Annotated in this window: 95 protein-coding genes and 3 pseudogenes (2 of these 98 running past the window's edge); 35 read left to right on the forward strand and 63 right to left on the reverse strand. The window is 63.2% G+C overall.

Translation table 11 applies throughout. The annotated features are described in order from the left end of the window. The 16 genes from ABIA65_RS00280 to ABIA65_RS00355 all read right to left on the reverse strand — a co-directional run. Positions 1-574 carry the 5' portion of a CocE/NonD family hydrolase gene (locus tag ABIA65_RS00280; protein WP_354522234.1) on the reverse strand. 1,367 nt of this gene lie to the left of the window's left edge, so only the first 574 of its 1,941 coding nucleotides appear in the window; the start codon lies at positions 572-574; its stop codon lies off the left edge, out of view. Next, on the reverse strand, positions 571-1,389 hold the full coding sequence (locus ABIA65_RS00285) for an ABC transporter ATP-binding protein (RefSeq protein ID WP_354522235.1): 819 nt from the start codon (positions 1,387-1,389) through the stop codon (positions 571-573). The genes ABIA65_RS00280 and ABIA65_RS00285 overlap by 4 nt, the downstream gene beginning before the upstream one ends. Continuing rightward, positions 1,386-2,405 (reverse strand): ABC transporter ATP-binding protein, encoded by a 1,020-nt coding sequence (locus ABIA65_RS00290; RefSeq protein ID WP_354522236.1) that lies wholly within the window; start codon positions 2,403-2,405, stop codon positions 1,386-1,388. Before ABIA65_RS00290 ends, ABIA65_RS00285 begins: the two co-directional genes overlap by 4 nt. A 17-nt stretch (positions 2,406-2,422) precedes the next feature. Then, a complete protein-coding gene (locus ABIA65_RS00295; RefSeq protein WP_354522237.1) occupies positions 2,423-3,343 on the reverse strand; it encodes an ABC transporter permease in 921 nt (306 codons plus the stop codon). Then, a complete protein-coding gene (locus ABIA65_RS00300; RefSeq protein ID WP_354522238.1) occupies positions 3,328-4,230 on the reverse strand; it encodes an ABC transporter permease in 903 nt (300 codons plus the stop codon). Before ABIA65_RS00300 ends, ABIA65_RS00295 begins: the two co-directional genes overlap by 16 nt. A 1-nt stretch (position 4,231) precedes the next feature. Further along, a complete protein-coding gene (locus ABIA65_RS00305; RefSeq protein ID WP_354522239.1) occupies positions 4,232-5,905 on the reverse strand; it encodes an ABC transporter substrate-binding protein in 1,674 nt (557 codons plus the stop codon). Next, on the reverse strand, positions 5,902-7,347 hold the full coding sequence (locus ABIA65_RS00310; protein WP_354522240.1) for an aldehyde dehydrogenase family protein: 1,446 nt from the start codon (positions 7,345-7,347) through the stop codon (positions 5,902-5,904). The genes ABIA65_RS00305 and ABIA65_RS00310 overlap by 4 nt, the downstream gene beginning before the upstream one ends. A gap of 5 nt (positions 7,348-7,352) precedes the next feature. After that, the gene (locus ABIA65_RS00315; RefSeq protein ID WP_354522241.1) at positions 7,353-8,495 is read right to left on the reverse strand and encodes an aromatic ring-hydroxylating oxygenase subunit alpha; all 1,143 of its coding nucleotides are present in this window, start codon (positions 8,493-8,495) and stop codon (positions 7,353-7,355) included. Continuing rightward, positions 8,492-9,325: an SDR family oxidoreductase gene (locus ABIA65_RS00320; protein ID WP_354522242.1), complete on the reverse strand. Its 834-nt coding sequence runs from the start codon at positions 9,323-9,325 to the stop codon at positions 8,492-8,494. Before ABIA65_RS00320 ends, ABIA65_RS00315 begins: the two co-directional genes overlap by 4 nt. After that, complete coding sequence (locus ABIA65_RS00325) at positions 9,322-10,182, reverse strand: acyl-CoA dehydrogenase family protein (protein WP_354522244.1); 861 nt, start codon at positions 10,180-10,182, stop codon at positions 9,322-9,324. Before ABIA65_RS00325 ends, ABIA65_RS00320 begins: the two co-directional genes overlap by 4 nt. Continuing rightward, positions 10,179-11,429, reverse strand: coding sequence for a CaiB/BaiF CoA transferase family protein (locus ABIA65_RS00330; protein ID WP_354522246.1), 1,251 nt, complete (start codon positions 11,427-11,429; stop codon positions 10,179-10,181). Before ABIA65_RS00330 ends, ABIA65_RS00325 begins: the two co-directional genes overlap by 4 nt. Beyond that, positions 11,426-12,565: an acyl-CoA dehydrogenase family protein gene (locus ABIA65_RS00335; protein ID WP_354522247.1), complete on the reverse strand. Its 1,140-nt coding sequence runs from the start codon at positions 12,563-12,565 to the stop codon at positions 11,426-11,428. Before ABIA65_RS00335 ends, ABIA65_RS00330 begins: the two co-directional genes overlap by 4 nt. A 129-nt stretch (positions 12,566-12,694) precedes the next feature. After that, entirely contained in the window at positions 12,695-13,657 is a 963-nt protein-coding gene (locus tag ABIA65_RS00340) for a PDR/VanB family oxidoreductase (RefSeq protein WP_354522248.1), read from the reverse strand. A gap of 74 nt (positions 13,658-13,731) precedes the next feature. Then, positions 13,732-14,523 carry an IclR family transcriptional regulator gene (locus ABIA65_RS00345; protein WP_354522249.1) on the reverse strand — a complete coding sequence of 264 codons (792 nt, stop codon included), beginning with the start codon at positions 14,521-14,523 and terminating at the stop codon, positions 13,732-13,734. Positions 14,524-14,532: 9 nt separating this feature from the next. Further along, a complete protein-coding gene (locus ABIA65_RS00350) occupies positions 14,533-15,120 on the reverse strand; it encodes a TetR/AcrR family transcriptional regulator (protein ID WP_354522250.1) in 588 nt (195 codons plus the stop codon). 43 nt (positions 15,121-15,163) lie between these two features. Beyond that, positions 15,164-18,004, reverse strand: a complete 2,841-nt coding sequence (locus ABIA65_RS00355) for an FAD-binding and (Fe-S)-binding domain-containing protein (RefSeq protein WP_354522251.1) — start codon at positions 18,002-18,004, stop codon at positions 15,164-15,166. Between the two features lie 53 nt (positions 18,005-18,057). Between ABIA65_RS00355 and ABIA65_RS00360 the strand changes: the two genes are divergently transcribed. Beyond that, positions 18,058-18,801 carry a GntR family transcriptional regulator gene (locus ABIA65_RS00360; protein WP_354522252.1) on the forward strand — a complete coding sequence of 248 codons (744 nt, stop codon included), beginning with the start codon at positions 18,058-18,060 and terminating at the stop codon, positions 18,799-18,801. Between the two features lie 15 nt (positions 18,802-18,816). Here ABIA65_RS00360 and ABIA65_RS00365 read toward each other — a convergent pair whose 3' ends face one another. Further along, positions 18,817-19,788 carry a LysR family transcriptional regulator gene (locus tag ABIA65_RS00365; RefSeq protein ID WP_354522253.1) on the reverse strand — a complete coding sequence of 324 codons (972 nt, stop codon included), beginning with the start codon at positions 19,786-19,788 and terminating at the stop codon, positions 18,817-18,819. A 68-nt stretch (positions 19,789-19,856) separates the two neighbouring features. Here ABIA65_RS00365 and ABIA65_RS00370 point away from each other — a divergent pair, with 68 nt between their 5' ends. The 5 genes from ABIA65_RS00370 (at position 19,857) to ABIA65_RS00390 (ending at position 27,033) form a co-directional block, all read left to right on the forward strand. Beyond that, positions 19,857-21,014, forward strand: a complete 1,158-nt coding sequence (locus ABIA65_RS00370; protein ID WP_354522254.1) for a Glu/Leu/Phe/Val family dehydrogenase — start codon at positions 19,857-19,859, stop codon at positions 21,012-21,014. Continuing rightward, positions 21,011-22,372: a 2-oxoadipate dioxygenase/decarboxylase gene (gene hglS, locus ABIA65_RS00375; RefSeq protein WP_354522255.1), complete on the forward strand. Its 1,362-nt coding sequence runs from the start codon at positions 21,011-21,013 to the stop codon at positions 22,370-22,372. Before ABIA65_RS00370 ends, hglS begins: the two co-directional genes overlap by 4 nt. Further along, positions 22,362-23,897: an L-piperidine-6-carboxylate dehydrogenase gene (amaB, locus tag ABIA65_RS00380; RefSeq protein ID WP_354522256.1), complete on the forward strand. Its 1,536-nt coding sequence runs from the start codon at positions 22,362-22,364 to the stop codon at positions 23,895-23,897. The genes hglS and amaB overlap by 11 nt, the downstream gene beginning before the upstream one ends. 26 nt (positions 23,898-23,923) lie before the next feature. Then, positions 23,924-25,078 carry an NAD(P)/FAD-dependent oxidoreductase gene (locus ABIA65_RS00385; protein WP_354522257.1) on the forward strand — a complete coding sequence of 385 codons (1,155 nt, stop codon included), beginning with the start codon at positions 23,924-23,926 and terminating at the stop codon, positions 25,076-25,078. Positions 25,079-25,893: 815 nt separating this feature from the next. Continuing rightward, positions 25,894-27,033: a saccharopine dehydrogenase family protein gene (locus ABIA65_RS00390; protein ID WP_354522258.1), complete on the forward strand. Its 1,140-nt coding sequence runs from the start codon at positions 25,894-25,896 to the stop codon at positions 27,031-27,033. A 167-nt stretch (positions 27,034-27,200) separates the two neighbouring features. On the opposite strand, the gene ABIA65_RS00395 is transcribed toward ABIA65_RS00390, so the two are convergent. The 5 genes from ABIA65_RS00395 to ABIA65_RS00415 are packed head-to-tail and all read right to left on the reverse strand — an operon-like array spanning position 27,201 to position 34,347. Continuing rightward, positions 27,201-28,280 (reverse strand): peptidase C39 family protein, encoded by a 1,080-nt coding sequence (locus ABIA65_RS00395; RefSeq protein ID WP_354522259.1) that lies wholly within the window; start codon positions 28,278-28,280, stop codon positions 27,201-27,203. Position 28,281: 1 nt separating this feature from the next. Beyond that, positions 28,282-29,847: an ATP-binding cassette domain-containing protein gene (locus ABIA65_RS00400; RefSeq protein WP_354522260.1), complete on the reverse strand. Its 1,566-nt coding sequence runs from the start codon at positions 29,845-29,847 to the stop codon at positions 28,282-28,284. After that, positions 29,844-30,698, reverse strand: a complete 855-nt coding sequence (locus ABIA65_RS00405) for an ABC transporter permease (protein WP_354522261.1) — start codon at positions 30,696-30,698, stop codon at positions 29,844-29,846. Before ABIA65_RS00405 ends, ABIA65_RS00400 begins: the two co-directional genes overlap by 4 nt. Further along, positions 30,695-31,693, reverse strand: coding sequence for an ABC transporter permease (locus tag ABIA65_RS00410; RefSeq protein ID WP_354522262.1), 999 nt, complete (start codon positions 31,691-31,693; stop codon positions 30,695-30,697). Before ABIA65_RS00410 ends, ABIA65_RS00405 begins: the two co-directional genes overlap by 4 nt. Continuing rightward, positions 31,690-34,347 (reverse strand): ABC transporter substrate-binding protein, encoded by a 2,658-nt coding sequence (locus tag ABIA65_RS00415; protein ID WP_354522263.1) that lies wholly within the window; start codon positions 34,345-34,347, stop codon positions 31,690-31,692. Before ABIA65_RS00415 ends, ABIA65_RS00410 begins: the two co-directional genes overlap by 4 nt. A gap of 98 nt (positions 34,348-34,445) precedes the next feature. On the opposite strand from ABIA65_RS00415, the gene ABIA65_RS00420 reads away from it, so the two are divergent. The 3 genes from ABIA65_RS00420 (at position 34,446) to ABIA65_RS00430 (ending at position 38,431) form a co-directional block, all read left to right on the forward strand. Then, on the forward strand, positions 34,446-35,639 hold the full coding sequence (locus ABIA65_RS00420) for a M20 family metallopeptidase (protein WP_354522264.1): 1,194 nt from the start codon (positions 34,446-34,448) through the stop codon (positions 35,637-35,639). Positions 35,640-35,770: 131 nt separating this feature from the next. Then, positions 35,771-36,391 (forward strand): TetR/AcrR family transcriptional regulator, encoded by a 621-nt coding sequence (locus ABIA65_RS00425; protein ID WP_354522265.1) that lies wholly within the window; start codon positions 35,771-35,773, stop codon positions 36,389-36,391. A 75-nt stretch (positions 36,392-36,466) separates the two neighbouring features. Further along, positions 36,467-38,431, forward strand: coding sequence for a prolyl oligopeptidase family serine peptidase (locus ABIA65_RS00430; protein ID WP_354522266.1), 1,965 nt, complete (start codon positions 36,467-36,469; stop codon positions 38,429-38,431). Between the two features lie 11 nt (positions 38,432-38,442). Here the strand turns inward: ABIA65_RS00430 and ABIA65_RS00435 are convergent. Beyond that, positions 38,443-38,610: pseudogene (locus ABIA65_RS00435) on the reverse strand (acyl-CoA dehydrogenase family protein); the annotation flags it as partial. Positions 38,611-39,038: 428 nt separating this feature from the next. Here ABIA65_RS00435 and ABIA65_RS00440 point away from each other — a divergent pair. Next, positions 39,039-39,245: pseudogene (locus tag ABIA65_RS00440) on the forward strand (hypothetical protein); the annotation flags it as partial. 74 nt (positions 39,246-39,319) lie between these two features. Here the strand turns inward: ABIA65_RS00440 and ABIA65_RS00445 are convergent. The 3 genes and pseudogenes from ABIA65_RS00445 to ABIA65_RS00455 all read right to left on the reverse strand — a co-directional run bounded on the left by ABIA65_RS00445 (position 39,320) and on the right by ABIA65_RS00455 (position 41,340). Beyond that, positions 39,320-40,040: pseudogene (locus ABIA65_RS00445) on the reverse strand (SDR family NAD(P)-dependent oxidoreductase). 284 nt (positions 40,041-40,324) lie between these two features. Continuing rightward, positions 40,325-40,573 carry a hypothetical protein gene (locus tag ABIA65_RS00450; RefSeq protein WP_354522267.1) on the reverse strand — a complete coding sequence of 83 codons (249 nt, stop codon included), beginning with the start codon at positions 40,571-40,573 and terminating at the stop codon, positions 40,325-40,327. 476 nt (positions 40,574-41,049) lie between these two features. Continuing rightward, the gene (locus ABIA65_RS00455; RefSeq protein WP_354522268.1) at positions 41,050-41,340 is read right to left on the reverse strand and encodes a putative quinol monooxygenase; all 291 of its coding nucleotides are present in this window, start codon (positions 41,338-41,340) and stop codon (positions 41,050-41,052) included. A gap of 192 nt (positions 41,341-41,532) precedes the next feature. Between ABIA65_RS00455 and ABIA65_RS00460 the strand changes: the two genes are divergently transcribed. The 4 genes from ABIA65_RS00460 (at position 41,533) to ABIA65_RS00475 (ending at position 46,375) form a co-directional block, all read left to right on the forward strand. Further along, positions 41,533-42,435, forward strand: a complete 903-nt coding sequence (locus ABIA65_RS00460; protein WP_354522269.1) for an alpha/beta fold hydrolase — start codon at positions 41,533-41,535, stop codon at positions 42,433-42,435. Positions 42,436-42,550: 115 nt separating this feature from the next. Beyond that, entirely contained in the window at positions 42,551-44,758 is a 2,208-nt protein-coding gene (locus ABIA65_RS00465; RefSeq protein WP_241401545.1) for a molybdopterin-containing oxidoreductase family protein, read from the forward strand. Beyond that, positions 44,755-45,018, forward strand: a complete 264-nt coding sequence (locus ABIA65_RS00470) for a 4Fe-4S dicluster domain-containing protein (RefSeq protein WP_241401546.1) — start codon at positions 44,755-44,757, stop codon at positions 45,016-45,018. Before ABIA65_RS00465 ends, ABIA65_RS00470 begins: the two co-directional genes overlap by 4 nt. Further along, a complete protein-coding gene (locus ABIA65_RS00475) occupies positions 45,011-46,375 on the forward strand; it encodes a ferredoxin--NADP reductase domain-containing protein (protein ID WP_354522270.1) in 1,365 nt (454 codons plus the stop codon). The genes ABIA65_RS00470 and ABIA65_RS00475 overlap by 8 nt, the downstream gene beginning before the upstream one ends. An 8-nt stretch (positions 46,376-46,383) precedes the next feature. On the opposite strand, the gene ABIA65_RS00480 is transcribed toward ABIA65_RS00475, so the two are convergent. Next, a complete protein-coding gene (locus ABIA65_RS00480) occupies positions 46,384-47,607 on the reverse strand; it encodes an NAD(P)/FAD-dependent oxidoreductase (RefSeq protein ID WP_371746882.1) in 1,224 nt (407 codons plus the stop codon). A gap of 30 nt (positions 47,608-47,637) precedes the next feature. Next, positions 47,638-47,946: a non-heme iron oxygenase ferredoxin subunit gene (locus tag ABIA65_RS00485; protein ID WP_241401549.1), complete on the reverse strand. Its 309-nt coding sequence runs from the start codon at positions 47,944-47,946 to the stop codon at positions 47,638-47,640. A 253-nt stretch (positions 47,947-48,199) separates the two neighbouring features. Between ABIA65_RS00485 and ABIA65_RS00490 the strand changes: the two genes are divergently transcribed. Beyond that, positions 48,200-48,994, forward strand: coding sequence for a CbbQ/NirQ/NorQ/GpvN family protein (locus ABIA65_RS00490; protein WP_241401550.1), 795 nt, complete (start codon positions 48,200-48,202; stop codon positions 48,992-48,994). Positions 48,995-49,053: 59 nt separating this feature from the next. Further along, on the forward strand, positions 49,054-50,682 hold the full coding sequence (locus ABIA65_RS00495) for a nitric oxide reductase activation protein NorD (RefSeq protein WP_354523061.1): 1,629 nt from the start codon (positions 49,054-49,056) through the stop codon (positions 50,680-50,682). Positions 50,683-50,753: 71 nt separating this feature from the next. Here the strand turns inward: ABIA65_RS00495 and ABIA65_RS00500 are convergent, their stop codons facing one another. Then, positions 50,754-51,593: an IclR family transcriptional regulator gene (locus tag ABIA65_RS00500; RefSeq protein WP_354522271.1), complete on the reverse strand. Its 840-nt coding sequence runs from the start codon at positions 51,591-51,593 to the stop codon at positions 50,754-50,756. Positions 51,594-52,422: 829 nt separating this feature from the next. On the opposite strand from ABIA65_RS00500, the gene ABIA65_RS33460 reads away from it, so the two are divergent. Both ABIA65_RS33460 and ABIA65_RS00505 read left to right on the forward strand, forming a co-directional pair. Further along, complete coding sequence (locus ABIA65_RS33460; RefSeq protein ID WP_502919529.1) at positions 52,423-52,560, forward strand: DUF7427 family protein; 138 nt, start codon at positions 52,423-52,425, stop codon at positions 52,558-52,560. Between the two features lie 232 nt (positions 52,561-52,792). After that, positions 52,793-53,923, forward strand: a complete 1,131-nt coding sequence (locus tag ABIA65_RS00505; RefSeq protein ID WP_354522272.1) for a transglycosylase family protein — start codon at positions 52,793-52,795, stop codon at positions 53,921-53,923. On the opposite strand, the gene ABIA65_RS00510 is transcribed toward ABIA65_RS00505, so the two are convergent. Then, complete coding sequence (locus ABIA65_RS00510) at positions 53,895-55,013, reverse strand: spirocyclase AveC family protein (RefSeq protein ID WP_354522273.1); 1,119 nt, start codon at positions 55,011-55,013, stop codon at positions 53,895-53,897. The two genes, ABIA65_RS00505 and ABIA65_RS00510, sit on opposite strands and share 29 nt — an antisense overlap. A gap of 277 nt (positions 55,014-55,290) precedes the next feature. Between ABIA65_RS00510 and ABIA65_RS00515 the strand changes: the two genes are divergently transcribed. Both ABIA65_RS00515 and ABIA65_RS00520 read left to right on the forward strand, forming a co-directional pair. Further along, positions 55,291-56,583, forward strand: a complete 1,293-nt coding sequence (locus ABIA65_RS00515; protein WP_354522274.1) for a cytochrome P450 — start codon at positions 55,291-55,293, stop codon at positions 56,581-56,583. Next, positions 56,584-57,912: a phytoene desaturase family protein gene (locus ABIA65_RS00520; RefSeq protein WP_354522275.1), complete on the forward strand. Its 1,329-nt coding sequence runs from the start codon at positions 56,584-56,586 to the stop codon at positions 57,910-57,912. 32 nt (positions 57,913-57,944) lie between these two features. On the opposite strand, the gene ABIA65_RS00525 is transcribed toward ABIA65_RS00520, so the two are convergent. Together ABIA65_RS00525 and ABIA65_RS00530 are read right to left on the reverse strand one after the other, a co-directional pair. Beyond that, on the reverse strand, positions 57,945-59,120 hold the full coding sequence (locus tag ABIA65_RS00525) for an LLM class flavin-dependent oxidoreductase (RefSeq protein WP_354522276.1): 1,176 nt from the start codon (positions 59,118-59,120) through the stop codon (positions 57,945-57,947). A 64-nt stretch (positions 59,121-59,184) separates the two neighbouring features. Further along, the gene (locus ABIA65_RS00530) at positions 59,185-60,237 is read right to left on the reverse strand and encodes a spirocyclase AveC family protein (protein ID WP_354522277.1); all 1,053 of its coding nucleotides are present in this window, start codon (positions 60,235-60,237) and stop codon (positions 59,185-59,187) included. A gap of 347 nt (positions 60,238-60,584) precedes the next feature. Between ABIA65_RS00530 and ABIA65_RS00535 the strand changes: the two genes are divergently transcribed. From ABIA65_RS00535 to ABIA65_RS00545, 3 genes are all read left to right on the forward strand, one after another. After that, the gene (locus tag ABIA65_RS00535) at positions 60,585-61,724 is read left to right on the forward strand and encodes an acyl-CoA dehydrogenase family protein (RefSeq protein WP_354522278.1); all 1,140 of its coding nucleotides are present in this window, start codon (positions 60,585-60,587) and stop codon (positions 61,722-61,724) included. A gap of 104 nt (positions 61,725-61,828) precedes the next feature. Beyond that, complete coding sequence (locus tag ABIA65_RS00540) at positions 61,829-64,237, forward strand: CaiB/BaiF CoA transferase family protein (RefSeq protein WP_354522280.1); 2,409 nt, start codon at positions 61,829-61,831, stop codon at positions 64,235-64,237. Between the two features lie 29 nt (positions 64,238-64,266). Beyond that, positions 64,267-64,764 carry a flavin reductase family protein gene (locus ABIA65_RS00545; RefSeq protein WP_354522281.1) on the forward strand — a complete coding sequence of 166 codons (498 nt, stop codon included), beginning with the start codon at positions 64,267-64,269 and terminating at the stop codon, positions 64,762-64,764. A gap of 56 nt (positions 64,765-64,820) precedes the next feature. Here ABIA65_RS00545 and ABIA65_RS00550 read toward each other — a convergent pair whose 3' ends face one another. Together ABIA65_RS00550 and ABIA65_RS00555 are read right to left on the reverse strand one after the other, a co-directional pair. Next, a complete protein-coding gene (locus ABIA65_RS00550) occupies positions 64,821-65,810 on the reverse strand; it encodes a thiolase family protein (protein WP_354522282.1) in 990 nt (329 codons plus the stop codon). A 174-nt stretch (positions 65,811-65,984) separates the two neighbouring features. After that, positions 65,985-66,437, reverse strand: a complete 453-nt coding sequence (locus ABIA65_RS00555) for a Zn-ribbon domain-containing OB-fold protein (RefSeq protein ID WP_354522283.1) — start codon at positions 66,435-66,437, stop codon at positions 65,985-65,987. A gap of 171 nt (positions 66,438-66,608) precedes the next feature. Here ABIA65_RS00555 and ABIA65_RS00560 point away from each other — a divergent pair, with 171 nt between their 5' ends. From ABIA65_RS00560 to ABIA65_RS00570, 3 genes are all read left to right on the forward strand, one after another. Then, positions 66,609-68,846 carry a molybdopterin-containing oxidoreductase family protein gene (locus ABIA65_RS00560; RefSeq protein WP_354522284.1) on the forward strand — a complete coding sequence of 746 codons (2,238 nt, stop codon included), beginning with the start codon at positions 66,609-66,611 and terminating at the stop codon, positions 68,844-68,846. Positions 68,847-68,962: 116 nt separating this feature from the next. After that, positions 68,963-69,817: an SDR family NAD(P)-dependent oxidoreductase gene (locus ABIA65_RS00565; RefSeq protein ID WP_354522285.1), complete on the forward strand. Its 855-nt coding sequence runs from the start codon at positions 68,963-68,965 to the stop codon at positions 69,815-69,817. A 6-nt stretch (positions 69,818-69,823) separates the two neighbouring features. Next, positions 69,824-71,260 carry an aldehyde dehydrogenase family protein gene (locus ABIA65_RS00570; RefSeq protein WP_354522286.1) on the forward strand — a complete coding sequence of 479 codons (1,437 nt, stop codon included), beginning with the start codon at positions 69,824-69,826 and terminating at the stop codon, positions 71,258-71,260. A 375-nt stretch (positions 71,261-71,635) separates the two neighbouring features. Here ABIA65_RS00570 and ABIA65_RS00575 read toward each other — a convergent pair whose 3' ends face one another. From ABIA65_RS00575 to ABIA65_RS00605, 7 genes are all read right to left on the reverse strand, one after another. Beyond that, positions 71,636-72,754: an acyl-CoA dehydrogenase family protein gene (locus ABIA65_RS00575; protein WP_354522287.1), complete on the reverse strand. Its 1,119-nt coding sequence runs from the start codon at positions 72,752-72,754 to the stop codon at positions 71,636-71,638. A gap of 10 nt (positions 72,755-72,764) precedes the next feature. Continuing rightward, the gene (locus ABIA65_RS00580) at positions 72,765-73,970 is read right to left on the reverse strand and encodes an acyl-CoA dehydrogenase family protein (protein ID WP_241401566.1); all 1,206 of its coding nucleotides are present in this window, start codon (positions 73,968-73,970) and stop codon (positions 72,765-72,767) included. 29 nt (positions 73,971-73,999) lie between these two features. Then, positions 74,000-75,133 carry an amidohydrolase family protein gene (locus tag ABIA65_RS00585; protein WP_241401567.1) on the reverse strand — a complete coding sequence of 378 codons (1,134 nt, stop codon included), beginning with the start codon at positions 75,131-75,133 and terminating at the stop codon, positions 74,000-74,002. Positions 75,134-75,166: 33 nt separating this feature from the next. After that, on the reverse strand, positions 75,167-75,484 hold the full coding sequence (locus ABIA65_RS00590) for a hypothetical protein (RefSeq protein ID WP_354522288.1): 318 nt from the start codon (positions 75,482-75,484) through the stop codon (positions 75,167-75,169). Next, entirely contained in the window at positions 75,481-76,416 is a 936-nt protein-coding gene (locus ABIA65_RS00595; RefSeq protein ID WP_241401569.1) for an amidohydrolase family protein, read from the reverse strand. Before ABIA65_RS00595 ends, ABIA65_RS00590 begins: the two co-directional genes overlap by 4 nt. A gap of 49 nt (positions 76,417-76,465) precedes the next feature. Beyond that, positions 76,466-77,671, reverse strand: coding sequence for an amidohydrolase family protein (locus ABIA65_RS00600; protein ID WP_354522289.1), 1,206 nt, complete (start codon positions 77,669-77,671; stop codon positions 76,466-76,468). A 205-nt stretch (positions 77,672-77,876) separates the two neighbouring features. Continuing rightward, on the reverse strand, positions 77,877-78,647 hold the full coding sequence (locus ABIA65_RS00605; protein ID WP_354522290.1) for an enoyl-CoA hydratase/isomerase family protein: 771 nt from the start codon (positions 78,645-78,647) through the stop codon (positions 77,877-77,879). 186 nt (positions 78,648-78,833) lie between these two features. Between ABIA65_RS00605 and ABIA65_RS00610 the strand changes: the two genes are divergently transcribed. Together ABIA65_RS00610 and ABIA65_RS00615 are read left to right on the forward strand one after the other, a co-directional pair. After that, positions 78,834-79,445, forward strand: coding sequence for an enoyl-CoA hydratase/isomerase family protein (locus ABIA65_RS00610; RefSeq protein WP_241401572.1), 612 nt, complete (start codon positions 78,834-78,836; stop codon positions 79,443-79,445). 55 nt (positions 79,446-79,500) lie between these two features. After that, on the forward strand, positions 79,501-80,049 hold the full coding sequence (locus tag ABIA65_RS00615; protein ID WP_241401573.1) for an enoyl-CoA hydratase-related protein: 549 nt from the start codon (positions 79,501-79,503) through the stop codon (positions 80,047-80,049). A 1-nt stretch (position 80,050) separates the two neighbouring features. Here ABIA65_RS00615 and ABIA65_RS00620 read toward each other — a convergent pair whose 3' ends face one another. Beyond that, positions 80,051-81,529 carry a class I adenylate-forming enzyme family protein gene (locus ABIA65_RS00620; protein WP_241401574.1) on the reverse strand — a complete coding sequence of 493 codons (1,479 nt, stop codon included), beginning with the start codon at positions 81,527-81,529 and terminating at the stop codon, positions 80,051-80,053. A gap of 221 nt (positions 81,530-81,750) precedes the next feature. Here ABIA65_RS00620 and ABIA65_RS00625 point away from each other — a divergent pair, with 221 nt between their 5' ends. Then, positions 81,751-84,081 carry an acyl-CoA dehydrogenase family protein gene (locus ABIA65_RS00625; protein WP_241401575.1) on the forward strand — a complete coding sequence of 777 codons (2,331 nt, stop codon included), beginning with the start codon at positions 81,751-81,753 and terminating at the stop codon, positions 84,079-84,081. Between the two features lie 389 nt (positions 84,082-84,470). Next, positions 84,471-86,201, forward strand: a complete 1,731-nt coding sequence (locus ABIA65_RS00630; protein WP_371746884.1) for a 4Fe-4S binding protein — start codon at positions 84,471-84,473, stop codon at positions 86,199-86,201. Positions 86,202-86,582: 381 nt separating this feature from the next. On the opposite strand, the gene ABIA65_RS00640 is transcribed toward ABIA65_RS00630, so the two are convergent. The 7 genes from ABIA65_RS00640 to ABIA65_RS00670 all read right to left on the reverse strand — a co-directional run bounded on the left by ABIA65_RS00640 (position 86,583) and on the right by ABIA65_RS00670 (position 94,391). Beyond that, positions 86,583-88,118, reverse strand: a complete 1,536-nt coding sequence (locus ABIA65_RS00640) for a class I adenylate-forming enzyme family protein (protein ID WP_354522292.1) — start codon at positions 88,116-88,118, stop codon at positions 86,583-86,585. A 29-nt stretch (positions 88,119-88,147) separates the two neighbouring features. Next, positions 88,148-88,660, reverse strand: a complete 513-nt coding sequence (locus ABIA65_RS00645; RefSeq protein WP_354522293.1) for a hypothetical protein — start codon at positions 88,658-88,660, stop codon at positions 88,148-88,150. A 164-nt stretch (positions 88,661-88,824) separates the two neighbouring features. Next, positions 88,825-89,943, reverse strand: a complete 1,119-nt coding sequence (locus ABIA65_RS00650; protein ID WP_354522294.1) for an adenylate/guanylate cyclase domain-containing protein — start codon at positions 89,941-89,943, stop codon at positions 88,825-88,827. Between the two features lie 61 nt (positions 89,944-90,004). Then, a complete protein-coding gene (locus ABIA65_RS00655; RefSeq protein ID WP_241401579.1) occupies positions 90,005-90,802 on the reverse strand; it encodes an enoyl-CoA hydratase/isomerase family protein in 798 nt (265 codons plus the stop codon). Continuing rightward, the gene (locus tag ABIA65_RS00660) at positions 90,799-92,070 is read right to left on the reverse strand and encodes an FAS1-like dehydratase domain-containing protein (protein WP_241401580.1); all 1,272 of its coding nucleotides are present in this window, start codon (positions 92,068-92,070) and stop codon (positions 90,799-90,801) included. Before ABIA65_RS00660 ends, ABIA65_RS00655 begins: the two co-directional genes overlap by 4 nt. A gap of 216 nt (positions 92,071-92,286) precedes the next feature. After that, a complete protein-coding gene (locus ABIA65_RS00665; protein ID WP_354522295.1) occupies positions 92,287-93,792 on the reverse strand; it encodes an aldehyde dehydrogenase family protein in 1,506 nt (501 codons plus the stop codon). A 107-nt stretch (positions 93,793-93,899) separates the two neighbouring features. After that, complete coding sequence (locus ABIA65_RS00670) at positions 93,900-94,391, reverse strand: pyridoxamine 5'-phosphate oxidase family protein (RefSeq protein ID WP_354522296.1); 492 nt, start codon at positions 94,389-94,391, stop codon at positions 93,900-93,902. A 313-nt stretch (positions 94,392-94,704) separates the two neighbouring features. Between ABIA65_RS00670 and ABIA65_RS00675 the strand changes: the two genes are divergently transcribed. The 5 genes from ABIA65_RS00675 (at position 94,705) to ABIA65_RS00695 (ending at position 102,611) form a co-directional block, all read left to right on the forward strand. Next, positions 94,705-95,340 carry a TetR/AcrR family transcriptional regulator gene (locus ABIA65_RS00675; RefSeq protein ID WP_241401582.1) on the forward strand — a complete coding sequence of 212 codons (636 nt, stop codon included), beginning with the start codon at positions 94,705-94,707 and terminating at the stop codon, positions 95,338-95,340. A 277-nt stretch (positions 95,341-95,617) separates the two neighbouring features. After that, entirely contained in the window at positions 95,618-97,216 is a 1,599-nt protein-coding gene (locus ABIA65_RS00680) for a GMC family oxidoreductase (protein ID WP_354522297.1), read from the forward strand. A 39-nt stretch (positions 97,217-97,255) separates the two neighbouring features. Then, on the forward strand, positions 97,256-98,491 hold the full coding sequence (locus ABIA65_RS00685) for a cytochrome P450 (RefSeq protein WP_241401584.1): 1,236 nt from the start codon (positions 97,256-97,258) through the stop codon (positions 98,489-98,491). Positions 98,492-98,502: 11 nt separating this feature from the next. Continuing rightward, entirely contained in the window at positions 98,503-99,906 is a 1,404-nt protein-coding gene (locus tag ABIA65_RS00690) for an aldehyde dehydrogenase family protein (protein WP_354522298.1), read from the forward strand. A 74-nt stretch (positions 99,907-99,980) separates the two neighbouring features. After that, a complete protein-coding gene (locus ABIA65_RS00695) occupies positions 99,981-102,611 on the forward strand; it encodes an AAA family ATPase (protein WP_354522299.1) in 2,631 nt (876 codons plus the stop codon). On the opposite strand, the gene ABIA65_RS00700 is transcribed toward ABIA65_RS00695, so the two are convergent. From ABIA65_RS00700 to ABIA65_RS00765, 14 genes are all read right to left on the reverse strand, one after another. Then, a complete protein-coding gene (locus ABIA65_RS00700; protein ID WP_354522300.1) occupies positions 102,584-103,675 on the reverse strand; it encodes an Ldh family oxidoreductase in 1,092 nt (363 codons plus the stop codon). The genes ABIA65_RS00695 and ABIA65_RS00700 overlap by 28 nt on opposite strands. Positions 103,676-103,700: 25 nt before the next feature. Then, the gene (locus ABIA65_RS00705) at positions 103,701-104,753 is read right to left on the reverse strand and encodes a cupin domain-containing protein (protein ID WP_354522301.1); all 1,053 of its coding nucleotides are present in this window, start codon (positions 104,751-104,753) and stop codon (positions 103,701-103,703) included. A 76-nt stretch (positions 104,754-104,829) separates the two neighbouring features. Then, positions 104,830-105,669, reverse strand: coding sequence for an SDR family oxidoreductase (locus tag ABIA65_RS00710; protein ID WP_241401588.1), 840 nt, complete (start codon positions 105,667-105,669; stop codon positions 104,830-104,832). Positions 105,670-105,723: 54 nt separating this feature from the next. Beyond that, a complete protein-coding gene (locus ABIA65_RS00715) occupies positions 105,724-106,617 on the reverse strand; it encodes a VOC family protein (RefSeq protein ID WP_241401589.1) in 894 nt (297 codons plus the stop codon). Positions 106,618-106,644: 27 nt separating this feature from the next. Beyond that, entirely contained in the window at positions 106,645-107,145 is a 501-nt protein-coding gene (locus ABIA65_RS00720; protein WP_241401590.1) for an aromatic-ring-hydroxylating dioxygenase subunit beta, read from the reverse strand. Between the two features lie 18 nt (positions 107,146-107,163). Then, positions 107,164-108,528 carry an aromatic ring-hydroxylating oxygenase subunit alpha gene (locus ABIA65_RS00725; RefSeq protein ID WP_354522302.1) on the reverse strand — a complete coding sequence of 455 codons (1,365 nt, stop codon included), beginning with the start codon at positions 108,526-108,528 and terminating at the stop codon, positions 107,164-107,166. Positions 108,529-108,676: 148 nt separating this feature from the next. Next, a complete protein-coding gene (locus ABIA65_RS00730; RefSeq protein WP_354522303.1) occupies positions 108,677-109,417 on the reverse strand; it encodes an RsiV family protein in 741 nt (246 codons plus the stop codon). Positions 109,418-109,479: 62 nt separating this feature from the next. After that, positions 109,480-109,758 carry a hypothetical protein gene (locus ABIA65_RS00735; RefSeq protein ID WP_354522304.1) on the reverse strand — a complete coding sequence of 93 codons (279 nt, stop codon included), beginning with the start codon at positions 109,756-109,758 and terminating at the stop codon, positions 109,480-109,482. Between the two features lie 319 nt (positions 109,759-110,077). After that, positions 110,078-110,758, reverse strand: coding sequence for a hypothetical protein (locus ABIA65_RS00740; RefSeq protein ID WP_354522305.1), 681 nt, complete (start codon positions 110,756-110,758; stop codon positions 110,078-110,080). A 12-nt stretch (positions 110,759-110,770) separates the two neighbouring features. After that, the gene (locus tag ABIA65_RS00745; RefSeq protein WP_354522306.1) at positions 110,771-111,736 is read right to left on the reverse strand and encodes an MlaD family protein; all 966 of its coding nucleotides are present in this window, start codon (positions 111,734-111,736) and stop codon (positions 110,771-110,773) included. Beyond that, complete coding sequence (locus tag ABIA65_RS00750) at positions 111,733-112,728, reverse strand: MlaD family protein (protein ID WP_241401596.1); 996 nt, start codon at positions 112,726-112,728, stop codon at positions 111,733-111,735. The genes ABIA65_RS00745 and ABIA65_RS00750 overlap by 4 nt, the downstream gene beginning before the upstream one ends. Next, on the reverse strand, positions 112,725-113,822 hold the full coding sequence (locus tag ABIA65_RS00755) for an MCE family protein (RefSeq protein ID WP_241401597.1): 1,098 nt from the start codon (positions 113,820-113,822) through the stop codon (positions 112,725-112,727). Before ABIA65_RS00755 ends, ABIA65_RS00750 begins: the two co-directional genes overlap by 4 nt. Then, complete coding sequence (locus ABIA65_RS00760; protein ID WP_354522308.1) at positions 113,822-114,799, reverse strand: MlaD family protein; 978 nt, start codon at positions 114,797-114,799, stop codon at positions 113,822-113,824. Before ABIA65_RS00760 ends, ABIA65_RS00755 begins: the two co-directional genes overlap by 1 nt. Then, positions 114,787-115,343 carry the 3' portion of an MlaD family protein gene (locus tag ABIA65_RS00765; RefSeq protein WP_354522309.1) on the reverse strand. It continues 451 nt past the right edge of the window, so only the last 557 of its 1,008 coding nucleotides appear in the window; its start codon lies beyond the right edge, outside the window — the gene reads right to left on this strand; the stop codon is at positions 114,787-114,789. The genes ABIA65_RS00760 and ABIA65_RS00765 overlap by 13 nt, the downstream gene beginning before the upstream one ends.

Raw genomic sequence — 115,343 nt, forward strand, 5'->3', positions numbered from 1 at the left:
TGCGCCATTCGGCGCGCCAGTCCCCGGACCACAGGGACGGCACCGGAGGCATGGCGTTCATCGCGATCATGTACGACGGATAGTCCACGAGATCGAGCAGCCGCAGTGCACCGCCCATGTTGTGCACATCGTCGTTGTACCGATCGTCCGACGAGTAGACCGGTACTATCGCCTTGAGTGCTGCCGGCCGGGTGGCGGCGAGCTGCAGCGAGTTGAATCCGCTGTAGGACCAGCCAAACATGCCGACCGAGCCATTCGACCACGGCTGCGCTGCCAGCCATTCGATCACCGTATTCAGGTCGTCGAGCTCTTCGACGGGATACTCGTCGGTGGCTGCTCCGCCCGAGGATCCGGTACCCCGCACGTCGACCCGGCACACCGCGAAGCCGTACTCGGTGGCGAATCGTTCGTATGCATCCCGCTCGAGCATGTCGTCCTTGCGGTACGGCAAGGCTTCCAGCAGGACGGGGACGGGCTCGTCGGTGACGGGACGGTAGAGCGTCACCGCGAGGGCGACTCCGTCGCCAACTGTCACCGCCATGTCTTCGGCGTGCAGCGTGTACGTCTTCATCATGAAGTGACCTCCAGGTGACGGGCTTTGGCGAGCGGTCCCGACAGTTTTCTGGTGTGCGGCGAGGATCCGAGCACCGCCGATAGCAGCTGCTTGGTGTATGGATGTTGTGGTGCACCAGTGACGGCCGCCGTGTCGCCGGCCTCGACGATCTTGCCCTCGCACATCACCGCCACCTGGTCGCTGATTCGCCGAACCACGTCGATGTCGTGGGTGATGAACAGATAGGCCAGCCCGCGTTCCCGCTGCAGCCGTAGCAGCAGGTTGAGGATCTGGGCCTGCACCGACACGTCCAGCGCGGACGTCGGCTCGTCACACACGATCAGGTCGGGCTCGGTGGCCAACGCGCGCGCAATGGCGATGCGCTGGCGCTGACCACCGGAGAAACCCGCGATACTGGAGTCCAGGTCTATATCGGTCATCCCGCACAGGTCGAGCAGCTCGCGGACCTTCTCCCGGCCACCGTTGCGGTAACGACGTTGTGCACGTAGTGGTTCGGCGACCACCTCGCCGATGGTGAAGCGCGAGTCGATCGAATCGTATGGGTCCTGCAGCACCACGCCCACCGTCCGCTGCAGGGCCCGCGCAGCCCTGCCCCGACGGGGTCGGGGCAGCCCACCGAACAGCACCGTTCCCGAGTCGGGCTTCTCCAGGCCGGTGATGATCCGCGCCAAGGTGGACTTCCCGGAGCCGGACTCCCCCACCAGGCTGGTCGTCTTGCCGCACTCCACGGTCAACGACACCTCGTCAAGCACCGTGACGCCAACGAATCGCTTTGATACTGACCTGATTTCCACAATCGGCGGCTTCTCGGTCATCGGTCCACCCCGACCTCAAGTGGATGATGACATGCCGTCCAGTGTTGTGGTGGCATCTCCACCGAGGGCGGCGACTCGGTCCGGCAGGCCTCGTCGGCCCCGTCGCAGCGCGGCGAGAACGGGCAGCCAATGGTCAGCGCGCGTGATGACGGGCTGCCAGGAATCGAGCTGAACGGATCCTTCAGTCCGGCCGACCTGCCGCTCGCGAAGCACTCCAACAACTTGCTTGTGTAGGGATTCCTCGGGTTGTCGAACACCGAGTACACATCGCTCATTTCGAGCATCTGACCGCCGTAGAGCACCGCGACCGAATCGGCCATCTCGGCGACGACAGACATATCGTGAGTGATCCACAGGCAGGTCAACCCGTTGCGCTCCTGGAGGTCCACGATCAGGGCCAGGATGTCGGCCTGCACCGTAACGTCGAGCGCGGTGGTCGGCTCGTCGGCGATCAGCAGGGCAGGCTCGAACGCCAGTGCCATCGCAATCATCACCCGTTGCCGCATACCGCCGGAGAGCTGAAATGGATACATCCGCGCAACACGTTCTGGGTTGTGGATGTTGACCTGTTCCAGTGCGGCAATGGCCTTCTCACGCGCCGTGTTCTTCTTCTCACCGCCGCGGACGGAGTAGATCTCGCTGACCTGTCTGCCGATCCGGACGACGGGGTTCAACGCCGCCAGCGCGTCCTGCGCTAGGTAGGCGACAGTGTGGCCGCGCATCTCCCGAAGCTCAGACCCGGTCAGACCCAGGACGTCGATACCGCCGATGCAGACCGAGCCCGAATCGATGGTGGCGTCGGCGGTCAGTAGCCGACTTGCCGCCAGCGCAATGGTTGACTTACCGGATCCCGATTCACCGACCAGCGCAAGCGTGGTACCGGCCTTGATGTCGAAACTCACGTCTCGCACCGCATGATGGTCGCCGTAGGACACCGACAGATTCCGCACCACCACATCGGATCCGACGGCGCGGGCCTGCGGTTCACGCTCCTCGACGGGGGGCGGGTCGCTCACGATCTTGACGGCGGATTTCAATGTGCACCTATCTTTGTCCGTGGGTCGACGACTGCCCGAACAACATCGGCCGCGAGGTTTCCGAGAACGACGACGACCGCGGCCACGATGACCGTGCCCATTAGCACCGGGCGATCGACGTCAGCGAAGGCCTGGGTCTGCAACGCACCGATCCCGGGCCACCCGAAGATCGCCTCGACGAACACCACGCCAGAGAACATGATCGCGACGTCCATGCCGAGCATCGTGATGGAGGGCGGTAATGCGTTGCGCAAGACGTGGCGGGTGATGACATAGCGCTTGGGCAGACCTTTGGCAACGGCGGTGCGGGTGTACGACGCCGCCAGGGCGTCCTTCATGCCGTCTCGGACCAGGTTCGCATAGTACGGCGCTCCCAGGACCCCGAGTGTCACCGCCGGAAGGACGAGGTGTGACCAGCCCGTGCCGCCGTCGACAGGGAACACCGGGACGAGATAGCCGAAGGACAGCAGGAGCAGAAACCCCAGGGCGAACGGCGGCATCGACAGCAGCGCGACATTCACGGCGGCGAGCGCCCAGCTGCGGGTCTGGCGCAGCGCCTCCCACATGCCGAGGCTCGCACCGAGGATGATCTCGATCATCAGCGCAGCGGCGGCCAGCATCGCGGTGGCGGGCAGGCGTTCCAGAATCAGATCGAGGACCGGCCGGCTCCTGGTGTAAGACTCGCCGAGATCGCCGTGCAGCACCGACGCGAAGTAGTTCCACAGCTGCACCGGCAGTGAGTCGTCAAGGTGCAGGCGGGCACGAATGCTGGCCAGCAGTTCCGGGGTTGCCTTGGGGCCGGCAATCGATCGGGCCGGATCGCCGGGCATCAAGTACTGGATGATGAAGGTCAGCAGGATGACCAGCGCGATGGTGAGGATGCCGTACAGCACCCGTCGGGTCAGATATCGAGCCATGAGTGCCGCTCCGAGAGTGAGTTGCGACGGTTGACACCTTCGGCGATGAGAACGAACGACAGCACCGTTGCCACTGTCAGCGCAAGCGGTACCAGCAGCAAATGCGGGGCGTAATCGATGGCTGCCGAACCGCTTTGCAACAGGTTGCCCAGTTCCGGCTGGGGCGCTTGGACACCGGCACCAAGGTAGGACAGGCCGGCGCCGATCACCACAACGGCTGCGCCGTTGAGTGCGGCGATGTTGATCAGGACGGTGGAGGTGTGCGGTAGGACGTGTCTGCGCAGGATGGTGAGTCGACCGACACCGTGCACCGTTGCCGCCTCGACAAATCCGCTGCCCCGCAGTCGAAGCACCTCGCCGTAGACCAGCCGTGCGGTCCAGGCCCAGTACAGCGCGGTGACGACCACGACGATGCCCCACATGCCCCGGCCGACGATGCTGGCCAGTGCCAGACCCGACAGCACGATGGGGATGGAGAGGAAGACATCGACGATACGCATCAGGCTCTGCTCGACGAAGGAGCCGAAGAAGCCGGCGAGCAGTCCGACCACGGTGCCCAGCAGGACCGAGGTGACGTTGGCGACGATCGCGATGATCAGGGTCGCCTGAAGGCCGGTCGCACTGCGTGCCAACATGTCTCGGCCCAGAGAATCAGTGCCGAGAAGATGGTGCGGACTGAACATGCCCAGCGGCGCCCCCAGGTCGGTGAGCCCCTCTGGGTACATCACGTAGGGCGAGCCGAACAGCGGCGCCAGCAATGCAAACACCACCAGGACGCCGAGCAGACCGATTCCGAGGTACAGCACCAGGCTCCGTCGGGGAACCTTTAGCGGCTTGCTCGCGGCATCCAGTTCGTCGAGCGCCGTCGCAGCAATGATTGTGGCCATGTCACACCCACATTCGGTCGTAGTAACTACCGGTCTCACACCGCAGGTGATAGTTCTGCACCCGCGGAGACCGCATGGCGATGAACCGCAGGCTGCCGGTGAACACCCCTGGTGCATCGGCGGCGACGATGACCTCCGCCTCGGCCAGGTACCGATTGCTATCCTCGAGCGTCAGACTGCCCTGGGACCTCGCCGCCAACTCGTCGACGACTGGGTTGGAGTAACCCTGGTAGTTCGACGTGCCCCCGCTGGCGAAATTTCCTGCGAGCAGGTCCAGTCCGGTCGGCTGCACCTGATAGTAGCTGCGGCCGAAGACATCCGCGTCGCCGTTCTCCACCGCGGTCCAGAACGCGGCGTTGCTCACCGTCGTCACCGAGAGCGTGACGCCGACTGCCTTCCACTGCTGCTGCAACACCTGACTGGCGTTGAGCCAATAGTCGTCCTCGTTGCAGTAGAACTCGAGTTCCAGTTCGTCGACCCCGGCGTCCTCCAACAGGGCCTTTGCCCGATCCGGTTGATACGAGTACGGAGTGACCTTGCGGCGGTAGTCCGGTTCGTCCTCGGGGATCACCGCTCCCCACGACACCTGCAGCCCGCGCGAGTACTTCGCCAGCTGCGTGCGGTCGGTTGCCCAGTTCAGCGCCTGTCGGACCCGCGGGTCGGCGAGCTTCCCGCTGCCCACGTTCAGGCCCACCCAACTCGCTGCGAGAGTGGGAATCGGAAGAGTGAACGCGTTGCGCACCTCGTCGTTTCCCTGTGCCCGCGCCGCGATGCTGGGTGTCAGGCCCTCGCCGAGGATGTCGACATCACCGCTCTGCAGTTGCAGGAACTGCATGGCGGGAACGATGCCCCACCGGTAGCTCACCTGGTCGAGGAACGGTAGGCCGGGCCAGGGAAAGAACGGGTTGCGGACGAACTTGGCGTGTTGATTCTTGGTGTCGTAGGACTCGATCATGAACGGCCCGTTACCCACCGGTGTGCGGTTGAACTGACCTCCCAGCCGTTCCACCTCCTCTTGAGGCAGCGCCGAGGCATAGGGCTGAGCGAGCTGGCCGAGGAACGTGATGTCGGGTGCGTTGAGATCGACGACAAGAGTGTGATCGTCGCGGGCCACCAAGCCCGATAGCTCCGTGGACGTGCCTGCGGTGAATTCGTCAGCACCCTTGATGGACGCGAAATATGGTGCGGCCCAAGACTCTGTCGCCGGGTCGAGGACGCGACGCCAGGCGTAGACGTAATCCTCGGCGACGATGGGGCGGCCGTTGTGGAACTTGAAGTCGGGCCGCAGCGGGATGACGTAGCGGGTGCCGTCCTGCGATATCTCCGGCATTGCGGCGGCGGCGGCCGGGGCGGCCGATCCGCTCTGTCCGGCGAACCGGTAGAGCGGCATGTAGAGCAGGTTGGTCAACGCCTCCCATGAGTGCAGGTCATAACCGATCGCAGCATCGTAGGAATTACCCTCCGCTGTCCACGCCGTCACCACGGACCCGCCTGGCCGGCCCCGGTCGACGCTGCCGGGACCGGGAGGCGCCGACATCACCCCGGACAGTGGGCCTTCGATCTGGGTTTCGGTCACCCCGGATCGACCTCCGCACGCTGACAACGCGACGGCCAAGGTGCCCACGCCGCCGACGGCGAGGAACCCGCGGCGGCTAAGCCGATCGAGCGGCGTCATGACTGTGTTCCCGTCGCGCCGCGGACAGCGGGCATCAGCAGGCTCTTCACTTCGAGGAATTCCCGCAGGCCGTGGACACCGAGTTCGCGCCCGTTGCCAGACTGCTTGTAGCCGCCGGTCGGGGCAAGCACGTCGAAGGCACCGCCGTTGATCACCACCCGGCCTGTCTCCAGTCGACAGGCGACAGCGAGCACCCGGTCGTAGTCGGCTCCCCAGACCGCTCCGCTCAGTCCGTAGATGCTGTTGTTGGCGATGCGCACAGCGTCGTCGTCGTCCTGGTAGGCCATCAACAGTGCGACGGGCCCGAAAATCTCCTCGCGTTCGATGGTCATCCCTGGCCGAACGTCGGCGAACACGGTGGGCAGCACCCAGTTGCCGCCCCGCAGGTGATCGGGGACCTGGTCATCGCCGGGCACCCCGCCGATCACCAACTGAGCGCCTTCGGCAATACCGGACTTCAGGTACTCGACCACCGAGTTGTACTGCGCGCGCGTCGCGATGGGACCGATGTGATCGCCGGGCAGCCGGGGGTCACCGATCGTCCAGCGGCGGGTGATCTCCTCGGCGATCCGCACTGCGTCGTCATATTGACTGCGCGGGACGAGGATTCGCGCGCATGCGGTGCAAGTCTGGCCGGAGTTGTAGTACACATTGGCCAGGGCCCCGGCCAGCGCAGTCGCTAGATCGATTCCGTCGTCGAGGATAATCGCGGCGGATTTTCCGCCGAGTTCCAAACCGACGCGCTTGATAGTTGCCGACGCGGTCGCACTCACCCGTCTACCCGCCTCTGTCGAACCGGTGAACGACACCGCGGCAACACCGGGATGTGCCGAGATCGCCTCTCCGACAATGGCTCCACTTCCGCACACCAGGTTGACAATGCCAGTCGGGGCGCCCATATCGCGGGCGACGTCGATGATTGTGCTGGTGAGCAGGAAGGCATCCAACGGGGCCTCCAGGCTGGGCTTGAACACTACGGTGCAACCCGCGGCAAGGGCTGTCGCGATCTTGATCGAGGCGAGGTAGAGCGGGTAGTTCCAGGGTGTGATCGCGGCGACCACTCCGATCGGCTCGTGGCGTACCCGACCGGAGTGCAACGGTTCGTCCCAGACGAATTCGCGCGCGATCGCGGCGTAGGAGCGGAACACGTCGATTGCCAGCTGGGTCTGCACGTCCCTGGCGTTGTCGATCGGCGCGCCCATCTCTGCGGTGATCACTGAGGCGAACTCGTCCATCCGGTCCGCGATCCGCTGTGCCACCTCATCGAGCAGCGCCGCACGGAACTCCGGTGCCGTCACGCTCCAGTGCTTGCCGGCCTCCTGTGCCGCGCAAACCGCTCGATCGACGTCGGCCGCTCCACCGACCGGCACCTGGGCGATCACCAGGCCGGTCGACGGATCGATGACCGCGACCTGTTCGGCGGTGATCAATCCCGTGGTCATCGCGCTCACGCGTCCTTGGTGTTGAGCTTGTCCAGCAGCCAGCGCTGGTAGCCGGCGATCAGCTTCTCGGACTCGAGCATGATCCGGCCATGTTCCAGTGCACCAGAGCGGATTCCGCTCTGCACCGACTCCACGAGTACGGTGTCCTCCGCGCCCACCTCGTTGTCGAAGACCATCATGTCGTCGATCCACTGCTGAGACACGTCGGCACCGAAGTAATAGTCGAGGAATCCGTGACTGTTATCCGGCCCCATGGGGACAATGGGCCCGATCGACAGGTTCGGCAGGCCGGGATTGATGTTGACCTTCATATTGGGAAACACGGCGAAGTAGCGGCCCTCCGGGACCGCGCCATCACGCCCCGTGTAGCCCGTGATCTCCGGTGCGACCCCTTGACTCAACTGCCGCAGAGGTCCGTTCTGCCAGGCCAGCGTGGGCTCGAGCACAAGCTGGTAGGAGGTCATGTCGGTGTCGAGCACATGGCTAAATCCGGGATGCGCGTTAGGGCAGTGGTAGCACTCCAGGTAGTTCTCGATGGCGACCTTCCAGTTGCATTTCAGGTCGTACTCCACACGGAAGTGGAACTTCAGGTTGTCGACATCGACACCTGCGCCCGCGGTCAGCGCGGGCACGTCGGCCAGCTGAGTCTCCAGAGGTTCCGGTGCCGCATCGAGATTGGCGAACAGAAACGGCCCCCAGGTCTGCGCCGACGCCTTGCGTAGGCCCAGGTCGTCTTGGGGAAAGCCCACCTCCGACTTGGATCGCGGCGCTCCTTTGAGGCTTCCGTCCAGGCCATACGTCCACGCGTGGTAGTGACACTGTAGAGTCCGGCGCTGGCCGCATTCCTCGAGCACCACCTTGGCGCCTCGATGACGGCACACATTGTGGAATGCGTTGAGTGACCCGTCACGGTCCCGCACCACAACGATGGGCCGGCCGGCGACATCCGCCGTGACGAACTGCCCGACAGCGGCGACGTCTGCTGCGCGGCCGATGTATTGCCAGGTGTGCGAGTAGATCCGGTCTATCTCGGCCACGGTGACCGCCGGGTCGGTATACCAGGACAGTGGCAGTGTCCTGCCCTGCTCGAGGTCGCGGGCGATACTTGCGGCCTCCTCCGGTGCTACGGCAAAAGGTGTGTGGCTCACGATGCGAATCCCCTTCCGGCGGCTGATGACATGAGTTGTTCGGTGCTGTTTGATGACTCCGAGTTGATGGACGACGGTGTGTCGTGCATCGATATCCCCAGCGACCGGCCGCCATCCGCGGCGAAGACTGCGCCGGTAACGTAGCGCGCGTCGTCGCCGAGAAGGAATGCGGCCACATCGGCGATCTCTTCCGGGCTGCCGAACCGGCCGAGGGGGATCAGGTCAAGCATTCGTTCCTGAGCTCCCGGACTGGACAGGATTCCGGCGATTGCGTTGTCGGTCGGGACGAAACCGGGTGCCAGGGCGTTGACCCGGATATTGTCCGGCCCCCATTCCCTGGCCACCGATTTGGTGAACGCGATCATGCCGGCCTTGGCCGCGGCCGAATGGGCGACCAAAGGGGCACCGGTCCAGCCGTAGCTGGCGACGATGTTGAGGATCACGCCCGGCCTGCTCTCGCGGATGAGCCGTCTGGCCAACGCCTGCGACGCGTTGAACGTGCCGTACAGGGAGATCTCGACGACCGCGCGAAAGGCCCGAGAGCTCATATCGACGGTCCGTGCGGTGAAGTTACCTGCGGCGTTGTTGACCAGTCCGTCGATTCGCGGCAGCGCGTCGATCATCGCCGCTACGGCTTCGTTGTCCCGCACGTCAAGGGGAAAGGCCGACACCGTGCCAGCGCCGTCGGCCAGGCTGTGGACCGCCGCCGCCAGCTTCTCCGGATTCCGTGATACCAACACCACGTCGTCGCCGTCATTGACCAGTCGCCGCGCGATGCCATATCCGATTCCGGTCGCGCCGCCGGTGATGACGACGGTGCGCCCGGTCATCCGTCGGCCCTCGACGCGGCGAGAGCGGTGACGACCGCGGGTGTCCAGGCCCGCAGTGCTTCCACCCGACGCGAGTACCGCTGCAGCGGGTACTCGAGGGTGAACCCGAGGCCGCCGAGAATCTGGTGGCACGCCCGCATCACCCGGAACGCCGCGACGGGTGCCTGCTGCAGCACGAACGCATCCGGCCTGCGCCTGGCTGCCATCTGCAGGCCCTCGCTTGCGGTCACACAGTCGGCGATCTTCTTGGCGACGGCATCCAGATCCGACAGCGGCCGGCCGAATGCCATCCGCTGCTGCGCGTGCCTGCCGGCGAGCTCGAGCGCACCTGCGGCCAGACCGGCGATATATCCAGTCATCGCGGCGATCCACGCGTCGACCGCCGGACCGGGCAGCCCGGTTTGCGCGGCGGCGGGTGCGGCGGTGATGATCGCCACCGCTTGTGCGTCTATGTAGCGCACCGGTTCGGAGGCCGAGATATCGACCAGTTCAGCTCCGGCGGTTCCGCACAGCCACACCGTGTCACCGGCACCGCGGTAGCGCGCCAGGTCGATGTCACCGACCACGCCCGCCCCTAGGGCGATGCCGTGACCGAGCAGATCGTCCACCAGGTCGACGGAGGCGAGTGCGCGACCGAGTTCGAAACCCGCCGCGCCCAGGATGTCGGCGGCGTAGGGCTCGGCGGCGACATCGAACCACCCAACATCGGTCAGTCGGGTACGCAACAGCGTGTTTCGGTCGTCACCTGGAACCGTAGGCGACCACTGATCGGCGGTCGGAGCCGATTCGCAGATCTTGCGTACGGTGGCAACGAAGTCCAGGATGTCGGCTTCGACGGTGGCGGTCTCGGTAGTCATCGGTCGATTCCCTCCAATGTGTTCAGTTGGCTGAGCTGTTCTCGCAGTGCCTCGGTGTGTTCGCCGAGGCACGGAGCCGTGCCCGCATCGGGCGCGGCGGTACCGTCGATCTTGAAGAGCGAGCCGAGCAAGCTGACCCGGCCGACGCCCGGCTGATCGATGGTCTGCACCAGCCCGTTCGCGCGCACCTGCTCGGCATGGTGGGCGTGGGAGATCTCACGCACTGGTCCGCCGGGAATACCGAGCACTTCAAACCTGGCGATCCAATGTCCCACCGGCTGACTCGAAATCACCTCCGCGAAGCGTTCTTTGAGTGAACTCCGGGCCGCATGCTCGGCGTCGTCGGCTGGCGTGGCCTGCGGATTCGCTGCCCACGGATCGTCAATGCCGAACAGATCGGCCACCTTGACCCGCTGGGCCAGGTTCAGGCAGGCCAGGGCGATAAAACCGTCCGACGCCCGGTAACAGCGGTAGTACGGTTCGAGTTCGTCGGACTCCACCACCATAGTCGCGATCTCACCGAGTCGCCTTGCATCGCAGTATGATCCATCCGCTACACCGGGATCAGCAACCCCGTCATCAACATCCAGTGCGACGAATCGCTGCACCTGCACCGCGAGAGCCGCACCGAGCAGCGAAACTTCGATACCCCGCGCTGCGCCAACGTCACCGGATCGCCGGAAACGGTCGGTCAGGCCGATTAGTGCCGCCGAGAACGCCAGCAAGCCTGCCGTCAGGTCGGCCATCGCGATGCCACCGGACCGGCGCGGTACGTCGTCGCCGGGACGCGCGTCGGCGAGCAGCAGGCCCGAGGCTGCCTGTGCGATCAGGTCGTAGCCCAGCGTCGCGGAGTCGGGACCCTCGCTACCGAACGCCGACACACAGCACCACACCGCGCGCGGGTTGGTCGCCGCCACGGACTCGCGGTCGAGCCCGAAGCTGCGCGCGCGTCCGGGGGGCATGTTGTGGATGACGACATCCGCACTCCGGATCAGCGTATTGCTGAACCGCTGTCCCTCTTCGGTTTTCAGGTCGGCGACCACTGATTTCTTGTTGCGGTTCAGCGAGAGGAACCACTTTCCCCCGTCCGGCGTAAGCGGTTCGTAATGGCGCCAGGCATCACCACGTGGCGGTTCGACCTTGATCACCTCGGCGCCGAGGTCGGCCAGGAGCATCGCGGCGAAGGGACCCGCGACGTACTGGGAGTAATCCAGCACGCGAAGACCCGCCAACGGTCGGATACTCATGACCACGAGCCGATCCGGCGTCGGGAGATGTTCTTACGCTGGATATCCGAGACACCGCCGGCGATGGTCGTCGCGACCGCGGCCCGTGCAAACGCGGCCAGCTTGCCGTCGAGCACGGCTCCGGGGCCGCTCTCGATCAGGGCGCGTGGTCCGACGAGTTCGGCAGCGGTCGCAGCGAGTTCCTGCATCAGTAGCGCGATAGACAGCTTCGCCATCGACGATTCGGCGCTCGCGTCGAGGCCGGTGGCCAGGCGCTTGGTGGCGCGGCGGCCATGCTCGCGGGCGATGTGGGCATCGCCGCGAATCCGGTGCAGGACCTGCCGACCGGCCCGGTCGGTGACCAACGGATCCAGTTCGTCGAGGAGTCTCAACATCACGCCGACCTTCTCGCTGGTGACGCGCTCGTAGTCGAGGGTGCCCATCAGAATCTGCCAGCCGCCGTCGATCTCGCCGACGACCTGATCCGCGGGCACCACCACGTCGGTCAGTGTCAGTTCGCCGATGGTGCCGCCGCCCAACGTCTTATGAACGTCGACGAGTATGCCGGGGGTGCTCATCTTCACCAGGAACACCGACAAGCCGCGGTGGCGGGACTCGGTGCTGCCGGTCCGAACCGCGAGGTAAACCCAATCGGCGTACTCGGCGCTCGACGTCCAGATCTTGCGGCCGTTGACGATGTAGCGGTCTCCGTCACGGTGCGCTGTTGTGCGCAGCGATCCGAGGTCGGTGCCGGCCTCCGGCTCCGAGAAGCCCTGGCAGAAGATCAGCTCACCAGAGGCGATGCGCGGGATGAACTCTGCGCACATCTGCTCGGACGCGTACTGGAGCAGGGCATTGCCGATGGTCTTGACCGACAAGAGATAGCTCGACATCGGCAGCCAGTGGTAGCCCAGCTGTTCCTCGACCGCGAACGTCATCATGGGGTCGAAGCCGCCGCCGCCGAACCGTGTCGGCCAGTGCATGCCGATCAGTCCGGCCTTCCCGTAGGCCGTGTACGCCTCGCGCGAGTCGGCATCCGACGGCGAACCTTGGGTCGGCGGCACACCGCATCCGCGCACCGCGAACTCCTGTGCCAGTCGCGCGATGTCGTCGACGGTCCGGCTGGGAACGAGGGTGGGCTCGACTGTGGTGGGCATGACGGTGACTGCGCTCCGATAGCTGTCGTGATGAATTTTCACTGAGTGAAACTGAACTTTTACTAGATGAATCCTAGAAGTCTCGCTGTCGGCTTGTCAACGAATTGGCATGTATTACTGACTTGAGAATCAGATATCCAGGACCAGCCTGCGCGAACGAGACCGCCCGACACAGATCATCATCACGGTGTTCGATGCACGCTCCTCGGCGCTGAGGATATCGTCGGCGTGCTCGGGTTCACCCGATATGACTTTGGTTTCACAAGTGCCGCAATACCCTTCGCGGCACGACCATGGTTGCCCCGGCACCACTTCGAGCACCTTGTCCAAGATCGACGAGTCGCCACCGACTGTGATCGTGACCCCTGTGTTGGCCAGCTCGACCTCGAACGTGTCGTGTCCGACCAGGCTCGCGGGACGCTCCACAACCACGGGCACGGCGCTGCCGAAGCGCTCGAAATGCAGTCCGCCGACCCGAGGATCGACCGCGCACGCCACTTGCACCGCGCGCAACAACGACTCGGGTCCACAGCAGTACACCTGGGTACCCGGCGGGCACCGGTCCAGCTCGCCACCGATATCGATCCGGCCTGCGGTGTCCTCCGGGATCAGTATCGCCGCTGCGGCGTACCCGCCGATTTCATCGCGGAACGCCATGGAGTCCAGCGCTCTGCCCCCATAGATAGTCCGAAATTCTTTGCCAGCCTTCGCGACCGATCGAACCATCGGCAGGATCGGCGTGATCCCGATGCCGCCTGCGATGAACAGATAACTGTCGGCATCGACCAGCGGGAAGTGGTTGCGCGGACCCCGGACCGACACCATCGTCCCCGGCGTTACGCGGTCGTGGAATTCGCGTGAGCCGCCCCTGCCATTCGGCTGATCGAGGACTGCCACCACATAGCTGCATCGATCCTCGGGATTCCCACACAGCGAGTATTGGCGCACCAGGCCCGAGGGCAGTGTGAACTCGAGGTGCGCGCCGGGCGACCAGGAGTCCAGCGCACCGCCGTCAGGTCGTTCGAAACGGAACGAGCGGACCCCGTCCGCTTCCTGTCGCACGCTTCGCGCCACCAGCGCGATCTTGGGCATGGCGGAGACTGTACGACCGACGTAATGCCGGCGTCAAGGTTTTACTGACTCACTAATCAGTACGAACTGACCTATCACTCAGTAGCAGAGCGCTCACGGGAAGCGATTTCGTCCGCGATACCGCGGAGCAGCTTGGCAGCGTCCGTGCGAAACTCCCGCGTAGCCCGACTCACCGGCAGCGAGATATTGATGGCTCGCAACGATCCGTCGGCCAGCGCCGGAAGCGCGATCGCCAGCGAAGTGAGACCGACCTCGAACTCCTCATCCGAGATCGAGATTCCGGTGTCGCGCACGACATCGAGGCGCTTCTTGAGGTCTGGCCAGTCAACTGCGCTGTGCGCGGTGGCCCGCGGATATGGTCCGACGCCAAGACGAGCCTTGATCTCATCGTCGGTCAATTGTGAAAGCAAGGCCTTGCCCAGCGCGGTGTTGTATGCCGTCAGGTGCAGCCCCACTGTCACCTGCGGTGTCAATATGCGGCCACCGGCCACGCCATCGAGATACACCACGGATGGGCCAAGAAGCGTAGCCAGGTTGGAGGTCTCACCGGTGATCTCGGACAGCTCCTGCAGCTTCCGACGAATCACAGCCGACGGATCACTTCGGGCGATCAACGGTCCGGCCAGTCGCAGCACTGCGGGACCGATCCGGTACTTGCGCCCTCCCGCCACGGGTTCGAGGAACTCATGGACGACCAGGGTCTTGACGAGTCGATGGATCGTCGGCATCGGCAAACCGGCGCGGGCCGCGATATCGCTCTGACTGAGTTCGGCGTCGCCAGCCGAGAAGAGCTCGAGTATCTCGAGGCCCCGGCTCAGGGTTCGCACGGCGCTGTTAGTCGCCTCCGACGCATCCGCTCCTACCATGCGGCAAATCTATCCGGCCTGCAGTTCGAACTCGAGAACCTCGTCGATCCAGCGCTTACGCTCGGTCGGTGTCGGACCCGCACCGCGCACCACTTTCTGTACGGCCAGACCGTCCAAAAGTGCGGTGATGCGCGCGGCCGAAACCTCGGGATTCCGACAGGAGAACTCGCTCGCCTCATTTCCCTCGACGATCAGATCCCGCACCGCCGTCCGCCAGATGTTGTCGATATCCCTCATGGCCTGCACCAACCCCGGGTCCCGCAGCGCCGCCGCCCAGCCGTCGATCCACAGACGCCAGCCGGGTGCCCCGCCTGCTGGGCTGTACAGCTTAATCACCGCGTTCAATCGCGCCGCTGCCGAGGATCTCCGTGCCACGATCTTCGCCAGGTCGTCCATATCGTGTTGCATCGCGCGGGGAAACGCCGCGGCCAGCAGCGCCTCCTTTGTCTCGAAGTGGTAGAAGATCAGCCCGGTGCTCACGCCCATCGCCGATGCCACATCGGCCACCCGCGTCGCAGCGATACCCCGTGCGGAGATCTGTTCGACCATCGCATCGATGATCTCCTCCCGTCGCAGGAGAACCCCTTTTCGCGCCATGGCGCTAACAATAACGCTACTGACCCGTGGGTCAGCAATGCGGTTACGACGAGGGGAGACGATCTGCCAGTAGCTGCGCGAGGTGGATTCCCCTACGGTCGGACAGATCTTCCAGCTGGGTGCGACACGAGTATCCGTCGGCCAGGATCGCCGTCGTCGGCTCCGCCTTCCTAACCGCAGGCAGCAGTTGCTGTTCTGCGACCGCGACGGACACGTCGTAGTGGCCCCTCTCGACACCGAAGTTACCTGCCAGCCCGCAACATCCGCCCAGCCGGGACACCTCGGCACCCGCCGTGCGCAGCAGCATCGCGTCCGGGCTCCATCCCATCACGGCATGGTGATGGCAATGGGGTTGCGCGATCACCGCCTCCCCCGCCAGTGACGGCGGCTGCCAGCCCCGCTCGGTGAGGAGCTCGGACAGCGTGCGGGTGGCCTCAGCGACTCGGGCGGCATCGGCACCGCCGACGAGTTCTACGGCGTCAGAACGCAGTACCGCGGTGCACGAGGGTTCCATGCCCACGATCGGCACGCCCCGGCCGGCGAACGTGGCCAGGGACCCGACCGTCTTCCCGAGGATCCGCCGTGCGGCGCCGAGCTGACCGGTGGAGATCCAGGTGAGCCCGCAACACTGCTGTTTGGTGGTCAACCTCGGCCGGTACCCCGCAGCCCGCAGGACGCGCACGGTCGCGATCCCGACCTCGGGTGAGAAGTAGTTGGTGAACGAATCGACGAACAGCAGCACCTCGTCACCGTCGTTGTCGACGTCATTGGCGTCGAACCAGGACCGGAACGTCCGGGGAGCCAGCGGCGGGATGTTCCGCCTGCGGTCCACCCCGGCCGCGGCCAGCGCCGTGGGACCAACCAGCGGGACCTGCAGCGCCGCATTGGCCAGCCTCGGTGCGGCGCTGGCAAGTTTGGCCCACCGCGGCAGCCAGCCCAGTGTGTAGTGCGACGCCGGCCGGACCCGCCGCCGGTAGCTCTGGTGCAGCACCTCTGCCTTGTAGGCCGCCATGTCCACCCCGGTGGGGCAGTCCGATGCGCAGCCCTTGCAGGACAGGCAAAGATCGAGCGCCTCATGCACCTCCGGCGAACGCCAGCCGCCCGTGACGTCAGTGCCGTTGATCATCTCCTGCAACACCCGCGCGCGACCCCGGGTCGAGTCCTTCTCCTCCCGAGTGGCCAGATATGACGGGCACATCACCTCACCGGTCGCACCGTTGTCGGCCCGGCACTTCCCGACACCGGTACACCGATGCACCGCTTGGCTGAAGTCACCGCCGTCATGCGGGTAGGCCAGCGCCAGGTTCGCGCGCAGTGGCAACGCCGCGGGGATCCGTAGATCGGCGTCCAGCGGTACCGGGGCGACCACGACGCCGGGGTTCAGGATGTTGTCCGGATCGAACGTGTGCTTGACCGCGGCCAACAGGGCGAGCGCGTCGGCGGAGTACATCAGCGGCAGCAGTTCGCTGCGCGCCCGGCCGTCGCCGTGCTCGCCCGACAGTGATCCGCCGTAGCCGGTGACCAGTTTCGCCGCGGCGAACAGGAAGTCGCGGAACACGGCGCTGCCGCCGGGTCTTTCGAACGGGAAGTCAATCCTGACGTGCATGCACCCGTCGCCGAAGTGGCCGAAGGGCATTCCGGTGACACCGAAGTCCGCCATCAGCGCGTCGAAGTCCCGCAGATAGGCACCGAGCCGTTCCGGCGGAACGGCCGCATCCTCCCAGCCGGAGTGGGCCGGTTTGCCCGCCGGGCTGCGTCCAGCCAGTCCGGCACCGTCGGCCCGAATCCGCCACAGCGCTGCGGCCCGGGCCGGGTCCTCAACCACCAGCGAATCCATTGCACCGCAACTATTCCCAACCTGAGACGCGCCGGCGAGCGCCTCGCCGGGTGTCTCACCCACGATCTCGACGAACAGCCACGCTCCACCGGAGGGCAATGGCGGAACCGCCGCGTCGCCCTTTCGCTCACGGACCACATCGACTATTCGCGAGTCGATACCCTCGCAGGCGGTGGGTCGGTGCTGAAGAACGGTCGGCGCCGCGTCACCGGCGGTGGCGATATCCGGGTAGCCGAGCACCACCAGAACCCGATGGGCGGGATCGGTGACCAGCTGCACCGTGGCCTCGGTGCAGACCCCGAGCGTGCCTTCGCTACCCACGAGCAGACGTGCAACGTCAAACCCGCGCTCCGGCAGCAGGTATTCCAGTGAGTAGCCTGAGACCTGGCGTCCGAACTGGCCAAACTCGGTGCGGATGGTGGCCAACCCGGCCCGCGTCACCGCGGTCAGATTGCCCAGCATGCTCGAGGCAGGCGGGCCGACGGATACGCCGTGCCCGCCCGATTCCAGGCGTAGCTCCTCCCCCCGGGCGGTGAGTATCCGCAGTCCGGCGATGTTGTCGGAGGTGCGGCCGTATCCCAGAGAGCGCGAGCCGCAGGCGTTGTTGCCGATCATTCCTCCGATCGTGCAGCGGGTGTGGGTCGACGGGTCGGGCCCAAATCGCAACCCAAACGACGCCGCAGCAGCCTGCAGTACCGACTGGACCACCCCCGGCTGGACGACCGCGGTGCGTGATTCCGGATCGATCGAGCACACCCGGTTCATGTACCGGCTGAAGTCCAGCACCACGCCGGCGCCGACGGCATTACCCGCCACCGACGTCCCGGCCCCCCTCGCGGTGACGGATACACCTTCGCGCCGACATACCTCGAGCGCCGCGGCCACCTCGTGATGATCGGCCGGACATACCACCGCGCTCGGCGTGACCCGGTACAGCGAAGCGTCGGATGAATACGCCGCCCGACTGGTGGCGTCCACGCGGACATCCGTAATACCTGCGCTGCGCAGCGCATCTCGCAGGGATTCGCTCCGGACCATTCGTAGCATGCTACGTCATTCGTGGCATGCTACGAAGGCTGGGCTGTTGCTACAGTGCGCTGGTGGCCGATGCGCAGCTCGAGCTGACACCGCTTCCCCCATCAGGAGGCAGGCGCGCCGAGCAGGTCATGGAAGCCATCCGGTCTGCCATCGACGCTGGTGTGATGCAGGCGGGTGTGAAGTACTCGGCGTACCAGCTCTCCGATGCGCTCGGCGTGTCACGGACGCCGGTCCGCGACGCGCTGCTGAGGCTCGAGGAAGTCGGGTTGATCCGATTCGAGGCCCGCCAGGGGTTCCGCATCCTGGTCCCCGATCCCAGAGAGATCGCGGACATCTTCGCGATCCGGCTCGCGCTCGAGACGCCCGCGGTCGCTCGCGCGGCCACGACGTGCGACGCGGCGCTGGCGGCCCGCCTGCACCGCAGGATGGAACTTCTGCACGCGGCCGCAACGGCCGGCGACGAACACACCTTCGCTCAGAACGATCTGTTGCTGCACGACCACATCCTCGAAGCGGCGGGCAACATGCGGGCGCGTGAGATCGTGCGGTCGTTGCGCGAGTCGACCCGCCTACTCGGCGCGACTACCGCCGACCGCACCCGAAGCCTGTTCGATATCGATGGCGAGCATAGGCCTGTCGTCTCCGCGATTGTCGATAACCATCCGGCGCAGGCGGCAGCCGCGATGCGCAGTCACCTGACCTCCACCGGACAACTACTTGTCGCACAGGCGATTCGTGACCAGGGTTCCGATCTCGACAGTGCAATGGTGTGGGCCGCGGCGGTCAACCACCGGCACACCGAGTGATTCTTGGCCTGAGCATCACGAATTCGGGCGCTCGGGGTCTTCTCCCCGCGGCACGGATCGGGCATCGTTGACGCGAGAGATATGCGGCCCCCACTCAGTGGACCGCACGGTTTGAGCAAATGACTCGGTCACCGCAGAAATCAACGGGTCGTCCCCGCCGTTGCGGTACACCACTGACACCGTCCTCTGCGCCCATTTCGACTGCACAGGAAGAATATTCACACGTTCATGCGATACGATCCCCAGCGCGGGCACGATGGCGACACCGAGGCCGGCGGCGACGAATTCCGTTACCAGATCGTAGTATTCGGTGCGAAGCGTGATATTCGGAACGAAGCCCATGTCTGCACAGATCCGGTAGGTGGTCGATTCACCCGCCGTGCCAGATCCGCTGGTGATCCAGTCCAAGCCCGCAGACATCGCGCTGATCGCCGCGGTTTCACGCACCGCCATGTCGGGTGGACTCAGAAATACCAGATCCTCGGCGATCAGAGTGTCGCGGCGCAGACTACCCGGCCACGTGCGGGCGAGCGCCGCGTACTCGTAGGTGAAAGCGACGTCGAGTTCCCCCGACTCGACCATCTCGACCGTGTATGTGGGTTCGGCGATGCGCAGAGTCACCTCGACGGATGGATGACTACGTTTGAGGCCCGACAGCGCAGCCGGCAGGATTCGCGTCCCCGCTGTCGGAAAGCACCCGACCTTCAAACGTCCGGATCGGCCGGCGGCGATCGAGCGCACGTCGGCATCGAGTTCCCGGAGATCCGACAGCACCCTGCGCGCGCGATCGGCCAGCATCCGCGCTGGCGCGGTGACCTGAACACCGCGGGCACCGCGGTTGAACAATGTCAGGCCCGCGGCTCGTTCCAGCGCCTCCATCTGCTGCGAGACCGCAGATGCGGTGTACCCGAGTTCACGCGCCGCGGAGGCGAACGAACCCGTTTCCACCACGACTTCGAGAGTCTGCAGGTGTACCGGACTGAGCATCGGAATGCGCCTCTCGTTTCAGCCCCGCCCATTGAACACCCCACCACACCACGTAGGAGCGCACACCCGTGACTGATCTACTCTCCCAGATCGACGACTGGGGTCCGGAAAAGGTCGTCGTCGTCTCCGATGCCCGCACGGGAATGAAGGGTGTACTGGTCATCGACAACACCGCCCGCGGGATGGGCAAGGGCGGCACCCGCATGAACCCGGGTGTATCGGTCACGGAGATCGCCAGGCTCGCCCGGGTGATGACGTGGAAGTGGGCGGGCGTTGACATGTTCTACGGCGGTGCCAAGGCCGGTATCGTCGGCGACCCGAACGCGACCGACAAAGAGGCGATTCTGCGGGCCTTCGCACGCAAACTGTCGAACGAGGTGCCGCGAGAGTACGTGCTCGGCCTCGACATGGGCCTCAATGAGTACGACGCCGCGATCCTCGCCGATGAGCTCGGGGATCGCGGAGCCGCGGTGGGCAGCCCGCACGAACTGGGCGGCATTCCCTACGACCAACTCGGCGTGACCGGTTACGGGGTCGCCGAGTCCGCCCATGTCGCCGCGCAACGCCTCGGGATCGATCTGAACAACGCCACGGTGTCGATTCAGGGCTTCGGCGCGGTGGGAAAGGCGGCAGCGCAGCGATTCGCCCACTATGGCTCGACGATCGTCGCCATCTCGACCTCAGCCGGGGCACTGCATGATTCGAACGGCCTGGACATCGGCGAGTTGCTGCGATTGGCCGCCGAATGGGGCGATGATGCCGTCCACCATTACCGCAGGCTGCAGGTACAGCCCGTCGGTGCCGAGTTGACTGTGCCGTGCGATGTGCTGGTTCCCGCCGCCCGCCAGGACGTGATCGACGCGGGGGTCGCCGGCGATGTCATGACGAAACTCGTCGTAGAGGGTGCCAACCTGCCGGCAAAGCAAGATGCGCTGAAGATCCTGGCCGAACGCAAGATCCTCGTGGTGCCCGACTTCGTCGCCAACGCGGGCGGAATCGTTGCGGCGGGCGTGGCGATGGAAGCGCGCTACTCACCGTTTCGACCGGACTCCGACACCATTTTTCCATTGGTGGCCAGCCGGATTCGTGCGAACACCACCGACGTACTCGATGAGTCCGATGCGACAGCCACACCACCCCACGACGCCGCCCGCAGAATCGCACAGGATCGGGTACGCGCCGCGATGGTGGCGCGCGGCCGGATCAGATTGGAGCACAAGTCATGACGTTCGAATCCAAGGCACAGCTGCGGACCCGGTTCGCGGCATCGTTGTCCACGATGTACGGCCGCGAGGTGCCCGCCTATGCGACGTTGGTCGACGTCGCGACCAAGATCAACGCCGAACTCGGCGGCAACGATCGCGTGACCGCGGAGCGACACGGAGCCATCCGGGTCGGTACCCCTCGCGAGCTGCACCAAGTCGGGCAGATCTTTCGCGGGTTCGGCATGCACCCCGTTGGCTTCTATGACCTGCGCGATGCCGCGAATGTAGCAGTCCCCGTGGTGTCCACCGCATTTCGACCCCTCGATGCCGACGAGCTGGAACGGAATCCGTTCCGGGTGTTCACCTCAATGCTTGCCGTCGACGACGCTCGGTTCTTCTCCGCCGATCTACGCGAACGACTCAAGACCTACCTAGACGGCCGCACGCTCTTCAGCGAGGAGCTGCTGATGCTGGCCGCGCGCGCCACCGAATACGAGGGCCTGGCGGGCGCGGACGCGGACCGCTTCGTCGAACTGGCCACCACCGCGTTCGAGCTCTCGCCCGAACCGACAGACCGCGCCTGGTATTCGGAGTTGGCCGAGATCTCCGCTGTCGCCGCCGATATAGGTGGCGTCACACGGACACACATCAACCATCTCACCCCACGCGTCCTGGACATCGACGAGCTGTACCGGCGACTGCAGGCCCGTGGACTGGAAATGATCGACAGGATCCAGGGTCCGCCCCGCTGGAAGGGGCCCGATGTGCTGCTACGGCAGACCTCATTCCGCGCCCTCGACGAGCAGCGGCTGTTCGTCGAAGCCGACGGCACCATCTCCCCAGGGGCCACCCGCGTCCGATTCGGCGAGGTGGAACAGCGCGGTATCGCGCTGACACCGCTGGGCAGGCAACGCTATGACGCGTTGATGGCAGCGACCGACAAGGTCGCCGCAACCGGCGTCTCATGGCACGAAGCCGCCCGCACGGTATGGGATGGCTCCGACTTTCCCACCGACGAGGCCGGCCTGCGACGTGCAGGGCTCGCGTACTTCACCTACCGTGTGAACGCGGCGGGTATCGTGGAGGCGGCTCCGATCGTCTACGAGGATTTCCTGCCGCGCAGCGCGGCAGGAATCTTCCAGTCCAACCTGACCGGTACCGGCACCGTGGACGGCGAACTCGCCGCCGCGCGTTACGATATCGATTGGCTTGCAGACACTCTCGGGTGCGCCGTGCATGTCCCCGAACAGCTCTACGCCGCTCAGAGCATGCGATCTCGCCACGCGTGTTGCGCCGAACTCGGGATTGACCCCGTCGAATTCCGTGGCGTGCAAGTACTCGACAACAACTCGATTCTGGAGACCACTGATGTCCGTTGACGCAATCCCCACCCCCGGTCGGCTCGCCGAGCAGGCCGCCGCAGTCTTGGCCCGGCTGGGAGTCGATCTGATCTCCCCATCCGTCGGCGATGTCATCTCCCGGAGCCCGATCAACGGAGAAACGCTCGCCCATCTCCCGTCGACCAGCTCCGAGGACGTCGACGCGGTCGTGACAGCGGCTGCGGACGCGTTCATGCAGTGGCGATCGGTCCCCGCGCCGCGGCGCGGAGACCTGGTTCGCCGGCTGGGTGAGTTACTCACCGCGCACAAGGCGGACCTGGCGGAGCTGGTCACCCTCGAAGTCGGGAAGATCGAGTCGGAGGCACTGGGCGAGGTCCAGGAGATGATCGACGTCTGCGACTTCGCGGTCGGCCTGTCACGCCAGTTATACGGGCGGACAATGCCGTCGGAGCGGCCGATGCACCGACTCAGCGAGACCTGGCATCCCCTGGGGGTGGTCGGTGTCATCACGGCCTTCAACTTTCCGGTCGCCGTGTGGGCGTGGAACACCGCACTGGCGTTGGTCTCCGGCGACACGGTGGTTTGGAAGCCGTCCGAGATCACCCCGCTGACCGCGGAGGCCTGCACGGCCCTGCTTGATCGTGCGATACGGGAAGCTGGCGCGCCCAACGGTATTCACACGCTGATACAGGGAGATCGCGAGGTTGGGGAGCGCCTCGTCGACGATCCGCGCGTAGCGCTGGTCAGTGCGACGGGTTCGGTGCGGATGGGGCGCGCGATCGGCCCTCGGGTGGCGACACGTTTCGGTCGCAGCCTGCTCGAGCTGGGTGGCAACAACGCGGCGATCGTCACCGACTCCGCCGACCTCGATCTCGCGGTGCGAGGAATCGTGTTCGCGGCGGCCGGCACCGCAGGTCAACGCTGTACGAGTCTTCGTCGACTGATCGTGCAACGCTCGGTTGCCGACGAGCTCACCGCGCGCATCGCCGATGTCTACCGGCAGCTGCCGGTTGGCAGTCCACTGGAGGACAGGACCCTGGTGGGGCCGCTCATTCACCAGTCGGCGTTCGAGGCCTACCAGCTGGCTCTGGAGACAGCCCAGTCCGATGGAGGCAAGATCGTGATTGGCGGTAGCCGCGTGCTGGCCGACCAGGCGCCCCACGCGTATTACGTCGAGCCGACGATCGTCACGATGCCGCAGCAAAGCGCCGTCGTGCACGATGAGACCTTCGCCCCGATTCTCTACGTCCTCACTTATGAATCACTCGACGAGGCCATTGAGTTTAATAATGCTGTACCCCAGGGCCTTTCGTCAGCAATCTTCACCACTAACCAGCGTGAGGCCGAGTTGTTCATGTCCACCGCCGGCTCCGACTGCGGAATCGCCAACGTCAACATCGGCACCTCGGGCGCGGAGATCGGCGGCGCATTCGGCGGCGAGAAGGAGACCGGCGGTGGCCGTGAGTCGGGATCGGATTCGTGGAAAGCGTACATGCGGCGGGCCACGAACACGGTCAACTACTCATCGGAGCTGCCGCTGGCTCAGGGGGTGAACTTCGGTTGAGCCTCAGCACCGAGGGGAGCACCCCGATGACCGTCGGATGGGATGCCGATCCTGTTGTCACGGCATGGCCAGGGCTGCCGAGGATCGACCGCACCCTGATCGCCGATGCCTGCGTGGTCGGCCTCGGCGGGTCGGGGTTGGCGGCAGTCGCCGAACTCGTGGACCGCGGGCTCTCGGTCGTCGGGCTGGACGCCGGCCGGGTGGGAGCGGGCGCGGCTGGTCGCAACGGCGGGTTCCTGCTCGCCGGACCCTCTGCATTTCTGCACCGTGCCGTCGATATCTGGGGAAGTTCGTCGATCGATCTGTATCGCGCCACGCTCGCCGAGATCGACCGACTCGAAGCGCTTCTGGGACCTCACGTGATCCGCCGCAGCGGATCCATCCGGCTGGCCGGATTGCCTGGCGAGCCCGTGAACGACGCCCAGATCACCGACCGGGAGGCTGATCTGGCTGACTGCGCCCGCCTCACCGCGGTGCTCCGTGCGAACTGCATCGCGGTCGAGGATTACGACGGAAACCTGGGCCGCGGCATCTTTCTGCCCGATGACGCCGCGATGAATCCGGCACGCCGCTCGCTTGGCTTGGCGGCGGCTCTGGCACCCCGTGCTGCGCTCTACGAGCATTCGCCCGCGGTGCGCATCGACAGTGGCACCGTCCACACCGAATCGGGCCAAGTCTGCGCGCCGGTAATCCTGGTGGCTATCGATGGCAAGCTCGAACTCGCGTTGCCCGAACTCGGCGGCCGAGTCCGGACCGCGCGCCTGCAGATGCTGAGTACGCAGCCGGTGTCGCCAGGCAGACTCCCATGCCCCGTGTATTGCCGCTGGGGATACGACTACGCGCAGCAGGACGTTGACGGCCGGATGTTCGTCGGCGGCGGCCGGGACAGGTTCATCGACTCCGAATGGACCACCGACACCGCGCCCACCCACGATGTCCAGCGCTACATCGAGGACGTGGCGCACCGGATGGCAGGTGAGCCAGTCACCGTGAGTAACCGCTGGGCAGCCTCGGTCGGCTATACCGACGACGGTCGGCCTCTGTGCTCCGAAGTCGCGAAGGGTGTCGTCGCCTTCGGTGGGTACAACGGCACCGGCAACCTGGTGGGCCCGCTGGCCGCTCGCGCCGCCGTGGCGTTGGCCCTCGACGGTCTGGCGATACCCGACTACTTCTGTGATTGACACTGAACCTTGGAGCCCAATAGAGCGGGCACGACGCTGACGGCGCTCCTCGGCTGAAACCTGTTGGCGTGACGCCCATTGATGCGAGTACTGCGCGAGCCCCGACCAGACCGGGCCGAGGCGCGGTACTCCAGTGAACGCGTCTGCCCCGAGTTTGGGGATCGCCGCGTGACAGCCCTGACGCAATCGGTTGCACCGCGCATTTGACAGGTGGAATCGAGGCGAATGTCCACAAGCCACCAGTCGCTACGTGAGACAGGATCTGATCGCTCCCGAATCGCTACAGAGGAGACCCTTAGGAGGTGTGGGTCCGACTTGGGGGCGCCTGCGCCGCCAATTCCCCGATCATCGCTCAATGCGCCTGTGCAACGAGAGTGGCTATCGGGGCGTGTGCCAGCCCGGGTCGCCTCTCATCGTTCCCACGAAAGCCGTTTCACTACAACGGAGTCCACCACGGGCCCGACGCGATCACCGGCAGGCGCGCCAACGCAGCACTAGCCGACGCCCCGGGTTTACTCAACCGCCGTTGTCGATCCATCAACGCCCATATGAACCGACCTACCGAAGCCAGGCCGGGCAGTGGGAGGGTGATCTCATCGTCGACAGGAACCAGGGCCCGGTCATCGGCACCTTGTCGAGCGCCAGACCCGCCACGCGTCTCACTCACGCGACACCTACCGATCTCACCACTGAGTCACGACGGCGTGCGCGATCGGCCGTCCCGCCAATCGCGCGGGCGGTGAATGACATCCGCGCCCACAGGATTTCAGCCGCCGGCACCCACGAGTGACGACTGTAATGTTTGCGCTTTTCAGATGGCTTTGACAGAATATTTACGGGGACGGGCGTTAAGTACAGGAGAAATTGTGGTTATCGAGCGCGTGGGTGTCGTAGGTTTGGGCAAGGTCGGCGAGTTGGTCGCGACGTTGCTGAAGGACGCTGGGTTCACAGTCACCGGATATGACCATGCGGAGCGCAGCGACCTCGCCTTCCCCGTCGAGCGCCTCGACGCGACCAGCCCCGAATCACTGAGAACGAAACTGGGGGCCGTCGATGCCGTCGTCTCCTGCTTGCCCTTTCACCTGACCGCGGGAGTCGCCGAGGTCGCCGCCGAGCTTGGGACGCACTACTTCGACCTGACCGAGGATGTCCGGACGACCGAGCGCATCCAGGAACTAGCAGCCGGTTCGGACGGGGTGGTGTTCGCGCCGCAGTGCGGGCTGGCGCCCGGCCTGGTGGGGATCATCGGAGCGTCGCTGATGCAGGGTCTAGACACAATGCGGTCGGTCCAGTTGCGAGTCGGTGCTCTGCCGAAGCATCCGACGGGTCAGCTCGGTTACGCGTTCAACTGGTCTGGCGACGGCGTCGTCAACGAGTACTTGAATGACTGCGAAGTGCTGCGGGACGGATCGCCCAGGCGCGTCGCGGCTCTCACGGAGGACGAGCGTGTCCTCATCGGCGGCGTGGAACTGACCGCATCGCTGACCTCGGGCGGCCTCGGTACCATGTGCGACACCTACTCGGGACGGATCCAGCGTCTCGACTACAAGACGCTTCGCTATCCCGGTCACTTCGAGGCGATCCGATTCTGCTTCGACGAGTTGGGACTTCGTCAACGCCGAGTTCTGGTCAGCGAATTGCTCCAAGACGCCAAACCGCCTGTTACCGAGGACATTGTCTACCTGTATGCCTCTGTCGAAGGTCAGCCCTCCGATTCCGAGTGCCCCACCACCGTTCGACGTGAGTACGTGCGCGCCTACGAACCGCTGAACATCAACGGGCGCGTCTGGCGCGCGATCTCCTGGACTACGGCAGCCGCTGTGGCCGCCGTAGTCGAGCTGGTCGCCCAGGGTGACCTGATCGATGGCGGCTTCTTGAGGCAGGAGGCAATCTCGTTCGATGCCCTGCTCAAGACTCACAACGGTGAGCGCTTCGGCATGCTCGGTGCGGTGTAACGCCCACAGAGTGGGCGCCTTGGCCATTCTGGGTTGAATCGGCCGCGTGGTCGTTGCGGCAGCCGCACCTGACCGGCGAGACGCTGCAATCGCAATAATCCACTGCAGGACAGGTACTTCCGTGCATCACACGCCGCATCAAGGCGCGCGAACACGAAGTCTCGAGGCTAGCGTGTGAGGAACACGACGCCGCGGTATCCGTCCTCTCCCCAGCTGCACATGGAGCCGAGATCTACGAGGCTAACGGGAAGATCATGTGAATCGACCCATGTCTCGCCGGCCGATCTGTCGATCCAGGGGTCTTGCACAATCACGACGGAATGACCATCGGAGGCGTGGGCGGTTATCCAGTGCGGCTCGTTCTGACAGTGCATCGGGGTTTGAGTGATGAGCAGCAGTGCGACCTCACCGCCAGCGATCCGCGCAGCGATCTCGGAAACCTCGATTCGATCCTCGCGGAACGGGATCTGCAACTCCGATGCGTGCTGCATCGAGTCGCTTTGCAGCTCCACTCGGAACTCACGTTCAAATCCCACGAAATCCTCGACGAGCACTGGGTTGTCGGAGTTGAGCGTGACTTCGACACCCCGCTCTGCTCCGACGTGACGTTTTAAGGCAACGGCGAGTCCGATCGGTTCACAGGCGGGGAAGTTGCTTGCACGGCGCCAGAAGTCGATTTCCAGACGCCGGTCGGTGCGGTCGCCGGCGAACCCGGGCCGGCCCGCCAGCTCGGCCGCGATCAGCGCAGCGACCGCGCCGCAGGTGAAATCCGTTGTTTGGGCGTAGTACCTGGCTTCGGCGTGCGGTACCGACTCGAGCCACAGCGCGTATCCGCGAACAGACTCGGTGCCTTCCGTGGACCGAGGCGGCCGCATGGGTACGAATCCCCGCGCAACAGCGAACGGCGGCAACTCGGCGCCTTCGCGGATCTCCCATTTGATGACCACGGCGCCCCGTCTCCGGGCCAGCTCCACCACCGCGTCGAGCAGCGACACCCCTGCCACGCCGTCGTCGCCGCACCACAGATCGACGATCTTGCACGCTGCTGTGGCGGGACGACCGCTCACCAGAGCCGCCGCCACCGTGACATCGTTGTGCGACAACGTTATAACGCAGGATTGATAGGGGTCGCGCCGAAGCTGCCAGCGCGAGACAAGCTCCGGCCCCAGGAGTTTGGCCAATCCGGCGCCGAGCAGTTCGCCGATGGCGTCGGCGCCAACGGCGATCGATTGTTGCAGCTGCGTCATGTCATTCCTGTTCTGAGCCTACGATCGTTACCGCGTTTTCCCGTAGGGCAGCCGATACGAGCGTGCGTGTGTATTCATGGCGGGGTGAGTCGAGCACTTCGTCGCAGCTGCCGTGCTCCACCACGCGCCCGCTGCGCAACACGACGACGTCATCGGCGAGTATCCGGATGACGGCCAGGTCGTGGGAGATGAACAACAGCGTGAGGCCTAGCTCGCTGCGCAGGTTCAGGAGCAGATCAAGAATCTGCGACTGTACCGAGACATCAAGTGCTGAAACTGATTCATCGCAGATCAGTAGCCGCGGTCGGGGGGCCAACGCGCGGGCGATGGCAATGCGCTGCCGCTGCCCTCCAGACAGCTCGACCGGCCGTCGGCGGGCGAAGTCCGCGGGCAGCCCCACGGTATCCAGCAACGCCGATACTTCCTCGGCGGGACGCCCTGCGACGTGGAGGGCCTCGCGCAAGATCGCGCCCACCGACATCATCGGGTTCAGCGAGGAGTAGGGGTCTTGGAACACGATCTGCATTTGCTGAGGCGTGCGCGAGCCTCGACCGGGCGACAAGACAGCGCCGTCGAACTCCACCGTGCCGTGGTCGTGCCGATCCAGACCCGCGATGCAGCGCGCCAGCGTTGACTTCCCCGAGCCAGATTCGCCGACCACACCGATGATCCGGCCGACACCGATGTGGACGTCGACCTCATGCAGCACAGGTCGTTCGCCGAACTTCTTGCCGAGTCCGGACACCCGCACCAGATCCGGGCCCCGTTCGCCAGCATGACTGTGGGCGCCATCGACCCTCAGACTCGGATCGGCGTCGATGAGCGCGCGGGTGTACTCATGCTGCGGCGCGCCGAGAACTGCTTTCGTCGCGCCGCGTTCGACGACCGCGCCCATCTTCATCACGAGCACCTCGTCCGTGCGTCCCCGAATCAGACCGAGATCGTGGGAGATCAGGATCATCGAGAGCTGACGAGACAGTTGCAACGAACGCAGCAGGTCGAGTATCTCGGCCTGATTGGACGCATCGAGTGCGGTGGTCGGCTCGTCGGCGATCAGGAGCCGCGGATTCGCGGCCAGCGCGGCCGCGATGGCGACGCGCTGCCGCATTCCGCCTGACAGCTGGTGCGGGTAGGCACGCGCAACATGCGGCGGCAGCTTCACTTCGGCGAGGCGTTCGGCAACATCCGACTCGCGTTGGCGCGTACCGGGCGAGTGGCCCCGAGCAGCCCGCAACGTCCACGCGATCTGATCTCCGCACCGGTGGACCGGCGACAGGCTGGTGAACGGATCCTGCAGCAATAGCGAGACGGTGGCACCCCGCGCCGATCGCCACACCTTGGCTCCGCCGTTCAGCGGCAGAACATCGGCGCCCACCCGTAACGATCCCTCGGCGTGGAATCCTCGGGGAAGCAGCCCGACAAGACTTTTCGCCGTGAGCGTCTTGCCCGATCCCGACTCGCCGATGATGGCCAGGGTGCTGCCCGGCGTGATCGCCGCGTCCAGCGGCTCGACCACCTGGCCGCCCCGGCCGATCACGGTCAGGCCGTCGATACTGATCCCGTTCACAGAGTCTCCCCGTGCTGTGCAAGGCGCTGTCCCAGCCAGTCGCCCACCAGATTGACGGCGCAGGCAACGACGACGATCAGAATCGCCGGCACGAACACCGCCGCCGGATTGTCGAACATGATCTCCCGATTGGCGGCAAGCTGCGCTCCCCAATCGGCGGTGCCCGGCGGTACCCCCACGCCCAAGAATGACAACGATGAGAAGGCCACCAGGGCGAAGGCGACGTTCAGCATCACATTGGTGACGATCAATGTCGACACGTTCGGCAGGATGTGCACGAACATCACCCGCCAACGCGACAGTGAGAGCATTTGTGCCGCTTCGACGTAGGAACGGGCGGATTGTTCGAGCACGCCGGCTCGCACGATCCGGGTGTCAGAGGGCGAGAACAGGATGATGAGGAGCACGACGGTCACCCAGTAACCGCCGCCGAGCACGCCGCCCACAACGATCGCGGCCAACAGCAGCGGCAGCGCCAGCAGCAGATCGGTCCATCTGCTGATCACAAAGTCGATCGGGCCACGCTCATAGCCAGCAAGTGTGCCGAGCAGGACTCCGACCAGCATCGAGCCCATAGCGACGCACAACGGACCCAGCAGGGCTGACCCGGCGCCGGCGACCGACATGGCAAGGACGTCGCGTCCCAATTCGTCGGTGCCCAATAGGTGTCCAGCCGAGCCCGGCGGGACCAGCCCCGTCAAGATGTCTTGGTGCATTGCGTCAGGAAGCAGGAGTCGACCGAACGCTGCGGCGAAGCCTGCCACGATGAGCACTGCGATACAGGCAAGCGTGGACAGCGGAATGCGTTGGCGCCAACCAAGGAACGGCCGACGCAAGGCAGGCGCGGTCATGCGGGGATCCCGCTCTGGCGTACCCGTGGGTCAAGCAACAGGTAGGCGAGGTCGGCCAGCAGCGAGATGGCCGTGATGACACAAGCGACCAGCAGCGTCAGCGACTGTACGACCGCAATGTCCTTGAACAACACTGAATCTCGCAGGAGAGTGCCCAGACCAGGCAGCGCAAAAGTGGTCTCCGCCAGGACGGTGCCGCCGACGAGGAAGGTGAGCAGCAATCCCGCACCCGTGGTGATCGGGATCGCCGCATTGCGCACCGCGAGTCTCAACACCGTTGCCTCGGAGAGTCCGCGTGCCCTCGCCGAGCTGACATAGTCGGTCTCGAGTTCACGCAGCATCGCGGTGCGGGTGAGTTTGACCACGATGGCTCCCAACCCGAGCGCCAGGGTGATCGCCGGCAACGTCAAATGTCGGACGGTGTCGAGTCCACCGTCGCCGACACCGTAGACCGGAAGGATCGGCACCAGGTATGCGAAGACGGTCAGCAAAAGCAACCCGAGCGCGAAGGTAGGGGCGCTGAGTCCAACCACGGCGAGGGCGCTGGCGCAGCGATCGATCCAGCCGCCCGCCCGCACCGCACTGAGCACACCAAGCGGGACGGAAACGAGGATCGCCAGTGTGAATGCGAATCCGCACAGCAGGGCGGTCATGCCGACCCGCTGGGAAATCGCTTCGGTCACCGGCACCTGCAAGCGCACCGACTGGCCGAAATCTCCGCGAACGAATCCACCGAGCCAGCGGAGATACTGCTCGACCGGGGACTCGTCGAGGTGATACATGGCACGGATTGCTGCCACCGCTTCCGGTGTCGCGGGGCGGTTGCCGAGCAGATTCTTCACGACGTCGCCGGGGGCCAGGTACAGCAGTGCGAAGATCATGATCGACAGCACGATGAGCACAGCGAGAGTGCCCAGGGCGCGGACCGCCAGCAGACGCGCGGCTGGCCACCCGACGCGTGCCGCGCGTCGCCGCACGGACAGCACATCGGTCATGACTGGGCCCGGTAGAGCTGGGTGGGCCACGAGGCGACGAAGGTGAACGGCGTGTTGCTCCGGATACCCAGGTTGTTCGCGAAGGCGGTCGCCGACTGTCCCCACCACAACGGCACGTTCACGATGTCGTTGGCCTGCAGCGTCTCCGCCTTGAGCAGCAGATCGATGCGCTTGCCAGGGTCCGGCTGCGCGCCGGCCTGGGCGAGCAGTTCGTTGATCGCGGGGTTGACGTATCCCGCGGGGTTACCGGCGCCGAGCAGGTAGGTCGGCACTTCGGCTGGGTCTCCGGAGGTGGAGAAGTACCACATCAGCCCGATGCCATGGTCCGACGATGCGTCCAGGCTGGCGAGCCATTCCTCGATGGGCACTTCGCGCACGTTCAGCACGATGCCGATCTCCTTGAGATTCTGTGCGAGGGCTTGGGCTGCCTTCCCTAGCTGAGGACCCGTACTGGGGGTGAGGATTTCGACCTCGAACCCATCCGGATGCGTCGAGGCCGCAAGTGCTTCCTTGGCAGCATTCATGTCGAAATCGTGCTGCGGCACCGTGGCGAGCTTGTCGCGGGCTTCGGACGCCGACAGCGTGCTGGTCAGGGATTCCGGCGTCATGATGGCCGTCGCCGCCTCGCCGTGTCCGCGCAGCAGCTTCTCGACATAGGCCTTTCGATCCACCGCATGGGCGAAGGCCTCGCGGACCTTCGGGTCGTCTAACGGCGCGATGTTCGGGTTCAGGTACAAGCCCACATACGACAGGTCACTGACGTAGTCGACGTGCATGTTCGGCAGCTTTTCCCACTGTGTGGTCTGGGCGAGCGGGACGTTGAATGCCATGTCGAGGTTGCCGGACTGAGCGGCGACCAACCGGGTCGAATCGTCGGCGATGAAGTTGATGGTGATGTCTTTGACCTTGGGCTCCTCACCCCGCCAGTTGTCGACGCGCTCGAAGTTCACGTGCGAATCCGGGACGAACTCGGTGACCTTGTAGGGGCTCGTCCCCATCAGCAGCGCACCGGAGGTGCCCACCTTGCCCTGGTTGCGCTCCCAGAACGCCTTGGAGGTGATGAAGGCTGCACCCGCGGCACTCATCGTCTTCGCGAACGCGGCGTCTGGCTTGGCCAGCCGGACGGTGACCTCGTGATCGCCTGTCTTCTCTATGGACGAGACTCCGGCCATCTGGCTCGAAATGCCCGGTGACACAGTCTCACTCCGGGCTTGGTCGAGGCTGAACACGACGTCTTCGGGGGTAACGGGGGTGCCGTCCTGGAACTTGGCATCGTCGCGCAACTCGTACACGTAGGTGACATCGTTAGGTTGTGTCCAGGACTCCGCCAGTCCCGGTTGTACCCGCCCCGTCTGATCGAGGGAGACCAGACCTTCCTGAGCGATGGAGGCCACGTAGTAGTTCAGGATCCCTGATTCCTGCCCGACGTACAGGCTAGAAAGCGACCCCGGAAGAGCGACCGTGATGTGCTCGATCTGTTCGCCGGTGTCGGTGGTTCCTGCCGACTGGCGAACGCCGCCGCCGGCACACCCGGCCAACACGAGTGCGCCGGTGGCCAGGACTGCAGTTGCTCGAGCTGCACGGCCCGAAGGAATTAACGGCATGTTTGCACTTTCTTCGTCGGGAAAGGGGCGAGATCGGACAGAGATGGGGAATCGGGCGCGGTGACTATCGCTTCGACGGCGCGCGGCAACGAGTTCGTCGATGTCGACAGTCGCCGGGCGATACGAGACCAGACCCCGCAGGGCGATGGTGATGGTCGGGCTCGCCGCGGCGTCGGCGAGGGTCACTGCGGTGACGCGGCGGGTGATCGGCGGTTCGAGTGCAAGCGTTCGGAGCCTGTCCGACAGAGTTGCCCCCTGCAGCGCACTTTCGGCCAGAAACACCGTGCCGTGTCCGCAGTTGGCAAGGGCGAGAGCAGATTCGGTGCGGGTGACGACGGTGTCACCGGTGTTGATGGTTCGCCCAACGGCGGCCGCGACGGCGTCGCTGTACGTCCCAGGCCCCACGATCCAGGGCTGATCGGCCAGCCCCCGCGGGTTGACACGCGCCCCATCGGCGTCAACATCGGCCGTCGTCAGGGCGACAACCTCCTCCGCGAACAGAAACGTCGATCGCGTGCCAGCGCGCCGTCGGCCGGTCCGGCGCCGTCCGCCGACGACGGTGCCGAACGCGATCGCGAGGTCCGCGCGGCCACCCTGCAGCATGGCTACCGCCTCATCTGAGTCGGCGGCCTCTGCAACGCTGATGTCGAGGCTCGGGAAGTGCGCGGCGAGCCAACCCGACACTGGCGCCAGAACCAGGCCGATCGCCTCCGGAGGCCCCGTCAGACGGACCGCGCCTGCGCGCCTGCCGAGCAGGCGGGCCAGTTCTGTCGCGGCCGCGGTCATACTCGCGTCGATGCGCGGCGCGTGTTGGGCAAGTAGTGCCCCCGCCGGGGTCAGGCGGGCGGCACGCGCCGCCCGCGCCACCAGCGGAGCCCCGAGCCTCGATTCCAGACGCTGTACGTGCTGCGTGATCGTGGGCTGGGTGTACCCGAGGGCGCGGGCGGCGGCGCTGATAGATCCCGTCTCGTTGATGGCGACCAAGATTCGGAGGGAGTGAAGGTCGAGTGCACGCGTAAGCGCCTCGATCTCGCCCTGTGCTTCATCCACGGCTAGCACTATTGCATGGACATAGTGGTTAGCAATCGTTTTTCGGATTTCCATTGCAATAGGCGATACGAGGCGTCAGCGGGTGGCATACTGCGGCGATGTCCCCAGGCAATGTGCTGACCACCGTAGAAGCGGCCGTCCGGCGACGCAGTCAAGACCTCGTCGAGCTGTCCCATTCGATTCATGCCGAGCCAGAGCTCGCGTTCGCCGAGCACAGGAGCTGCGCCAAGACGAAGGCATTGGTCGCCGAGCGCGGGTTCGAAATCACCGCCGCGCCCGCCGGCTTGGACACGGCGTTCCGCGCCGTCTTCGGCGCCGGCTCACTCGTCGTCGGCATCTGCGCGGAGTACGACGCATTGCCGGAGATTGGCCACGCATGCGGTCACAACATCATCGCGGCATCCACTGTCGGCACCGCGCTGGCCATGGCCGACGTGGCCGACGAACTGGACTTGACCGTCGTCCTGCTCGGCACGCCGGCCGAGGAGGCCGGCGGCGGCAAGGCGCTAATGCTTGATGCCGGCGCGTTCGACGACGTCGCCGCAGCCGTCATGTTGCATCCCGGGTCCTACGACATGGCTCACGCACGGTCACTAGCGCTCTCACAGGTGGCGGTCAACTATCTAGGGCGAGAAGCACACGCAGCCATTGCCCCCAACCTGGGACTGAACGCCGCGGATGCGGCCACCGTGGCCCAGGTCGCGGTTGGCCTGCTACGCCAACACCTGGACCCAGGTCAAATGGTGCACGGCATCATCAGCGAGGGTGGGCAGGCCGCCAACGTGATCCCGGCGTACTCGGCGATGGACTACATCATGCGCGCCGACAACACCTCCTCGCTGAGCAAGCTGCGAGACAGGATCTCGGGCTGCTTCCTCGCGGGTGCCGTGGCAACGGGCTGCGAGTTTCAGGTGCGGGAGACGGAGCCGACGTACCTTGAGCTGACACCCGATCGGTGGCTTGCCGACGTGTTTCGAAAAGAGATGCAGCGCCAGGGCAGGACTCCCGTCAGCGCACAGATCGAAGCCAGCTCCCCCTTCGGTTCCACCGACATGGGCAATGTCACGCAGGTAATGCCAGCCATCCACCCGATCGTCGGCATCGACGCACACGGGGCCTCCGTCCACCAACCGGCATTCACCGCGGCCGCGGCCGGACCCAGCGCCGACAAAGCCGTCGTCGAGGGGGCGGTGATGCTCGCGCGCACAATCGTCGGCCTCGCACAGTCTCCATCAGAGCGAGACCGTGTGCAGGAACTTCACCTGGCTCGGCGTGCTCCCGAAACCCTATGAAGGGTTTGATCATCCAACGAGGGAGCGGCGCGACCGAAAGGCCGTGATCACCGCCGGACTCACCAACCACCCTTATGCTCCGTGTCAGATCAAGCCATTCGGCTTGGCCGCCGAGAATTGCGAGAGGGTTGATGTCGACCACCGGGCCCGGCGAGGCACCGCGTATGAGCCTGCGTGACCGCAACCGCCAGCAGACACGGGAGGCGATCCTGCGTTCTGCGCAACTGTTGATGATGCGCGACGGAGCCTCCGCGACCAGCATGGTCGAGGTCGCCGAACTCGCTGGCGTGTCTGACACGACGGTCTTCAACTACTTCAAGACCAAGACTGACCTGCTCGACGCGGTCGTCGAGGAACTCGGCAGCGCCACCAACCTCGCCACCCTGCTAGCGACTCGTCCGACCAGCGAAGGGCCGTTCACCGCCCTGCGCCATCTCATACGAGAGGGGGCCGACAGTGGCGCCACCTTTGACGCGCGTGACACCGTCAACTACATCGAGGCCGTGCGGTCCGATCCCGCACTGTGGGGCGCCTATCTACGGGTCAGTCATGAGACCGGGGAGATCCTCGCGGAGGCATACGTCGATCACGCCCCGCACTGGTCGCGGCCACAGGCCCGCATGGCCGCGCACGCGACGGTCGCCGCACTCTCCATCCTGCTCGCCGAGGTGACCGAGCAGTGGACCAGCACGGAGTTCAGCGAGCGGGTTGACGAGTTGCTCGCCCGGCTCGAGCGAGCGTGGCCGGAGTAGCCCCAAAAACTTTGGGTGTTGACAAAATAGTTGGGTCAACCCAAACTTGGGGCTTCGCCGATCCAAGGGAGCCCCGTGCCAGACCTGAGTACCGACAGTCCCGACAGTCGCGCGTGGCAGGCCGAGCGCACCGCTGAAACCCTGACAGCGCTGCACGCGATCGACGGTTACGCCGAGTTCGGAGCCGCCGTGCTGCTGTACTCCGACGCCGCGAGGCGCTGGACGCCCATTCGCGCAGGCGACCTCTGGTTCCAGCAGAAGCTCCTCGACGCCCACGCCGAACTCCCCGTCGTCACCGTCCGTGACGCGGTCGACGGCGAACCGCGCGTGCTCGTCGACCTCAACGACCACGCCGTCGCAGGCGGCCCGCCGATCTCAGCGGGATGGGTGCGGCCATCACCGGACGGCAAAGTGCTCGCATACTCGATCGCCGCTGAGGGCACCGAAGTCAACGAGGTGTTCCTCGTAGACGTCGTCAGCGGGCAGCGTCTGCCCGACCGGGTGCCGTGGAATGTCCACATGTCACCTTCCTGGCTGCCTGACAGCACCGGATTCTGGTGCGTATCAAGGGAAACCACCGCGGATGCCGTCCGGATGCTGGTCCGTCGGTTCATCCTGGGCGAGCCGGCATCGGACTGGAGGGCCCCCCTGCCCGATTCGTTACTGTTCCCCCGTCCCGAGGTTTCGCGAGATGGTCGCTGGGTGGCCATCGCCAGCGGGAACACGGAGATGCGCGTTGACTTCCTCATCTCCGAGGACCTCCGCGTCCTGCCCTTCCTCGACAGTGTGCCCGGCGCATTCCGGGGTGTCATCACCGACGGCGCCTTCTACGCCCTCACCGACAACGACGCCCCCCGTGGACGCATTGTGCGCATCCCGCTTGAGACTCCGACACATCCCGACACCTGGACAGAGATTCTCGCCGAAACCAACAACCCGATAACGGATTTCGAGATCTACGGGGACACAATGGTTGTGGCGAGTCTGCGCGAGTGCAGCTCGGCCCTCGACCTCATCGACCTCAAGACCCGCGACCGGACGGCTGTACCGCTGCCTGACCGCGGCGGTGTCGGAGCGGTCTTGGAGCGCGCCTCCTATCCGACGCTGCCAGCGTTCATTCGCGGTACAGACGAGATCTCCTTCCTCTACTCCGATCTCGCGACATCACCGGCGATCTACCGCTACCTCCTCGATGAGCACCAGCTGGAGTGCCTCGAGGCACCATCGGTGACCCTCGAGGACCTGACAGTCAGCTACATCACGGCGGTGTCCGCAGATGGCGTGCAAGTCCCGGCACATGTGATCCACCGTGCCGACCTCGACTTGAGCCGACCGCACCCGACCTTCCTCAGCGGCTACGGCGGTTTCTACGTCGCGGACCTCCCGGCCTACATCAATGGCCACGCCGCCTGGGTGCAGGCGGGCGGCATCCACGTCCTCGCCCACCCGCGCGGAGGCAGCGAGTTCGGTTCCGATTGGTGGCGCGACGGCCGGCGAGAGAAGAAGCAGAACACGTTCAACGACTTCTACGCCGTCGCGGAGAAACTGATCGAGCTCGGCTGGACCAGCAGCGACCACCTGGCGATCTACGGTGCCAGCAACGGCGGATTACTCACCGCCGTCGCCCTGACTCAGCGCCCCGACCTGTGGGCGGCGGTGGTCTCCGATGTGCCGGCGATCGACCTGCTGAACATGGACCGAAATCCGTTGCTCTACACAATCTGCCGCGAAGAATACGGCGACGCAACGAATCCTGAGGAGCGTCCGTGGCTGCAGGCCATCGACCCCCTGGCCAACGCCAAGGCCGCCGACTACCCGGCGACGCTCGTGGTCGCTGGCGCCAACGATCCACGGTGCCCGGCCAGCCACGCTCGACAGTTGGTCGACAAGGTGAGCACCCTGCAGACCGGGGATGCACCGATCCTGCTTCGAGTACATGCCGAGCAGGGACACGGTCCATCCGGAGCGATCGAAGCCGCTCAGCGACTCACCGAGATCCTCACCTTCTGCGCGGTGCACACCGGGCTCCACATCACGTAACGAAAGCCGGGTTAGCTCGTCCGCACCGCGACACTGCCCACGGTCGAGCAGCGTGAGCGTGAGGTGGAGACTGTGCCCTCGTAGATCTGGGTGATCTTGGCGTCGCGCATGAAGCGTTCGACGGGGAAGTCAACCGTGTAGCCGTAACCGCCGAACAGCTGAACGGCGTTCGTGGTGACTGTCGCTTCTCAGTCTCGGTGACAACTGGCGGCTGACTGGACTGCACGTTTTGAGCCTTCTCACCCACGTTGCACAAGGCTTTGTGTCATCGACGTGGCAAAACCGACAACCACACGGTTGTGCACGTCAGCCAACGCTAGACCGTCGCCGGCAGAACGACCCCAAGTGCTGCTCGGCCACGGCCACGGCCACGGCCACGGCCACGACGAACAGGATCGGGTGCGGGCTTACCCGGTGAACTTCGCCGCGCCCGGGGGTCGAGCGCACTCCATGGAGCCCGAGCCGTGTAATTGACTGCCGCACAGAATGTTATGAGATCTCCGACGTCGCCGGGATGGGTTCTCCAGGGAGCAGCGTGGCACTCCTGGCGGCGTCATCCTCCTGCACAACGGGTTCAGGGCATTCGACCTGCTGATCTACCGCGATCATGGAGCCGACGCGTCAATCATGCTGTACGTCACTCCGACTGGATGTCACACCGGATATCGCCACGTTCGTCAACGCAATGGCCTCAGGGTTCCCCATCTCGATGGTTGTCGGCAGCCGCGAGGCGGTGGGTTCGGCCCGTACAGGTACGGTCCGTCACGCGGGAACGCACAACGCCGCGCCGCTGTCGTTGGCGGCTGCGGTGGCGACGATGGGCCTGACCGCGTGGGATGACGCTCAGATCTCGCACACTCGAGTCACGCTTCGAAACAGCGCATGGCTTCACGTGATCGTCACACCACCGTCAACTACTACGGTCTGGCCGATGACGCAGCCGCCAGCGTCGGATATCAGCCAAACTAGTGTGGCCGCCAGTGCCTCCGGGTCTCCCATCCTGCCGGCGACGATCCGTGAGACCACCGAATTGACGTAGTCGGGGCGGTACTGCTCAGTCATCTCCGAGGTGAAGAACCCCGGAGTCAACGCGTTCACTCGTATTCCCTTGCGTGCACCCCATTGTTGGGCAAGGTCTCGCGTCAGCCCGCGTAAGCCCGCTTTGCTTGCGCTGTAAGCGGCCTGCGGTAGCCCTGCCATCGTGATGCCGAGGATGCTGGAAATGTTGACTATTGAACTGCCTGGGCGCATGACCCGTCCGCACGATTACGCGATCCAACATGCGCCCGCCAAGTTGATGTCAATGACTGCCCGGAACTGTTCTGGCGTTTCGCGGCTGGCAGGTACAGCAGTGCACACACCCGCATTGTTGACCAGTACATCGATACGCCCGAACCGTGACATCGACTACTACCGGTAACGTCGAGCGCGCCCCCTCTCTTCGACCAGTTTGACGGTCTGGGCGAAGTCGATCTTCGCGACGAGCCGTCAGCACCAAGTCAGCACCCGCTTCGGCGCAGGTGGAAACGAAGGCGATGCCCAGACCCGAGGATGCGCCGGTGACGAAGACAACTCGACCATCAAGCCTGAACATGTCAAGTATCGCCATGGCCTGGCTATCCCTTCGTGCGTTGTTGTGCCGTTGGTCGCGCGCCAGTTTGTTGGCACCTGTGTCTGCGACCTCGCCCGCTCAGCGGGACTCATTGCACCCCAGATCCCGTACCGTTAGTCCGTGGCGATGGCGTGCTGTCTGCAGGCCCCCAAGACCGGGCATTAGAGGCAGATCACTTTTGGAGTGACCCAGCAGCTGCGAGTTCGGTATGGCCCTTCTGCAGACATGTATCGCCTACACCGACCTGGATTCCGGGCACGTGAGCCAGGTCCTTGCCGGTGTCATGCGCCAGGGAGTAACGCAGCACGCCCGTCCGTGTTGGCCACCATCGCATCGGCCCTCTTCTGCTTGACTGCCAGCATCGCCGCGGCGTCATTCTCGACCGCAAGCACAGGCGTGTTCTCACTGCTCCTGAGCCGGTGGCGATCTTTCGCGGCGACTTGCACACTGGAATCTTGTGCGGCAGCCAGACCGGACTGGCCAACGCCTGCCTCACCGTGCAGCGGCTCATCCGGCACTTGCAGTCCCATCGGGCCGCCACCCAACTTGTTCCAATACTTGTGGAACTGACGTTGAGGTGGTCCTGAATTCGAGCCGTCACAACGGGCCCGAATCAAGATGGCACAGTCACCGCCTGGCGGCTCGGAAACACCCGGTAGTGCGAGTCGTTCGAGAACCGATCGGTCGGCGCTGCGGAAGTTGATTCCGGCACCTCGAGTGGCACAAGACTATCGACACAGACCTGGAGACAGAGCACATCCTCACACCCCGCGTAGCCGGTGAGCCACGCTCTGCACTCCTGTAGCAGGTCTTGATCTATCGAAACCTTCAGCGAGACAAGCAGAGTAAGGAGATCACGAACCACCTCGAACGTATCGCCGGAACCTATCGCCACGAAGACTCTCCCGCGATCAATCCTATCCAAGTGGGGCTTCGCGGCTTGGGCAAGGTCCCAAGCAACGTTGTACTCGCACGTTCGGTATGGCACGATCACGGACCCGTCAGATCAGACGTTCGCCTCTGCGAAGAAGCGGATCACCGGCTCCTTCTGAAGATTCCTCGCCAAGTCCGTGCCGAGTTCAGACTTGGCACGCAAGGCAATCGACTTCTCGAAGCTCGCCCGATCGCGCCACTTCTCGATGACCACCAACTGGTCGGGGTCCTCCAGTTCCCGAACGACCCGGATCTCAATGCAGCCGTCGCAAATACGCGCTGCTGGAACGATTTCGGTCAAGAACTCCTCGACAGCATCACCTGCGCCCTGTTTCGCCCGAAGATGCGCGAGTACCGTCACCATGTCCACTCCTAGTCCGTGTTCCGGTCAATCCAGACCTAAAACAGGGTGCTCGCACATCGGACCGCTGTCAGGAGTAGTCGATACTCTTTCAATCCTGCGGAACGCTGTCGTCTACCAACCGTGCCAGGAGAGTAGCGGCTACTCATGATTCCTCGGTTCAACCATGTTCTGCTCGGCTGCGCGTTACACGAAATGTGCACGAACACCCGAGAGGAGTGCCCCTTGGTTACTCAGAGTTCCGAGCACATCGAACCGCGTACGGTCGCCTTCCGCGGAGTTGGTCACATCGGCCTGATCGGCGACGAGTGGAACCGATTGTCACCGTCGTCGGTTGGACAGCCCACAGTGGTCCTTCTCCACGGCGGCGGCCAGACCCGTCTGTCCTGGCGGAATACCGGCCAGGTCCTCGCTCGCGAGGGCGCTCATGTGATCACGCTGGATGCTCGCGGTCACGGCGATAGTGACCGTGCACCCGACGCGGACTACTCGGCTGAGGTAATGGTCGAGGATGTGCTTGCAGTGATCGACCAAATCGGGCGTCCCGTCATTTTGATCGGTGCGAGCATGGGTGGTCTGACGGGAATCATGGCCGCGCACAAGGCGGGCCAAGACTCGGTGACCAAGTTGATTCTCGTCGATGTAGTACCTCGATTCGAGCGGTCCGGCAGCGCACGCGTCCGTGACTTCATGTCGAATCACCTTGACGGCTTCGGGTCGTTGGAGGAGGCCGCTGAAGCCGTTTCCGCCTACCTCCCCCACCGAAGGAAGCCCCGAAGCCCAGAGGGATTGACGAAGAACCTCCGCTTGCGTGACGGTCGGTGGTACTGGCATTGGGACCCCGCCTTCCTAGCCCGTCCGAAGGACGGTCGTGCTGAGCGGACCGAGCGGTTGGAGCATGCAGCAAGTAGTCTGCGCATCCCGATCCTGCTCATTCGGGGCAAGCTCTCCGATGTGGTGAGCCCCAAGGGGGTGCAGGACTTCCTCAAGAAGGTTCCGGCAGCCGAGTTTGTCGAGCTGTCCGGCGCCGCCCACACCGCCGCAAGTGACGATAATGACGCATTCTCAGACGCGGTTGTCGATTTCGTTACCCGATGAGATTCGGCGCACCGCGCCGGTGTCCGTCGCGACGGGCGAGAGTAGTGACTACTCCTGACATTGTTGACTGGCCGTGCTCGACTCGAGACCGAATCTAGCCACGAGGATCACGACAATGCACCCAACGAAGCCATCGCCGGTGTACACCCATTGTTGTTACTGTTTGTCGTTGTGCGGTATCGAGATATCGCTCGACGAATCCCGCGAGAAAATCGAGTCGATCAAGCCCGACCGTTCCAATCCGTATAGCTGGGCTGACTTCTGCCGTAAGGGCTTGACAGCCGGTGAGGTCCGCAACCACCCCTATCGATTGACGTCGCCGATGCGTCGAGTAGGAGATCGGTACGAACCCGCAACCTATGCCGAAGCGCTTGAGGACATCTCTCGACGACTCAACAAGATCATCGACAAACACGGCGCCGATGCAGTCGGGTCGTACCACGGAAATCCCATGGGTTTCGCGTTCCACAACACCATCTTCTTCACCGGGCTATTGGACGCGATAGGAACACGCAATCGGTTCTGGGTGGGTTCGGTTGACCAGAATGCAGCTCACGTCGTGCAGAAGAACATGTACGGCTCAGACCTACTCGGACTCTCAGGCGACATCGATGAGTGCGACTACTTCCTGCTCCTGGGCATGGATCCCTCGGTGAGCAAGTTCGGCTGGATCGAGAGCGTTCCCAACGGCTGGAACCGTGTCCTTCAGCGACGCGACCGCGGCGCCACGTTGGTACTGGTCGATCCCCGACGTTCGGACAGCGCGGATCGCGCTGACCTACACGTACCGATCGAGCCGGGGACCGACTGGGCGCTCCTGCTGGCGATCGTCAAGGTTATCTTGGACGAGTCACTCGACGTCACGCCGGTCGCAGTCGCCATGACCGGAATGGACACACTACGCGGGCTCGTCGCCGATGCGAACCTCAACGAGCTGGCGCAGCGATGCGGAGTTCCGCTCGAAACGATCACCTACATCGCACGTGATTTCGCCACCGCCCGTACCGCGATGTGCGTCACGCATACGGGGGTGGCACACAATGAGGGTGGGACCGTCGGGGAATGGCTCGGCCACGTCGTCAACCTGATCACCAATCGTATAGACACTCCGGGCGGGAAGCGGTTCGAACGCGGCATCGTCGACCTCGCCAAGGCATTCGAGATGATGGCGCCACCGTCAGAGCACCTCACACGGCTACGCGGTCTTCCGACGATTGCCGGGTTCCACGCTCTTGCCGAGCTGGCCGACGAGATCCGCGTACCCGGACAAGGCCAGATTCGCGCCATGGTGATCGCATCAGGCAACCCTGTCGTCAGCGGACCAGACAGTGCGGCGTTGGACGCCGCCCTCAGTCAACTCGATCTCCTCGTCGCGGTGGATATTGTGCAACGCGAGAGTCACCAACACGCCGACTGGTTGATTCCAGGGACACACTGGCTGGAGCGCGGTGAGCTGAATCCGGGATTTTCCGGCATTGCGAACTCGCCGTTCGTGCAGATGTCGCGCCAGGTACTGCCCAAACCCGATTCGGTATGGGAAGAATGGGAGTTCTTTCTCGAACTCGCATTGCATCTCAAGCGGCCGCTCTTCGGGCGCCGCGGAGTCAATACCTTCGCCAAACTCAGCCGCCTGCTCGCACAACGCACCGGCCGCCCGCAGTTGGGTCTGAACGGAGAGTGGATCACCCGCGGCATGGTCGCTGCCGGCCGCCGAGTTCGATACCGCGACATCGCCGGCAGCCCGCACGGCCTGCAGTTCGGCGAAAAGCGTTACGGCGACCTCGCGCAGGCTCTGATGACCCCCGACGGGAAAGTGCAGGCTGCTCCAAAGGTGCTCGTCGAAGAGTGTCGCCGCCTGCTCTCCAGCAAGGCAGACTCCAATCGGACCTACCCGTTCACCTTGATCAACAGGCGCATTCGCGAGTCGATGAACTCGTGGATCAACGACGTTCCGGGCGTTCACGTGAATGAACGTCGAAACTACGCCGAGATCGATCGTGCAGACGCGGAGGCACTCGGCCTGACTGACGGCGAAGTGGTGCGCCTGGTCTCCGACAGCGGCACGGTCGACATCCCCGTGCGTATCACCACAGGTGGTCGACGGGGAATGATCGCCGTGGCTCATGGATGGGGGTCACGCGCCTTCGACCCGCTCGGCGACGCTCCGACTACGTATGGAACGAACCGAAACCTCCTCGTCAGCAGCACTTCTCTGGATCGGCTGTCACAAACACCGACCTTCAACACCACTCACGTCCGGATCGAGAGGATAGCGCACGGCGAGCCTGCACCGCCGGAGTCATCGATCGGGGCCGCTCGATGACCTACGTGATACTCGGCTCGTGTGTCCTCGACACGGCGTGTGTCGACGCGTGCCCCGTGGACTGCATTCGCCCACGCCCCGACGATGCGGACTTCCGGTCAGCGGAAATGCTCTACATCGACCCCGTCGCTTGCGTCAACTGCAACGCCTGCCGCGAAGCCTGCCCGATCGAAGCCATCACGCCCGAGCGCGAGTTCCCTGCGAGCCTGCACGTCTACACCGCGGTGAACGCCGGCTATTTCAACCACCGCAATGAATAGCAGTCCCATGCGCACGGCGGTGGTCGGGGCAGGGCCATCCGGCATTTACGCGACTGTCGAGATCCTGAACAGTTACCCCCACGCCACGGTGGATCTCTACGATCGCCTGCCGTCCCCCGGCGGCCTCGTTCGATACGGGGTAGCACCGGATCACTACGACCGCCGCAAGTTGACAGCCGTGTACCTGCGAATGGCGTTGGCAACTGGACGCTTTCACTACTACGGCAATGTCGAGGTCGGCAAGCACATCTCGGTCACCGAGTTGAGCCAGCACTACCACGCAGCCGTATACGCTCACGGCGCCTCCGACGACCGGCGACTTGGGATACCGGGCGAGAACCTTCGAGGGGTGCACGCCGCGGCGGATTTCGTTGGCTGGTACAACGGTCACCCCGATCACACCGCCAACGTGTTCGACTTCAGCGGCCATCGCGCGGTTGTGATCGGCAACGGAAATGTCGCGCTCGATGTCGCGCGCATCTTGTTGCTAGGAGCAGATTCATTCGGCCGCACCGACATCGCCGACCACGCCCTCGAGGCACTCGCTACATCCGCGATCAGGGAAGTGGTTATCGTCGGCCGTCGCGGACCGAACCAGGCAAGCTACACGGCAACCGAATTGATCGCCCTCGCAGACCTCAATGCGACAGTACACACGAATGTCGACCGCGATCTGCTCGAAGTACCGCAGGCGGCCCACGCCCAAACGTATGCGAGCTTCCTGAAAGCCAAGGCGATGTCCGATCTGTTGAGAGCGTCGGAGTCTTCACGTAGCGATCGACGGCTTGTGTTTCAGTTCCTCTCGTCCCCTGTGGAGATAGTGGGCGCGGAGCAAGTCGAAGCCGTTCGGCTAGTGACCAACGAACTCGACATCGAACCAGGAGGGGCGGTCGTCGCACACGCCACTACCGAGAGCCGGACGCTGTCGGCTGGGATGGTATTCCGATCGGTGGGCTACCGCGGACGACCACTGCAGGGACTGCCGTTCGATGCCGCCAACGCCGTGGTTCCGAACAGGCGCGGACGAGTATTCGAACCCGACACCGACATAGCGTTGCCGGGCCACTACGTCACTGGCTGGATCAAACGGGGTTCCAGCGGCGTTATCGGTAGTAACAAGACGTGCGCCCGCGAGACCGTAGGGGCCATACTCGAGGACTACGAAGCCGGTCTGCTGACCGCACCCGAGACCTCCGACATCACCGATCTGATCATCGAACGCCAACCCGAGCACATCGGGATGTCGGGCTGGTCACGTATCGACCGTTCGGAGCAGCGTGCCGGCGAGTCGGCCGGCCGGCCTAGAAGGAAGCTCGTGACTATCGACGAGATGGTAGCAACCGCGCAGCGCCACTAAAACTGCGCTCAGGACACCCCTGCCAACTCGAGTCCGTCCGACCATGACTTCGACTGCGCGATCAGGCGGCGAAACTTCATGATCTGACGTGGACGGTCGATGCTGATGCAGCCTGTGATGCGATCGCCGCGTCGATATAGCGCGAGGAAGTTGTCTTCACCGAGTTCTTTTGAGACGACTCGAATTTCGTCGGCTTGCGGGATACCCACGAATTGAATCTTGTTGGAGTACCAATCCGACCAGAAGTACGGCACTGTCATCGCCGGCTTGGCGTCCTCAGGGGCCAGCGCGTTCGTCGCTGCGAGCACGCCGTGTTCGGACGCGTTACTCCAATGCTCGAGACGCATCACGATGTCGTCGAACAGCGGATTCGGGAAATGCGCGACGTCGCCTATCGCGTAGACGCTGTCGGCGCTGGTGCGCAGATACGCATCGCACACGATACCCCCGTCCCGTTCGTGAAGCGCGACACCGGATTCACACAACCATTCGGTCGCCGGTACCGCCCCCGCACCCACGACCACGACATCGGCGGGCACAACCGTGCCGTCGTCCAAGGCGACTCCCGTTACACGGCCGTACGAGCTCTCCAGCCCGACGACCTTCACACCGCACCGCAGATTGGTGCCGTTTCGGCGGTGCAGGTCCGCACAGGCCTTACCCATCTCCTCGCCCACCGAACGCACAAGTGGCACCGGAAGTGCCTCCAGTACGGTGACATCGAGCCCGCGCTTACGCGCACTGGACGCTACCTCCGACCCGATGAAGCCCGCGCCGACGACTACAGCGCGCGACCCGGTGTCCAAGGCGCGACGAATCGCGATCGCGTCGTCCAACGTCCGTAGTGTGTGCACGCCCGCGAGATCGCCTATGTTCGGCAGCATGCGTGCAGTAGCACCAGTCGCGATGATCATCGCGTCGTAGTCGAGTTCGCCCGTCGCTTCGCCTGACCTCAGCGTCACGGCCTTGCGGTCGGTGTCGAGGCTCGTCGCCCACGTGCTGAGGCGCAAGTCCAGTGCCAGTTCGCCGCGCAGCTGATCTTCCGACCGGAAGGCCGGGCTTTCGGGCTCGTCGCTCTCGAGATATGCCTTGGACAGCGGCGGCCTGTCGTACGGGACGTGGGGTTCACCACCGACGAGCGTGATGGTGCCGGTGTACCCAGTCTTGCGGGCAGCTTCCGCAGCGCGTAGTCCTCCAAGGGAGGCTCCAATGATGACGAGTCGTTCGGTCACCGACATTCCTTCCAAGACGCGTGGAGGCTGTTAGGGCAGCTCAACCCAGACCTCACCGTCCGCGACGCGAACGGGGTAGGTACACAATGGATCCGTAGCCGGGAACTGAGTTGCCTCACCGGTTCGGACATCGAAGCGGCCCTGATGAAGACAGCACTCGAGTTGATGACCATCGAGCAGACCGTCATCGCCGAGAGACCAGTCTTCGTGCGTGCACGTGTCATCGGTGGCGAAGAACTCACCGTCCACTCGATGAATGGCAATTGCTGGTTCCGTGTCAATGGTTTTCGACTCGCCATCAGCGAGATCATCTACCTTGCAAGCCAACTGTTCGGGCATACTTGCCTCCGATTCGGTCCGATGCGACGTGGCGTGACCGCTGGCTTGCTCGGCGAACGAGGTAGCTCCAGCCCGGCCAACGTCTTCTTCGCTCGGAGATTAGCCCTGTGCTGGTGGGCCTGCGCAACTCGTCGTTCAGCTGAGCAGCACAACCTGTTGTGACCGTTCTCCCTCGATCAGTAGACATTCAGTGTGCCCGCAGCACTTCATAAGTCACGGGCAGAGCCGCAAACGGAAGCACGCTGGAGGAGAAATGCCATTGGGATCCGACCTGCCGTTCTACCGGGCAGTGGGGGACGAGGTCGAAGTGTTCCGGGCCGCGGCCCGTCGCGGCTTGCCGATTCTCATTAAGGGGCCGACAGGTTGTGGGAAGACCCGGTTCGTCGAGGCAATGGCGCACGAGTCGGGCCGCGACCTTGTGACCGTGGCGGGTCATGAGGACCTGACCTCAGCCGATCTGGTCGGGCGATTCCTTCTTAAAGGTGGCGAGACAGTCTGGGTCGACGGCCCCCTCACCCGTGCGGTGCGAGAAGGGGCGATCTGCTACCTCGACGAGGTGGTGGAGGCCCGTCAGGACACCACTGTGGTCATCCATCCCGTAACTGATCACCGGCGCCAGTTGCCGATCGACCGCCTCGGAATCACCTTGGACGCCGCGCCGGGATTTCAGCTGGTCGTCTCCTATAATCCCGGCTATCAGAGCGTGCTGAAGGACCTCAAGGATTCGACGCGGCAGAGGTTCGTGGCAATTTCACTGGACTTTCCCTCGCCCGCCGTCGAGACCGAGGTCGTCGCCTTCGAGGCCGGTGTTGACGTCGAAGTCGCACAGATGCTGGTGAAGGTGGGCCACGCGGTCCGAAGCCTCGAAGGCACGCCCTTACGCGAGGTCGTTTCCACACGCGCACTGATTCTCACGGCCAGGCTGATCGCCGAGGGCTTGGAACCTCGCCGAGCGGTGCGGGCGGGCATCGTGGAGATCCTCACCGACGATGCCGAGCTGTCCCGCTCACTTGCCGAGCTGGCCGATGCGTTTCTTACCCGGCCGTGATCGAGCCGAACGTCGCGGAGCGGTTCAACCTCCTCGCAAACTATCTTGCCCGGCGTCCCATGGGTGTGGTCGAAGGACGGCCGGGCGAAAGAACCTATACGGACGGGAGTTTCGTATACGTTTCGCCTAGCGGTTCGCTGTCAGAGCAGCGCCGGGCGGTCGTGATTCAGGCAGCGCTTCTCGGCGCAGGCAGCTTTGATCCTGCTGTCGTGAAAGCGTTACGGGGACGATCCAGGGCAGCACGTCGATACCTCGCCCTCGAGGGACACCGAGTCCTGAACCAGATCGGACGCACACTGCCTGTCGTCGCCAGCTTCGAGCTGGACACGGCACCGCTGACGTCCGACACCGCGGAGTCACTCGAGATCGCACTGGGGCGGCGCAGGGTTGCCGATCCGCCGATATGGTTCGGCGTCGTCCGCCCTTCCCAGCTGCTCGCGGCCACAGGAGCGGCACCCGGCATGAGTCCGACAGCTCAAGATCTCCGCCTCGAGTTCGTGGAAAGCGAAGTTCCGCTGGCCGAAGAGGACGACGAGGAAGGGGACCAGGAGGAGCGCCTCAGGGGGAAGCTGTTTCAGAATCCTCTCGCCACCTCCAGCACGCTCACCAACTTCCTCTCCAACATGCTCGGCCTTTCGGCGACCCCCGAGAAGGGCGAAGGGGCAGGTGGCGAGATGATGGTTCGATCGACCCGCAGTCACAAGCAGCCCGGGCCGAACGCCCGGCCCCTGCCCGTTCCGCTCCGGTTCGTCTCGGACGACACGCCAGGTCGCGCAAACGGTGTCGGAGGGGGGCTCTACCCGGAATGGGATGTCCACGGAAACCGCTACCGATCGGAATGGTGTCGAGTCGTCACCTACCCGCTGGCGGTCGTCCAGGATGTCGGCGCCAGCAAGGTCGAGCACGACGAAATCCTCCGCCGCCGACTCGCTCGGCTTGGCCTGGGGCCAAAGGTTGTTCGCCGCAGACCCGATGGAGACGACCTCGACGTAGACGCGCTCATCGAGCTGGCCGTCGACCTGAGGACAGGCCAGTCCCCCGCCGAGCACATCTATCTGGAGCGCCAGAAGCTGGCTCGTAATCTCGGGGTCCTGATTCTCCTTGATGCGTCCGGGTCCGCAACGGAGACCACGCATACCGGCGTCTCAGTTCATGAGCATCAGCGTCGGGCGGCCGCCACACTGGCGACCACCCTGGAGGAACTCGGCGACCGCGTCGGTGTTTACGGCTTTCGCTCGCGCGGACGCTCGGCCGTTCAACTACTCGCCATCAAGCCATTCGGGCAGCGGTTCGGCACCAACGGCCGAGTTCAGCTGAATCAGCTCGAGCCGGCGGGATTCACACGGATGGGTGCCGCCATTCGGCACGCCGGCGAGCTTCTTAAGTCCGATGCCGGTACACCCAATAGGCTCCTTCTCGTGCTCTCCGACGGCTTTCCATACGACGACGGCTACGAATCACGCTATGCGGAGGCTGACACCCACAGGTCCCTGCAGGAACTTCGCAACGACGGGGTGGCGTGCCTGTGCCTCTCGATCGGAGCCACGACCGCTTCGGAGACTCTCTCCCGCGTCTTCGGCGCTGCCAGCCATGCCAGCGCCCGCACCCTCGCCGAACTCAGCCCCCGCATGGATGCCCTGTTCCTCGGTGCCCTCAAGGAACTCTCTGTCGGCCAATCCCGCCAGTGACGCTGCGCGGCCATCATTTTCCCTTGCGGGAGTTCATCTTTGACTGACAACGTCGTTGGTCGAAACCGGGTTCAGCCGGCCAGCCGGGAGGGAACAGGGAACCCAGCACCGAGCCGCGTGCGCATCTTCCCCGCTGCTTCCCTGAGCGGCTGAACCGCATTGCGAGGGTTGAACCGGGTCGTCTGCCCGGCGACGGACAGCGCGGCGATCGCCACACCGGCGCTATTGAGAATGGGCGCCCCAACGCAGGTGAGCCCGAGCTGACTCTCCTCGATGTTGAAGGCCACACCACGTTCCCGAACCTCCATCAGCTGAGTGTGCAGCAGGCGGGGCAGGACCACGGAGTGCGGCGTCAGACGCTCTAGCGGACGGCTGAAGCCGCGATCCATGAGCTCCGGTGGGCTGAAGGCCATGATCGCCTTGCCCATCGACGTACAGCTCCACGGAACCCGACCGCCCACGCGCGACGGAATCCTGGTCCCCCCTGGAGCGGTGATCTTCTCGAGATAGACCACCTTGCCCTCGACAAGCATTCCGAGGTGAATCGTCTCGTGCACCGACTCGAACAGCTCATCCATGACCGGCAGCGCGATCTCATGCAACTCCCGGTAACGAGTTCGCAGGGCGGCAGACGACAGCTCGACGATCTGCGACCCGAGCCGATATTGCCGGCCGTCACGTTCGGCCAACCCGCCATCCTGAAGGATCTGAAGCAGGCGATGAGTGGTGCTCTTGGGCATCCCGATCCGTCGGGCGATCTCCGTGACTCCGAGGACGCCGTCAGCACTTGTGGCCAGGGTGTTTAGGACGGCCACCGCCTTCGACACCGATGAACCACAGCTGTCGGCCTCATCGGGCGGTGACTGCTTTACCAGGGTTTCCGGAACCGTACGCGACTCTGCGACGACCATGTCGTTCCCTTCTCAGGTGAGCTGACGGGCCACCGGCTACACAGCCGCCTTACAACTCGATGTATTTGTAAGATCTTACATTTTGGTGCGATTGTCAAGTGCTGATTTGTAGCGGTCAACGCGCGGCGCCAACTTCCATTCCGCCCCCATCTGTGACAACCCCACCGGAAGGCGGCACTGGAGCGACCCGATGGTGACCGACAAACGTTTCCCCGAAAACCGACCCGCTCCGGCCCCAACTGCGAGCCCGTAGGCTCGTAGGTCCGTCCAAGTAGGCGGAGATCACCGACTGGGCGGGCATTCACCCGAACACCGTCAAACCAGGCGGCACGGCTTGGTTGACCTCAAGCGCCAGGGACTCGCAGTCATCTATGACTAGCTCCACGTCCGCCGGATCGAGCCCGATCCATGAGTCTTGGCAATCCCTCTCCCGGTGGCCCCGGCCACCCACGGGCGCGTCGTCGATCGGGTGTTGGACGCGTCCTGTTTTCGTGCTGCCAGCCGCTCATGTTGCGTGCTCATCTCTCGGCATAGGTGCGCATGGACGGCACTGATCCGCCGCCAGGCACATACCCAAACAATCTCAATCTACGTAGCTCAGTACGTATTTCTTCGGTGCCGCGTGGACCGCGACCTATGTCTACTGAAGAGATCGATCACTGAATTTCCCAATGCCCATGCGGGACCGCACTACCCGTCAAACAGCATCCGGCCAGCAGGAGGCAAGTGATGAACTACACCACGACCAGACGTGCGTTTGGCCACTGGGCTCAATGTCCTACAGGGGTGTGCGAGCTGAACGCGAGACAAGCTTGGGCGTTACTAGCTTCTGACGCGCGCCGCGATTGCCGCCGTGGCACTTCATCTTGGCAACGCAGTACCGACACCGTACGACGTTGTCTCACTTGGGTTCCAGGCGATCAGACGAACTTCTCGGTACTGGGCGACAACCAAGTCGACGAACTGAAATGCGGAAGTTTCTCGATTCACGCCCCACAAGCGACTCAGTCGGCCCGCGATGTTGGGGTGGCCGCTCGGCGTCGGAAGTTCACACCGCACCCACGAATCGACCAGAATTGCGTGGGCTCATTCCGTCCGTTCGCGTTCAGTTGGACGTCACGGCAATGCAATCCCGTACCCGTCCGATGCGATGGCCGGCGTGAGCGCGGCTGCATCGGGATACAGGACTAGACGCGCTCATGGCTGGTCGACATCGCAAGCCCAATTCATCTACGCCTACGGCTACCCTGGCCAAGATCGCCGTAACCGGCGCGGTCTTCGGTGGCAGCAGCCTCGTGCTGATCAGCCAAGTCAACGCGGCCACCGACAGCGAATGGGACCAGTTCGCCCGCTGCGAGTCCGGGGGCAACTGGGCCATCAACACCGAGAATGGATACCAAGGCGGATTGCAGTTCGCACCCGGCGCCTGGAATGCCTACGGCGGCGGCGAGTACGCGTCTCAGGCCCAGCTGGCCACCAAAGAGCAGCAGATCGCCGTCGCTGAGCGGGTGCTCGCGCACCAAGGCCGTGGCGCCTGGCCCGTCTGCGGTCGGTCCCTTTCGGGCGCCACGCCCCGCAACGTCCCTTCGACGGATCCCGAACCCGTCCATTCGCCGCTCAACAACCCCGGAGTCAACAACGTCGCCTCGCCGCCGTCCGACCCAGTCTTGGCGCCGACAGCGTTCCCCCCAGCGCCCTGGCCGGTCCAGCTTGACGGCGCGGACCTTCCAGCCCCTGAGTTTGCTTACGACACTCCCAAAGAGGTAGCGCTCACGACACTGATCCATCAGTTCTCAGGGACGCCATACATCTATGGCGGGGATTCTCCAGCGGGAACCGACTGCTCGGGACTGGCTTCGTGGCTAGCGAATGCGGCGAGTGGCCGTCCGATTTTCGGGGATAGATTTGATACCAGGACCGAGGAAGCTGCCTTGCTGGCACGCTGCTTCCATTATGGAACTGTGCAGGGCACCTTAGTAATTGGATGGAATAACCACCGCACGGCGGTAACGTTGCCGGACGGGACTCCAGTATCCAGCGGTGAAGGCGGCGGGGTGAAAGTCGGCGGACGCGGCGCTTATCAGGCCGAGTTCACCACCTCCGCCGGCAAACTGCCTGCAGACCGATCCACCACGGCACTTCCCTTTGCGGCGGCCACGAGACTGTCAGATAGACGGCGGATCTGGCCTTGGCATCGGTTAGTTTTCGATCGGCGTGATCCCGTCGCGCTAGTGGCGGAAATGGGTTTGCCGGACGTCCGTGTTGCTCTTCATCGGCCGTCCGGCAAACCATGTGGGTGGGTTAGGGGACTTGGGCTCCGTCGGGGATGACAAGTTTGCCATCGGGGTTGACGTGAGCACCGCCGATGCGAGGGATGGGGATGTCGCCAGCAGGGCAGGCGTAACTGGTTCCGTCACCACACAGTTCGTTGCGAAGGTACGAGCGGTTGTCCACGATGTCGTCAGCCCAGGCGAACGTCGGCATGACACTGACCAGGGCCATGAACACGGAGTAGGTGATCTGGATGAGGTTGAACATTCCCGCTACAGCCAGGAAGCGCAGCCATTGACCCTGCCGCGATGACACCCTCATTGACGTCAGGCCCCGCTCGATCAGCGTCTCCCCACGGTCGTTGCGGAAGAAGTAGATCGTAGCGGGTGCTACCCAGTAGAGGAACGCGCAGATAAACGGCTGGTAGAGCGGGTACTGGTAGAACTCGCCCTGAAAGATAGTTAGCGACGGCAGGGTGCCGGCGAAAACGTACATCCCAGTCCGTACGTAGATGATGCCGTCGAGGATGAACATCGCGCCAACCGCGATCGCGTAGATTACGCCGACCAGCCGCAGATTGCCGATCCCTGGTCGGCGGCCGCGGATGTAACGCATGAGGGCGCAGAATCCCACCGCTGGCAACACGATCCCGAAGCAGTAGATCGGGATGAATAGCAAGAAGGGCTCGGCGAGGTGCTCAGCGTTGGGCGACCCCCAGAAGGGCAGGTAGTTGTTCCACGAACCGAAGTTCACCAGGACGGGGTTGATCGTGTACACGTGGTTGAAGTAGTTGGCCGCCGTGTCGACCCAGTAGGACGTGAGGACGGCGAAGAATGCCATCCCGTACAGGCTCATCCGGCCATCCCGGCGCCACGGCCGCCACACGAGGAAGTAACCGGTCGCGATCATCAGGAAGGGTCCGATTCCCTGCATAAGGTTCGCCGTTAGCGTCATCCATCCCGGAATGTGATCCGGCCCCGCCTCGGTGGGCCGGGGTCCCGACAGGATCCACCGCGAGTACGGATACACCTGTACCAACAGGCAGATGACACCGACGGCTGCGAACCACTTGACCGGTTTCAACTTCTGGGATTGGAAGCCTATATCGACTTCGACGAGCGGGGCCTGCCGCGATGCGTCCGTGGACAACGTAGTTTCTCCCTCCCGGGTGTGGCACGGGGCCTCTGGCGAGGCGCACTAACCGTCCGGTCCCGGTTCGGGTCAGGGTGGTGCTGAGTCCGCGTGTCTGTCCAGATCCTGTTCCGCTGTATTGACCTCCTCGCGCGTTGCTATGCCGGTCGGATCGGCCCGTTCCGGGAGGCTGAACCGCGGCTTGTCTGATCTCACCGAACCCGGGTCCACTTCACTGGCCGCAGGTGACTGCCGCAGGGCCCACAGGCTCGGACCCGATTGAAAGGACACACATATGACGACGGCCGAACATGCCGATGACGCGCTCGACCTGGCCGCCAGAGCGCTACTGAGTCCCGAGGCCTACGACGGCAGCGAGACGATCAACGACGCCGCGCGGCTGCTGCGCGACCAGTCACCGATCCACTACGTCGAGCACCCCGACTACAACCCCGTGTGGGTAGTCACGCGCCACGCCGACGTCATGGAAATCGAGGCACACCAAAAGGATTGGCTCCAGGGCGGCCGTCCTTTCCTGCAAACCAAACATGAGATCGAACGCATCGAACGCGGCGAGGTTCCTGACGTCCGCGTACTCATCGACTACGACGGCGACGAACACCGCGCCTACCGAGGCATCACCCAGAAGTGGTTCACCACCCGAAACCTCAACCGGCTCAGCGATAGAATCACCGTACTGGCCAAACGCGCCGTCGATCGAATGGACGAGGCCGGAGACCACTGCGATTTCGCCCAAGACATCGCCATGCACTTCCCCTTCGAGACGATCATGTCGCTTCTCGGGCTACCCGAAGCCGACTACCCTCTGATGCTCGACATCAGCCGCCGCGTCCTGGGCTCCGGCCCCGAAGAGGACCGACTCAACCCCGGCAGCGACGAATACGGCGCCCTCATCGGCGAACTGTTCATGTACTTCAGCAGGATCACCGAGGAGCGCCAAGCCAACCCGACCGAAGACCTCGCCTCGGTCATCGCCAACGCCGAGCTGCCCGGCATCGGAGAAATGCCCCTCATCGACAGAATCGGCTACTACACCATCTTTGCCACGGCCGGCCATGAAACCACCGCCTCGTCCATGTCAGGTGGAATCCTGGCCCTCGCACAACACCCCGAACAACTCCAGCTCCTCAAGAACGACCCCACACCCGCCAACATCCGCGCCGCCACCGATGAAATCCTGCGTTGGGTGACCCCACTCAAACACTTCTGCCGATACTCCGCCGGCGACTACACAATCGGTGACCACGAATTCCACGCCGGCGACCGGGTCTTCATGTCCTACGCCGCTGCCAACCGCGACGAACGAGTCTTCGACAACCCTGACACTTTCGACATCACAAGGACAAACGCCGGTACCCATCTCGCGTTCGGCTTCGGCGCTCACCACTGCCTCGGCGCAGAACTCGCGCGCATCCAAATCCGCGCCCTGCTCACCGAGCTCATCCCACGCCTCGACACCATTGACATCAACGGCACACCCGAGTACATCAAGGCAATCTCTGTCAGCGGCCTCAAACACCTCCCCGTCCACTACAAGCTCCACCGCCCGACAGACCAAGGACACTAGATGGCTCGGGCAGCCGAAGAACGCGACAATTCGTTTGACGCTTTGGTCATCGGTGCGGGCGCTGGCGGCATGGCCGCTGCCGCGAGGCTGAACAAGGCCGGGTTCCGCACCCTGCTGGTCGAGGCGCGTGATCGCGTGGGTGGCCGCGCATCAACAGTTGAGCAGGACGGGTTCCTCGTTAACACGGGCGCTCTCATCATCGAAACCGGCGGCGAGAACGGCAGGCTGTTCGCGGACGTGGGGGTATCCATGGGTACCCGGGTGCCGTCACAACCGCTGGCACTCCGGGTGGGTAACCGGGACGTGCCCCTGCTGAGCGGCGTGATCGGCACTCTCGGAATGCCGTTGGTCGCGCTTGCCGGACTCGTTGCTCGACGTTTCATCAGACTCCGCCCGAAACCTGGGGAAAGTCTCGGACGCAAGCTTGAAGGCCGAGGCCCATACCTGCGTGGGTTGTCGCGCAATATCACCAGCGCCGTCTTCGCCGCCGAACCCGCCGACGTGGACGCTGCCGTGGTTTTCGACTACTTCACCAAACCCAAAGCCCTCGACACCTTCGGATTGCACCCCGACGGCAGTATCGGCCCATGGCAAGCACTCGCCGATCATTTCGAGCACACCGGCGGCGCGCTCTGGCTGAACAGTCCCGTCACCCGGCTGACTTTCGACTCAGACGGGCGCGTGAATGGTGCCGTGGTCCAACGCAATGGCGAGGAAATGGAGATCTCGACACGCGTCGTCGTGAGCAACGCAGGCCCGGTGGCAACGGTCAACCTCTGCGGCGACGAACACTTGCCCGCCGGTTACGCGCAGTGGGTTCGCTCGCAGTCTGCCCCGAGCGCCCTGATCACCGTCAACTTCGCGAGTGAACAGCTTTTGACGAGGGCCACCGGCGTGGTGTTCTTCGGACCGACTCGGCGACTCGCCTACGCCGCCCATCTGACCGCGACGTGTCCAGAGATGGCACCTCCGGGCTGGTACCTGTATGCCGGCACCAGCACGCCGCACCCGGCTGTCGGAGCCTTCGATGTCGACACGGAGGTCGGCATGCTGAAAGCCGATCTCACGGAGAAGTTTCCCGGTTTCGAATCCGCTCGGATCCTGTCGGTTCAGGTCTGCGCTGGCGAAGAGTGGCCTGCGCAGCGTGCCATTGCCGGCCGAGACCTCCCCCAGACGACCCCGATCGCAAACCTCTTCAACGTCGGGGACGGAGCCCGCGAGTGGGGCTCAGGAGGGCAGAGCGGTTGTGTGCAGTCAGCCCGGTTGGTGGTTGAGCGAATCGCCAGGGAGTTGCCGCGCCAAGTTCGACTCAGCAGTTCATCCGACTGAAATCCGCAGTCTGCGCTACCTGGGGACGACGACTACCCGGCAGTCGCTCCCGCGAGCCGCTTGAGCTCCGTGCAGACCTCGATACTGCGAGCGAACGACGCCTGCGCCTCCTCGGGTCTGCCGACCATTCCGAGGTAGTCGATGGGTACGACCCAGTCGACACCGTTCTCAAGGAATGGCTGGATCTGTTGGGCCACTGAGACCGACGAGCCGTGAAACCAGGCGCGATCGCAATGGTCTCGGGTAACCGCTGCGACGACTGACTCAACGTGATCATCGGTCATTTCATACGGCAGCAGATCCTTGTAGTACGCCCAGTTCTCCGGCACAGGGACGGGTAGGGACTCCGCTCGCCATGCGGATGGCTCGATGCGGCCAAGTGTTCCGGTCATGTACTTGAGGATCGGGTTTTCGAAGGCCCGGTCGATGTAGCCGCTATCCTCATGCAACATCACTCCCGCCCAGACCCCGATCTTGAACGATTGCGGGTCACGCCCCTTGGCTGCCACCTGGGCGCGCAGATCCTCGACGCGAGCTGCGGTCGCCTCGGGGGTAGCAGCGTTTGCCCGCACTGCGAGAATGATGCCGTCGGCATACGACGTCGCGTAGTCGGAGAGCATTGGTCCACCGCCGAGTGCCCACAGCTGGGCAGGATGAGTCCGCGCCGAGCCGATCGATGCGCGATCCAACTCCCATCGGCGGCCCTTGAAGGTGATCGGCTGGCTGGACTCCACGAAACGTCGGTAGATCTGGAACAAGTCGTCCATGCGCGAGATGCCCTGATTCGTCGGATGCCCAAACGGCTTGCTCTGCTTGATCTCTCCGGCGCCAACCTGAAAGACTGCACGGCCCTCCGTCATGTTCGCCAGCGTCAGCATGGCTTGCACCGTTTCGACCGGTGGCCGGCGCACGGCGTCCGTCGACACGTGGATCTCAAGACCGGAAGTTGAAGCTGCGGCGTACCCGGCCATCATGAGCGCGTCGGAGTGCGAGTCCACATCCGGGATGAACGCGGCCATTGGCGCGTTTTCGGGGGTCCACAGTTGCCGCGGAATGAAGTTGGTGATCTGATCCGGGATTAACGCAGCATCCACGCCGGCCCCAACAAGCGCCCGACAGGAGTCGGCAATGTTCTGCGCCGGGAAGTGGCGGTCGCCCCACACCGAGATGCCGGTCTTGAGGCGGTCGGTCGAGTTGTTCTCGCTCATCGGGCTCCTAGTAAGGAGTGGAGGCGCGCCAATACTTCTTCTACGACGCAGGGGCCGGACAACACTAGGGGACTTGGGCTCCGCCCGGGGTGACGAGTTGGCCGTCGGGGTTGACGTGCGCTCCGCCGATCCGGGGGATCGGGATATCAGCACTCGGGCAGGCGTAACTGGTTCCGTCGCCACACAGTTCGTTGCGAAGGTACGAGCGGTTGTCCACGATGTCGTCAGCCCAGGCGAACGTCGGCATGACGCTGATGATCACCATGGTGAGCATGTAGACGCCTTGGACGAGGTTGAACATTCCCGCCAGAGCGAGGAACCGTAGCCACTGACTCTGACGCGGCGACACCCGCATCGACGTCAGGCCCCGCTCAATCAGCGTCTCCCCGCGGTCATTACGGAAGAAATAGATCGAGGCCGGGACAACCCAGTAGAGTGCGGCGCAGATGATCGCGTGATACACCGGGTACTGGTAGTACTCGCCCTGAAACAAGGTCAGCGACGGGATCGTGCCGACCATCGCATACATCCCAGTCCGTACGTAGATGATGCCGTCGAGGATGAACATCGCCCCGAACGCGATCGCGAAGATCGCCCCGACCAGCCGCAGATTGCCGATCCCTGGTCGGCGGCCGCGGATGTAACGCATGAGGGCGCACAATCCCACCGCTGGCAACACGATCCCGAAGCCGTACATCGGGATGAATAGCACGAACGACTCGGCGATGTGCTCAGCGTTGGGCGACCCCCAGAAGGGCATGAAGTTGTTCCACGAACCGAAGTTCACCAGGGCGGGGTTGACCGTGTACACGTGGTTGAAGTAGTTGGCCGCCGTGTCCAGCCAGAACGCCGTGAGGACGGCGAAGAATGCCAGCCCGTACAGGCTCATCCGGCCATCCCGGCGCCACGGCCGCCACACGAGGAAGAAGCACGTCGCGATCATCAGGAGGATTCCGACTCCCTGCATGACGTTCGCCATGAGCGTCATCCATCCCGGAATGGGATCCGGCCCCGCCTCGGTGGGCCGGGGTCCCGACACGATCCATCGCGAGTACGGATACACCTGTACCAACAGGCAGATGACACCGACGGCTGCGAACCACTTGACCGGTTTCAACTTCTGAGATTGGAAGCCTGCATCAATCTCGACGAGCGGCGCCTGCCGCGACGAGTCCAGGGACAACGTAGCTTCTCCCTCCCGGCAGTGGCACAGGGCCTCTAGCGAGGCGCGAACCGTCCAGACCGCGGTTCCGGTCAGAATCGTGCGACGACACCACCGGTGTCGATGCCGTGTTCCGCTCCGTTGACCGTCGCGTTGGCGTCTTGTCGCTCGTTCCGAGAGACTGAACCGGATCTTGTGGAATCACAGGGAAACTGGATCGATCTCTCTGAACGCCAATTCTGGCTGCCGAACCGACCAGGCTTGAACTCGCCGCCTGGCTCGCACCGATCAGGAGAAGTGCCGTGCCAGTGGACCGGTTGTTGCCCACTCCAGAGGCCGCCGAGCTGATCGCGCTGACCCGCGAGGTCGCCGACAAGGTGCTCGATCCGATCGTCGACGAACACGAACGCACCGAGCGCTACCCCGAGGGCGTGTTCGCGCAGCTCGGCGCAGCCGGCCTGCTGAGCCTGCCGCAGCCCGAGGAGTGGGGCGGTGCCGGTCAGCCGTTCGAGGTCTACCTGCAGGTCCTCGAGGAGATCGCCGCACGGTGGGCCGCGGTGGCCGTGGCCGTCAGCGTGCACAGCCTGTCGTCGCACCCGCTGCTGATGTTCGGCACCGACGAGCAGAAGCAGCGCTGGCTGCCAGCCATGCTGTCGGGAAACCAGATCGGCGCGTACAGCCTGTCCGAGCCGCAGGCCGGATCCGATGCCGCCGCGCTGCGGTGCGCCGCCACCCCCGATGACGGCGGTTACGTGCTCAACGGCTCGAAGTCCTGGATCACCCACGGTGGGGTCGCCGACTTCTACACGCTGTTCGCGCGAACAGGCGAAGGCAGCAAGGGCATTTCGTGCTTCCTGGTGCCCGGTGATCTCGAGGGCCTGAGCTTCGGCAAACCCGAGGAGAAAATGGGCCTGTCCGCGGTGCCGACCACGTCGGCGTTCTACGACAACGCGCACCTCGACGCGGACCGTCGCATCGGCGCCGAGGGCCAGGGGCTGCAGATCGCGTTCAGCGCACTGGACTCCGGGCGACTCGGCATCGCCGCGGTCGCGGTGGGTATCGCGCAGGCCGCGCTTGATGACGCCACGCGCTATGCCAACGAGCGAACGACGTTCGGCCGCAAGATCATCGACCACCAGGGGCTGGGCTTCCTGCTGGCCGATATGGCGGCGGCGGTGGTCAGTGCCCGAGCCACCTACCTCGACGCCGCCCGACGTCGGGACGCCGGCCTGCCGTACTCCACACAGGCCAGCGTCGCCAAGCTGGTGGCCACCGACGCGGCGATGAAGGTCACCACCGACGCCGTGCAGGTGTTCGGCGGAGCCGGGTACACCCGCGACTACCGCGTCGAGCGCTACATGCGCGAGGCCAAGATCACCCAGATCTTCGAGGGCACCAACCAGATTCAGCACCTCGTCATCGCACGCAGCCTCACCTCCTAAGTGCGAGATTTCCTGTTCCGGGAGGCTGAACCCAACCTTGTCGGATGTGTCGCAACTGGGTCCACTGTTCTCAACGCCACCCCACCAAACACCAAGGACACCAAATGGGCGCCATTTGCGCGGGATTGAACGTCGTCGAGATCGGCGCAGGGAGTGCTGCGGTCTCGATGGCCGGCATGGTCTTGGCGGATGCCGGCGCCAGGGTCATGAAAGTCGAACCTCCAGAGGGGGACCGTCTTCGAACGGCGCGGCCCAGTGGTTTCCTGGTCTGGAACCGGGGCAAGGAAAGCGTTGTCGCCGATCTCCGTACCGAGGAGGGGTGCGCAGAACTGCGGTCCCTCGTTGCGCATGCCGATGTCGTTCTCGAAGGATTCGCGCCTGGGACGACTGATGATTGGGGCATCGGACCGGACGAACTGCGCAATCTGAATCCACGACTCGTCCACTGCTCGTTCACCGGGTTCGGCCGTACTGGCCCGTACGCGAAGCTGAAGGGTTACGACTCACTGGTAGCTGCCAAGGCCGGCCTTTGGTATCGAGGCGCATGGGGGCATCGTGACGGGCCGATCACCGCTCCCGTCGCCTGGGGAAGCTATGGGGCTGCCATGCAAGGCGTCGCCGGGATTCTCGGAGCACTCATGGTGCGAGAGAAGACGGGGCGGGGCCAGATACTCGACGCAACTCTCATCGCGGGACTCGATGCTCTGGAGTACTACGTCGCCACCACGGTTCAACTCATGGCGAAAAGGGGAGACAAGCCATCAGCCGACCTGCGAACCCTGACGGGATCGAGCCGTTACATGGTGATGGTCGTGACAAGCGACGGCCACTTCATTCAAACCGCAACGCTTCTGCCGCGGCAAGGTTGGGCGCTCAATGACGTTGCAGGGCTTAGCGACTCGACCGATGATCCCAGGTTCAAACGGCTGCCGATGTTCGACACCGCCGAAGATGCGCAGGCGTGGGAAGACCAGCTTCTTGAGGCGTTCCGGGCCAAGGATCTCGAGTACTGGCTACCGCGTCTGGAGGCCAATCCCGACGTCGCGTTCGAGGTAGCGCGCACGTCAGAGGAGGGGCTGGACCATCCGCAGATCGTTCACAACGGCGACGCGATCGTGGTGGAGGACCCCGTACTAGGGCCCGTTCGCCAGGTGGGTCCCATCGGACACTTCGAGCGAACGCCTTGTGAAATCACGCGATCGGCACCCGCGCTTGGCGTGAACAACGGCCCTCTCGTCGCCGGAGACGAGGAAGAACCGAGTTCGCCTGCGCCCGAGCATCCGTTCTCGGGAAAGACGATCGTTGAGTTCGGCTACTTCTACGCGTTGCCGTACGCCGTCTCCCTGGCGGCTTCCCTTGGGGCGCGGGTTATCAAGATCGAAGATGCCGGCGGTGACCCGTCGCGGCAGTCCTTCGGACCTGAAGTCGGCAGCAGCAAGACGCTGTTGGGTAAGGAGAGCATCTCCGTTGACTTACGCACTGACGAAGGGCGCCAGATAGCGCATCGCATCATCGCGAAGGCCGATGCATTTGTCACCTCCTTCCGATCGGGGGTCGCCGACAGGCTCGGACTCGGCTATGAGGAGCTGCGTTCGGAGAATCCGCGGTTGCTTTACGTTCATGCGACGGGTTACGGAACCGACGGACCCTACGCAGACCGCGCTCAGTACGCCAACACCGCGCAAACCGTTGCGGGAAGTTTCGGTCGACAGGTCGGCTACTGGTCGCATCCGTCGATGAACGAGGGCATGAGCGTCATCGAACTCCAGGCCATCGTTCTGCCGCGCCTCAATCAGGTCATCGACGGTGACTCGAATGCGGCCCTGGGCTTGACCGCTTCGCTGGCTCTAGGTCTTTATGCTCAGCAGCAAACAGGTCAAGGTCAGTTTCTGCGTACATCGATGATCGCCGGGAACGCGTGGGCATACTCGGATGACTTCTGCTCGTACGAGGGTAAAACCCCTGTCCCGCTGTGTGACGACGACTACTTCGGAACAAGCGCCCTGGACCGCGTCTATGAGGCCGCCGACGGTGGCTGGGTATGCCTGGCAACTAGGACGGAGCGAGAGTTCGGCGACCTTGCCCAGGTGATGGGCATGACCAACGTCTGCAGTGACGGACGCTTTGCGACCGCTGCCGCCCGAGATGCGAATGACCACGCCCTGACTTCACTCCTGGCTACGTCGTTCCTCACTCACGCTGCAGCTCACTGGGAGTCGGTGCTGAGCGCAGCTGGGGTTGGCTGCGTAGAGGTGAACATGAACGGCCAACCGCCGTTTATCGCCTTCGATCCCGTGCTGCGGGAAACGGGACTCACCGTGACCTATGAACACCCTGTGTTCGGAGAGATGGTGCGGGCTGCGCCTCCTGTGTCCTTCTCGGAGACGCCCGGACGTGTGGCGCCACCGCCGTTGCGTGGGCAGCACAACCGCACGATTCTCACCGAGCTCGGCTACAACCCAGAACAGATCGAAGACCTCGAGGCACGAGTGGTCGTCATACCGCCGAGCTGACGGCGACTGTTCGGACAGGAGACGCAACAATGTCAGGAACCTCGACGGCCATCGACAGCGAGTGGTTCCGCAGGGTGCTGGGCAACTACCCTACGGGGGTCACTGCCGTCACCGCGATCGGTGACGACGGCGAGCCAGCGGGAATGGCAATAGGATCATTCACATCGGTATCGCTCGACCCACCACTGATCGCGTTCATGCCCGGCAGAGCCTCGACCAGCTTCGCGAGAATCCGCACCGCGAATAGCTTCTGTGTTAATGTGCTGGCCGCCGATCAGGAGGACGTGTGTCGAGCGATGGCCGGCGCAGGGGACGGCAAGTTTGCGAAGGCGGCGTGGACGCCCGCACCATCCGGAGCTCCACGGCTCGATGGAGTTGTCGCCTGGATCGACTGCGAATTCGAGTCGGTCACTGAAGCGGGCGATCACTATCTCGTCCTGGGAAGAGTCCGCGAACTCCACGCGACAGGTGAACGACTTCCGCTTGTCTTCTTTCAGGGCGGTTACGGCAGCTTCTCGACAAGCTAGTCACGAATCGAAATTGCTTGCCCGGGGCGGGTTTCGATCGGAATGCAATGCGACGACTAGTCTGTTCGCAATACGATGGCACCGGAGTTGAGAAACATCCCTCCCATCGCAAGCAACGCAGCCACGGCGCCCGGCACCTGGCGGTCAGCGGCGTCACCTCTGAGTTGAAGCACCGCCTCACGAACATGGCCGCTCCCCTGCGTTCCCCCGTCGGAGAGGCTGCCGCCGTGCGTGTTCACCGGAACGCGTCCGCCGAGCAGCAGACGATCCGCTCTCGTGTCCCAGTTGTCGCGGAAGTAGTCCGGTGCTTCACCGTCTCCGCAGAACCCCATCACCTCGAACCACCGGACGGCGATGACGGTGAATCCGTCGTAGGGGAAGAACACATCGATGTCGCCGAGTCCGATGTCAGAGCGCGCCCATAGGGCGCGGGTGGCGATCTGCTGCCCCGTATGGTTGAAGTCCAGCGTCTGATCCTCATAGGGCACTTTGGCTTCTCCCATCACCGCGGCATGGATCAGCACCGGGCGACGCGCCAAGTCGTGGGCTCGCTCCGCAGTCGTGATGACGAACGCATCGGCTCCGTCAACGGGGACGTCCATGTCCAGGATTGCCAGCGGCTCTCGCACCATGGGCGAATCGAGGTAGTCCACCATCGTCAGTGGCTTGCGCATCGCAGCGTGCGGGTTGAGTGCCGCGTTGGTTCGCCCGTTTATGGCGATCGACCCGAACACCTCTCGGCTGGCACGAAATTCATGTAGATAGCGTGCTGCCCACGCGGCGTAGCCGACTGGACCGAACATCGTGTCGGGGTTCTGGTCACGCCCGGCCTGGCCCAGGCTGGAACGTAGCCTGAAGGGACTGTTGTTCCCGGACCGGGATGGGGGCCGGTAGGTGCCGTGATAGCACAACACGGTCGTGCAGGTGCCCGCGTGGATGGCGTTCATCGCCTCGATGATCTGGTGCTGAAATGGGATAGTCGGATTGCACCACCAGGTGATAGCCGGAAGCCCCAACGCGGCTTGGACTGCATGCGTGTCGACCACTGTTGATCCGCAGACACCGTCGATATCGACCGCCGTGAGCCCTGCGTCGCGAATGGCATCTATGCAAGCCCGAGCCACCATCGCCATCGGACTACGGCCTGAATCTCGCACGTAGGGTGGGCTGGCGACACCGACGATCGCTGTCTGATCCTTGATCGAGTAGCGCAACGCCTTTCAGCCCTCGTCGTCAGCCTGCTGGAACGCGGGAACCGGCTTCCCGTCGCGTTCGATCCAGATCAGTTCGACTTTCGTGCCGATCCGCACGCCGGCCGGGTCGCCGACGACGCCAGCCGTGAAGCGCAGACCCGCCTGCTCGACCAGTTCCACCGCGGCCAACGGATAGCCGGCGTCGTAATCCACCCCCGAAGCGGGCGATCCCACTCGCAGAACCGTGAGCAGCGCGATTCTTCCGCTGCCACGCACTTCACGCGCTTCCACACGATCGGACCAGCACTTTGCACACACCGGGCGCGGAGGTTCGTGCCACCAACCACATTCGCGGCAGCAGTGCACAAGCAGCTTGTGTGTCAGCCTGCCCCGGTAGTGGGCGACGTTGTCCTGATCGACCGAAGCGTTCGGGAACGCAGCGATCACCTCTGCATCCGTCCACGTCACCATCTCGCCCATCGCGACGAGCGTAATCAGTTCACTTAGGCTGTGGTGCCGCCTAGTCCGGTCAGCTGAACACTGCATTGCGATGGTTGAGCACGCGGCTGACGATCGCAGTCAGTCGCATGAGCTCGCCATGGTCGATTGCTCGCCGTATCGGCTTTCCGAACCCACGATGGAGGACCACCGATGAACACGGTGTACACGAATTGCCGAATCTGCACATCGAACTGCGGCACGAAGGTGACCGTCGACGACGACAATCGCGTGACACACATTGGGCCCGACAAGGAGAACCCCTATACCTGGCGGGACTTCTGCCGCAAGGGTCAGACTGCCGACGAAAGCCTTCACCATCCCCTGCGTCTGACATCGCCTATGCGCCGCGACGGTGAGCGATACGTGGAGGCCACCTGGGACGAAGCAATCACGGACATCGCCCAACGGATGCGGGCGATTCGAGATCAGTACGGCCCCCAGGCCATCGGGATGTACGTCGGCAACCCGGCGTACTACGCCTCTGCCAACGCCTTCTTCTCGACGGCTTTGCTCGACGGCATCGGTACTCACAACCGCTTCAGCGCCACATCCCTGGACACCAACAACTGGCACCGCGTCAACCATGAGATGTACGGCACGCCCATCCTGGGCCTGCTACCGGACGTCGATGACTGCAAGTGCTTTCTCCTGGTCGGAATGAATCCGGCGGCGAGCGGTGTGGGGTGGGGTTGGACGGTTCCCAACGGATGGCGCCGCATTCTCAAGGCCCAAGCGAATGGCGCTGATCTGATAGTGGTCGATCCTCAGCGCACTGCGAGCGCCGAGAAGGCCACCACTCATCTCGCCGTTCGCCCACGGGGGGACTGGGCGCTATTGCTCGGTCTTCTCAAGGTCATCTTCGACAACGGCTGGGAAGACCAGCAAGCCTGCACTCTGCTGAGGGATCTCGACGTCGTCCGAGATCTGGCCGCCGCCGCGGACCTGGACGATCTAGCTCGCCACTGTGGCATCGAAACCACTGTGATCACCGATGTGGCGCGTCGCTTCGCGCTCGCAGAAACGGCGTTCTGCGAGACCCATACCGGCGTGTCACAACATCCCACCGGAACCATTGGTGAATGGTTCTCACATCTCCTCAACCTCGTCACGGGCCGGGTCGACCAGCCGGGCGGTAAGCGGTTCGAGAGGGGGTACGTCGACAGCATCTCTCTGTGGAAACACTTGTCACCACATCAGGAGCATGTTTCCCGAGTGCGCGGGCTGCCGGCCACGGCTGGCTATCTGCCGGCTGCGGAGTTGACCAACGAGATCACTGTTCCCGGGGAGGGACGGATCCGCGCGCTGATCATGAACGCGGGCAATCCCGTTGTGTCGGCACCCGGTGGCAATCAATTGGACCCGGCTCTAGCGTCGCTTGATCTCCTCGTAGTCGTCGACATTCTGCAGCGGGAGAGCCATCGCCACGCACACTGGCTGATTCCTGACACTCACTTCTTGGAGCGCGAGGACCTGTTCGTGCTCATCTCGCAATTTCAGGACATGCCCTTTGCACAGTTCGCGCAGCGGGCTGTCGAACCGCATCCGAATGTGCGCGAGGCTTGGCGCTTCTTCACCGATCTAGCGCTGGCGATGAAGGTTCCCATGTTCGGCAAGCGCGGGTTCAACTCGATGATCAAGGTCTCCCGTCTGTTGGCGAAGCTGACGGGTCGCCCGCTCCTCGAATTCAATCCCCGGTGGCTATTCCGGGCGCTCGTCATCAGCGGTCGAAGACTCAAGTGGAAGGACATTCTTACTCACGAACACGGCTACCTATACGGCGAGAAGGAGTACGGCCATTTCGTGGATAAGGGGCTTCAGACCTCCGATCGGCTGGTTCATGCCGCGCCGCCCGAATTCGTCACAGAGGCGCGTCGCCTGTTAGCGATCCCGCCAACCGACGATGCTCCCGACACATTCAGACTGGTCGGCCTACGTCACAGTCACACGATGAATACCTGGCTGAGTGACCTACCGGGCATCCGCGCCAAGAAGAAGTTCAACGAAGCCGCGATCCATCCTGCCGATGCGGACCGCCTCGGTGTCAGCACCGGCGACCTTGTGCGAGTCACCTCGCCAGTGGGCTCGATCGAGCTTCCCGCTTCGGTGACCGACGGTGTACGTCGAGGCGTAGTGGTGGTTGAACAGGGCTGGGGTTCAAGAGTTTTCGATCCAAGAGGAACTGCCGAGCCTGTGTCATTCGGGGTGAACAGGAATGCTTTGGTCGACACTCAGGAGTTGGATCCGCTCTCACAGATGCCGTCGCTCAACTCTCAGTGCGTCACGATCGAGCGCATCGAAACAGCTCCGGGTGCCGTAGGCGGGAACGAAGATGAAGCGCGGACACCTGCGGGCCGACGCCGGAAAGTCGTTACCCCTTCAGCGGATTGATGCCGACGACAGGTAATGGGACTGAGGCACGCAGGCGTGGTCGCGGAATGACGAAATATTCCGGTCCGCTGAATTGCGGATTGCGAGATACGTGCGCAGTGGCAGACGATCTCAGAATGAGTCCCCTTCTCTCGTGGTCAAAAACGTCGCGACCCTCGCCGATTGTCCCGCGTGTTGCGCTGGTCACCGGCGGCGGTAGCGGTATGGGGCAACTCGCGGCGTGGCGATTGGCGGAGAGTGGTGCGGCAGTCGGGGCGCTGGATATCAACTCGGCGGGCCTAGACGAGACGGCTGCTCGCTTCCCCGGACTGATCAGACCGATCGCAGTCGACGTCACCGACGAGGCTGCAGTCAACGACGCCGTCGACGAAATCGAAACCCACCTCGGTCCCATCGACCGAGTTATGAACGCCGCGGGTGTCGCTCAGACCGTGCCGTTGCTAGACCACCCTCCTGCACAGATCAAGCGGATGATGACCATCAACTACTTCGGGACGGTCAACGTCAGCGCTGCTACGCTGCCGCGGATGCTGGAACGACGTCGCGGGCAACTGATCAACTTCGCGTCGTTGCTCGGACTTGTCGGAGCACCGAATCTCGGCGCATATGTCGCCAGCAAGGCGGCGGTCATCGCGTACACCGAGGCCCTGTGGTCGGAGAATAAGGACTGCGGGGTACGGATCATGTGCTACTGCCCGCCAGCGGTCAGCACGCCCATGTTCTCCGACTTCATTCCCGAAGCAGCCCAGCGAAAGACAGCTCAGAGGCTCCGCCTCGCTATCACACCTGAGCGTGCTCTCGACTCACTCGAGAGTGCCACCGGAGACAAGGGATTTCTCATCGTTCCGACTGCGGTCGCACAAATCATGTGGTGGACGCGGCGACAAAGCCCCGGACTGATGGGCAAGCTGATGAGCATCTCGACGAACATGCAGGGCGGCGATCACCCAGCCGTCGGGCCGCGCGCCTAACTCGCCATGACCGAATACACGAATGCCCCGACGCCCGAAACCGTGGACGAACTCGTCGACAGGGCACGCACAGCACAACGGGCCTGGGCTTCGCTCGATCATCGCGAGCGCGGCCGGCGACTTCGCGCAGTCCGAGCCCGGTTAGCCTCGACGGCACCGGAGATCGCCCAGGCGATCGCCGACGAGACAGGCAAGCCGGTAACCGATGCTCTCTTCGAGATCGTATCCGGCTGCGTCATGCTCGGCTGGGTTGCGAACAACGCCCATCGTCATCTCAGAGATCGCCGCGTCTCTTCGCGGCCGTACGTGATGAAGCAGGCCCGCGTCCAATACGCCCCGCTCGGGGTCGTCGGGATCATCGCTCCGTGGAATTACCCCGTCGCAATCTCGATGCAGTCACTCCCATTCGCACTTGGCGCCGGAAACGCTGTCGTCTTCAAACCATCTGAACTCACCCCGCGCACTGGCCGTCTGCTTGTCGAGTGTTTCGCTCCCGCCGGCGAGGACCTCGTCGTGCTGGCCGATTGTGACCCCCGAGTCGGGGAGGAACTCGTTCGGTCGGATATCGACAAGCTGGTGTTCACGGGAAGCAGCGCCACCGGTCGCAAGATTCTCGCCGGAGCCGCCGAACGGATTCTTCCCGTCGTGCTCGAACTCGGTGGGAAAGACGCCATGCTCGTCTGCCATGACGCCAACATCCAGGCGGCGGTCGATGCCGTTGTGGCAGCCGCATTCTCGAACGCCGGACAAACCTGTATGGCGACCGAACGTGCGCTGGTCGTGGAATCCGTCTATGACGAGTTCGTCGATCGAGTGGCGCAGGCGACGCGCCGGCTGCGCGTGGGACCGTCGAGCGACGCCCAGGTCGGTCCGATAGCCCACCCCCAACGTCTGCAACTCATCGAAAGCCGTCTCGACGAAGCTCAGCATCGCGGGGCCAAGATTGTCGCCGGGGGACAACGCCTGCCTTACGGCGCAGGCTGGTTCGAACCGACGGTGGTCGTTGACGTTCCCACTGACACCGAACTCTGGCGCGAGGAGAGTTTCGCGCCGGTCCTCTCGGTCGCGAGAGTTCGTGACGAGAATGCGGCTGTCGAGCTAGCCAACGACACCCAATTCGGGTTGAGTGCAAGTATCTTCACGCAAAGCCGGAAACGGGCCGATCGCCTGGCAAGGTTGCTCCATTCCGGCGGGGTGGTGATCAATGACGCAGTGACCGGAGGCGCGCTGCCAGGGCTCACGTTCGGCGGTGTGAAGAAGTCCGGTTTCGGACGACTCCAGGGACCTGAGGGGCTCCGCGAACTCTCCCGCACGACCGCGGTCGTGTCGCCGATCTCCATGCGCTTGCCAAGCTTGATTGGCATGATGTTCAACAGAAAGCGGCCACCGAAGCGGTTCATCGAGATCCTCCTCCGGTCGCGGTATGGACGCGGCCACAAATGAGGACGCAACCAGGCCCACCGCTGGTTACCTCGCGAATAGATTTCTGGCCAGCCGCGTTCGATGCCACTCGAATGTAACCGTCGTTGCAATGCAGTGCGGCAATGGGCACCGCATCGGAATCACCCGCAGGATACGTTCCAACGCCGGCCACAGCGGATTCCGCCGGCACTCTCGCCATCTCCGTGTCGACCACCATCGACGCGCACCGGTGCTTTACCGCCTGGAACGTGCCGACTGGATCGCCTGGCTAGGTTAGTCCATTCCGGCGGGGTGGTGATCAATGACGCAAGGACCGGAAGAGTGTTCATCGAGATCCTCCTCCGGTCGCGGTATGGACGCGGCCACAAGTGAGGACGCAACCAGGCCCACCGCGGGCTACCCCGCGAATAGATTTCTGGCCAGCCGCGTTCGATGCCACGCGGTGTCACCTGCCAGCACCTGATTGAGCCGGGCGCGTTTGAGGTAGAGGTGCGTGTCGTGTTCCCAGGTGAATCCGATGCCACCGTGCATCTGCAGAGCGGCTGATGCCACTCGAATGTAACCGTCGTTGCAATGCAGTGCGGCAATGGACACCGCATCGGAATCACCCGCCGGATACGTTCCAAAGCCGGCCACAGCACATTCCGCCGCGACTCTCGCCATCTCCGTGTCGACTACCATCGACGCGCACCGGTGCTTTACCGCCTGGAACGTGCCGATTGGACGACCGAATTGCACACGCTCCTTGGCGTATTCGGCAGTCATCTCCGTCAAGCGTTCGGCGCCCCCGAAGCTGTCACACGCCAGTGCCGCGGCGAAGCGGTTCAGCAGCGCGCTGAGGACTGGGCCGGCCTCCCCAACAGCGCCCAGTGCAGCGTCGGCCGTTACCTCGATACCATCCAGACGCACATCGCACAGCCTGCGAGTTTGATCGACACTCGGCGTGATCCGAATCTCGGCTTGCGATGGTTCTACCGCGAACAGCGAGAGAGCACCGCTTTCCTCACGAGCGGCGACGATGAGAAGGTCCGCGGTATGGGCGTCAAGAACGAAAGCGGCTCTCCCGGTGAGGTGATAGGCGCCGCGCAGCGGTCTGGCGACGATACCGGGTTCGGCGGCACCGTGCGCCCCCGAGTCGGTGAACGCTACCGCTGCCTTCGCCTCTCCCGAAGCCAGGCGAGGCAGCCACTCGGCGCGCTGCTGCGCCGAGCCGGCCAGCATCAGTGCACCGATCCCCAGGGTGACCGTTGACAGCAGAGGCGTCGGTGTCACGTGACGCCCGAGTTCTGCAAGTACGACGCCGAACTCGACGAACGAACCGCCCGCGCCGCCGAATTGCTCGGGCACCGCAATTCCGCACCAACCGAGCTCGCTCAGCCGAGACCACAACACCGGATCGTGGCCGACGGGGTCGTCCAAGAGCTCTCTGACCTTGGTCGAGGACGAACCTTCGGCAAGGACGTCCCGCACGATCTCCCTGAGATCGTCGAGATCCACCACCGGGCTGTATACCACTTCGATACTCCTAGTCCATCAGTGGGTCTCGGGGTAGACCGAGCACCTTCTCGGCGATCAGACTTCGCTGAATCTCGTTGGTCCCGGCGGCGATCGTCCACTGCCACGACATGATGTAGTCACGCATCCAGTAGCCCGACTCCCACCCGACCGATAGCGGCAGATCGCGTAACAGCTGCGCCTCCAGGCCGCCACAGCGGACGGCGAACTCCATCAAGCGTTGCAACAGCTCGCTGTAGTAAAGCTTGATGATCGAGGCTTCTGGGCCGACACCGCCGTGCCGCACGAGATTCTCGACCATCCGACCGCAAATCAGACGAAGAACCTCCACGTCCGCGTGAAGTTGAGCGAGTTCCTGAGCGACGGAGTCGCGGGTTTCAGCGCCCGCACGGCGAGCCGTCTCAACGAGTCGAGGAACGATTCCCCGCAACCGCTCGCTCAGCTCCACCATCGACAGGCCGCGCTCGGCTACCAACGTGCTCTGCGCAATCCGCCAGCCGTCGTTCTCCTCACCTATGCGGTCCGTAACCGGGATCCGAACATCAGTAAGGAAGATCTCGCAGAACTCGTCGTCACCGGTCGCCTGCCGAATTGGTCTGACTTCGACTCCGGCGCTGCGCATATCGAGAAGGAAGTACGAAATTCCCTTGCGTTTGGGCGCCGCGGCGTCTGTTCGTGCCAATAGGATGCACCAATCGGCGAACTCCGCGTAGCTCGACCAGATCTTCTGCCCGTTGACGACGTACACATCACCATCGCGCACGGCGCGCGTCTGCAAACTGGCGAGATCGGAACCGGAGTTGGGCTCGGAGAATCCTTGGCACCAGATCTCGCCGTTCAGGATTCCCGGCAGGTGGCGTTGCTTCTGCGTCTCGTTACCCGCATGAAGCAACGTCGCAGCTGCGTGATTGAGTGACACGAAGTAGAGCGCGAGCCGTGGCGCGTCGGCCTTTGCCAACTCTTCGTACAGTACGACCTGTTGCGCGAGGGAGAATTCGGCACCACCCCACTGCTTCGGCCAGTGCGCTACGGCGTAACCCACCTCCCTCTGCTCCTCGATCCACCACCGCTGAAATTCGAGGTAGTCCTGCTTGCCGACGCCTGTCTGTCGCACTCGCCAATCGGAGGGCACGTGCTTGGACAACCAATCGCGCACCTCCAGACGAAAGGCATCGAGATCGCTGAGAGCATCCTCGGCGTCACCCGTCTGCGTCAACTCGCACCTTCCCAGCTCCATATCCTGCGTCAACTCGCGGAAGTCACAGGTGGCGCAGACACGTGCGGGAAGAGATCTGTGAACGATCCTTGTGTAATACGCTGACGCACTTCTGGTTTGACATCATCAAACAACTTATGAAGCGTTTCCTGGGTGTGACCGAACGTCCCTTCCAGGTGCGGGTAGTCGCTGCCGAACATGACATTCTGGTAGCCCATCGCCCACAACGCAGCCGGCGCCGTTTCGTCGTGCTGGAAGCTCGCATAGACCTGCCTGTAGAGGATCTCCTTCGGCAACATCGAGAGTTGAGGTCGCACGAATGTGCCGTGCTGGCGGTACGCCTCATTCATGCGGTCGCCGATGAAGGGAACCCAACTGGCCCCGCCCTCGGAGACGAGGACCTTCAGCGTCGGATGCCGGTCGAGCGCGCCGCCGGCTACCAGCTTCATCGCGGCATACTGACCGCCGTACGTGGTTTGGACGTAGTTGAGCACTGCACCGCCCGGACCTCTGAACGCACCTCCTTGATCATCACCGTCAGTGCCGATGTGAAAGCCGATGACCATCCCGGTTTCCTCAGCCGCAGCCCACAAGGGCTCCCAGGAGTCATCGTTCCAGTCCCTCGTCCCAGGCGGATTTCCAGTCGTCAAGGACACCAGGTGGAGGCCGATCTCGGCCGCGTGATACAGCTCGGCAACAGCGTCTTCAGGAGTCAACAACGGCATCAATGCCGCCGGGACCAATCGATCCGGCGCATGCGACTGGATCTCGGAGACCAACCACTCGTTCTCGGCACGAGCAGCATCCCTGATCAGTTGCGGGTCTTCAATCAGGTTGCACCAGAGTCCGATCGACTGGTACATCACCTCACCCCAGACACCCTCATTGTCGAGGTCCTTGAGGCGGAGGCCGATATCGCGAGCCCCAGGGGGCCTGTGACTCATCTCCATGATCGTTTCGCCCGTCGAACTCTTGGCAGTCTCGATCTTCGGCAGCGCACGAGTGAAGCTCTTGCCGTCGACGGTCACCCGTTCCTCGGTCTCGCTGAGCCGCTCAGTGCGTGGCATCCGGTCGGCCTGCTTCTTCGGCAGGATCTGATGCCAGAGGTCGTCCGGCTCGAGAAAGTGTGAGTCGCCGGAGTGCGTCCAGATCTTCTCAGTCATAATCTTGCTCCGTTTCATTTCACCGCTCGCAGATCAATCCGATGCAGGAAGTGCTTTGGCTTGCTTCTGGGGAAGTCGGTCACCGTTGACCGCCAGCGCCCCGGCTCCGCCCTTTGTGCAGAGCACTTCCAAGCCGCTACTCGCATCTTCGTATCGCTTGCCGATGATTGTTCCCTCGTCATCCGCCTCGAGCGTCAACGCGGTATCGGCTTCTTCGCCCTGCAGCAGCATCGGCGCACCGCCGCAACAGATCGTGGCGGGTTGCGCTGGCGATCGCACGACGATGACCGCGGTATCGCATACAGCGCTATGCAAACGCGTTCCGGGTTTCAAGTTGTTCTGGTCGGTCAAGGCATCAGTCCGCTCGCGTTGGTGGCGAAGAACTTCTCGGTCAAGGTCGGTCCGAGTTGTTGAGGAAGGTCGGTGTACTGATTGGCTGGATCGACGTCATCGGTTGGGGATACGATGCTCGATCCGTAGATGTAGACGTCGTCGAGCCCATATCGTTCGAAGTAGGTGTGCACCGGTTCCCACGCAGCGCACGTGACCCGGACGTTCCTTTCTATGTACTGCGAGGGCCTGAGACTCAGAGTCTTGGAAAGAGTCTTGGAGAACCAGTTCTTGGCGACGCCGTCGAGATTCTCAGCCATCGGACCGATCCAGCCAGCCCCCATCTGCACGCAACCGACCATGAGATCTGGGTGCCGATCGAACACGCCGCCGTAGACCATGGGCGTCAGATAGTTCTTCGCCATCACATGGCCCTGAGCCAACGAAAACAGCTCGGCTCCATCACCTTCGACGTCCCACGTCAGCGACCGGAACATGTTCAGTCGCGACTCTGCGCGAAGCACAATCGGAACACCGCTGGAGGCGAATACCTGCCACAACGGATCCACATCGGGATGGCCGGGGGAGATCCCGCCGGGGGGGATTCCTGCAGGCACACACACCGCGCGCACCCCGGCGTCGATCACCCTCTCGGCCTCTGCGATCGCATCGGTGATCGAATCGGTGTCGATCACCGCCACCGGGCGCAGACGACTGCTGATCTTCGCGATATCAGCACACCAATCGTTGTGGGCCTTGAGTTTAGTCAGCCCCGATTCTGCTGACCCGCCGTCGGTTTCCAACGGACCAGCAGGAAAGAGCAGAGCCCGATCCACCCCAGAGGAATCCATGAGATCCAACCGACGCGACATGTCAGCGGCGGTATCCGCACCACTGTCCACTCTCGAGTCGGCATCCAGAATCCTGCCCGTCACCGCATCCACAACCGCCATTGCAAAACAACCTTTCACCGACTTGAACGACCAGAAATTCCACGCTGACTTAGTCAGGCAGCAACAGACGCCCGTTCTCGACGAAGAACTTCTCCATCACCTCGGGCCCGAGCCGCTGCAGCATCTGTGCGTGCCCGGTCATCGGATCCATCCCGCCCTCGAAGTGCGGATAATCCGTGCCCAGCGCATACACATCCTCGAGACCATCACGCTCGATATAGACATCAACGGGCTCCCACCAGAAACACGTCGCCCGGATATTGCTCGCAAAGTACTCCGAAGGCTTGCGTTGCAACGTCTGCGGCAACGTCGCTGCGATGCTGTCCAGGCGCTTGGCCAATGGACCCACCCAGTAGCCGCCGGTCTCGATACAGCCGACCAAGAGATCGGGATGCCGATCGAAAACCCCACCGCAGATCATCGCCGCCAGGTAGTGCTCCACCCCGACGTGCATCTGAGCCAACGAGTACGGATCGAGATTCAACTCCGTACTGGCCAGCACGGTGCCCACCTTGTTGGACTCCACGCCGTAGCTGGGCCATGTCGGCGACGCCATCAACCCGAAATCGCCACCCACGTGCAATAGGAACGGCACACGATGGCGTGCCAGAAGTGCCCACAACGGATCGAGATCTGGATGTCCCGGCGACTTCCCCGCTGGCACCAACCCACTAGGCGCCATCACCGCACGCACACCACCGGCCACTATCCGCTCGACCTCGGCCAGCGCCCCCTCCAACGTCGAGGTGTCCAGCGAAGCGACCGGCCGCAGCCGATCGCTGATCTTGGCCGTCTCGATGCACCAGTCGTTGTGCAATCCACACATCATTCGGCCGATCGCCGGCAGATCAAGTGCACTGAGATCGATATCGGTATCGCCGGCGAGCTGGCGCATTAACGACAACGGCGGCTCACAGAGGCAGATGAACCCCAAACCCCCTGGACCAGTGGCGAATACCAGCATCCGGTCAATGCCGAAGTGATCCATGAACTCCAGACGTCGATGCATGTCCCATGAACCGGGCGCATACCCCCCGCGCGTCCAGATCTGCTCAGGAGTAGCACCCACCAGAGGCGCATCGTCACGTTCGGCACTCGGATTCAATGTGTTGGGCGCATCCGGATGATGTGCCTTGAACACGTCCGCGAATAGACCTGCCGCAGGACCGAACACCGTCGCCCATTGATGAGCCGGCGTCATCTCATGGGAATCGAGATCCATCATCCGACCCGCAAAACGCTCCAGAATCGACATCACACGCTCCTTCACACCGTTGGACTATCGCGACACTAAAGCCGCCGCCGCCACCACCCCAACGAACAGTTCAATCACACGGAACAAGCCCGAGAATCGCTTGTACGGTCCACCGCGGGTAACTGCCCGGCACCTTCGCCACTGTTGTGACCAAGCACCCGGACGAGCGAGGAACGCGTTGGGACACAAGTTTTCTGGCGCACATCTAGCGCCACTGCCACTGCGGCACCCGACGTTCGAGGAAGGCCAGGCGTGCCTCCGTCGAGTCATCGAGGCGAAGCAGCCGGTTGGTGTAGTCCTGCTCCAGGCGATACGCCTCATGAACCGGCGACCCCTCGGTACGGTCCATAGCCTGTTTCGCCAGCCGCAAGGCAAGGGGGCTCTTCGTCGCGAGTTCGTCGGCAACTCGAACCACTGTGGCGTCGAGTTCGTCATGAGGCACTAGGTGGGTGATGCCGCCGTAGCCCGCCATCTCCGCGGCGTCGACTATGCGGCCTGTGAAATACAACTCCCTGGCACGCTTTTCACCGACCATGCGTCGCAGATGCGCGCTCGCGCCAAGTAGACCGACGTTTATCTCGACGGCGCCGAATCGGGCGCGCTCGCTAGCGATCACTATGTCGCTCAACGCAACAAACGACAGTCCGCCACCCACCGCCGATCCGTCGACCGCGACGACGACCGGTACTGCGCAGTGGGCCACCGCCTCCAGAGACCTCCGCGCCAGCGCACCGTCGTCCACCGCTTCCGCCGGACTCAGCTCCCGCTGCGTGTCGATCTCCTTGAGGTCGGCTCCGGCAATGAAGGCCTTCTCGCCGCCAGTACGGAAAACTGCAACCGAAACTCGCTGATCGGCCAGGGACTCGAACGCTGTTGCGATCTCCTCAAGAGCCTGACGGGTAAGGGCGTTCACGGGCGGCCTCGAAAACGTGACGGTCGCGACCCGCCCCTGGATCACCGTATCGACGAACTCCATGAGCGCACTTCCTCCACTGCTGCAGTTGGTTTTTCATCTCACACTCGCGTGCAATGCGGCACGTTGCACGGCGACGATGCGTGCAGACCACCGCCAGTTCCATAGGGCTGAACTAGGCCGTTGCTTAGGGACGCGACCGACATAGCCTCGCCTTACAGATCACCCCGGACAGGAGCGAACTACCATATGCGCCAACCCGCCAAGTTCTCCATCGGAGATCCTCAGAACTCCCCTGCGGTCACCCACGGACTCATCGTGGAGACCACATCGGAGGGGCTGGTGCGGGTTCAGCTCAATCGTGTACACAGACTGAACGCGATCGATTCAAAACTCGCCCACATCCTTGGCGCCCTGTGGGACGAGGTGTCGGAAATGGCTGGCGTCGCGGCGGTGATTGTGACAGGTTCGGGCACCGAGGCCTTCTGCATCGGTTGTACAGACGATTCAATAGAGTCCAGTCCGCTGTCGCCACGTGCGCACGGTGTTGAGGTGCCGGTCGTCGTGGCAGTCAACGGGCTGGTGCGCGCGGCTGCGTACGATCTACTGGCCCAGGCCGATCACGTAATCGCGGCTGAGCACGCTTCTTTCCTCGAGCCGCCAGCACCCTGGCGTGGCGTAGAGGCGAGCGGACGCTGTACCAGAACGCCGTCGGCGAGATCGGCTGCCCTGTCTGCTGTCGAAGCCCAGGCGGCAGGCATGGTCAACGATGTTGTTCCGCTTGCAGAACTTCGACAGCGCTCAGAGGAGGTTGCGCATCGATACGGGTCAAGCCGCCGTTGCACGACGCCTCATGCTTAGACGGTCCAGAGGTCAGTCTGCGGCGCGTGTCACGGCGGCGTTCGACTCAGCGGGCGTGGCGGATCTCAAGCTCGATTACGGCCAGCCGGCGAGGCCGACCGGCGAGATGGTCGAAGAACTCATGCACCATTTGGCGGTGGCTTCGCAGCGTGACGACATCGACTGCATCGTCATGCGCGCCGCTGTCGGATCGGACTTCGGTGTGCCATCGCACGGTGAGATGCCCCACGTTGCCTCGCTCTTAGAGCAGATGGAACGGATTTCAAAACCATGTGTCGCGGCTGTGTCTGGATACTGCGCCGACCTAGGGCTCGCACTGGCATTGGCATGCGACGTCGTAGTCGCAACGCGCAGCAGCCGGTTTCAGTTGAGTCTGGGGCCGCAGGCCGATCAGGTGGCTGGTGCTTTGGCCGTGCGCATTGGTCGGGTACGAGCCAACGCAATGCTTATCTCCGATAGCTTCATCGACGGGACGGCCGCGACGAACGTCGGCCTTGCGCACCAATGTGTTACCGATAAGCAGCTAGACAGGCATGTTCAGATTCAGGTGACTTCGATACGTGAGGCGCTAGCTGACTGCCGGAGAGTGTTGGGACAAGACTGAGCTACAGGCTCGCGACCAGCTCGCGGCGCAGAACCTTGCCTGTGGGATTCGTCGGAAGCTCAGCGCGGAACACTACTCGATCCGGAGTGCGCGAACCCCGTAAGTGGGCACGAACGTACTCGCGCAATGCCTCCGGATCCGGGTCGGCGCCCTCGATCGGAACCACGACAGCGACGATAGCCTGGCCCCAGGCAGAATCCTCGACTCCGACGACCGCCACATCACGAACATCGGGGTGTTCGATGAGGACGTCTTCGACCTCGGCCGGCGCGATGTTCTCACCGCCCCGGATGATCGTGTCGTCACTCCTTCCGCCTATGAATAGATAGCCCTGCTCGTCGATTTCTGCGACATCTTTTGTCGGGAACCAGCCCTCCTCATCGAGCAGCGAGCCGATACCGGTGTACGTGCCGGATACCTGCTCACCGCGCACGAATAATTCGCCCCGTTCGCCCGGACCGACGACTCGTCCATTGTCGGCACGAACTTCAACCTCGATTCCGGGGACCGGGCGGCCAACGGACCCGAGGCGCCGGGCGATGGAACCGTCGCTGCTCGCCAACGCGATTCGATGATCCGCCGGCGTGAGGATTGAGATTGTTGAACTCGTCTCCGTCAGACCGTAGGCATTGACGAATCCGACGTGAGGTAGCAACTCCAACGCTCGCCGCACCAAGGGCAGGCCGACTCTGGACCCGCCGTATGCCAGACTGCGCAACGCAGGTAGGTCCGTTCGCCGTTCTTCGAGCACAGACACAACGCGGTCGAGCATCGTCGGAACGAGCGTCGCGGTTGTCACTTTCTCGGCGGCAGCGAGCCGTACCCATTCGAGCGCGTCGAATGTGGGCAGGTACACCATTCGACGTCCGGCATAGAGATTGGACATCGCGGCGGTTACGCCGGCGATGTGATAGGGCGGAACGCAGATGAGGGCGGCGTCCTCAGGGTCGGCACTATCGAAATCAACGGTGCCGGTCGTGTAACTAGTGAGATTCGCATGGCTCAGTTCGACCGCTTTGGGCTTCGACGTCGTACCGGAGGTGTACAAGACCACGGCAGTCGCTCCAGGATCCGCGAACCGATCGGCAGGTGGAGTGTCTCGTGCCGCGAGGAGGAAGTCCTCAGAACTGAGGACACACTTTCCCGCGTTGCCCACCACATCGCGGTACCGGCGATCGACCACGACCAGGGGGTTCGGGAGGCGCTCGATCAGTTCTCCGATCGCCTCACTCGACAGTCGGTAGTTGACCGGAGTGAATCCACACGCTGCCCTTGCTGCCGCGAACAGCAGGGCCGGCAACATGGCCCCACCGACACCGACGTACACAACATGCTCCACATCCGACTCCGCAATCACGCCTGAGCCACCATCTGCAATGTCGCTGAGCTGCTGGGTGGTCCAATGCTCTTCACCCGAAACGACTGCGATGCGATCCGGTCGAGCGTTGACCGCCATCTCCAACAGCAGCGAGATGCTCACTATCAAACCCCCGTCGAAATCGGATCCAACACCGTTAAAGAACCCTGCAACTCTGATGGGCACTGATTGGTACCAGATCACAGTCGATTCACGATGCGCAATGGCATGTTCCATCCACCAAAACAGTTAAGTAGCAATCTCTTCCACAGCGTGTAGAACATTCGCAGCGGTTACTTGTAGTAGACGGGCCACCTCGGCCCCCAACGCCGATGCGAGGCAATATGAATCAGTCCGACGATTGGCGGGAGCGCCTGCAGGCACTGATCGCCGACTACAGCCAGCGCGAGAACGACGCCGCGACAAAGAACCAGGATGACGGAATCAAGCCCGACCGAATTAGAGCCGCACGAGCGTGGCACGCCGAACTTGTCGACCAGCGACTCGCTGGACCGGGCTGGCCGAAATCAGCTGGGGGCTTGGATCTCTCCGTAGCAGACCAGATCGACTACTACCAGCTGACCACGGCAGCTGGAGCTCCGCCCCACCCGTGTCCACTGTCGTTCATAGTCGCCCCTACGCTGATCAAGCACGGCACCGACGAGCAGAAGGCCCGATTCCTGCGACCGTTGTTGCGAGCCGATGAGTTCTGGTGCCAGGGGTTCTCCGAACCGGGAGCCGGAAGCGATCTGGCGTCTCTTTCCGCGCGGGCGGTTCGCGACGGCGACGTCTACCGGATCAATGGTCAAAAGGTGTGGACCACCATGGCCGAGCGCGCCGATTGGATGTTCGCCTTGGTCCGCACGGGCCCCGCCGTCCGGAGCACGGAGGGCATCACCTACTTGCTCGTACCGATGGACAGCAAGGGGATCACCGTGCGGCCACTCCGGGACATCTCGGGCGGCGTGCATTTTGCCGAGGTGTTCTTCGACGACGTCGAAGTCAGCGTGCACAACCGCGTCGGAGAGGAGGGGCAGGGCTGGTCGATAATGCGCACATCCCTCGGCCATGAACGCGCGACGGCGTTTCTCGCCGACGAGTTCAAGTATCGGCGCACTCTTGACCAGGTTCTCGCGTTCATCGTCGATCGCGGACTCGATGCCGATCGGCTGGTTCTGCAAAGCGTCGCCGAACTCGAGTCCGGCGTACGCACGATCGCCGCAAATAGCGCGCGGGCTCTTTCGGCCGTACTGGACGGTGCGGATCCGGGTGGCGTCGCATCGGTGAACCGGTTGGTCAAGTCTGAGTTCGAGCAGCGCCTACATGCTCTGGCGTTGAGGGCGGCTGGGCCGTACGCGGCGCTGGGCAGCCGGGCTGCCGGCGCCGTTGATGGCGGTCGGTGGACATACGGCTATCTGATGAGTCGAGCCACGACCATCGGTGCTGGGACGGCGGAGATTCAGCGCAACACCATCGCCGAGACGGTGCTCGGTCTCCCTTCGCATCGCGGAGAGGGAACGCGGTCCGCCTCGGGTCCGGCAGGAGCGCCACTCCTCATCAGCGATCCAAACGAGACTACGCTGCGCGAGGTACTCTCCAAGGCTCTGGCGACCGTCGTCGATCTCGAAGCGGTGTTGGCTGAGCGGGCCTCAGATAGCGGCGTGGACCGTGCGGTCTGGTCGGCCCTGACCGACTTCGGGCTTCCAGGGCTATCCGTCGACGAATCCCTGGGCGGTGCGGGCGCTGCACCACGTGTGCTTTATGCGGCGATAGAAGAGGCGGCGAAGGCACTGTCGCCGGCCCCACTCGTGCCGACCGTGATCGCGCTTGAAGTCGCCGTCTCAGTCGGTGCCTCGCCTTTGGCACGTCGCGTCACTTCCGGAGCCGCAGCGGCTTTCGCCGTGTCACTGGACGACGGCGGCTGGGTAACCGACGGCCGAGCTCTTCCAACCTGGGACGGGACTCGACTCAGCGGCGTGGTACCCGTGGTGGCCGGTGCGCCCATGGCCGAGGTGATACTCGCTCTCGCTCGATCCAGTGTGAGCGGGGAATCGGTCCTCATCGCAATCGAACCGGGTGACCCCGGCCTGTCGGTTGTCGCACATCAACCACTCGACCTCACGTCGACGGTCGGCGCTGTGACATTCGCGGGCGTACGTGGTGAAGTCGTCTCCGCAGGAGACGATCTCGTGCACGCACTGCGAATAGCTCGGCGACGAGGCCTACTGACCGTTGCGGCGGACTCCGTGGGCGTGGCGGCCCGCGCACTCCACATGGCGGTGACATGGGCTACCGAGCGTGAGCAGTTCGGCAGACCGATCGGTAGTTTTCAAGCGATCTCGCACCGCTGCGCCGACACCCTCGTAGCGCTTGAGGGGGCACGCAGCCAGGTCTTCGCCGCAGCGGACGGCGTTCTCTCTGACGACGCGTCTGACGGTGTCGTTGAACTAGCAGCGGCGGCGGCAATGGACTGCGCTATCTCCGCTGCCGAAGCAACGATCCAGATCCACGGCGGCATCGGGTTCACCTGGGAGCATCCAGCACACCTCCTCCTGCGTAGAGCCAAAGCCAACGCCGTCGCGATCGGCCGACCCGAGATGCTCCGCGAGCGTGCTGCTCGGCAGATGATCGCGCGGTTCCGGAAGTCGCAAACCGACGGTTCTCCGACCTCATGACCAGCCTGATACGCACCGTCGTCGACGGACTCGTCCACTCGTCGATGACGGCGCTGGCCACAACCTGCGATCGCATGGCGAATGCGCTGTGTCCCATGGACACTGCAGACCAAGCCCGTGCACTCGCGCAGCAAACGGCCCTGCGTGACGCCGCAGCGAACGCGGCGCCAGACAGTCCCACTACCGACGCCGCGCACACCACTGGCCCGATCTACGGCCGCGGGATGCCCAAGCACACCTGTTCAGCCCAACAGAACGCAAACCCGACAGCACACACCTGCAGATTGCACACTGCCACCTGACGGCGACGCGATAGAACGAACTCGTACGCCACGCCCTGGCCATAGCCGCATGCCGTGACCAAAAACTGTTGAAGGATCTTCCCGCTGATGACGTACGTGATCACGCAGAACTGCTGCAAGGACGCCAGCTGCATCTCGGCCTGTCCGGTCGACTGCATCCGTCCCGGCATAGATGTCGACGAGTCCGGGCTGCAAATGCTCTACATCGATCCGGGTAGTTGCGTCGAGTGCGGAGCTTGCGAGGGGGCGTGCCCAGTGGACGCCATCTACCTTGACGCCGACCTTCCGCCTCAACAACAGCGTTACCTCGACATCAACGCCGAGTATTTCCAGAAGCATCCGCTCGATGACAGACCGAACCCTATCCCGCGGGACCGCAAGAGCGTCGAAGCGGGGTCGTTGAGGGTCGCCGTCGTCGGAACAGGCCCCGCGGCGTGCTACGCCGTCGCCGAACTGCTCGATATCGATGGGGCGGAAGTCGACGTCTTCGAACGTCTGCCGACACCGTTCGGCCTCATCCGCGCCGGAGTCGCACCCGACCACTTACACACGAAGTCGATCACTGAATTGTTCGCCTCCTCGCTGGCCGACCCCCGCCTGCGATGCCACTTCAATGTGGAGGTCGGGAAGGACATCACGCACGACGAGCTCGTCGCGCATTACCACGCCGTAATCTACGGCGTCGGCGCCTCGCGAAGCCGCAAACTGGGCATCCGCGGCGAGGACCTCCCGGGCAGCGTTGGTGGGGCTGACTTCGTCGCCTGGTACAACGGCCACCCCGATCATGCTGACGCCGCCTTCGATCTTTCCGGCCAACGCGCCGTGATCGTCGGCAACGGCAATGTCGCGATCGACATTGCACGCGTGCTGCTCACAGGACCGGAGGCGCTTCGCGCAACAGACATCGCCGAACACTCCTTGGAAGTCCTCGCAGGCAGCACCATCGAGGAGGTGGTCCTCCTCGGACGCCGCGGACTGCGGCATGGCGCCTTCTCGGCGGCAGAGTTCCTTGCCTTGGGGCACCTGCCCGGCATCGACGTCATACTCGATGGCACCGCCGACCTGAAATCTCAGCCCGGCGATGACACCGAGACCACGCTCAAGCTTCAAATCGCGCGAGAATATGCCGAGCGTCCCTCGACGGCGGGCAACAAGCGAATCGTGTTCCGCTTCATGACATCGCCGGTCGAAATCGTCGGCGACGACCGCGTCGAAGCGCTCCATGTGGTGCCTAACACCTTCGCCGAAACCGGCGCGCTCGCTTCCGGTGACGACAGCCAGTTCGAGACAATCAAGACCGGCCTGGTCATCTCGTCTATCGGATACTTCGGTACGCCGGTCGTAGACGTACCGTTCGATCATGTGGCGGGACGCATCCCCAATGACAACGGCCGCGTCCTGGACGACCAAAGTGAACTCGTGACCGGGGCCTACGTGACGGGCTGGATCAAGCGTGGGCCCAGTGGCGTCATCGGAACCAATCGGACGTGCGCGCATGAAACCGTGAGAGCGGTATGGAGTGACTTCGGCGCGAATCGACTGTCCAGAACGGTCCAACGTCGCGAAGGGATCAGACAACTACTGGAGCAGCGCAACGTCTTACATGTCGACTGGCAGGGATGGCGCGCCATCGACGCGGCTGAACGAGAACAAGGAGCGGCCAACGGTCGACCACGCCTCAAGATCGTCCGCAGAGACACAATGCTGGACCTCGTGGCGGGCGACAAAGCGTTTCGTCAAGAGAAGGAGGTCCCGAGAAACGGCCGCGGTTTCGCCAGCACGCTTCGGACAACTGTGCGCTCATGGGCTTCACACTGACATACAGCGACCTGCGAGACCCATAGGTCCCGATCGACGGCTGCGGTACTACACCCTTGCTGGCACTTTCGACCGCATCTCCAACCGCAGCACCGTGAACTCCGAAATCGACCGCGATGCCACCGTCGCTACCGTATGAAAGACCTTGTTCTGCAGGTTGATTCTGACGACCTCCATCGTCGCCAATAGCCCGTGCACTGTCGCACCCGTCGCCGCCGGTGTGATTCTCGGGTCTCGCCGAGCAGCCGGTCGGGTGGCAGAGGAACATTGTCGAATAACGGATCCCCGTAGGCGATCTCATCATGCCCTTGGTCTTGAAGGGCTTGCCCTGCATGAGCCCCATCCTGCCCGCGTCGAGCCTGCCGCGTCGACGGTCGGTCCTCAGGATTCGTCGGATCCGCTCGTCAAGTCCGTCAGCATGGCGACGAGCCGTCGATGGTCGATCTTCATCGACGCACCGCGCGGCAGTTCATCGACGATGTAGACCCGCGCGGGGACCTCGTACGGCGTGAGTGTTTTCCGGCAGAACTCCCGCAGTTCCTCGGCTGCGACCGACGTACGAGCACGCAGTTCGACTGCACCAACGGGAATCTGGCCAAGCCTGTCATCGGGCAGTCCTGCGACCGCAGCATCACTGACCGCCGGATGACTTCGTAGCGAACGGACGACTGTGTCCGGCGAGATCTTGAATCCGCCGCGGATGATCACGCCATCGGCGCGACCGTCGATGTAGAGGAATCCGTCTTCGTCGATATGAGCCAGGTCGCTCGTGGTGATCCACTCATCTGACGGTGCACCGGACTGTGGTGAGGCCACCTGCAAAAGGCCGGTTTCGCCGGCGGGAGGCAACTCGCCTGCGGCGTCAACGACTCGCAGGCGCACACCGGGAAACGCTCGCCCCACGCTCCCCTTCTTCTCCAACCACCGTTCCCGGAAGTCGTTCAGCGTCCACCCCGCCACGGCGCCGGAGAACTCGGTCGCGCCGTAGACGACCAGGATCGGAATTCCGAACCGCTCCCGGAAGGCATCGACAAGCGTTGGTTCGATCGGGCTGGCTCCGCAGTTGATCGCGCGGATGCTGGCTAGGTCATCGGGCGGGATACCGGAGTCGAGCACAACCTGAATCGCCGCCGGAGGGAGGCCGACCAACCCGGGTCGGTGATTCTTCACCGCGGCGTGCCAGTCGGCAAGGTTGAACCGCTTGAACAGAACAAGACGCCGGGCAGACACCAGCGCTTGCAGGAGGCCCCACATACCGCTGATGTGGACGAGGGGCCATGTCAGAATCGCCGCCGATCCCGCGAACGGCGCCTGCGCGGAACCGTCTGACCGGTTGTTGTGCTGCAGCGCAGCACAGAGCGATGCCTCCAACTGTGCGCGTGACAGCGGAATTCTCTTGGGCGGCCCGGTACTTCCGCTGGTCAGCATCTCGATAACGACTTCGCCGAGATCGTCGCCGCTCTCGGCGCTCTCGGCGCTCGCGGCGTGTCGCCTCGCGCCTTGCGCGGCCATCGTCACCGCATCACCGTCAACGCTCCACCCCGTCGCGCCCAATTTCGACACGGCAGCCGCGAATTCCGTGCTGCACCAGTCTTCTTCGCCGGCCAGAACGTAGTCGACCGCAGTGGCTTCGAGATCCGCAGCGAGGCGATGAGGCGGCTGCAGCGGGCTCAGAGTGACCAGGGTTCGCGAACCCCTGATGATCGCGATGAGAGCAGCCACGGACTCGGTGCGGTTCGCCAGTACCACGGCAACCCGACCACCCGCTGCGCACCCGGCGATGGTCAATTCGGTGTCGATGCGCTCGCTCAGCGATTTGACATAACCCCATGGCAACCACTGCCCATCGCTCTGCAGCATGGGTGCGGACTCGTCGATATCCCACAACCGCGCTATTGCTCCGCGAAGGCTCATCATCGTGTGCGTCCTTGAGTGTTGATCGTCGATCACGGCTGTGGCGTCGGACCGGGTGGTATTTGCTCCGGGCCTGGAAGCGTCGGCATCACCGCGGTGGGACGGTGCTCGACCGGGAACTCGGTCGAGGACGGTCCGGCACCTTCGGCAGGCGACGACTGTTCGAGCGCCTTCTGCTGCCGGATCGCCTCATCGCGATCCGCCTTCTCGTCGAGGTCGGCCAATGCCTGCTGTAGGTCCTGGTCGATTTGATCGGGCGGCGATAAGCCCTGAACCAACTGCGCCAAGTCGGGAGCGACCACTTCCTGCGCCGTCGAACCCATATCGGTCGGCACCGCCGGTTGACCGTCGGGAACCTCGGCGACGGCGACCCGCGGCGGTTGCAGAGCCGGGATCGGGTTGGCACCGGGAATGTCGCCGAGGACAACCTCGACTCCTCGCTGGTGCTCCGGGCCGGACCGTTGGAGCCACAAGTCACCCGACGGGTGGTCGAAGGACAGCGCACCCGCCACCCCTGCGCCGGCAACGAATGTCAGGACTGGCATGAGAACAAATGCCGGCTTGCGAGCGACGCTTTCGGCGCGGCGTCGCAGCAGACTCACCATCGCTCGCAGTTCGGCGGCGCGTCGCGGCCCTACTGCCGCGTGACGAGCCCGATTGGTTCGGTCGTTGGACCGTGGGCCCCTTCTCGCCAGGACCGAAGGTGCCGTCATCGACCGACCCCCGGTGCCGCCCCGCGTGAGCCCCGGCGGTGCGCGAGAAACAGATTCATCTCTACCGGCACCCCTTTCAGGTGTCTCATGCCCGCCGAAGACCATGCGAGCGATTCCTCGCAGCCAACTGCGTCGCGGGCAGATTCAGTCACCAGGACGCCGCCTGGAGGGGCAACTCCGGTCACCCGGTTGGCAATGTTCACAGGACTCCCGAACCAGTCCCCTGCGCGGCTCACGGCGGGGCCCGCCGCCACACCCACTCGCAACCGAGGCAGCCCGGCTGCCGCTGCAGAGTCGATGAGATCCAGCATGGCGTTGATCAACGGCGCCGCTTCGTGGGATACGAGCATCACCGCGTCGCCGATGGTCTTAACGAATCGCACTGGTTCATCGACGATTTCGTACGTCAGGTCCGCGAGTCGAGCCGCGAGGCGGGCCAAATCCTCAGGTGGAAGCGCCTCTCCCAGCCGGGTGAATCCGGCGAGGTCGGCGAAGGCCACAGCTACCTGGCGCGCCCCCGGAAGTTGACCCGCGGTCCTCTCAGCGGCATCGATACCTTCCGATTCGTACATACGGCGGAACTCCAGCAGCAGCAGGCCTTCAACTACCAGTAGCACCGGCGGTATTGATTCCTTCGCACGCGCCTCGATTACCTCCGCCAACTCGACTTCAGTCGCTCCCGGGGCGAAGAACATCCTGTATGACGTGTCGCGCATCATCGACGCGAAGCGCCGCAGACTATCCGTCAGGACTCTAATGGCTGCAACGGCCTCTTCCACGTCGAGACCGGCGTCGAGGAAGTACCTCGTGCGCGCCGCCGCCTCCGCGTCAACCTTGGAGAAGACGGTCGCGTCCGGGTCATCCACGCGTGGTAATCCGACGGCGCGTTGAAGGCGCTCAAGCACACTCACATCGATATTCATCGACTCGGCAATCTCGCGCGTTGATACGTATTCGCCATCGTCGCCCATGATCCGATATGTGGGAAGGAGCATCGGTGCCGAAGACGCGCGAATCTGTTCCTCGGTGAACTCGCGGTCGACCAACCACGCCACAAGCTCATCACGATCCCGCTGCGCCTCGTTAGCTCCCAGATCTGGTACCACGATCAGCACCCTTCGCTCCGGCGGTTTACGGCCTCCGACTCAGTGCTCAAACATCCTGCACCGATGGCCATCAACGCCCGGTGAACTGAGCAGGACGCCGCTCACGAAACGCCTTTATACCTTCCTTGAAGTCCTGGCCGTGCAGAGATAGTTGAACAAGAGCCGCCTCCTCGGACATTGACGTCGCAAGATCCGAGGTGACGTGCTTGTTCAGCATCGACTTCGTAAGTTCAAGGGAGAATGTCGGTCCTGCAGCAAGTTCTTCGGCGAGGGCATAGGACGCGGTTTGCAGTTCGAGGTCGCCGTGGGTCTCCGTAACCAATCCCCACTCCAACGCCTCCGCTGCCTTGACAGCGCGGCCGAGCAACAACAGCTGTTTTGCTCTCGCGAGTCCGATCAACCTCGGCAAAAGGAATGTCGCACCACTGTCAGCGGTGAAGCCCCGTTCTCGGAAGGGCTCCTGGAAGCTCGCCGATTCGCCAGCGATGACGAAATCAGTAGCCAATGCCAGGTGGAGCCCTACCCCGGCCGCCCGACCCTGGACCGCTGCGACAGTCGGCAACGAGCAGTCCCAGATCGCCTGCACCATTCGGTGTGCCGCCGAATTGAGCATACGCATGGTGGCCCCGGTCCTGGGCCGCTCTTCGGCTGCATTGACCGAGAACAGGTCCGCACCACCGCAGAAGTGCGTACCTTCGGCACGGATGAGGACCGCCCTGACCGCGTCGTTCGTAACGGCGGCCGCCATGGCATCTGCAATCCAGGACATATCCGCGACGGTCAAAGTGTTTGCCTTCGCCCCCCGAGCAAGGGTCAACACAAGCACTGACCCGCGCTGTTCGGAGCGAATCGCGATGCCGTCACTCACGGCCGCGACTCCCGCAACAACTCGCCATGACGCTCCATCATCGCAACTGCACGACGTTGAAGTTCGACAGGTACTTCGGGGAGTGCCGCCGCTCCGTGCTCACGACTCGGGAGGCTGATTGTGGCCTCGCCACGTGCGGTCTCCTCGCCCCGTTGATTCGTGGCGGCGAACTCGACATCGACGAGGGAGCTGTCGCCTTCGTGCCGCTTACGGATCACCTTGCCGCGGAGAATCTGAAAATCGCCTTGGTAGTTGAACTTCCGCACCTCATCGTGCTGACGCACAATCCAGGCACTGTCCCCCATCCAATCTGTGAGCAGGTGATGCATCCAGCACTCGCGGAGCACTCCGTAGTCGTACGCCCTCGGGTTTCCGATAGCCTGGGCCCATTCACTGTCCCAATGCACCCGCTGCGCGACATCCGGCACTCCGAAGGAGTTCTTGATGTAGAACGGTGCGATTCGCTGACGGTTCTGATAGGCCAGCCTTCCGGTCTTCAATCCGTACGGTACGAATCCGTAGCCGCCGGCATGAAAGACGACCATGTCGGTGGTCGTCAGCGGTCCCTTGGCCATAGGTCCAAACTCATCGCCCTCGCAGACGTCCTCCCAGTAGCGCGGCTCCCGGCCTCTGACCTTCTCATCCGCGTATATCGCGTCCATGGCCGCGATGTCCTCGTCGGAGTAGGACGGTGCAGGAATCTCGCTGTACTTCCCCTTTTCCCGCGCCTTCTTGCGTTCAGTCAAAATCATCAGACGCCGGTATACACCGACCACTTCGGCCCGTTGGTTGATCTTCACCTCACGGTCGACCTTGATGACCGATCGTCCTGCGAACTCGGAAGGCTTCTCCGTGACCGATTCGAGCGCCGTGAAGCTATACAACGTGTCACCGGCATAGACGGGGCGGAACCAGTCCCATGTCGCTCCAGACACGAACGCGTGGATACCGCGATAGCTACCGCCGCGCAACTCCCTCGGCACTTTGTCACCCAGGAGCGGCGAGTTCAGAACAGCGGCCATGATCTGCGGAGCGATCTGCGCACCCCACCGGCTACTCGCGCCATGTACGGGATCGCAGTACAGCGGGTTGTCATCTCCGTAGCCATGCGCGAAATTGCGGATCGCCTCAGCAGTTGCGGTACCCAACAGCTCCTGGGTGCCCATCGCGCTATCGTGCCCGAGCGCTAGGCGGTCCTTCTCGATGTCGGCGTCGTCGATAGTGGCGATCGTCGCCTTCTCGAACTCTTCGGACTGGGTCTGCGTCATATCGCGCCCTCTCTCATCTGCAATGCGTCGACTGTTCGCCACCGGCGTCGAATACACCGGTACATCAGCAAGTTTGGTGATCAACGTGAGCGTATTGCGCCAACTGCTGCCGTTCCAACGCCGAGTTCAGAGCATCGGAACGGGCCGATGGCTCTATTTCACAGAGCTCATTTCATGAGCGACCAACCCGCTACATGAATCACGGCGAAAGGCGGCCTAACCTCCGAATGAGATGACCGGCCCCTCGCCCAATCCGATTCCAACGCCCTTGATTCTCAGGAACTCCTCGAGGCCCTGTCTGCCGCCTTCTTTGCCGATTCCGCTCATCCCCCAGCCTCCGAACGGACGGTTGACGCCGAGGTTGCCCGCGCCGTTGACATGGACGTCGCCGGCCTCGAGTTGTTCAGCGACCCGGATGGCGCGCGCAATATCGCGAGTTCTGACGTAGCCCGCGAGTCCGTACGGGGTGCTATTCGCAATGCCGATCGCCTCGTCTTCGTCAGCGAAGGGAGTGATCGCCAGCACTGGGCCGAACACCTCCTTCTGGGCGAGCTCCGAAGAAGGAGAAACATCCGCGAACACTGTGGGCTCGATGTAGTAGCCGCCCGCCAAATCACCGGGGAGCTCGGGCTGTTTGCCGCCGGCGATTAGCCGCGCACCTTCGGCCGGAGCCCGTTCAATCAGTCCCATGATCCGATCTACCGCACCTTGGCTGATAACCGGACCGGCAATGACTCCGGGCAGGAAAGGATCGCCGACGGTGATCGAACGCGCGGTATCGGCCATTCGATCGATCACCTCGTCGTAAATCCCTCTCTGCACCAACATCCGGGTGGGGAAGGAGCACCCCTGACCGGCGAAGAACCCCATCGACAGCATCCCCGCATGCATGCAGGTGGCGTCCAGGTCGGCATCGTCGAAGACAATGTTGGCCGACTTACCGCCCAGCTCCACGACGACCGGTTTGATCGATTCCGCTGCTGCCTGCAGTACGCGGGTCGCCGTCGCCGGACCACCGGTGAACGTGATCTTGCGGACCAACGGATGCCGAACGAGCGCCTCTCCGGCAGCGGCGTTTCCGGGCAGGATGTTGAAGACTCCAGGGGGAAATCCGGCTTGCTCGAAGAGATCGGCAATATACTCACCGGCGTACGGTGTTAGTTCAGACGGCTTCACCACGACCGTGTTGCCCGCTGCCAGCACGGCTGGCACCTTCATCGCGATTGAACCGAGCGTTCCGTTCCATGTCACGATTGCGCCGATAACGCCATAGGGCTGTGCGAGCGTCAGCCCGAACTCGCGGTTCGGGAGCCAGGACGCAACCACATCACTCGTGTACTTATCTGCCCAACCCGCGTAGTAGCGCGTGTAGTTGCTCGCCATGCTCTGCTCACCGGTACCAGGAGCGTACGCACCGCCCATATCGACGGTCAGCAACCGGTTGAGCTCGGAGTCGTTCTCATCGAACAAATCCGCTAGCCGCAGCAACAATCGGCGCCGTTCGGATGGTGGAGTGCGACGCCATGTTTGGAATGCCTGATGAGCGGCCTGCACGGCGCGGTCGATCTCCTCGGCGCCCGCCAGCGGGATGATGCCGTCGACCTTGCCGGTGATCGGGCTGATGCGTTCATGCCGTCCACCACTTCCGGATGTCAGGCGCGCCGTGCCGATTCGCAGGTGGACGGGTATCGGTTCACGGCTCACCACTGCTGTATTCGTCACAAATTGGTCCTTCCAATGATCCAACGGCGGATGATTCGACTCTGCGGATCGCCTCTCAATGGCATCGCAACAAGTCGAGGTCGAGAAATGCGCACCGCGACATACCGTCACCCAGCGATGGAGTTCACGTCGACTTCGGCGGGCGGCGAGTTCAACCGGATGCGCGAGTTGTCCCAGCTCAGCGGCGATCCAGCGGGCTGCAACCGCAGGAGCGCCATGCTGGAATAGGCATTCTTCGTCGCTTGGGAGGTCGCCTTACTCGAAGGCCGGAAGGAGCGATACTTGTCATCGAACGCGGCTGCTGCGCTGTCGAACTCGTCTCCGTCAGCCACTTCACTGGTCGCTACCGGCACCATCACAGCGCAGAGCTCTGACCACTGCTCACCCCTTTCGACGAGAAAGGAGCCTCGGGGGTCTCGCCTGATCCGCGACACCTTCTTGGACCGACCAGGAGTCTGCACGTAGATCCTCTGCTCTACGACGACGAACCAGATCGGCAGCGATACCGGCGAACCATCCGATCGCAGCGTGGTGTAGATACCGGTGTGGGCCGCCTCGATTTCCGTCCACACCTCGGTTTCCGACAGGCGGATCCCCATCCCAACTCCCTTACATAGCTGTTGATGCCGGCCAGGGCATGAGCGCGTGCGCGATCCTCACCCACTCATGCCCGCGCAGAGCGCCAGACCCCCCGCTACGGCGACATTAGGATCCTTGCCACGACAACCTCAACGGACCGTTCAATCACACGGAACAACCCCCAACATGTCGGAGGCAGACTCATTACGGTTAGCCTGCTTAGACATGTAACCTCTGATCCACGTTCGGTTGCGAGATGCCAGATGGTGGGTTGCTGGTCATCGGTCAGAGTTCGATAAAGCTATGGCACGCCTACCCGGAAGCAAGAATCACGTGGTCTCAGAACCAGAAGAGCCGAACGGCCAGGAAAGCCAGCGCGAACGCATCTATCGGGCGGCGGTCGCGTCCTTTGACGCGCGGGGAATCAACCGCGCGAGCATGGAGAAAGTCGCTCAGCAGGCGGGCGTGTCGCGACAGACGGTCTACTTCTACTTTCCTGACAAGGTGTCGCTCATCGCCGAGGTCGTGCTCAGGCATGCCCGGGAGTGGCTGGCGGAGATCAGCGAGAAGCTAGAAGGTCGGCCCGGCGGCGTACAGCCGATTGTGGAGGCCATGGTCCTGTGCGTCGACGGCGCACTACGTGACACGTACCTCGCCCTGCTTCTTCGGCCGACATCGGACAAATTGGCCACCGCGCTGGCTTCCATGCCTGCGGTTCGAGAAGCTCAGGAAGCTCTGTGGTACCCCCTCTTTCGTCGTGCACGCGAAAGTGGCGAACTACGCACGGATTTGGCCGACGATGAGCTCATGGCATGGATCACGCTCGTCGGGTTGGCAATCATGACCCATGGCAGTGAACGTGGCCTCGATAATTCCACCAAAGTCGAATCGTTGCTGAATCAGTTCATGGTGCCCAGCCTGCACAGACAAGCCGAGAACGTGGTGTCGCTCGATCCAACCGAGGATTGAACCGCCGAGGGCTTGAACTCGTCAGCAGCTCCCCTAGTGCTGATTTGCGCGTCCGAAATCGACTCTGCTGCCACGTATCAGGACCTTTTCGGCAACTCGCCGATGTATCGTCACCTGCGCACGCGGTCCGTTCCAATTGTCGGAACTAGAGGTTGGCCTGAAACTGCTCGCGCCCTAGTCTCGCTATCGGCTAGCCCAAGCTCCAGCCGGGATGGCCGCATCGCCTGTCCCGGCACTCGGGCGGGTTCACGAAACACATCGGACTTTCAGGGGCGGAATGACCTTCGATTACATCATCGTCGGAGCGGGATCTGCGGGTTCCGTACTTGCCGCTCGCCTATCAGAGGATCCGGCGATACGCGTACTCCTCCTCGAGGCCGGCGGCAAAGACAAGAGCCCACTTATCCGTGTGCCGAAGGGCTTTGGAAAGCTGCTCGGCGACTCCAACTACACCTGGTCATTCCCGACGCGAGCTTTCGGCCCAACCAACCGAGTTGAAGCCTGGGCCAGGGGCAAGACACTCGGCGGTTCCAGCGCGATCAATGGACTGGTCTACAACCGCGGGCAACGCGGCGACTGGGACGACCTTGCGCGAGTCGGTGGCAGCAACTGGGGCTGGGATGAAATCGTCCCCGCGTACAAGGCGATCGAGAACAATATCCTCGGAGCATCCACCACACGAGGCGTCAACGGACCGCTCACCATCTCGCGCGTCGAGGATGCCGATCCGCTGTGTGAGGTGATGATCGATTCCGGCAAGACTGTCGGAATGCAGCGTGCCGAGGACGTCAACGAGACAGACGATGAACGAATCGGCTACACGATGGCCAATATCGCCAACGGTCGTCGTGTCAGCGCCGCCCACGCGTTCCTGAACCCCGCACGCCGACGTCCAAATCTCACGATCATGACAAAATCGCACGCGGTGAAACTCCTCTTCGACGGAGACCGCGCAGTAGGTGTGCGGAGCCGACAGGGCGGTCAGCTCGTGGATTTCCGGGCCACGAAGGACGTAGTTCTGTGTCTCGGCAGCATGCAGACGCCGCGACTGCTGCAACTGTCCGGAATCGGGCCAGCGGAAGTGCTCCGCGCCGCCGGAGTTGATGTCCTTGTCGACCAGGCGAGTGTCGGTGGCCGAATGCGAGAGCATCGGTGTTTCGTACTGAACTACCGACTGAAGCAAGACCTCGGGCTGAACAAGACGCTGAGCAGCTCGCTCGGTCAGGGTGTTGCGGCGGTGAAGTACCTGGCCACGCACCGGGGGCCACTGGCGTCACCGTCCTACGACGTCATCGGATTCCTGAAATCCGGCGAGGCGACCGATCGAGTCGACGGTCAGGTATTACTGGCGCCCTTCTCGGTTGCCTCCATGAGGCCGGGTCAGAATCCGGAACTCGAGCGGGAACCGGGGCTTCAGGCAATAGGTTTCGTCTCACGCCCCACCAGCGAAGGCCATTGCCACATCACCTCGGCCAACCCCGACGCGCCACTCGACATCGAGACGAACTATTACGGTTCGGCGGAGGACCGAAGCACCGGATTGGCCGTCTTCGCGAAGATGCGACACATGTTCGAGAACGGCCCGATCTCCGAATACATTGCGCACGAGACGGTTCCCGGATCCGACGTGACTGACGATCAGGACATCATCGACAACGCCCTAGCGCACGGATACTGCGGATACCACGCCATCGGGACATCGGGGATGGGTTTGGAGGACACCGCTGTAGTCGACTCCTCACTTCGCGTGCGGGGAGTATCCGGATTGCGGGTTATGGACTGCTCGGTGCTTCCGGTGATGGTGGCAGGCAACCTGAACGCGCCGATGATGGCGATGGCGTGGCACGCGGCCGACGTGATCCGCGACGGAGTTTGAGCCGATGATCCTAATCTTCACTGAAACGAGGAAGCGCACATGCCGGTAACCAAAATCGAGGATCTCGCTGACGAGACTTTCGATCCGCACATCGCCGACAAAGCGGTGTTCGGCGATCATCCGAATCCGTACCCTCGGCTGAAGGAGATGCGTGCTGAGGGGCCGGTACTGCATACCGACTTCTGGGAGGAATTCGGTATCCCGAGGTGGCCGGCCCCCTGGGCGGACCGTTGGAGCGTGCTGTCGTTCGACGCGGTCAGCCAGGTCCTCAATGACCCGATCACGTTCTCGAACAAGGCTTTCGATTCGACCCTCGGACTGAGTTTCGGCCAAACGGTCAGCGTGATGGATCCCCCCGAGCATTCGCCGTTCAAGAAGCTGCTGCAGAAGGCCTTCAACCCCGTCGTCATCCAGGAATGGGGCTCTCGGATCGTGTCCCCGGTGGTCGATGAGTTGGTCACACCTCTGCGGGCCAGCGGCAAAGCCGAGCTGGTCGAGGACTTCGCCCGCCCCTACCCCTTCAATGTGATCTATCGGATGCTCGACCTACCGCCGGACGATATCGAGACCTTCTACAAGCTCACGGTCGCTCAGATCATCCACCACCCGACGATGGATAACGCCATCGAAGCGGCCGGAAAACTCGGGCGCTACTTCCGGAACATGATCGACGAACGCAAGGCCAATCCAGGCAACGATGTGGTCAGCCTGCTCGCCACTGTGGAGCTCGACGGTGCCCCCCTACCGGACGAGGTGGTCATCTCCTTCCTGCGCCAGCTGATCAACGCCGGCGGGGATACAACATTCCGGACGACGACGGCGTTGCTCACAGGCCTACTCACCAACCCCGAACAACTCGACGCCGTCCGGGCAGATCGCTCGCTGATCCCGGCCGCCGTCGAGGAGGCGCTGCGCTGGGATGGACCCGTGCTGTGTTCGGTCCGACTCACCATGGCAGACACAGAGATTGCCGGTGTTGCGGTCCCGGAAGGCGCCTTCCTCAACATGGTGTACGGCAGCGCCAATCACGATGAAACGGTGTTCGACCACCCGGAGAAGTTCGACATCTTCCGGCCCAAGCACCGCCATTTCGGATTTGCCCACGGCGCCCACAACTGCCTCGGCCAAACACTGGCCCGTCTCGAGATGACGCGGGCGCTCAACGCCATGCTGGACGATCTGCCGAATGTCCGATTGGATCCCGATTATCCTGCGCCAAGCCTCAAGGGCGCGGCGATGCGGATTCCGGACGAGATTCGCGTCGTCTGCGAATAGGTGGAGCTGGATTGACACTCACAACGTACAACCCGGCCACTGGCGCGGTGTTGCAAACCTACGATGAGACGCCGGAACGCGACGTCGAGGCGATCCTGGCGCGAGCGAGCGCGGCGGCCGACGTCTGGCGGAACGCTCCGCACGAAGAGCGGGCGGCCGCGCTGAGGCGGCTGGCCGCGGCGTTGCGTGATCAGCGAGACGCACTTGCCCGATTGGCAACGCTCGAAATGGGCAAGCCGCTGCGTGAAAGCTTGGCCGAGATCGACAAATGCGCGGTGACGTGCGAATGGTTTGCTGATCACGGCGCGGAATTCCTCACGACCGACCGTGCCGAAACCGAAGCCATCGACACCCGGATCGTGTTCGAACCTCTCGGGGTTCTGTTCGCGATCATGCCGTGGAACTATCCCTTCTGGCAGGTGATCCGGGCGCTGGCCCCGGCAGTGGTCGCAGGAAACGTCGTCGTGCTCAAACACGCCCCCTCGACGACCGGTTGCGCACTGCGACTCGCCGAGCTGGCGGCCGCGAACCTCGCCGATGGCATTTTCTCGGTGGTCGTCGTTGGACCTGAGCGAACCCCGGATGTCTGCGAGCGGATAATCGGTGACGCTCGGATTTCCGCTGTCACGCTGACGGGCTCGACCGGTGCGGGTCGTTCCGTGGCGGCGATCGCCGGGCGTCATCTCAAGAAGGCAGTTCTCGAACTGGGCGGAAGCGACCCGTTCATCGTTCTGGCAGATGCCGATATCGATGCCGCGGCGAAGTGGGCCGCCCGCAGCCGATTCCAGAACGCCGGCCAGTCCTGCATCGCGACAAAACGCATCATTGCAGTCGAAGCGATCGCCGACTCCTTCACCGACCGATTTCTCGCCGAGGTGTCACTCATGGTCCTCGGAGACCCGCTCGCGGAAAGCACCACTATCGGCCCGATGGCACGCGAAGACCTGCGTGACGGTCTGGCCCGCCAGGTCGAGCTTTCCGTCGACAAGGGCGCCAGGGTCCTGGCCGGTGGCCTGGTACCCGACCTGGCCGGGTACTACTATCCGCCGACGGTGCTCGATCAGGTCACCAGCGATATGCCAGTCGTGGATGAGGAAACGTTCGGGCCCGCCGTACCACTGATACACGCCCGCGACGCGGAGGAGGCCATCCGCCTCGCGAATGCCACCCCGTTCGGACTCGGCAGCAATATCTGGACTGCGGATCTGGACCGAGGACGCGACCTTGCGGTCAGGCTCACCGCTGGCCATACCGCCATCAACGGGATGACGGCTTCAGACCCTCGACTGCCGTTCGGCGGCCTCAAGGACTCAGGCTATGGCAGAGAGCTATCTCATTACGGCATACACGAATTCGTCAATGTGCATGTCATCGTGACGAATGGGCCCGGCGGCCCCGCGGAAGCGCGCAAATGACCGGGCGACGTCGATGCGACATCGTGCCAGCTGCGGATGAACACCTGACAAGGGCGCTGCGGCGCTGTTGAGCGATGGACTGGCCCTTTGTCGGACGTGACGCCGAGGTTGAGCGTGTCTGCACATCGCTGATGGACCCCAAGGCTCGTGGAGTCGTGGTGGCCGGACCATCCGGCTCGGGGAAAACGCGTCTCGCGCTCGAATGCATCACAAGAGCTGAGGGGGCCGGCCTTTCGGTGGCACGTGCGATGGCCACCCGCGCATCACAGGGACTAGCCTTCGGTGTTCTTGCGCAGCTGTTGCCACCGGATCACGGTGGCGGCAGCGAGTACGACAGTCGACCCATTGAGGACTGGGGCGAACGCCTCCGCCGCTCGGCGGCGACACTCGTCTCACGGGGTCGGGGACGCCGCGCCGTTCTCTTCATCGACGATGCCCACCTTCTGGACGATGCGTCGGCGGTGCTGATCTCGCAGATCGTCATCCGCAACGAAGCGGTGGTGCTCGCCACCATACAAGCGCGCGAGCCTGCCCCGGAGCCGCTGACCGCGCTCTGGAAGAACGAGTTGGTCGATCGCGTCGAGTTGCAAAGCCTTGCGAGCGAGGACATCGAGAGCCTCCTCTCCGCTGTCCTCGACGGTCACCTTGACGGAGCTCTCGCCACCGAGTTCTATTCGCGGTGTCAAGGTGACTACCTGTTCCTGCGCGAGCTCGTACACGGCGCGATCGAGGACGGAACACTCCTGTTCGACGACGGCATGTGGAAACTGACGGGTCCACTCTCACCGTCGATCAGACTGGTCGAACTCATCGACAGCAGGCTGAGCAACCTGTCGGTAGACGAGCGAGCGCTGCTCGAACTGGTCGCCGTCGGCGAGCCACTGGCATCGGGTGAGCTGTCATTGTGTCCCGACGCGACTGCGCTCGAAACCTTAGAAGCCAAAGACATTCTGACAACCCGACTCGACGGTCGTCGCTTGGAAGTTCGCCCCGCCCATCCCCTATACGGTCAGGTGGTGCGCGGACAGATCCCCGACGCCCGTAGGCGCGAACTCTCACGGCTTCTCGCAGAAGCCGTGGAAGCCAACGGCGCTCGGCGCCGCACCGATGTGCTGCGCATCGGGACGTGGCGTCTCGAGGCCGGCGGCGGCAGTCCCGATCTGCTGATGGCAGCTGCCAGGGCGGCGCGCTGGTCATACGACCTCGCCCTGGCCCAGCGGCTGGCCAGAGCGGCTGTACAGGTCGGAGCGGGCTTCGAGGGACGGCTGCTGCTGGGGCAACTCGCCAGCCGGCGCGGTCAGTCTGCAGAAGCAGAGTCGATTCTGACAGCGCTGAGTGTTTCGGCGGTCAATGACGAGCAACGCTGCCAGATCGCGTTGACGCGGATGCGCAATGCGACGTGGAGTGTCGGTCCGTCGGACGGGTTGCGAATCGCGCAGGAAGTACTGCAGTCCGTCAACGATCGGCACCTGGCCGATGAGATCCTGGCGTTGCGTTGCTGGGCACTGCTGGCCGCGGAGGGACCCCGAGTATCCGCGGAGGCAGCCCAGGATCTGATGGCTCACGCACAGGGCAGAGCCTTCGTGTTGGCCTGTGTGGCCCAGGCTTTCGGACTCAGCCGAATGGGTCGGCTCGAGGAGGGGATGAAACTGATCGATCGCGCGCAGACGGCGCAGCGCGCACTCAGCAGCAGGTTCGAGTACCCGCATCTGTTCGTTCCTGTCCAATGTGAATTCCTCATATGCGCAGGAAGACTCAAGGAAGCCGAGAGCCTCGCCAACACACAGTATGAACGTAGTGTTCGAGAACGTTCAGTCGAGGAACGAGCGCACTTCGCTCTGCAGCTAGCGAGAGTCCTGCGGACACGCGGCATGATCGAACGTGCCTCCCACTACGCGAGGGAGGCCACGACGATATTCCGGCAACTCGACCTCACGACATTTGTCCGCGATGGGCTGCAAGAACTCGCGCTGGCCTGCGCGCTCGGGAAACGTGTTCAAGAGTGCGAAGACGCGTTGGCCGCGATCGATGGCTTCGAGCTACCGCTCAGCATGCACAAGGCAGTTGAGATCGTAGAGGCCCGCGCCTGGGCCACAGCAGCAGCCGGTGATCTGGCCGGGGCCCGGCGAATGTTCGAGGAAGCCGCAGCGCTCGGAGAGTCCATCGGAGACACCGTCGGCGCCCTCAACGCGCTGCACGCGCTTGCCCGGGTGGGACGAGCGAAGAATGTCGAGCAGCGACTCATCAACGCAGCCGTTCAGGTGGACGGCCCACTGGCCCGTTTGCGGACCGCCCACACAGTCGCGTTGGCCACCAGCGACGCCGGCGGGTTGGAAGCTGCTTCCGAGGGATTCGAAGAGTTGGGATCGGAACTCCTGGCCGCCGAAGCGGCGGCTGACGCAGCGACGGCTTGGATCAAGGCGGGGTTCGGGCGCCGGGCGGCCGCAGCGCAGAATCGTGCAGCAGGGCTGGCCGGCCAGTGCGAGGGTGCAGACACTCCTGCCCTCCAGTCCGCCAGCCTGCGAGCAACTCTGACAGCAAGCGAGTACGAAACCGCACTGCTGGCCGCGGCTGCTCGCTCGAATCGTGAAATCGCGGACGAATTGGGACTTTCAGTCCGCACAGTTGAAAACCGCTTGCAACACGTCTATACGAAACTCGGGCTGTCCAGCCGGCATCAGCTTGCTGACGCATTCAGTGCCTGAGGCAGCTCCACCCCCAGCTTGCGAGCCAAACCTTCCATGGGCGCCCAATAGGCGTCCAGTATTGGGATGCCGCTCTGCCGGCGCTCAGCTTCGGTCCTGAAGCCGCGGTCACCGGGAATGAGGATCTCGCCATCGACATTGTTCTTGCGTGACGATCGGATCGCACGCAGTCGGGAGTCGACGCTGTGCAGGAACGCATCACGGTCCTGGAAAGCAGGCACGTGTAGGGCGAGCACGAACGAGGACACAAGGGTCGTCCTCATCGAGTCATTTCCGGTGCACAGACCAGCCAGCAGGCCGGCTATCATCTCGACTGCGAGTTGTATCGCGTAGCCTTTGTGATCCCCGCTCAAGTTTGCCAGGGATCCCTTCGGGTCCGAGCCGCGGCCGAGAGCGAACTCCTTTGTGTCGGCAGTGAAGTCACCATTGTCGTCGAGTACGGTCCGCGGCGGGAAAGCCTGCCCCGAGCCGGCCAGCCCAAGGGCTCCAAAGATGCTGATGGCGGTGGTCGCCATATCGATGACCAGCGGGCCCTCTTCGTCGCCGGGCACCGCGATCGCGACGGGGTTCGTCCCCAACATGCGGTCGGCGCCGCCGAACGGAGCACTCATTGCGCCCGAATTGGTGAGCACGATCCCGATACAATCAGCCTGCGTCGCCATCTCGGCGTAGTAACCCAAACTCCCGTTGTGAGTCATATTGCTGACGGTTACACCACCGACACCCGTCTCTTGAGCCTTCCGGATGGCGAGTTCCGCGGCGTGGTAGGTCACCACTTGACCGGGGCAGCCCTTGCCGTCGATGGATGCCGCCGATGCGGACTCCCTAGTGACCTCCCAATCTCCAGTCGTATTGACCGGAGGCAGGCCGACACCGAACGGATCCTCGCCGAGATACATCATGGCGTACAGCGGCAGGTGGCCGACTCCATGTGAGTCGTGGCCACGCAGACTGGCCCAAAGTAGTTGGCGAGCCTGTATTGCCGCGTCCTCTTCACGAGCGCCCGCTTTGATCAGCAGGTTGCAAGCGAAGTCTTCAAGGTCTTCTGGGCGCAGACGTATCATGATCTATCAGCCGTTCTCGTCGTCGTCAGGATTCGGTGGCGCAGTCGCCGGGTTGCTCTCCCCGAGGCCAGATGATCGCGCTGTTGTCAGGCGTCACAGGCCCTACCACCGAGAGCAGGCGGGCCGGGCGATCCCCGAGGTTGCGCACCCCGTACGACTCACCGTTGACAACGAAACCCACCATTCCTGAATGGAATTCACGTCGCTCGACCGATCCATCGTCAGAGCCGATCCAGGAGAACTCGGCTTGGCCGTCCAACATCACTACCACTTGATCGGCGCCGCTGTAGCGATGCAACGGCAATTCGCCCGTAACGGTATGGGTCACGACGGCCAGCTGAGCGTGCTCGTAGGCCGGGATGTGCACTCGCGAGGAGAATCCCGCACCGATCCGAACCTGATCCTTGACGTCGAGGGCCGAGAAAGTGCGGCCCGGCACGCGATCGAATAGCCGCCCCGTCACCTCACTGGAAAGTGCCGGGAACAACCCCGGCTCAACCAGCCAGTCTCCCGGCTCCTTGTCCTGCCAGGCCACCTCTGACCGGGTGACCGGGCCGCCGGACGCGAAAATGTTGGAGTTCCCGCTGCGCCCGAAACTACCGACTGCGCCACCGGTTATCGGGTTCTCGGGGTCGGCCAGTGGGTACAGGGTGCACTCGCAGGTTGGGAATTCCGTAGTCAACGGCAGGGGACCCTCCATGTAGATCCACCGGCACACGTTCACCCCGGTGTTCTGCATCCCGTGCGGCCGACCGCCGGGCGAGAGCAACACATCACCGGGCCTGGCCTTGATCCGCTGCTGTCCGCCGATCAGGAAATCGGCTTCCCCCTCGAGGAACACGATGATGCTGTCCTTGCCTGGGTGAGTGTGCACCAGCTTCTGCTTGTCAGGGAACGACCCGGCGAAGTTCGAGAGGAACTGCGCATTGTCCGGAGTCAGCCATCGAACGAAGTATCCGACGTAGCCGAACAACTCCGCCGCCCAGAACTCGGAGAACGGGATGCTGAACGGATCGGACAACCGACCCGCCATCACATCGGGCTCAGCACTGACGGATACATCCCTGACAACCGACACAACAGGCTCCTCAACGAACGAATGGGTTTTATGAACTGATGTCTCAATGAATTCGAGACGGCGACCAAGTCCTACGTCAGAGCATCGAGCTTCCTCCGTTGACGCTCAGCACCTGGCCGGTCACGAAGCTCGCTTCGTCGGAAGCGAGATAGGTCACTGCCGATGCGATCTCTTCCACAGTGCCGTGCCGTGCCATCGGGATGAGGGCGACAGTCCTGCGCTCGACCTCGAGGATCTCCGCGGCCGGAATACCCAGGATCATCTCCCCCGCGGTGCCCGTCGGCCCATCCGAACCCTGACCACTTGCCGCGACTTCACCTTCTAGCCGGCTCAGGAGTGCGGCTACCGCCGGGGTTTTCGTTGATCCAGGGGCGACGGTGTTGACGGTGATCCCGTTCTCGGCGAACTCTCGTGCCAGCCCGGTCGTCAGCCCGTGGACCCCACCCTTGGCCGCGTTGTACACCGCGTGCATGTAGAGGCCGTTACGAACCGACTCCGCACCGATGTTGACTATCCGGCCGTAACCCCGCTCAACCATGTGCGGAAGAACAGCAAGAGTGCAGTGCAGAACCGTCCAGAGATTTCGATCGAGTGTCGCGCGTAGCGTCTCCTCGGTGTGCTGCAGCGTAGGTCTAATGACACCGCCGCCGGCGTTATTCACCAAGATGTCCACTCCCCCGAATCCGGTGACAGCCTCCTGTAACAGCAAGGCTGCGCCGTCTCCGGTCGAGAGATCGACCTCCACACCGATCACGTCAGCGCCGCCACCGAGTGCCTCGACCGCACCCTTCAGCTTGTCGCCGTCGATATCCCCCACAACCAACCGAACGCCCTCGGCCTGCAGTCGCTGCGCGATGGCCAATCCGATCCCGTGCGCTGCGCCGGTGACTATGGCTGTTCGATTGCTGAATAGCATGTTTGCTTCTAACTCCAGGTCTTGGGGATGTCGAGACTCGGCGGACTCAAACGATCACAGGCGTGAGGAGGAACTTGCTGCAGGGATGGGGATCTCAGGAAGATCTGTCTGCCACATGTCGAGTAGGTCCAGGCTCGGCTTCAGGGAACGCGGCCGGTAATCCGGATCAGTGATCTTGCAATGCCCGTGGCAGAACTCCATCGAGTTGCCGTGCTTCGGATCCACCACGTAGACGCCCATGGACCCCGACATCGAATGCCGTAAGAGGTCGTTTCGTAGGGTCATTCCCGCTCGGACCGCATTGTTGCGGGCGCGCATGACATCGTCGATCGACTCGACTTCGACACAGAAATGGTCGAGCTTGCCGATCGAGTCCGACGACTGCAGCAGAACCAGCGAGTGATGGAACTGGTTCTCCGCGCGCAACAGGGAAACCACGCCCTCGACGCGATCGGAGGTCTTGAACCCAAGAACCTCGCGGTAGAAGCGTTCTGATACGGCCGCACTTTCGACGTAGAACCCGACGTGCAGCAATTCCTGCATCGTGACTCCGGTGGACCACCCGGCCAACGGCAGTTCGACCATGTCGATGTAGACCTCGAACTCCATGCCGTTCAGATCGTGGAAACGCACCCAACGCGAAACTCGATCCTCTTCCGCGCTACCGCCTTCGGCCCAGGGAATGCCCCAGTCGTCGAGCCGCTTGGTCACCTCTTCCAGCGCCTGCTCGTTCACAGCCCGGTACGCCACACGTGAGCAGGCCGACTGGTCGGCTTCATCAAGCCGGAGCCAGTGATGGGCGGTGCCGCCACCCCGCAGGAAGGCCGTCTTGTCCCGTCGCTCGGATACCCGGAATCGTCCGACCCTGGTGTAGAACTGCAAGGCCGCGTCGAGATCATCGGTAGCCAGCGCCACGTAGCCCAGGCCCTGAATCAAACCCTTCTCCATCACATGCCCCTTTCTTGAACTGGCCGGTTAGACGATGATGCTGACGGACCGTTGCGGCCTCAGCGCATCCAGATCGAGGGTTACCCGGCGCCGCCGGATTTTCAGCTCACCGTCTTGCATCAACAACGAGTGTTCGTAGCGGCCGACGAAGAGAATGCTCTCGGCAAATCTCGTCCGATAGACCGCGAAATTGGATTCCACCGAGACCAGATCCCCCTCTGCCTCCCTGATACGAACGTTGGTGATGAGCCGACGGGTGCGGGAGTGCGGAAACTCGGCGTGCCCGTTCGGCTGAAGTAGCCGATTAACCCGCTGCTCGATCATGAACCGGTTGTCATTGATCAGGAAGAGGCTGTCCGCCGCTTCAGCTTTCGGATTCGATGGGGACGGGATTTGGTACTTGCCGTCATCTGTGAAGAGATCCAGCCATTCACGTAGCCGCCAGTCGTCGAGTAACGCGGCCTCCTCGTAGAGGAAGTCTTCGGCATCTGTGCGGTTGAGCTTGGCCTTGACGCTGCTGAGTTCCATGTCTTCGCCTCGTCCTGGTCAGACGTCCACCGGACGCGGAAGTGAAAGGCCGCCTGGCTCTGGTGCCGCCGGCTCCCCGGTCATAAGCTCGTTCCATCTGCGCCAGAAGAGCCGCATCTGCAACTCGTCGTCCATAGCGGCCTGGTCTCTCGCCATGCCGCGGGATATGTCGGACCAGACCGACTGGGCGCCGGTTCCGAATCCTCGCTGGCAGGACTCCAGCGCCTCCACGTCGTCTGGCGTCGCCAATCCGCCGGGACCCCAGAACGCCAAGTAGCTTTGGCCCCGCAGTTCGCCGGCCTCCTTACCCTCCTCTGGGATCCGCAGTTCCCAACCGGTGACTTCGAGGTAGTCCGGGTTAATCGGCTGCAGCGTGCGGATTAGGATCCCGAAGTCGGTCCAGATCAACAGCAGCGAGGGAAAGATGAACATGTTTCCGCCCCATGTGTTGACCTGGTCCCCCCGTACCGCGCCGTACTCATCGATGATTCGCGCTTGATTGGCGGCGACTTTCGCCTCGGCCTCGGGGTTGCCGAGCTCCATCCCGATGCCTAGGTTCGCCCCACCAACGAGGCTGTGCCCGTTTCCGAGATCGAAGCATCCACGGTTCCCGCCCGAGGTGTTCTTGACCGTCGCCATTAGCTTCGCCAGGTCTACACCCGAAGCGATCAGCATCTCGAAGTACGTCGGGTGGGTGGTCGCGGCGTGATATCCATCGATACTGTTCTCCACCAAAAGCTTCCAGTTGGCGCGTATCGAGTACTCATGCGTTCCCTGCGCAACCCTGAGACCTTCGCTGGACTTGTCACACAGCAGATCGATCCAATCCTTGGCATCCCCGAGGTAGGTCGCAAGATCTTCGATCTCGTCGTTGAAGCTGGCGAACACGAACCCTCGATACGACTCGAACTTCGCCGGCCTGCGCAATCCGGGACGGCTGAAGTCCTCGCCATAAGAGGCTTGATCGGGGACCAGAACACACTGACCGTTCGAATCGAAGCTCCACCCGTGGTAGAAGCACGTGTGAATCTTTTTATTGCCCTGATCCTCTCGGCAGACTTCCGCTCCTCGGTGGGGACATGAGTTGTACAGAACCTGCACATCGCCTTGCTTGTCGCGTGTGAAGATCACGGGTCGGCCGCCCACTTTGCGGGTGCGGAAGTCGAACGGTGCTGGGATCTCGGATTCGTGACCGACGAAGAGCCAGCAACGGTCAAAGATCTGGGCGCGTTCCTGTGCAAGAACGTCGGGCGACACGAAGACTTCCCGGTTGATCCGGAAGCTCGACGCGGCGCGGTCGTCGATGACGAATGGGGGCTGTTGAGTTGACATCGGTGCCTTGTCCTCGATCGGCGAGAGCATTACTGGTATCGAGTCAAACATCGACAGAGGATGCTGTCAGGAGTAGGGACTACTCTCCTTCTGCCCGCCCACCCCAATGCGCAGACTTTTCGACCATGCAGATAGGCACGCGCGTTGACGACCTTCAATCATGATGCAGTGCCGCAGTATTCAGGCACGGCAAGCTCACCTAGATCTTCAGTGGAGGAATCTTGGCTCGCGGAACGACTGATATCACTCCGCCGACCGCGGCGGGAAGGACAGCCGACTGGTCTATATAGAACACCACGGCGTCATCGGTGATCGCGAAACTACGGTAGGTGGCCGGACTTCGAATGCCGTTCGACACGGTGAAACCTCTTATCGTGAACTGTCGCGTCAGATCTGCAGCGACCAGCGGCGAAAGAACGTCCACGGGGTCGACACCGGGCTCGAACAGGTCGTCGAGTGTCACAGGGCGATTCTGATCGAAATCGAATGTGAAGCTCTTGTAGATGCTGTCCGACCGGGCTGATTCGATGTCGGCGAGGATCTTAAGCACAAGACTTCGCGTACCCGTCTGCGGTGTGCTGGGAATCGCGTTGGTGTTGTATCCCTGTGTGGTTTGTTGCGGCTGACCAGAACTGGTGGACACTGAGGTGACCAATAGGCTGTAGGGGAGCTTCGTCGCGCCCGGCGCTCGCGCCAACCCGATCACTCGATTGCGTTCCTGAGCCAGGTAGGCGGCGACGGCCCCGTCTTCCGGGTGGCCGATGCCGAAACGCAGATCGATCGTGTACTCGGGAGCTATCTCCAGCGCATGGCAGACATCTCCCGACTGCACATTGCCTCCCATGTCGGTACACGGCGACTGCGCGGCAGCCGCAGGCGCGGTACTCAGCAACGGCAGCGCGATGATCACAGCTGCCACAGCTATCCCGGTGGTGCGCATCGTCTCGCCTTTCGCAGAATCCAACACGTGCGTACTGCAGCGGATCGTCGGGGGGACTGAGATTAGTCGCCCGCCACGACCACCGCGGTGACGCTGTAGCTCCTCGGTGCCGCCGACGGCCAGCCCTGACTACTGTCATTGCTCAGAGCTCCGAACCCGTACTTCGTATAACCGCAGTCGGAGAAGACTTCGAAGCCCAGCCCTTGGAGGACGACCGCTGTGACCGCTTTCGTCTCGTTTCCGCCGTGACCGCCTGTGTTCGCGTCGCCGTACCCAGAGAGCATTCTGACCTTGGAGGGGTTGTAGCCGACATCCCGCAGTGCTTGCGTAACACTCGGCACGCCTTGCACGTTGGTATCCGATACCGGTAGGACCTTACCCGTGTGGCTCACCCAGCCGTCCGATTCGCGAACTGCGCGCTGACTCACTTCGTTCAGAATTGCGTCGAACTGGAAAGGGGGGCACCCCGTGGCACTTCGGGCCGCATCGACAGCTGCCTTCAGATCCTCAGTCGTGTCCGCTGTCGACGTCGGCGCGAGGACCAGCGTTGAGCACACGACGACAACACTCGTTGCACAGGCTCGGGTTCGCCGAAACCATTTGCTGTGCAGCATTACAGCGGCGGCCACATTCTCGCTTGGCCCCGTATTGCCGATGCGGCTACTTCTGCCCGACGACTGCACCGACCCCACCCACTTCGCTGATTTGCCAGTCATGATTGCTGTCAATCGTGATGCTGTAGGTGGCGGTCGACTCCAGTCCCTCGGGCGCTTGCACGGTCTTCGTCTGAACACTGACGAATGTGTCGACCACGTAGGTTCCGTTGTCGTCCGACCGAACCTTGGCCACGAGCGGTACGGCGGTCGAATTCCACTGCAATGGAACGAGAATCTGCTCCATCGAGGTCGCCGCGTTGCTGAGTTTGTCCTTGAGCTCGGGTGTCGTCCCCCTCACGAGCTCGGTCTTCCACGGGCCCAGGTCCTTCGCGTCGATCTTCGCTGCGCCGACGGCGTAGTCGAGCGCGATTTGCTCTGCCCGGCTGGTCGCGGCTGCCTGTCTCGCCTGTGCGTCCAGCTGCGCCTTAGCACCCAGGTACAGCCATGTGGTGACGCCGGCCGCTGCGAGCAGACCGATGATCACAGCGCCGACTAGGAGCGCGCGGATCGAAATGGAGATCGACCGTCGCTTGGACTTCGCGGACTTGCCCCGGTTCTCGCGAATGCCATCATCGGCTTCATCGGCTCCTGCGGTCGCCTCGACTTCAGCCGGATCAACGGCTTCCCGAAGCTTGTCGCGTTCTTCGATTTCCGCTGCGTCGTCCTTGATATGCAACTGCGGCATTGAGACCGCCTCCTATCCCGGTGGAATTGCGACGTGTAGGTCGATGGCCCCGTCTTCAGGAACCGTCGCGATCAGATTCGCCAGTATTTGGCTGCTATCCAGATTTCTTATCGCCGCAGCGATCAGCTTCACGTTGGCCGATGTCGCTTCGCCGAGAACCCGCAAGTCAACGCCGCGGTTGTCGAGGAACTTCTGGATTCGGCCGACGAACGCCGAAAAGATGAGAATGTTTCCAGGGTTAACGCCCATCATGACCTGGTTGTAGCCGTCGTTGAAGACCGTATTGATCCTGGTTCCCAGCGCACGGATCGGCGGCGCAGCATCGGCAAGCGCCTGCCCGACGAAGCCCGCGTTCTCCAGCAGCGCCTGAAAGTTTCTGAGCATCGCTCGGCCCTGACCGTTGAGATCGGCTGTCGTGTTGCGCAGCAGCATGCTGGTACGAGCGAGGTTGGGCAGCACCAGATCGGGGGGCGGAAGCCCCGCGTCCGCCTCGTTGATGACGTTGTTCAATTGCTGTGGGTCCATCTGGTTGAGCACACGTACGACACTGGCGCCCAGCTCGGAAATCGACGGGCTCTCCTTGACGGTGTCCGAGGCAATGCGTTGACCGTCGCGCAGTACGGGACCACCGCTGCTGAGTGGCTCCAGTTCGATATAGGACTCGCCGAGTGCGGATAGGTTCTCTAGGCGGACGTCCGAGTCCTCCGGGATCCGGTACTGCCCGTCGACGTAGAAGTGCACTGTCGCATTCGATGTCGTGGCATCGATCGCCGTGACCTTCCCCACACGCACACCGCGCAGCAGGACACTTGCATCGACGACCAGATTGTTAATGTTGGCGACGTCCATCGACAGATTGGTACGGTCCGTTGGCGGCGAGATCCGCACACCCAATGACCCGATGTACGTGACGAACACAACGATGACGGCGAGAAATGCCGCGAATGTGACAATACTAAGAAGGGGCTTCGACCTCATTGCAGCGCTCCGAGCATGCGTAGAACCTGTTCGACGTTCCCAGATAGTTCTCGTCCATCAGGACCCACGATCGAGGTGATGTTTATCGCCGGGTACTTCCTCTCCGGGAGGTAGTAGTTCTTGATCAAGTCGTACCAGCGCGGTACTTCCTCATCGAACGCGTACTTTGAATGCTGCAACGCCTCAAGGGCATTCGCGCCAGATTCGAACACCGGGACCAGCCAGTAGCCGTTGTTGTAGATCGTTCCAAGGCTCGGCAGGAGCGTTGCCAGGTAGTGAGAGAGTGGGAAGAAGTGGTGGAATCCCATCACGCCCTCGTCGCTAAACCAGTACTGCAGCTTCGGTGTGTAGCTGTGGAGTACATTGCTCGTGTCGGCCACCCCGTTAAGCCACTTGTCGACGCTGTCGACGTTGCTCGACAGATCTGACAGGTCTACTGCAACTCTCGAAGCGATCTCTTGCACCTCGGGACGCGGGGGTGTCACTGCGTTGATTTTGATCACCGTGTTCTGCGCGCGCTGGATCGATCCGCTGCCGATGAAGTTCGCAAGACTGGCGAGAGTGTCCTCAAGCTGCGGCGACGGGGTCGTCTGGGTCAATGGGACCCGTCCCCCCGCATCGAGTGCTGCGGCGGTCGCGGCGGCGTCGGCGTTGCGTTCGAGAGCGACATAGGTGTCGCCGAGCACGGTGCCCTGCTGCAGAACAGCGTGGATGTCGGATGGCACGACGACGTTCTCATCGATGTGTGAGGTCACGTCCACCCCACGATCGGTCAGTTGGATCGCCGTTACGGAACCCACTTTCGTACCGTCCATGAGGACCTTTGCCTGATCTGGCAAATTCAGCACATTGGCGAACTCGAGAGTGATGTCATAGCCGCCGCCATAGGAAGATCCGGGCAAGGGGATCGAGTTCGCGCTGACTGATGCGCAGGCGACCGTGCTGAGGGTGGTCCCGATTATCGCTAAGCTCAATGTAATTCGAGTTCTCATCGTCGCTGAGCCTCCATCAACACGTACTGCAGCAGTGCGACGTCCACTGCGTGAGGCTGCCCGTTAACATCCGCACAGCTACCCGGCATGGACGCGTTCATCATGCCGCACAGAGCCAGTCCATCCGGCGTCCGAATACGGAAGAGGGGTGGGCTCCAGGCAATCAGAGCGAACTGGTGGTTGTTGGCGTGGTACGACATCGTGTTGATCCAGCGCGGCACTGGGTTGAGCATGTTTGCGAAACCCTTGTAATGCGGGCTCAGATGCCGCAACGTATCCGCGGTGGTGTCCAGGCCGAGCTGGATGTCGTCGCCGAGTGTCAGTTCGATATCGTTGACCATCAGAATCAGCTCGGTGATCGTGTTCGTCAATCCGTTCGTACCGCGAAGTGCATTGACTAGATTGGGCGTGGTGTTGGGCATGTCCAGCAGAATCTCCTTCAGCGGAGCGCTGGTTTCGCGCAACATGTCGGTCAGTTGCACAACGTTCTTGACGATCGAGCCGATGTCGGCGATCGACTGGTCAGGGCTGTCGAGCAGCTCAGACGACGTGCTGAGTAAGTTGTTGAGCGCGGGTCCGTTTCCGCGAACCGCTTTGTCCATTCCGCTGAGTGCGTCCTGAATGTTCGTCGACTGAGAGGGGTTGATTCCGTTCACGAAGTTCGTGGCGGAACCGATTACCTGCGAAATGCTCAACGGTGTAGCCGAGCGGCTACGCGGGATGCACCGTCCAGCCACGAGCTTCGGCCCACCGCTGAAGTTGCCGACGAGTTCGAGCGAGCGATCCGCCAGGATCGAAGTCGATCGGATTACAGCCTTTACATCCTCAGGTATCGGATGATCGACATCGATCGTGAAGCGCACTTCGACGTCGGCATCTCGCGGCGTAATGTTCGAGACTGTTCCGATTCGATAACCCATCTGGGTCACAGGGTTATCGACATACAGGCCGACGCTGTCGGACATGACGGCACAGAACTCAGCACCCTGGTTGTGCTGCCGTGCACCGCATGAGGTGACAACTGTGGTCAGTACCACGGCGCCTACCGTGCACGCTGAAACGGTGCGAACCACCGAACGCGATAGCGACGACATCAGCAGGGACTCCCGTGGACCGGAACGCAGATGTCCGTGGCCAGCAGTTCAGGGCGGATGTACGTGTTCTGGTTGCCGATGGCGCGTTCCATTCGGTCGTGGACGCGGCCGAGCACTCGCACCATTACTCCGTTGCGGCTCTGTATCGTCCGAAACTCGGTGAGGATTCCTTCCATTCGATCGAGAAAGTCCTTGCGATTGGTGAAGTACATCTTCAGCAGACCGTACTTCGCCGCCTGCACGACCGCACCGATTCCTTGGAGCGCATCGGCGAAACTTTTGCCGTACAGGACCAGCGTGCCCTCAAGAATCGCGATCTTGCGTATGTACTCCTGGAGTTGACCGCGGTAGTCCGTCAAGGTTTGGACGTACTCGTCAGACATCCTGAGTATCTTTGAGATCTGACCGCGTTGCCTATCCATCGTATTGACTATGGAGTTGGCCGCGTCGAGTACAGCTGAAACCGAATCGGTGTTGCTACCCGTCAAGCCCTGTTGCAACTGATCCAGGGAGTCTTTGATCGGTTGCGGAGCAACGTCATCGGTGATCTTCGTGGTGTCCGCGAGTGTCTCGACGAGGCTGTACGGCATTGTCACTCGCTCCTTCGGAATCGGACGTGCGCCGAGCTCCGCGTCACCGAGCGGAATAATCGTTACGAAGTAGCCCCCGACGACCGTGAGCATGCGCACCTGCACTTGTGACTGATCACCAACGAAGGCATCACGCTTCACGCTGGTCCGCACTCGGATCTGACTCGGCTCGATCGCAAGGTCTTTGACGTCACCCACCACAATGCCGGCTATCCGGACGGTGTCGCCCGGGCGTATCGAAGCCGCGTCGTCCGTGTAAAAGGTGACGATCTTCTCGTCAGGCGGGCTGACGTAGATCGCGCCTGCAACTATCCCGATGATCGCGACGATTGCCACCAGCGTGGCGCCCCAAAGTCGCTCGCGTCGTACCGTATTCACTTGTTGCATAGCACCACCCGCTGACCATTCAAGAGCACGTCCATTGCTTCCGGAAGCTGGACCCGACCGCGCGAGCACGGTACGGGCGCACCAGCCTCTGGAGGTGGTGGGAGGTTCTCCCAGATTACGGGAGTCCTCTTCACGACGTCGATCGCGTCATAGGCGTTGGTGATAGCCCTGTCCAAAGCCCTGTCAGCATCGACGCCCGGCCTGATGCCCGCTGCCGAGAGCAGATGAACGACTGCTCGGGTGAAATCCGCTCCGGCGATCTGCGACTTCCGAAACTCATCCAGCACCGCAATCGCTCCGCGGATCGGGGTATCGAGCTCGTTGAGAATCTGGATCAGGTGGTGGGAACGACCGTTGACGCCGTCGGCGAGGGCGGCCAGGTTGTTCATGATCGTCGAGACAACCTCCTGACGATCGGAAACGAATGCAGTGAGGTTGCGAATGCTGTCGAGCATGGGTCCTAGCCCACTCCCGTCGCCCTGAAGAAATGCGACTGCGTTGTCAGTGAACGTGTTGATCTCATCCGGGCTGAGGGTGGCGAGCA

Origin of the sequence: Mycolicibacterium sp. 624, from assembly GCF_040548615.1 — a bacterium.
GTDB lineage: Bacteria > Actinomycetota > Actinomycetes > Mycobacteriales > Mycobacteriaceae > Mycobacterium.

Bases quoted from the DNA above. Each gene is read 5' to 3' on its own strand.
- ABIA65_RS00285 (WP_354522235.1), bottom strand. From the start codon at position 1,389: ATGACCGAGAAGCCGCCGATTGTGGAAATCAGGTCAGTATCAAAGCGA.
- ABIA65_RS00295 (WP_354522237.1), bottom strand. From the start codon at position 3,343: ATGGCTCGATATCTGACCCGACGGGTGCTGTACGGCATCCTCACCATC.
- ABIA65_RS00300 (WP_354522238.1), bottom strand. From the start codon at position 4,230: ATGGCCACAATCATTGCTGCGACGGCGCTCGACGAACTGGATGCCGCG.
- ABIA65_RS00305 (WP_354522239.1), bottom strand. From the start codon at position 5,905: ATGACGCCGCTCGATCGGCTTAGCCGCCGCGGGTTCCTCGCCGTCGGC.
- ABIA65_RS00310 (WP_354522240.1), bottom strand. From the start codon at position 7,347: ATGACCACGGGATTGATCACCGCCGAACAGGTCGCGGTCATCGATCCG.
- ABIA65_RS00320 (WP_354522242.1), bottom strand. From the start codon at position 9,325: ATGACCGGGCGCACCGTCGTCATCACCGGCGGCGCGACCGGAATCGGA.
- ABIA65_RS00325 (WP_354522244.1), bottom strand. From the start codon at position 10,182: ATGACTACCGAGACCGCCACCGTCGAAGCCGACATCCTGGACTTCGTT.
- ABIA65_RS00330 (WP_354522246.1), bottom strand. From the start codon at position 11,429: ATGAGTATCCGACCGTTGGCGGGTCTTCGCGTGCTGGATTACTCCCAG.
- ABIA65_RS00335 (WP_354522247.1), bottom strand. From the start codon at position 12,565: ATGCCCACCACAGTCGAGCCCACCCTCGTTCCCAGCCGGACCGTCGAC.
- ABIA65_RS00340 (WP_354522248.1), bottom strand. From the start codon at position 13,657: ATGCCCAAGATCGCGCTGGTGGCGCGAAGCGTGCGACAGGAAGCGGAC.
- ABIA65_RS00345 (WP_354522249.1), bottom strand. From the start codon at position 14,523: ATGGTAGGAGCGGATGCGTCGGAGGCGACTAACAGCGCCGTGCGAACC.
- ABIA65_RS00350 (WP_354522250.1), bottom strand. From the start codon at position 15,120: ATGGCGCGAAAAGGGGTTCTCCTGCGACGGGAGGAGATCATCGATGCG.
- ABIA65_RS00355 (WP_354522251.1), bottom strand. From the start codon at position 18,004: ATGCTACGAATGGTCCGGAGCGAATCCCTGCGAGATGCGCTGCGCAGC.
- ABIA65_RS00365 (WP_354522253.1), bottom strand. From the start codon at position 19,788: ATGCTCAGTCCGGTACACCTGCAGACTCTCGAAGTCGTGGTGGAAACG.
- hglS (WP_354522255.1), top strand. From the start codon at position 21,011: ATGACGTTCGAATCCAAGGCACAGCTGCGGACCCGGTTCGCGGCATCG.
- amaB (WP_354522256.1), top strand. From the start codon at position 22,362: ATGTCCGTTGACGCAATCCCCACCCCCGGTCGGCTCGCCGAGCAGGCC.
- ABIA65_RS00385 (WP_354522257.1), top strand. From the start codon at position 23,924: ATGACCGTCGGATGGGATGCCGATCCTGTTGTCACGGCATGGCCAGGG.
- ABIA65_RS00390 (WP_354522258.1), top strand. From the start codon at position 25,894: ATGGCTTTGACAGAATATTTACGGGGACGGGCGTTAAGTACAGGAGAA.
- ABIA65_RS00395 (WP_354522259.1), bottom strand. From the start codon at position 28,280: ATGACGCAGCTGCAACAATCGATCGCCGTTGGCGCCGACGCCATCGGC.
- ABIA65_RS00405 (WP_354522261.1), bottom strand. From the start codon at position 30,698: ATGACCGCGCCTGCCTTGCGTCGGCCGTTCCTTGGTTGGCGCCAACGC.
- ABIA65_RS00410 (WP_354522262.1), bottom strand. From the start codon at position 31,693: ATGACCGATGTGCTGTCCGTGCGGCGACGCGCGGCACGCGTCGGGTGG.
- ABIA65_RS00420 (WP_354522264.1), top strand. From the start codon at position 34,446: ATGTCCCCAGGCAATGTGCTGACCACCGTAGAAGCGGCCGTCCGGCGA.
- ABIA65_RS00425 (WP_354522265.1), top strand. From the start codon at position 35,771: ATGTCGACCACCGGGCCCGGCGAGGCACCGCGTATGAGCCTGCGTGAC.
- ABIA65_RS00450 (WP_354522267.1), bottom strand. From the start codon at position 40,573: ATGGGACTGCAAGTGCCGGATGAGCCGCTGCACGGTGAGGCAGGCGTT.
- ABIA65_RS00455 (WP_354522268.1), bottom strand. From the start codon at position 41,340: ATGGTGACGGTACTCGCGCATCTTCGGGCGAAACAGGGCGCAGGTGAT.
- ABIA65_RS00460 (WP_354522269.1), top strand. From the start codon at position 41,533: ATGTGCACGAACACCCGAGAGGAGTGCCCCTTGGTTACTCAGAGTTCC.
- ABIA65_RS00465 (WP_241401545.1), top strand. From the start codon at position 42,551: ATGCACCCAACGAAGCCATCGCCGGTGTACACCCATTGTTGTTACTGT.
- ABIA65_RS00470 (WP_241401546.1), top strand. From the start codon at position 44,755: ATGACCTACGTGATACTCGGCTCGTGTGTCCTCGACACGGCGTGTGTC.
- ABIA65_RS00475 (WP_354522270.1), top strand. From the start codon at position 45,011: ATGAATAGCAGTCCCATGCGCACGGCGGTGGTCGGGGCAGGGCCATCC.
- ABIA65_RS00485 (WP_241401549.1), bottom strand. From the start codon at position 47,946: ATGCCCGAACAGTTGGCTTGCAAGGTAGATGATCTCGCTGATGGCGAG.
- ABIA65_RS00490 (WP_241401550.1), top strand. From the start codon at position 48,200: ATGCCATTGGGATCCGACCTGCCGTTCTACCGGGCAGTGGGGGACGAG.
- ABIA65_RS00495 (WP_354523061.1), top strand. From the start codon at position 49,054: ATGGGTGTGGTCGAAGGACGGCCGGGCGAAAGAACCTATACGGACGGG.
- ABIA65_RS00500 (WP_354522271.1), bottom strand. From the start codon at position 51,593: ATGGTCGTCGCAGAGTCGCGTACGGTTCCGGAAACCCTGGTAAAGCAG.
- ABIA65_RS00505 (WP_354522272.1), top strand. From the start codon at position 52,793: ATGGCTGGTCGACATCGCAAGCCCAATTCATCTACGCCTACGGCTACC.
- ABIA65_RS00515 (WP_354522274.1), top strand. From the start codon at position 55,291: ATGACGACGGCCGAACATGCCGATGACGCGCTCGACCTGGCCGCCAGA.
- ABIA65_RS00520 (WP_354522275.1), top strand. From the start codon at position 56,584: ATGGCTCGGGCAGCCGAAGAACGCGACAATTCGTTTGACGCTTTGGTC.
- ABIA65_RS00525 (WP_354522276.1), bottom strand. From the start codon at position 59,120: ATGAGCGAGAACAACTCGACCGACCGCCTCAAGACCGGCATCTCGGTG.
- ABIA65_RS00540 (WP_354522280.1), top strand. From the start codon at position 61,829: ATGGGCGCCATTTGCGCGGGATTGAACGTCGTCGAGATCGGCGCAGGG.
- ABIA65_RS00545 (WP_354522281.1), top strand. From the start codon at position 64,267: ATGTCAGGAACCTCGACGGCCATCGACAGCGAGTGGTTCCGCAGGGTG.
- ABIA65_RS00555 (WP_354522283.1), bottom strand. From the start codon at position 66,437: ATGGGCGAGATGGTGACGTGGACGGATGCAGAGGTGATCGCTGCGTTC.
- ABIA65_RS00560 (WP_354522284.1), top strand. From the start codon at position 66,609: ATGAACACGGTGTACACGAATTGCCGAATCTGCACATCGAACTGCGGC.
- ABIA65_RS00565 (WP_354522285.1), top strand. From the start codon at position 68,963: ATGAGTCCCCTTCTCTCGTGGTCAAAAACGTCGCGACCCTCGCCGATT.
- ABIA65_RS00570 (WP_354522286.1), top strand. From the start codon at position 69,824: ATGACCGAATACACGAATGCCCCGACGCCCGAAACCGTGGACGAACTC.
- ABIA65_RS00585 (WP_241401567.1), bottom strand. From the start codon at position 75,133: ATGACTGAGAAGATCTGGACGCACTCCGGCGACTCACACTTTCTCGAG.
- ABIA65_RS00595 (WP_241401569.1), bottom strand. From the start codon at position 76,416: ATGGCGGTTGTGGATGCGGTGACGGGCAGGATTCTGGATGCCGACTCG.
- ABIA65_RS00600 (WP_354522289.1), bottom strand. From the start codon at position 77,671: ATGTCGATTCTGGAGCGTTTTGCGGGTCGGATGATGGATCTCGATTCC.
- ABIA65_RS00605 (WP_354522290.1), bottom strand. From the start codon at position 78,647: ATGGAGTTCGTCGATACGGTGATCCAGGGGCGGGTCGCGACCGTCACG.
- ABIA65_RS00610 (WP_241401572.1), top strand. From the start codon at position 78,834: ATGCGCCAACCCGCCAAGTTCTCCATCGGAGATCCTCAGAACTCCCCT.
- ABIA65_RS00625 (WP_241401575.1), top strand. From the start codon at position 81,751: ATGAATCAGTCCGACGATTGGCGGGAGCGCCTGCAGGCACTGATCGCC.
- ABIA65_RS00630 (WP_371746884.1), top strand. From the start codon at position 84,471: ATGACGTACGTGATCACGCAGAACTGCTGCAAGGACGCCAGCTGCATC.
- ABIA65_RS00640 (WP_354522292.1), bottom strand. From the start codon at position 88,118: ATGATGAGCCTTCGCGGAGCAATAGCGCGGTTGTGGGATATCGACGAG.
- ABIA65_RS00645 (WP_354522293.1), bottom strand. From the start codon at position 88,660: ATGCCAGTCCTGACATTCGTTGCCGGCGCAGGGGTGGCGGGTGCGCTG.
- ABIA65_RS00660 (WP_241401580.1), bottom strand. From the start codon at position 92,070: ATGACGCAGACCCAGTCCGAAGAGTTCGAGAAGGCGACGATCGCCACT.
- ABIA65_RS00670 (WP_354522296.1), bottom strand. From the start codon at position 94,391: ATGGGGATCCGCCTGTCGGAAACCGAGGTGTGGACGGAAATCGAGGCG.
- ABIA65_RS00680 (WP_354522297.1), top strand. From the start codon at position 95,618: ATGACCTTCGATTACATCATCGTCGGAGCGGGATCTGCGGGTTCCGTA.
- ABIA65_RS00685 (WP_241401584.1), top strand. From the start codon at position 97,256: ATGCCGGTAACCAAAATCGAGGATCTCGCTGACGAGACTTTCGATCCG.
- ABIA65_RS00695 (WP_354522299.1), top strand. From the start codon at position 99,981: ATGGACTGGCCCTTTGTCGGACGTGACGCCGAGGTTGAGCGTGTCTGC.
- ABIA65_RS00700 (WP_354522300.1), bottom strand. From the start codon at position 103,675: ATGATACGTCTGCGCCCAGAAGACCTTGAAGACTTCGCTTGCAACCTG.
- ABIA65_RS00710 (WP_241401588.1), bottom strand. From the start codon at position 105,669: ATGCTATTCAGCAATCGAACAGCCATAGTCACCGGCGCAGCGCACGGG.
- ABIA65_RS00715 (WP_241401589.1), bottom strand. From the start codon at position 106,617: ATGGAGAAGGGTTTGATTCAGGGCCTGGGCTACGTGGCGCTGGCTACC.
- ABIA65_RS00720 (WP_241401590.1), bottom strand. From the start codon at position 107,145: ATGGAACTCAGCAGCGTCAAGGCCAAGCTCAACCGCACAGATGCCGAA.
- ABIA65_RS00725 (WP_354522302.1), bottom strand. From the start codon at position 108,528: ATGTTTGACTCGATACCAGTAATGCTCTCGCCGATCGAGGACAAGGCA.
- ABIA65_RS00730 (WP_354522303.1), bottom strand. From the start codon at position 109,417: ATGCGCACCACCGGGATAGCTGTGGCAGCTGTGATCATCGCGCTGCCG.
- ABIA65_RS00740 (WP_354522305.1), bottom strand. From the start codon at position 110,758: ATGCCGCAGTTGCATATCAAGGACGACGCAGCGGAAATCGAAGAACGC.
- ABIA65_RS00745 (WP_354522306.1), bottom strand. From the start codon at position 111,736: ATGAGGTCGAAGCCCCTTCTTAGTATTGTCACATTCGCGGCATTTCTC.
- ABIA65_RS00750 (WP_241401596.1), bottom strand. From the start codon at position 112,728: ATGAGAACTCGAATTACATTGAGCTTAGCGATAATCGGGACCACCCTC.
- ABIA65_RS00755 (WP_241401597.1), bottom strand. From the start codon at position 113,822: ATGTCGTCGCTATCGCGTTCGGTGGTTCGCACCGTTTCAGCGTGCACG.
- ABIA65_RS00760 (WP_354522308.1), bottom strand. From the start codon at position 114,799: ATGCAACAAGTGAATACGGTACGACGCGAGCGACTTTGGGGCGCCACG.